The sequence below is a fragment of the Sinorhizobium terangae genome, from assembly GCF_029714365.1.
GTDB classification, from domain to species: Bacteria; Pseudomonadota; Alphaproteobacteria; order Rhizobiales; family Rhizobiaceae; genus Sinorhizobium; species Sinorhizobium terangae.
In genome coordinates this window covers 460,923-566,092 of the sequence record NZ_CP121661.1, presented here as the reverse complement: position 1 = coordinate 566,092, position 105,170 = coordinate 460,923, and the positions used below count along the sequence as shown (strand labels likewise).

General features: G+C 59.2%; 89 protein-coding genes and 3 pseudogenes (1 of these 92 only partly in view). 55 read left to right on the top strand and 37 right to left on the bottom strand.

Features of this window, described 5'->3' with window-relative positions; genetic code table 11:
• Positions 1–376 precede the first annotated feature (376 nt).
• The 12 genes from traI to QA637_RS30795 all read left to right on the top strand — a co-directional run bounded on the left by traI (position 377) and on the right by QA637_RS30795 (position 11,380).
• On the top strand, positions 377–1,000 hold the full coding sequence (traI, locus tag QA637_RS30850; protein WP_283067720.1) for an acyl-homoserine-lactone synthase: 624 nt from the start codon (positions 377–379) through the stop codon (positions 998–1,000).
• Positions 1,001–1,010: 10 nt separating this feature from the next.
• Positions 1,011–1,988 (top strand): P-type conjugative transfer ATPase TrbB, encoded by a 978-nt coding sequence (trbB, locus tag QA637_RS30845; RefSeq protein ID WP_283067719.1) that lies wholly within the window; start codon positions 1,011–1,013, stop codon positions 1,986–1,988.
• On the top strand, positions 1,978–2,364 hold the full coding sequence (locus QA637_RS30840; RefSeq protein WP_283067717.1) for a TrbC/VirB2 family protein: 387 nt from the start codon (positions 1,978–1,980) through the stop codon (positions 2,362–2,364). The genes trbB and QA637_RS30840 overlap by 11 nt, the downstream gene beginning before the upstream one ends.
• Positions 2,357–2,653 carry a conjugal transfer protein TrbD gene (locus QA637_RS30835; RefSeq protein ID WP_283067715.1) on the top strand — a complete coding sequence of 99 codons (297 nt, stop codon included), beginning with the start codon at positions 2,357–2,359 and terminating at the stop codon, positions 2,651–2,653. Before QA637_RS30840 ends, QA637_RS30835 begins: the two co-directional genes overlap by 8 nt.
• A gap of 10 nt (positions 2,654–2,663) precedes the next feature.
• Positions 2,664–5,120: a conjugal transfer protein TrbE gene (locus QA637_RS30830; protein WP_283067713.1), complete on the top strand. Its 2,457-nt coding sequence runs from the start codon at positions 2,664–2,666 to the stop codon at positions 5,118–5,120.
• On the top strand, positions 5,092–5,895 hold the full coding sequence (gene trbJ, locus QA637_RS30825) for a P-type conjugative transfer protein TrbJ (RefSeq protein WP_283068069.1): 804 nt from the start codon (positions 5,092–5,094) through the stop codon (positions 5,893–5,895). Before QA637_RS30830 ends, trbJ begins: the two co-directional genes overlap by 29 nt.
• Before the next feature lie 35 nt (positions 5,896–5,930).
• Positions 5,931–7,079 (top strand): P-type conjugative transfer protein TrbL, encoded by a 1,149-nt coding sequence (trbL, locus tag QA637_RS30820; RefSeq protein WP_283068068.1) that lies wholly within the window; start codon positions 5,931–5,933, stop codon positions 7,077–7,079.
• 24 nt (positions 7,080–7,103) lie between these two features.
• Positions 7,104–7,766: a conjugal transfer protein TrbF gene (locus QA637_RS30815; RefSeq protein ID WP_283067712.1), complete on the top strand. Its 663-nt coding sequence runs from the start codon at positions 7,104–7,106 to the stop codon at positions 7,764–7,766.
• Positions 7,767–7,781: 15 nt separating this feature from the next.
• The gene (trbG, locus tag QA637_RS30810; protein ID WP_283067711.1) at positions 7,782–8,594 is read left to right on the top strand and encodes a P-type conjugative transfer protein TrbG; all 813 of its coding nucleotides are present in this window, start codon (positions 7,782–7,784) and stop codon (positions 8,592–8,594) included.
• A gap of 2 nt (positions 8,595–8,596) precedes the next feature.
• Positions 8,597–9,034, top strand: a complete 438-nt coding sequence (gene trbH, locus QA637_RS30805; RefSeq protein WP_283067710.1) for a conjugal transfer protein TrbH — start codon at positions 8,597–8,599, stop codon at positions 9,032–9,034.
• 11 nt (positions 9,035–9,045) lie between these two features.
• Positions 9,046–10,347, top strand: a complete 1,302-nt coding sequence (gene trbI / locus QA637_RS30800) for an IncP-type conjugal transfer protein TrbI (protein ID WP_283067708.1) — start codon at positions 9,046–9,048, stop codon at positions 10,345–10,347.
• 328 nt (positions 10,348–10,675) lie between these two features.
• Positions 10,676–11,380 carry an autoinducer binding domain-containing protein gene (locus tag QA637_RS30795; protein ID WP_283067706.1) on the top strand — a complete coding sequence of 235 codons (705 nt, stop codon included), beginning with the start codon at positions 10,676–10,678 and terminating at the stop codon, positions 11,378–11,380.
• A gap of 3 nt (positions 11,381–11,383) precedes the next feature.
• Here QA637_RS30795 and QA637_RS30790 read toward each other — a convergent pair whose 3' ends face one another.
• Positions 11,384–11,704: a transcriptional repressor TraM gene (locus QA637_RS30790; RefSeq protein ID WP_283067704.1), complete on the bottom strand. Its 321-nt coding sequence runs from the start codon at positions 11,702–11,704 to the stop codon at positions 11,384–11,386.
• A gap of 200 nt (positions 11,705–11,904) precedes the next feature.
• Here QA637_RS30790 and QA637_RS30785 point away from each other — a divergent pair, with 200 nt between their 5' ends.
• The gene (locus QA637_RS30785) at positions 11,905–12,111 is read left to right on the top strand and encodes a helix-turn-helix domain-containing protein (RefSeq protein WP_283067703.1); all 207 of its coding nucleotides are present in this window, start codon (positions 11,905–11,907) and stop codon (positions 12,109–12,111) included.
• A gap of 321 nt (positions 12,112–12,432) precedes the next feature.
• Here QA637_RS30785 and QA637_RS30780 read toward each other — a convergent pair whose 3' ends face one another.
• Complete coding sequence (locus QA637_RS30780; RefSeq protein ID WP_283067702.1) at positions 12,433–13,686, bottom strand: ATP-binding protein; 1,254 nt, start codon at positions 13,684–13,686, stop codon at positions 12,433–12,435.
• Between the two features lie 363 nt (positions 13,687–14,049).
• Between QA637_RS30780 and QA637_RS30775 the strand changes: the two genes are divergently transcribed.
• A complete protein-coding gene (locus QA637_RS30775; protein WP_283067701.1) occupies positions 14,050–14,754 on the top strand; it encodes an autoinducer binding domain-containing protein in 705 nt (234 codons plus the stop codon).
• Positions 14,755–15,172: 418 nt separating this feature from the next.
• On the opposite strand, the pseudogene QA637_RS30770 reads toward QA637_RS30775, so the two are convergent.
• From QA637_RS30770 to traA, 4 genes and pseudogenes are all read right to left on the bottom strand, one after another.
• Positions 15,173–15,786: pseudogene (locus QA637_RS30770) on the bottom strand (TraH family protein).
• A 16-nt stretch (positions 15,787–15,802) separates the two neighbouring features.
• On the bottom strand, positions 15,803–16,966 hold the full coding sequence (locus QA637_RS30765; protein ID WP_283067700.1) for a conjugal transfer protein TraB: 1,164 nt from the start codon (positions 16,964–16,966) through the stop codon (positions 15,803–15,805).
• Positions 16,956–17,522, bottom strand: coding sequence for a conjugative transfer signal peptidase TraF (gene traF, locus QA637_RS30760; protein ID WP_283067699.1), 567 nt, complete (start codon positions 17,520–17,522; stop codon positions 16,956–16,958). Before traF ends, QA637_RS30765 begins: the two co-directional genes overlap by 11 nt.
• Complete coding sequence (gene traA, locus QA637_RS30755; protein WP_283067698.1) at positions 17,519–20,830, bottom strand: Ti-type conjugative transfer relaxase TraA; 3,312 nt, start codon at positions 20,828–20,830, stop codon at positions 17,519–17,521. The genes traF and traA overlap by 4 nt, the downstream gene beginning before the upstream one ends.
• A 253-nt stretch (positions 20,831–21,083) precedes the next feature.
• Between traA and traC the strand changes: the two genes are divergently transcribed.
• Genes traC through traG form a run of 3 tightly spaced genes read left to right on the top strand, consistent with a single transcriptional unit; the run spans position 21,084 to position 23,515 of the window.
• Complete coding sequence (traC, locus tag QA637_RS30750; RefSeq protein WP_283067696.1) at positions 21,084–21,380, top strand: conjugal transfer protein TraC; 297 nt, start codon at positions 21,084–21,086, stop codon at positions 21,378–21,380.
• A gap of 4 nt (positions 21,381–21,384) precedes the next feature.
• Positions 21,385–21,600 carry a type IV conjugative transfer system coupling protein TraD gene (gene traD / locus QA637_RS30745; RefSeq protein WP_283067695.1) on the top strand — a complete coding sequence of 72 codons (216 nt, stop codon included), beginning with the start codon at positions 21,385–21,387 and terminating at the stop codon, positions 21,598–21,600.
• A complete protein-coding gene (gene traG / locus QA637_RS30740; protein WP_283067694.1) occupies positions 21,593–23,515 on the top strand; it encodes a Ti-type conjugative transfer system protein TraG in 1,923 nt (640 codons plus the stop codon). The genes traD and traG overlap by 8 nt, the downstream gene beginning before the upstream one ends.
• A gap of 4 nt (positions 23,516–23,519) precedes the next feature.
• Here traG and QA637_RS30735 read toward each other — a convergent pair whose 3' ends face one another.
• Positions 23,520–23,747 carry a hypothetical protein gene (locus tag QA637_RS30735; RefSeq protein ID WP_283068065.1) on the bottom strand — a complete coding sequence of 76 codons (228 nt, stop codon included), beginning with the start codon at positions 23,745–23,747 and terminating at the stop codon, positions 23,520–23,522.
• A 272-nt stretch (positions 23,748–24,019) separates the two neighbouring features.
• Here QA637_RS30735 and QA637_RS30730 point away from each other — a divergent pair, with 272 nt between their 5' ends.
• The 3 genes from QA637_RS30730 (at position 24,020) to QA637_RS30720 (ending at position 25,628) form a co-directional block, all read left to right on the top strand.
• Positions 24,020–24,298, top strand: a complete 279-nt coding sequence (locus QA637_RS30730; protein WP_283068064.1) for an HU family DNA-binding protein — start codon at positions 24,020–24,022, stop codon at positions 24,296–24,298.
• Positions 24,299–24,529: 231 nt separating this feature from the next.
• Positions 24,530–25,213 carry an HAD family hydrolase gene (locus QA637_RS30725; RefSeq protein ID WP_283067692.1) on the top strand — a complete coding sequence of 228 codons (684 nt, stop codon included), beginning with the start codon at positions 24,530–24,532 and terminating at the stop codon, positions 25,211–25,213.
• 121 nt (positions 25,214–25,334) lie between these two features.
• Positions 25,335–25,628, top strand: coding sequence for a WGR domain-containing protein (locus tag QA637_RS30720; RefSeq protein WP_283068063.1), 294 nt, complete (start codon positions 25,335–25,337; stop codon positions 25,626–25,628).
• Positions 25,629–26,218: 590 nt separating this feature from the next.
• On the opposite strand, the gene QA637_RS30715 is transcribed toward QA637_RS30720, so the two are convergent.
• A complete protein-coding gene (locus QA637_RS30715) occupies positions 26,219–26,710 on the bottom strand; it encodes a hypothetical protein (protein WP_283067691.1) in 492 nt (163 codons plus the stop codon).
• 260 nt (positions 26,711–26,970) lie between these two features.
• Between QA637_RS30715 and QA637_RS30710 the strand changes: the two genes are divergently transcribed.
• A complete protein-coding gene (locus QA637_RS30710) occupies positions 26,971–27,186 on the top strand; it encodes a hypothetical protein (protein ID WP_283067690.1) in 216 nt (71 codons plus the stop codon).
• 73 nt (positions 27,187–27,259) lie between these two features.
• Here QA637_RS30710 and QA637_RS30705 read toward each other — a convergent pair whose 3' ends face one another.
• The 9 genes and pseudogenes from QA637_RS30705 to QA637_RS30665 all read right to left on the bottom strand — a co-directional run bounded on the left by QA637_RS30705 (position 27,260) and on the right by QA637_RS30665 (position 37,579).
• Positions 27,260–27,433, bottom strand: a complete 174-nt coding sequence (locus QA637_RS30705; protein WP_283065558.1) for a hypothetical protein — start codon at positions 27,431–27,433, stop codon at positions 27,260–27,262.
• A gap of 250 nt (positions 27,434–27,683) precedes the next feature.
• A complete protein-coding gene (locus tag QA637_RS30700; RefSeq protein ID WP_283065560.1) occupies positions 27,684–29,837 on the bottom strand; it encodes an integrase in 2,154 nt (717 codons plus the stop codon).
• On the bottom strand, positions 29,834–31,636 hold the full coding sequence (locus tag QA637_RS30695; protein WP_283065562.1) for a hypothetical protein: 1,803 nt from the start codon (positions 31,634–31,636) through the stop codon (positions 29,834–29,836). Before QA637_RS30695 ends, QA637_RS30700 begins: the two co-directional genes overlap by 4 nt.
• Positions 31,633–33,071, bottom strand: a pseudogene (locus QA637_RS30690) (tyrosine-type recombinase/integrase). The gene QA637_RS30695 and the pseudogene QA637_RS30690 overlap by 4 nt, the downstream one beginning before the upstream one ends.
• Before the next feature lie 947 nt (positions 33,072–34,018).
• A complete protein-coding gene (locus QA637_RS30685) occupies positions 34,019–34,435 on the bottom strand; it encodes a hypothetical protein (protein WP_283067688.1) in 417 nt (138 codons plus the stop codon).
• Positions 34,432–34,698 carry a type II toxin-antitoxin system prevent-host-death family antitoxin gene (locus tag QA637_RS30680; protein WP_283067686.1) on the bottom strand — a complete coding sequence of 89 codons (267 nt, stop codon included), beginning with the start codon at positions 34,696–34,698 and terminating at the stop codon, positions 34,432–34,434. Before QA637_RS30680 ends, QA637_RS30685 begins: the two co-directional genes overlap by 4 nt.
• A gap of 138 nt (positions 34,699–34,836) precedes the next feature.
• The gene (locus QA637_RS30675) at positions 34,837–35,148 is read right to left on the bottom strand and encodes a DUF736 domain-containing protein (RefSeq protein ID WP_283067684.1); all 312 of its coding nucleotides are present in this window, start codon (positions 35,146–35,148) and stop codon (positions 34,837–34,839) included.
• A gap of 614 nt (positions 35,149–35,762) precedes the next feature.
• Positions 35,763–36,689, bottom strand: a complete 927-nt coding sequence (locus QA637_RS30670) for an ArdC family protein (protein ID WP_283067682.1) — start codon at positions 36,687–36,689, stop codon at positions 35,763–35,765.
• 302 nt (positions 36,690–36,991) lie between these two features.
• Positions 36,992–37,579, bottom strand: a complete 588-nt coding sequence (locus QA637_RS30665) for a hypothetical protein (RefSeq protein WP_283067680.1) — start codon at positions 37,577–37,579, stop codon at positions 36,992–36,994.
• 466 nt (positions 37,580–38,045) lie between these two features.
• On the opposite strand from QA637_RS30665, the gene QA637_RS30660 reads away from it, so the two are divergent.
• Entirely contained in the window at positions 38,046–38,348 is a 303-nt protein-coding gene (locus tag QA637_RS30660; RefSeq protein WP_283067678.1) for an alkylphosphonate utilization protein, read from the top strand.
• 32 nt (positions 38,349–38,380) lie between these two features.
• On the opposite strand, the gene QA637_RS30655 is transcribed toward QA637_RS30660, so the two are convergent.
• The 3 genes from QA637_RS30655 to QA637_RS30645 all read right to left on the bottom strand — a co-directional run bounded on the left by QA637_RS30655 (position 38,381) and on the right by QA637_RS30645 (position 41,567).
• Complete coding sequence (locus QA637_RS30655) at positions 38,381–39,265, bottom strand: DUF7007 domain-containing protein (protein WP_283067675.1); 885 nt, start codon at positions 39,263–39,265, stop codon at positions 38,381–38,383.
• Entirely contained in the window at positions 39,262–39,732 is a 471-nt protein-coding gene (locus QA637_RS30650) for a hypothetical protein (protein ID WP_283067673.1), read from the bottom strand. The genes QA637_RS30655 and QA637_RS30650 overlap by 4 nt, the downstream gene beginning before the upstream one ends.
• Before the next feature lie 95 nt (positions 39,733–39,827).
• Complete coding sequence (locus QA637_RS30645; RefSeq protein ID WP_283067671.1) at positions 39,828–41,567, bottom strand: ParB/RepB/Spo0J family partition protein; 1,740 nt, start codon at positions 41,565–41,567, stop codon at positions 39,828–39,830.
• Positions 41,568–41,961: 394 nt separating this feature from the next.
• On the opposite strand from QA637_RS30645, the gene QA637_RS30640 reads away from it, so the two are divergent.
• Positions 41,962–43,665 carry a phospholipase D-like domain-containing protein gene (locus QA637_RS30640; protein WP_283067670.1) on the top strand — a complete coding sequence of 568 codons (1,704 nt, stop codon included), beginning with the start codon at positions 41,962–41,964 and terminating at the stop codon, positions 43,663–43,665.
• Positions 43,666–43,916: 251 nt separating this feature from the next.
• Here QA637_RS30640 and QA637_RS30635 read toward each other — a convergent pair whose 3' ends face one another.
• From QA637_RS30635 to QA637_RS30620, 4 genes are all read right to left on the bottom strand, one after another.
• Complete coding sequence (locus tag QA637_RS30635; RefSeq protein ID WP_283067669.1) at positions 43,917–49,016, bottom strand: helicase-related protein; 5,100 nt, start codon at positions 49,014–49,016, stop codon at positions 43,917–43,919.
• A gap of 124 nt (positions 49,017–49,140) precedes the next feature.
• Entirely contained in the window at positions 49,141–49,542 is a 402-nt protein-coding gene (locus tag QA637_RS30630) for a DUF3085 domain-containing protein (RefSeq protein WP_283067667.1), read from the bottom strand.
• A gap of 12 nt (positions 49,543–49,554) precedes the next feature.
• The gene (locus tag QA637_RS30625) at positions 49,555–50,157 is read right to left on the bottom strand and encodes a DUF1419 domain-containing protein (protein WP_283067666.1); all 603 of its coding nucleotides are present in this window, start codon (positions 50,155–50,157) and stop codon (positions 49,555–49,557) included.
• Between the two features lie 74 nt (positions 50,158–50,231).
• Complete coding sequence (locus tag QA637_RS30620; protein ID WP_283068062.1) at positions 50,232–51,065, bottom strand: DUF3991 and toprim domain-containing protein; 834 nt, start codon at positions 51,063–51,065, stop codon at positions 50,232–50,234.
• Here QA637_RS30620 and QA637_RS30615 point away from each other — a divergent pair.
• Together QA637_RS30615 and QA637_RS30610 are read left to right on the top strand one after the other, a co-directional pair.
• Complete coding sequence (locus tag QA637_RS30615; protein ID WP_283068072.1) at positions 51,036–51,233, top strand: hypothetical protein; 198 nt, start codon at positions 51,036–51,038, stop codon at positions 51,231–51,233. The genes QA637_RS30620 and QA637_RS30615 overlap by 30 nt on opposite strands.
• 151 nt (positions 51,234–51,384) lie before the next feature.
• Entirely contained in the window at positions 51,385–51,576 is a 192-nt protein-coding gene (locus QA637_RS30610) for a hypothetical protein (RefSeq protein WP_283067665.1), read from the top strand.
• A 690-nt stretch (positions 51,577–52,266) separates the two neighbouring features.
• Here QA637_RS30610 and repC read toward each other — a convergent pair.
• Positions 52,267–53,532 (bottom strand): plasmid replication protein RepC, encoded by a 1,266-nt coding sequence (gene repC / locus QA637_RS30605; protein WP_283068061.1) that lies wholly within the window; start codon positions 53,530–53,532, stop codon positions 52,267–52,269.
• Positions 53,533–54,193: 661 nt separating this feature from the next.
• Between repC and QA637_RS30600 the strand changes: the two genes are divergently transcribed.
• The 7 genes from QA637_RS30600 to QA637_RS30570 all read left to right on the top strand — a co-directional run bounded on the left by QA637_RS30600 (position 54,194) and on the right by QA637_RS30570 (position 61,715).
• The gene (locus QA637_RS30600) at positions 54,194–54,673 is read left to right on the top strand and encodes a DUF2867 domain-containing protein (protein WP_379937361.1); all 480 of its coding nucleotides are present in this window, start codon (positions 54,194–54,196) and stop codon (positions 54,671–54,673) included.
• 399 nt (positions 54,674–55,072) lie between these two features.
• Complete coding sequence (locus tag QA637_RS30595) at positions 55,073–55,414, top strand: carboxymuconolactone decarboxylase family protein (RefSeq protein ID WP_283067662.1); 342 nt, start codon at positions 55,073–55,075, stop codon at positions 55,412–55,414.
• Positions 55,415–55,562: 148 nt separating this feature from the next.
• Complete coding sequence (locus QA637_RS30590) at positions 55,563–56,153, top strand: NodA family N-acyltransferase (RefSeq protein ID WP_283067661.1); 591 nt, start codon at positions 55,563–55,565, stop codon at positions 56,151–56,153.
• A gap of 203 nt (positions 56,154–56,356) precedes the next feature.
• Entirely contained in the window at positions 56,357–57,370 is a 1,014-nt protein-coding gene (locus QA637_RS30585; RefSeq protein WP_283067660.1) for a LysR family transcriptional regulator, read from the top strand.
• A 632-nt stretch (positions 57,371–58,002) separates the two neighbouring features.
• Positions 58,003–59,061 (top strand): LacI family DNA-binding transcriptional regulator, encoded by a 1,059-nt coding sequence (locus QA637_RS30580; protein WP_283068059.1) that lies wholly within the window; start codon positions 58,003–58,005, stop codon positions 59,059–59,061.
• A 231-nt stretch (positions 59,062–59,292) separates the two neighbouring features.
• Positions 59,293–60,426 carry a histidinol-phosphate transaminase gene (gene hisC, locus QA637_RS30575; RefSeq protein ID WP_283067658.1) on the top strand — a complete coding sequence of 378 codons (1,134 nt, stop codon included), beginning with the start codon at positions 59,293–59,295 and terminating at the stop codon, positions 60,424–60,426.
• Between the two features lie 260 nt (positions 60,427–60,686).
• Positions 60,687–61,715, top strand: a complete 1,029-nt coding sequence (locus tag QA637_RS30570; RefSeq protein WP_283067657.1) for an LLM class flavin-dependent oxidoreductase — start codon at positions 60,687–60,689, stop codon at positions 61,713–61,715.
• Between the two features lie 53 nt (positions 61,716–61,768).
• Here the strand turns inward: QA637_RS30570 and nodD2 are convergent, their stop codons facing one another.
• Positions 61,769–62,695: a transcriptional regulator NodD2 gene (gene nodD2, locus QA637_RS30565; protein ID WP_283067656.1), complete on the bottom strand. Its 927-nt coding sequence runs from the start codon at positions 62,693–62,695 to the stop codon at positions 61,769–61,771.
• Between the two features lie 201 nt (positions 62,696–62,896).
• Between nodD2 and QA637_RS30560 the strand changes: the two are divergent.
• A pseudogene (locus QA637_RS30560) lies at positions 62,897–63,094 on the top strand (acyltransferase); the annotation flags it as partial.
• Positions 63,095–63,264: 170 nt separating this feature from the next.
• Here the strand turns inward: QA637_RS30560 and QA637_RS30555 are convergent.
• Both QA637_RS30555 and QA637_RS30550 read right to left on the bottom strand, forming a co-directional pair.
• Positions 63,265–64,476, bottom strand: a complete 1,212-nt coding sequence (locus tag QA637_RS30555) for a beta-ketoacyl-[acyl-carrier-protein] synthase family protein (protein WP_283067654.1) — start codon at positions 64,474–64,476, stop codon at positions 63,265–63,267.
• 8 nt (positions 64,477–64,484) lie between these two features.
• Entirely contained in the window at positions 64,485–64,736 is a 252-nt protein-coding gene (locus tag QA637_RS30550) for an acyl carrier protein (RefSeq protein ID WP_283067652.1), read from the bottom strand.
• 999 nt (positions 64,737–65,735) lie between these two features.
• On the opposite strand from QA637_RS30550, the gene QA637_RS30545 reads away from it, so the two are divergent.
• From QA637_RS30545 to QA637_RS30490, 12 genes are all read left to right on the top strand, one after another.
• A complete protein-coding gene (locus QA637_RS30545; protein WP_283067650.1) occupies positions 65,736–66,326 on the top strand; it encodes a NodA family N-acyltransferase in 591 nt (196 codons plus the stop codon).
• Complete coding sequence (gene nodB, locus QA637_RS30540) at positions 66,323–66,982, top strand: chitooligosaccharide deacetylase NodB (protein ID WP_283067648.1); 660 nt, start codon at positions 66,323–66,325, stop codon at positions 66,980–66,982. The genes QA637_RS30545 and nodB overlap by 4 nt, the downstream gene beginning before the upstream one ends.
• A gap of 13 nt (positions 66,983–66,995) precedes the next feature.
• A complete protein-coding gene (gene nodC / locus QA637_RS30535) occupies positions 66,996–68,333 on the top strand; it encodes a chitooligosaccharide synthase NodC (protein ID WP_346283797.1) in 1,338 nt (445 codons plus the stop codon).
• Positions 68,334–68,371: 38 nt separating this feature from the next.
• Positions 68,372–68,986 (top strand): nodulation methyltransferase NodS, encoded by a 615-nt coding sequence (nodS, locus tag QA637_RS30530; protein WP_283067646.1) that lies wholly within the window; start codon positions 68,372–68,374, stop codon positions 68,984–68,986.
• A 33-nt stretch (positions 68,987–69,019) separates the two neighbouring features.
• Entirely contained in the window at positions 69,020–70,729 is a 1,710-nt protein-coding gene (gene nodU, locus QA637_RS30525; protein WP_283067644.1) for a nodulation protein NodU, read from the top strand.
• Positions 70,730–70,733: 4 nt separating this feature from the next.
• Positions 70,734–71,648: a nodulation factor ABC transporter ATP-binding protein NodI gene (gene nodI, locus QA637_RS30520; RefSeq protein WP_283067642.1), complete on the top strand. Its 915-nt coding sequence runs from the start codon at positions 70,734–70,736 to the stop codon at positions 71,646–71,648.
• Between the two features lie 3 nt (positions 71,649–71,651).
• Entirely contained in the window at positions 71,652–72,440 is a 789-nt protein-coding gene (locus QA637_RS30515; RefSeq protein ID WP_283067640.1) for an ABC transporter permease, read from the top strand.
• Between the two features lie 34 nt (positions 72,441–72,474).
• On the top strand, positions 72,475–73,527 hold the full coding sequence (locus tag QA637_RS30510) for an NADP(H)-dependent aldo-keto reductase (protein WP_283067639.1): 1,053 nt from the start codon (positions 72,475–72,477) through the stop codon (positions 73,525–73,527).
• A 188-nt stretch (positions 73,528–73,715) separates the two neighbouring features.
• Complete coding sequence (locus tag QA637_RS30505) at positions 73,716–74,477, top strand: sulfotransferase (RefSeq protein ID WP_283067638.1); 762 nt, start codon at positions 73,716–73,718, stop codon at positions 74,475–74,477.
• A gap of 5 nt (positions 74,478–74,482) precedes the next feature.
• Positions 74,483–75,382: a sulfate adenylyltransferase subunit CysD gene (cysD, locus tag QA637_RS30500; protein ID WP_180942885.1), complete on the top strand. Its 900-nt coding sequence runs from the start codon at positions 74,483–74,485 to the stop codon at positions 75,380–75,382.
• Positions 75,382–77,283, top strand: a complete 1,902-nt coding sequence (gene nodQ / locus QA637_RS30495) for a bifunctional sulfate adenylyltransferase/adenylyl-sulfate kinase NodQ (RefSeq protein ID WP_283067635.1) — start codon at positions 75,382–75,384, stop codon at positions 77,281–77,283. The genes cysD and nodQ overlap by 1 nt, the downstream gene beginning before the upstream one ends.
• A 63-nt stretch (positions 77,284–77,346) precedes the next feature.
• Positions 77,347–77,841, top strand: coding sequence for a YybH family protein (locus tag QA637_RS30490; RefSeq protein ID WP_346283801.1), 495 nt, complete (start codon positions 77,347–77,349; stop codon positions 77,839–77,841).
• Positions 77,842–78,420: 579 nt separating this feature from the next.
• On the opposite strand, the gene QA637_RS30485 is transcribed toward QA637_RS30490, so the two are convergent.
• On the bottom strand, positions 78,421–79,722 hold the full coding sequence (locus tag QA637_RS30485; RefSeq protein WP_283067633.1) for a hypothetical protein: 1,302 nt from the start codon (positions 79,720–79,722) through the stop codon (positions 78,421–78,423).
• 110 nt (positions 79,723–79,832) lie between these two features.
• Here QA637_RS30485 and QA637_RS30480 point away from each other — a divergent pair, with 110 nt between their 5' ends.
• The 3 genes from QA637_RS30480 to QA637_RS30470 are packed head-to-tail and all read left to right on the top strand — an operon-like array spanning position 79,833 to position 82,577.
• A complete protein-coding gene (locus tag QA637_RS30480; protein ID WP_283068057.1) occupies positions 79,833–80,231 on the top strand; it encodes a DUF6932 family protein in 399 nt (132 codons plus the stop codon).
• Positions 80,228–81,505 carry an XRE family transcriptional regulator gene (locus QA637_RS30475; RefSeq protein WP_283067631.1) on the top strand — a complete coding sequence of 426 codons (1,278 nt, stop codon included), beginning with the start codon at positions 80,228–80,230 and terminating at the stop codon, positions 81,503–81,505. The genes QA637_RS30480 and QA637_RS30475 overlap by 4 nt, the downstream gene beginning before the upstream one ends.
• Positions 81,492–82,577, top strand: a complete 1,086-nt coding sequence (locus tag QA637_RS30470) for a beta family protein (RefSeq protein ID WP_283067629.1) — start codon at positions 81,492–81,494, stop codon at positions 82,575–82,577. Before QA637_RS30475 ends, QA637_RS30470 begins: the two co-directional genes overlap by 14 nt.
• On the opposite strand, the gene QA637_RS30465 is transcribed toward QA637_RS30470, so the two are convergent.
• The gene (locus tag QA637_RS30465; RefSeq protein WP_283067627.1) at positions 82,531–83,136 is read right to left on the bottom strand and encodes a sce7726 family protein; all 606 of its coding nucleotides are present in this window, start codon (positions 83,134–83,136) and stop codon (positions 82,531–82,533) included. The genes QA637_RS30470 and QA637_RS30465 overlap by 47 nt on opposite strands.
• 889 nt (positions 83,137–84,025) lie before the next feature.
• Between QA637_RS30465 and QA637_RS30460 the strand changes: the two genes are divergently transcribed.
• Together QA637_RS30460 and QA637_RS30455 are read left to right on the top strand one after the other, a co-directional pair.
• Positions 84,026–85,189 (top strand): omptin family outer membrane protease, encoded by a 1,164-nt coding sequence (locus tag QA637_RS30460; protein WP_283067625.1) that lies wholly within the window; start codon positions 84,026–84,028, stop codon positions 85,187–85,189.
• Positions 85,190–86,166: 977 nt separating this feature from the next.
• On the top strand, positions 86,167–86,643 hold the full coding sequence (locus tag QA637_RS30455) for a hypothetical protein (RefSeq protein WP_283067623.1): 477 nt from the start codon (positions 86,167–86,169) through the stop codon (positions 86,641–86,643).
• Positions 86,644–86,908: 265 nt separating this feature from the next.
• On the opposite strand, the gene QA637_RS30450 is transcribed toward QA637_RS30455, so the two are convergent.
• From QA637_RS30450 to QA637_RS30435, 4 genes are all read right to left on the bottom strand, one after another.
• Positions 86,909–93,106, bottom strand: a complete 6,198-nt coding sequence (locus tag QA637_RS30450; protein WP_283067621.1) for an AAA family ATPase — start codon at positions 93,104–93,106, stop codon at positions 86,909–86,911.
• Between the two features lie 393 nt (positions 93,107–93,499).
• Positions 93,500–94,489, bottom strand: a complete 990-nt coding sequence (locus tag QA637_RS30445) for a hypothetical protein (RefSeq protein WP_283067619.1) — start codon at positions 94,487–94,489, stop codon at positions 93,500–93,502.
• A gap of 105 nt (positions 94,490–94,594) precedes the next feature.
• Complete coding sequence (locus QA637_RS30440; RefSeq protein WP_283067617.1) at positions 94,595–96,400, bottom strand: UvrD-helicase domain-containing protein; 1,806 nt, start codon at positions 96,398–96,400, stop codon at positions 94,595–94,597.
• The gene (locus QA637_RS30435) at positions 96,397–98,241 is read right to left on the bottom strand and encodes an ATP-dependent nuclease (RefSeq protein WP_346283796.1); all 1,845 of its coding nucleotides are present in this window, start codon (positions 98,239–98,241) and stop codon (positions 96,397–96,399) included. The genes QA637_RS30440 and QA637_RS30435 overlap by 4 nt, the downstream gene beginning before the upstream one ends.
• Positions 98,242–98,414: 173 nt before the next feature.
• Between QA637_RS30435 and QA637_RS30430 the strand changes: the two genes are divergently transcribed.
• The 3 genes from QA637_RS30430 to QA637_RS30420 all read left to right on the top strand — a co-directional run bounded on the left by QA637_RS30430 (position 98,415) and on the right by QA637_RS30420 (position 101,165).
• Positions 98,415–98,774: an SEC-C metal-binding domain-containing protein gene (locus QA637_RS30430; protein ID WP_283067613.1), complete on the top strand. Its 360-nt coding sequence runs from the start codon at positions 98,415–98,417 to the stop codon at positions 98,772–98,774.
• Positions 98,775–98,859: 85 nt separating this feature from the next.
• Positions 98,860–100,197 carry a phage exclusion protein Lit family protein gene (locus tag QA637_RS30425; RefSeq protein WP_283067611.1) on the top strand — a complete coding sequence of 446 codons (1,338 nt, stop codon included), beginning with the start codon at positions 98,860–98,862 and terminating at the stop codon, positions 100,195–100,197.
• 275 nt (positions 100,198–100,472) lie between these two features.
• Positions 100,473–101,165, top strand: a complete 693-nt coding sequence (locus QA637_RS30420; RefSeq protein ID WP_283067609.1) for a DUF4145 domain-containing protein — start codon at positions 100,473–100,475, stop codon at positions 101,163–101,165.
• Between the two features lie 134 nt (positions 101,166–101,299).
• On the opposite strand, the gene QA637_RS30415 is transcribed toward QA637_RS30420, so the two are convergent.
• From QA637_RS30415 to QA637_RS30405, 3 genes are all read right to left on the bottom strand, one after another.
• Positions 101,300–102,397 carry an IS1595 family transposase gene (locus tag QA637_RS30415; protein ID WP_283067607.1) on the bottom strand — a complete coding sequence of 366 codons (1,098 nt, stop codon included), beginning with the start codon at positions 102,395–102,397 and terminating at the stop codon, positions 101,300–101,302.
• Positions 102,398–102,612: 215 nt separating this feature from the next.
• Positions 102,613–103,209: a mobile mystery protein B gene (locus QA637_RS30410; RefSeq protein WP_283067605.1), complete on the bottom strand. Its 597-nt coding sequence runs from the start codon at positions 103,207–103,209 to the stop codon at positions 102,613–102,615.
• Positions 103,206–103,667: a mobile mystery protein A gene (locus QA637_RS30405; protein WP_283067603.1), complete on the bottom strand. Its 462-nt coding sequence runs from the start codon at positions 103,665–103,667 to the stop codon at positions 103,206–103,208. Before QA637_RS30405 ends, QA637_RS30410 begins: the two co-directional genes overlap by 4 nt.
• Positions 103,668–104,226: 559 nt before the next feature.
• On the opposite strand from QA637_RS30405, the gene QA637_RS30400 reads away from it, so the two are divergent.
• The gene (locus tag QA637_RS30400) at positions 104,227–104,670 is read left to right on the top strand and encodes a hypothetical protein (protein ID WP_283067602.1); all 444 of its coding nucleotides are present in this window, start codon (positions 104,227–104,229) and stop codon (positions 104,668–104,670) included.
• A gap of 187 nt (positions 104,671–104,857) precedes the next feature.
• Positions 104,858–105,170 carry the beginning of a transcriptional regulator NodD1 gene (gene nodD1, locus QA637_RS30395; protein ID WP_283067601.1) on the top strand. Its footprint extends 632 nt past the window's final position, so only the first 313 of its 945 coding nucleotides appear in the window; the start codon lies at positions 104,858–104,860; its stop codon lies beyond the right edge, outside the window.

Sequence of the window (105,170 nt, the reverse complement as noted above, 5' to 3'; positions counted from 1 at the left end):
CTTTCCCTCTTGGCGGCTCTCCGCCGGTTTTCCCGCGTTTGCCCGCCAAAGGTAGAGCACGATTCTCCCGAACCCGTCCAGAAGTTTAGGGTTACCAAAAGGTTAACGCCGCCGAAGATTCCTAGCGAACCAGCAAGCGGTTTTTCGGCTTTTTGTCTTCCTGCTCTGAGGGTTAGCTCAACACTGCGACCTTCCTGATCTCGGATTGTTCTCCTGTGAATCCTACAATCAAACCTAGCACAGGGCACCGCGCCAAGAGGTTCTTCGCGCAGGTTTGTGCCGACTCACCTCAAGCAAAACTTGTCGAACTCTACAACTGCCCAGCGATTCTGATCCGTGCTCAACTCCGCGAAGAATTTCAACGATGGAGAAAAGCATGCAGGTGATTGCGATTTCTGCACGCCCGGATTTTCGGGAGAAGCAACTGCTCGCGCAGCATCACAGACTCCGAGCGCGAGTCTTTTCTGATCGGCTAGGTTGGGAGGTCAGCGTCCGAGACGGCCAGGAATGTGACGCTTTTGATGGTCTTCAACCGACCTACATCCTCGCCGTTTCGAAGAGCAGCCAGTTGGCAGGATGCGCCAGGCTTCTGCCAGCCCTGGGCCCGACCATGGTGACGGATGTCTTTCCCTCGCTTCTCCCGGGCGGCGGGCTGAACGCTCATCCTTTGATGATCGAGAGCTCCCGCTTTTGCGTCGACACGACCCTCGCGGAGGGAAGGGGAGCCGGCTCGATCCATGAGGCAACCCTGACCATGTTCGCGGGCATCACCGAATGGTGCATGGCGAATGGCTACACCGAGATTGTCACGGTAACCGATCTACGATTCGAGCGGATCCTTGCGCGCGTTGGATGGTCGCTGCAGCGCTTGGCAGAACCCAGGAAGATAGGCGTGACGATGGCTGTAGCGGGCATATTGCCCGCCGATGCGAGCATATTTCAGAAGCTGCGTCCTTCCAATTACCGTTCGGAACTCACCCCTCTCGGCCAGGCAGCGTAAGGAGAAATCCGTGAGCCAGCTCCTCTCTCACCCCAGACTTGTTCGCAAACTTCAGGAGGCGCTCGGCGATCAGCTCTGTGGGGCACTGGATGACGCGAACGTCATCGAGATCATGCTCAATCCGGACGGGAAACTGTTCATTGAACGGCTCGGTCATGGCGTTGCGCCGGCCGGCGAAATGTCTTGCGCGGCCGCAGAAATGGTGATCGGAACGGTCGCCCATGCGTTGCAGTCCGAGGTCGACACGGAACGGCCGATCATTTCCGGCGAGCTGCCGATCGGCGGCCACCGGTTTGAAGGTCTCTTGCCTCCTGTCGTCGGCAAACCGGCATTCACCATTCGCCGCCGCGCATCGCGGCTGATACCGCTCGGCGAGTATGTGCACTCCGGAGTTATGACGGAGTATCAGGCGTCGACGATCCGCAGTGCAATCTCATCGCGCCTGAACGTTGTAATTTCCGGCGGGACTGGTTCGGGCAAAACGACGCTTGCGAACGCGGTGATCGGCGAGATCGTTAGGTCCGCGCCCGAAGACCGTCTCGTCATCCTCGAAGATACGGTGGAAATCCAATGCGCGGCCGACAACGCGGTCGTTCTGCGCACCAGCGATACTATAGACATGGCGCGGCTCTTGAAGAGCACGATGCGGCTTCGTCCCGACAGGATTGTCGTCGGCGAGGTTCGTGACGGCGCTGCGCTGACATTGCTCAAGGCGTGGAATACCGGCCATCCTGGAGGTGTCGCGACCATTCACTCGAACACCGCCATGTCGGCGCTCCGACGCCTCGAGCAACTGACTGCAGAGGCAAGCCAGCAGCCGATGCAAGAGGTCATCGGCGAAGCGGTCGACCTCATCGTATCCATCGAACGAACGCCGCGCGGACGACGCGTTCGCGACGTCATCCAGGTCGAGCGATTCGCGGGCGGCCAATACGACGTCGAGTCCGACCAACTAACCGAGGAGCAGGAGGCAAGTCGTGTCGCGTAAAGCCACAGTCACCGTTATCGCACTCCTTGCTGCTCCCATTGTGCTCGCGTCGTTTGCTCCCGCACTCGCCAGCTCAGGAGGCGGAGGTCTGCCCTGGGAAGGGCCGCTGCAACAAATTCAGGAATCGATCACCGGTCCCGTGGCGGGCGCCATTGCGCTTGCGGCGATGGCGATTGCCGGGGGCATGCTTATCTTCGGCGGAGAACTCAACGATTTTGCGCGACGGCTCGTCTATGTCGTCCTCGTCACCGGCATCCTGCTCGGTGCGACCCAAATCGTCGCCCTGTTCGGGGCGACCGGCGCGTCGATCGGCCTGACGGACGAGCAGACACACTCAATCGTGCCCAACGGAGAAGGGGAGGGGGCTTATGTCTGAGTCCTTGTCCGCCCTGCAGCGCAATCGCATTCATCGCGCTTTGTCCCGCCCAAACCTTCTGATGGGTGCGGATCGGGAGCTGGTGCTGCTCACCGGGCTTGCCGCCGTCATCCTGATCTTCGTCGTCCTGACGATCTATTCGGCGCTCTTCGGTATCGCCGTCTGGATCGTCATCATCGGGTTGCTTCGGATGATGGCGAAGTCCGACCCGCTGATGCGGCAGGTCTATATCAGGCACATTTCCTATAAGCCGTACTACAAGGCGACCAGTTCGCCTTGGCGGTATTGAGGAGGCGGTCGTGGTAGCTTTGCGACGCTTTCGAGCCACAGGCCCGTCCTTCGCCGATCTCGTCCCTTACGCCGGTCTTGTCGGCAATGGGGTACTGCTCTTGAAGGACGGAAGCCTCATGGCAGGCTGGTACTTCGCCGGCCCGGACTCCGAAAGTGCGACCGCCCTCGAACGCAACGAGCTGTCGCGGCAGATCAATGCGATCCTGTCGCGGCTTGGGAGCGGCTGGATGATTCAGGTCGAGGCCATCCGTTTTCCGACAATCGATTATCCCTCCGAGGATCGATGCCATTTCCCCGATCCAGTCACACGTGCGATCGACGCCGAGCGGCGCGCGCATTTTGAACGCGAGCAGGGGCATTTCGAGAGCAAGCACGCGCTGATCCTCACCTACCGGCCGCTCGAGTCCAAGAGGACAGCGCTCAGCAAATACATCTATTCGGACGAGGAAAGCCGGAAGAAATCCTATGCCGACACTGTCCTGTTCATGTTCAAGAACGCTGTCCGTGAGATCGAGCAGTATATGGCGAACTCGCTCTCGATCCGTCGCATGGAAACGCATGAGGTCAGCGAAAGGGAAGGGACACGAGTTGCCAGATACGACGAGCTGCTGCAGTTCGTTCGCTTCTGCATCACCGGGCACAGCCATCCGATCCGGCTTCCGGATGTCCCCATGTATCTCGATTGGATCGCGACCGCCGAGCTCGAACATGGCCTGACGCCGAAGATCGAGAACCGCTTTCTCGGCGTCGTCGCCATCGACGGTTTGCCAGCCGAAAGCTGGCCTGGAATCCTCAACAGCCTCGACCTGATGCCTCTCACCTATCGGTGGTCTTCGAGATTCATATTTCTCGATGCCGAAGAGGCGCGCCAGAAGCTCGAACGCACGCGCAAGAAGTGGCTACAGAAGGTCCGGCCGTTCTTCGACCAGCTGTTCCAGACGCAAAGCCGGTCGATCGATCAGGACGCCATGACCATGGTGACTGAGACCGAGGACGCAATTGCACATGCCTCGTCGCAATTGGTCGCCTACGGCTACTATACTCCGGTCATTGTCCTCTTCGATAACGATCGCGAGGCGCTCCAGGAAAAGGCGGAGGCAATCCGCCGGCTGATCCAGGCGGAAGGCTTTGGCGCTCGGATCGAAACGCTCAACGCCACCGACGCTTATCTCGGCAGCCTGCCCGGCAATTGGTATTCCAATATCCGCGAGCCGCTGATCAACACAAGCAATCTTGCAGACCTTATCCCTCTCAATGCCGTCTGGTCGGGAAACCCGGCCGCGCCGTGCCCGTTCTATCCGCCGAATTCGCCGCCGCTCATGCAGGTGGCGAGCGGCTCGACGCCGTTTCGCCTCAACCTGCATGTCGACGACGTCGGACATACCCTCGTTTTCGGTCCGACGGGCTCTGGCAAGTCGACTCTTTTGGCGTTGATCGCCGCGCAGTTTCGGCGCTACGAAAACGCCCAGATCTTCGCCTTCGACAAGGGCAACTCGCTGCTGCCGTTGACGCTGGCTGGCGACGGCGACCACTACGAGATTGGCGGGGACAATGAAGGGGAGGGGAGGGCGCTTGCTTTCTGCCCGCTCTCCGCACTCGGAAATGACGCTGACCGGGCCTGGGCAACGGAATGGATCGAGATGCTGGTCGCGCTACAAGGTGTCACCATCACGCCCGATCATCGCAACGCCATTTCCCGACAGGTCGAGCTTATGGCAAACGCTCGAGGACGATCGCTCTCGGATTTCGTGTCTGGTGTCCAGATGCGCGAGATCAAGGACGCGCTGCACCATTACACAGTCGACGGACCGATGGGCCAGTTGCTGGACGCAGAGCAGGATGGCCTTTCGCTCGGAGCCTTGCAGACCTTCGAGATCGAGCACCTCATGAACATGGGTGAGCGCAATCTCGTGCCTGTGCTGACCTATCTGTTCCGCCGCATCGAAAGGCGCCTCGACGGGTCGCCAAGCCTGATTGTGCTGGATGAAGCCTGGCTGATGCTGGGTCACCCCGTTTTTCGGGCCAAGATCCGCGAATGGCTGAAAGTGCTGCGCAAGGCGAACTGCGCTGTCGTTCTCGCAACACAATCGATCTCGGACGCGGAGCGCTCCGGGATCATCGACGTGCTGAAGGAATCCTGCCCAACGAAAATCTGCCTTCCAAACGGCGCTGCGCGAGAGCCGGGAACGCGGGAATTCTATGAGCGCATCGGCCTCAACGAGCGCCAGATCGATATTGTCGCGAGCGCGACGCCCAAACGCGAATATTACGCCACAACACCGGAGGGCCGGCGCCTGTTCGACATGGCGCTAGGCCCCGTCGCGCTGAGCTTTGTCGGGGCCTCCGGCAAGGACGAGCTGAAGCGCATTCGGGCGCTCAAATCCGAACACGGCCGCGACTGGCCGATCCACTGGCTGAATACGAGAGGAGTTCATGATGCCGCATCGCTGCTCAATTTCGAATAGATGGCTCACAGGCCTGACGGTCGTCGCCATTGGGATCGCCACAGTAGCGCCGGCGAAGGCTGGCACCGCCACCGGCGCGGCAACTGAATGGACGCAGGTTCTCAATAACGGCGAACTGGTGTCGCTCGTCGGTCAATCGGGCGAGCAAATCCAAAACCAGTTGACGCAGATCAGCCAGCTTACGCAGCAGATCGAAACGCAGCTGAACATCTACGAAAACCTGCTGCAGAACACGGCCACACTGCCGACGCACATGTGGGGGCAGGTCGAGAGTGATCTCAACCAACTCCGCGATATCGTCGACCAGGGTAGGAGCATCTCGTTTTCGATGGCCAATGCGGACGACGTGCTTCAACAGCGGTTTCAGAGCTATGCCGACCTCAAGACCGATCTGCCGAATGCAGCGAGCTTCTCGTCCGCGTATCAAACCTGGTCGGACACTAACCGCGACACGATCGCCAGCACGCTGAAGACGGCAAGCCTCACGGCCGATCAGTTCGACAGCGAGGAAAACACGATGTGGTCGCTGCGATCGATGTCCGAGACAGCGGACGGCCAGATGAAGGCCTTGCAGGTCGGGCATCAGATTGCCGCCCAACAAGTCGCGCAGATGCAGAAATTGCGCGGTCTCGTTTCACAGCAGATGACCATGATGGGGACTTGGCTTCAGACCGAGCAGACAGACAAGGACCTCGCGCAGGCGCGCCGGGAAAAGTTCTTCAGCGCGACGGCTCCTTCCACGTCCGGTGGCGAAAGGATGAAAGTCGAGTGGTGAACACCATGAGGCCAAACGAACTTCCTCCGCTCCGGATGGCACTGATTGTTACTGCTTTCGCGGCGTTCGCGGCGCAGCCCGCACTTGCCCAAGAGGGCTCGGTGCTGACTTCGCTTCAGAACCAGATCACGACTGCTGCCAAAGGATGGGAAACCACCGTCATGGATGCCGCAAAATCGTTGTTCTGGGTTCTTGCTACAATCGAGATCGGCATCGCCGGCGTCTGGCTTGCGCTGCAGGCAGCTTCTCTCGACAACTGGTTTGCAGAATTGGTCAGGCGGATCATGTTCGTCGGCTTCTTTGCCTTCGTACTGACGCAAGGTCCGACCTTTGCCAAGGCAGTCGTCGACAGCCTCTTCCAGATTGGCGCCGGAGGTGGGACAGCTTCGCCTGGCGATGTCTTCAACGCGGGCCTCGCTGTGGCAACCAAAATGTCGGAAAAGATCCAGTTTGGCCTCTTCGAGGACAACGCGCTCGCGATCTCGGCCGCGTTCGCAATGGTGGTCGTGGTCATCTCCTTCTCACTCGTCGCAGCGATTTTCGTGAGCGTGATGGTCGAGATGTATATCGGTCTGCTTGCTGGGATGATCATGCTCGGGCTTGGTGGTTCGTCCTACACCAAGGACTTCGCCACCCGCTATCTGGTCTACGCGTTCTCGGTCGGAATGAAGCTCATGGCGCTTGTCATGATCTCGCGGATCGGATCGGAGGTCCTGATCGGACTCGCGAACCAATCTGACATAGGCGACCAGTTTCAGACCGCCCTTGCGATCGCCGGCATTGCCGTCGTCGTATTCATCATCGCGGTCTACGTGCCGAACATAATGCAGGGTGTGGTGCAAGGCGCGTCGGTCTCCGGAGGAATGGAAGCAATCCGCCATGGTGGTCAAGCGGCGTCCTTTGCCGCTGGCGCCGGGTTCCTTGCAGCGGCTGCCGCTGGGGCGGGGTTCGCGGCGGGTCAAGCCTCCCGGGCCGCCGGTGCCTCGGTCATCGGATCCGCCTTCAGCGGCGTCGGCGCCGGCCTCGGCTCAGCCGGCAAGGCTGCCGGATCTGCGGCGAAGGAGAAGGCCATCGGCTCTCCCGGCGCCTATGCCGGCTCGCTCCTCGGGCTCGCGAACGCCAAGCTCGAGAAGAGCCGCAGTGGGCACAGCGCTCCAAAGCGGCCTCCCGAACGCAACGACTAACAGCATAGGGAAAGGCATGGACCGATGGCAGCGAACAGCGCTCCCGAGAATCCGTATCTAGCCGCCCGCCAGGAATGGTCGGAGCGATACGGCTCCTACGTCAAAGCCGCGGCAGCCTGGCGTCTTGTCGGGGTGCTCGGCCTGTTCATGGCCGTAATTGGCTTCAGTTACGCGATGTACCTCAGCACGCAGGTCAAGCTCGTGCCCTACATCATCGAGATCGACAAACTCGGAACGTCGGTGACAGCCGGTTTCCCAGAGCAGATCGAATATGCAGACGCCCGCGTGGTGCGCGCAACACTCGGAAACTTCGTAAGTAGCTTCCGCTCGATCACGCCGGACGCCGTGGTGCAAAAGCAGTACATCGACCGGACCTACGCGCTGCTACGCACGTCTGACCCGTCCACTGAGAAGATCAACGCCTGGTTCCGCGGCAACTCGCCGTTCGAGAAGGCGAAAACCTCGACGGTCGCCATAGAGGTCAACAATATCGTGGCGCTCTCCAACCAGACCTACCAGATCGACTGGACCGAATACGAGCGCGACCGCAAGGGCAAGGAAACCGGCACGCGCCGATTTCGGGGCATCGCGACGGTCACGCTGACGGCGCCGCAGGACGAGGCGACGATCCGCCTCAATCCGATCGGTCTTTATGTCCGGGATTTCGACTGGACGGCACAGCTTTAAGAGCAAGGGTTTTTTATGCACAGAACAGGATTGATCGCGGCCGCCGCCTGCATGGCCGGACTCGCCTTTGTGAGCATCGCTTACGCGCAAAACATGACGACGAATGAGGTGAAGGGAACGAACATTTCCCGCAAATGGCGGGACACGCCGGGCGTCGTCACCATTGGCCCTGATGGAAAGATCATATTCCTCTTCGGGGAAACCCAGCCCTCCGTCATCTGCTCACCGCTGCAGGTCTGCGATATCGAATTGCAAGGCGGCGAGATCGTTCGCGACGTCCTCGTGGGCGATACGGTTCGCTGGAAGGTGGAGCCTGCGACCTCGGGCGCCACCGGCGGACAGGCAATCCACCTGATCGTGAAACCCTCCGAATCCGGTCTTGTCACCTCGATGGTCGTCACGACCTCACGGCGAACCTACCATATTCAGCTCAAGTCTCATCCTAGCCAGTACATGGCTCGCATCGGTTTTGAATATCCCGAGGATGCCTCGACCAAGCTCGCTGACATCAACGCCCGTCTGGACATTGGCGGCATTCCCGGCACAGCGCCCGACAAGCTGAACTTCTCTTATTCGGTGAGCGGCAGTGCGCCATGGCGGCCGAAACGAGTCTATTCGGATGGCGTCAAGACCTACATCCAGTTCCCGAGGTCGATTTCCGGCCAGGATGCGCCAGTTCTTTTCGTCGTCTCCGGCGGGCAGAACCGCATCGTCAACTATCGGATGAAGAACGACATGATGATCGTCGACTACGCGATCGACAAGGCGATCCTCGTTTCCGGCGTCGGCTGGCGCCAGCAAAAAGTGACCATGCGGCGAGGAGGATGACCATGCGCACGCTGCTAATGGCCTTCATCGGTGCCACGCTTCTTTCCGGCTGCCAGACGGCCAGTGACGCACTGACGACCGACACCACGCCGCCCGTTGTTTCTGGACCAGCCGCGAGCGCCATCGCCGGGGACATAGCGAGCCGGCTTGCCGAGCAGATCGGCCCTGCCGGAACGGCAACGATCAAGATGGAGAATGACAATTCAGAGTTTGCGACCGCGCTCGAGGCTGCCCTGAAGGGTTGGGGCTACACGGTCATTACGGGCGGAAAGGCTGGAAAGGACGGCAAGCCGGTGGAGCTTGCCTATGCGATGGACGGCATCGACGGGCAGGTTCTCGCTCGCCTGACAACTCCTTCCATCGCAATCGGCCGCGCATATACGCTGACTGGGTCCGGTGCCACACCGGCAAGCCCGCTTTCGATCATGCAGCGCGATTAGGAAGAGGGACCATGGTGCAATCGCTCCAGCTCGGCGCGTCGCGTCCAGCCGAGGATCAGAACGGCATGCGCCGCCTCAATCGCCTGCCGATCATGCTCGCGATCGTCCTCATCGTACTGGTCTGCGGGATCGTCGTGATCGGCCTGTCATGGCGAGGGCTTTCATTCAACCGTGGCAACGATATCGACAGCGCTTCGAGCACGCCGGCGACGAACTTCGGTGACCAGCTCAAACGCGGCGTGACCGACGGCATCATCGGCGAGCCGGTTGATCGCGGGGCGTTTCAGCCGACGCCTGTCATCGAACAGAAGGTCGAGAAGGAAGAGCTCGTCGCCGAGCGCCGGCCAGTCGAGCACCAAGACCGTCGGCCGCGGATGGAGTCCGAGGAGGAATGGACGGCGCGTCTGAAACGAGAGCAGGATGAGCAATATATCCGTGAAGGGCAGCGCCAGCGAATGTCTCGGCTCCAGGCGCGCGCAACCGCGCTCAACTCGCCGCTGAAGGTGGATATCTCCGATGCTGAGAAGGCTCCAGCAAACACCAACGACACCGCTCGCCGGAACACAGACATAGCCACGAACAGCGCATCCGATCTTTACGCCGCTGCCATGAATTCAGGGTTGATCGGACAGAATGTCGATCCAAACGGCCAGACCCCGAAGGAGGACTTCTTCAACCAGGATATCAAGGACCTCGGTTATCTGCCGAACCAGGTCGTACCGCAAATATCGCCCTATGAGCTGAAGCGAGGCTCAGTCATTCCGGCAACCCTCGTCACCGGCCTCAATTCCGACCTGCCGGGGCGCATTGGCGCACAGGTCAGCCAAAACGTCTATGACAGCGCCACGGGCTATCGCCTGCTGATCCCGCAGGGCGCCAAGCTCTTCGGCCGCTACGATTCGAAGATCTCATTCGGCCAGAAGCGGGTTCTCGTCGTCTGGACTGATCTCATCTTTCCGAACGGATCGACACTGCAGATCGGCGGCATGACTGGCACCGACGCTGAAGGCTACGGCGGGCTCAAGGACAAGGTGGATCGCCACCTCTGGCGGACATTCGGTTCGGCTGCATTGATCGCCCTTATCGGGACCGGAATCGATGTGTCCATGCCGGAAAGCTCGACGCTTGCGACGCAGGATACGGCGTCGGACGCGGCAAGGCGGAGTTTCGCGGAGAGTTTCGGCCGTGTGGCAGAACAGACCATCTCGAAAAACCTGAACGTCCAGCCGACGATCCGCATTCGGCCAGGCTACAAATTCAACGTTCTCGTCGATCAAGATATCATTTTTCCCGCATCTTTTCCGTCGCGCTAAGCAGCTCCTGCGCATGCTCCCCCGGACGGCGTGTTGATTCAATCTGTAAGCCAACGACTCAGTCATGCCTTGGTATATTCTTTCATTGAAGAGTCTCCTTTTAGAACGAGGCGGCTTGAGTGCCCGTTAAACGAGAGAGTACACCGTGCAACGGCCGTGGCCATGCTTCACGAAGCATGGCCACGGCCGTTCACTTGCCAAAGGATGGGTGCGGTGTTTCGCAGTCATGAGCCGAGAAGCGGCCACTGGCTGGCCGACCAACCATGGGATGAGCATCAAGTTGCGAGAGCTGGAGGCTCGCAGCTGCCCAAGAAGACAGGAGAAAAACGTGAACGGAGATCTTGGCTCTATCATCGACATGGCAGAAGCCGCGCACGATGAACGTATTATCAAAAGCGGTCTGAAAAGATTCGCGACCTCTTTTGGTTTTGAGCGTTTCGCTTATCTGCAAACAGAAGGCGCTAAACTCCGCACATTCAACTCCTACCCCGAGAAATGGCAGGATATTTACCTCGGGAGCCAATATTTCCGAATTGACCCAGCCGTGACGGAGGCCAAGCGTCGCATGGAAACGATTTCCTGGACAGCCTGTGACTGGCCAGCGCGTGGAACCTCCGAGCTCAAGCGCTTTCGAGAGCAAGCGATCGCATACGGCATTCGCAGCGGTGTGACGATTCCCGTCAATGGGAGTTACGGTTCCGCGGTGATGCTGACGTTTGCATCCTCAGAGAAGCAGGCTGACATCTCAAGATTTCAGGACCGGCAAAAAGCAATAGAGGCCGTCATGGCGATCCACTACCGCCTTAAGATCATAGCCGCAGCGACGATTGTGGCCCCGAAACGCCTCCTCTCGCCAAGAGAGGCGATGTGCCTCATGTGGGCGGCAAAGGGCAAAAATGTCCCAGAAACCGCAGATGTGACGGGAATCAATCCAAGGACGGTGCAGCACTACCTCGACAACGCGCGCCGAAAGCTTGATGCAGCAACCGTTCCGCAACTTGTCGCGATCGCTAAAGATCACGGTTTGGTTTGACCGTCACTCATCGCACAAGGGGACATCAGGGATATAGCCAAGCGCGTCGATGATTTCCGAAAGCTCTTCCTGCTGAGCTTCGGATTTCTTCTGACGCTCCAAGTACTGGTCTTGCAGACTTTTGAGTACGGCAGTGGAGACTGACCCGTCGTCAGTCGCGCGCGTCCAGTCCTCATAGACAACTTCGTCGGCGGCGAGAAGCCGGCGGTGTTCGAGGATCGCAGAGACCGCCAACGCCTCCAGTTCTGACGTTTGCATCGAACTGTAGAGGGCTCCTTTCTCCTTTCTCTCGTCGTTCGCCTCGGATGGGACAATATCGTTCATCCGCTTCTCCTCTCGCCGGTGAACCCGGCTTCGCGCGCAATATATTGGCTCATTTCGCTGCGCTGCCGTTTGGACCACGAAGAAAAGCTCGAACCCAAACGGGACTTTCTTGCTCGGTCACCCACAGGTACTCTGTTACCACAACGTTTGTAGAAGATACTCCGTGGTCGAATACTCATCAAGTCGCTGTTCTCTCGAACATGGAGATTCGAGAGGTGTTTGCGCGAAACCTGCGAGCAGCCCGGCAGGCCAACGGCCTGTCACAGGAAGAGCTTGCCCATCGCGCGCATGTCGATCGCACATACATCAGCTCACTTGAGCGCAGGGTTTACAATCCCAGCATCGACGTCGTGGACCGGTTGGCGACAGTCTTGGGCATGGAAGCGTCAGAATTGCTGAAGCGGTGACCGGACGAACATGCCAAGTCGACCATCGAGCTTGACAGATAGAATAGCGAACAGGCTTAAAAGCCGCGATCTTCCGCACATGAATATACGCAAACCCGTGGGGAGAAATTTCGCTCGTTTTGTCGCAACAGAGACTTACTTAGAAGGACGTAGAAGCCCGTTCGGGGTTTTAGCCGACAGTATAGCACTGGCCTGGAGCGTCGGCGGCGTAAACCGACAATCCTTACCCTATGAGCTGGCGCAAGCTCTCGGCGTGAGTCTCACCGAACTTCACATTGGATCCGTGCTCACCGGTTTGGAAAATCCTCGATGCCCTTGCAATTACATGGTCCACAGAATGGACAGCGGTGCTGCATGTAATTTCTCTCCGAAAGGCGTTACACGGTCATGATCGTGCAAGACCAGTCCTCTGACAAAACGATTGCCAACGGCTTCTTGCAACTGTCGCAATCCCCTAAAATCCTCAGCCTTCACTGTCGCTGATGCCTTGACCTCAATGCCGACGATGCGACCGCGCCGGTCCTCGATTACGACATCGACCTCGTCCTTATCCTTCGTCCTATAGTGCGAGAATGACAGACGACGCTCCGACCACGACGCCAATTTCAAAAGCTCGGAAACGACAAAGCTCTCGAGCAATGCTCCAAAGCGAGTTCTGTTTTCGCGCAAGACATCGGCTTCTTCCTCCCGCAGGCTCGCCAGCAGTCCTGTATCGAGAAAGTGCAATTTGGGTGTCTTTATCAACCGGCTCAAGCGATTGTTCGACCACGGCGTCAGCGTCCTGACCAGAAAAAGCCGCTCGAGTATGGCGACATATTTCTGAGCGGTCACACTGGACAGCCCCAGTGCGGCACCGAAACTGCTGTGGTTCACCAGTTGGCCGGCATGTTCCGCAAGGACATCCAACAATCGTGGCAGCCGATCGAGCTGGTCGATGTTGGCGATGTCTCGAACGTCCCGATCGAGAATCAGCGCGACATAGTCCTCCAACCAGGCAACGCGGCGGGCAGGAGTCGCCCTGCGCAAGACTTCCGGATAGCCACCGCGCAGTACGGTCTCCAGGAGGTCGTCACCAAATACAGTCCCATCACCGGTCTCAGGTTCCTCGCCAGCGAATAGCCGATCCAGCAATTGACCTGGAGTGGAACGGAGTTCGGACTGGGCGAAGGGCAGCAGGGGAACCACGGCCATGCGTCCTGCAAGCGAATCGGCAATCGCAGGGACAGTCGCCAGATTGGCAGAACCAGTGAGCAGAAATCTGCCGGGAGCGTCCTCACGGTCGACGCTTTCCTTGATGGCCAATATCAGTTCGGGAGCGCGCTGAACCTCATCGATTACGGCTCTGTTAAGACCCCGGATAAATCCGACCGGATCCGTTTTGGCGGCATTCAGGGCGCCGGCGTCGTCAAGGGTGACATAAGCGCGATCGGCGCCTGAGAACTGGCGGGCGAGAGTGGTCTTTCCAGCTTGCCGCGGGCCCGCTATCAGGACAACACGAGTATCGGCAAGCGCCGTCTCGATTACTGGACGAGCTTTACGACCGATCAGTGGTTTACGAAGCACGGTGTCTACCATGCGTCTATCTTTAGCCTGATCTCCGTCCGTTTTAAAGCGGCCGACCGACCAATTTTAACTGATAGGCCGTCCGAATTTGCCTTTTCGAACGAGGATCGGCCGGCGCGGTTTGCTCCAGATCGTCATTTCAGGGAGTTCTTTACGAAGCCGGCGCCGGTAGAATCTTACATTTTCGAGTCGTGTTTTAGATCGACACTGGCTTGAATGCGCGTAGAACGTGTTTAGACCTCGGTTCGCGACCGCGGCATGAGTGCCGACGATTGATGCAGCTTCGGCCAGCCGCATGGCTGCGTCCTCGCGTGAACGCCGTGACAATCGCGGCGAAATTGGAGCCCCTTTGGTTTAACAGGAAGGAGAAAGTCAGTGGACGAAGACTTTCGCTCTCTCATCGACATGGCGGAAGCTGCGCACGATGAACGTATGATCAAGTACGCAGTCAAGAGCTTCGCGCAGGCATGCGGATTCGAGCGTTTTGCCTATCTGGAAACCGAAGGCGCCGAGGTCCGGACCTTCAATTCCTATCCGAAGGCGTGGCAGGGCGTTTATCTCACCAGTCACTACGCTCGCCTGGATCCGGTTGTTACGGAGGCCAAGCGCCGCATGGACATGTTTGCCTGGACCGCCGACGACTGGCCGGATTGCGGGTCTTCCGACCTCAGGCGATTTCGCGACCAGGCGGTCGAACACGGCATTTATAGCGGCGTAACGATTCCCGTCGAAGGAAGTTATGGCTCGACGATGATGCTGACCTTGGCGTCATCGGAGCGGAAGGCGGATATTTCAAAACTGCAGAGCGGCCGAAAGGCAATGCAGGCGGTCATGGCCATCCATTACCGCTTGAAGATCATAGGCGCTACGACGCTCGTCGCGCCGAGGCGGATGCTTTCACCAAGGGAGGCCATGTGCCTCATGTGGGCGATAAAGGGAAGGAGCGCGCCGGATACCGCGATGCTAACGGGCATCAATGCGAGGACGGTGCAGCACTATCTGGACAGCGCGCGTCGAAAGTTCGACGCCAAGACTGTTCCCCAGCTTGTCGCGATTGCCAAGGACCGCGGACTGATCTGAGCATCAGTCTTCATCCTCTGGGCAACAGCAGGGACATACCCCAGCGCCTCGACGATTTCAGCGAGCTCTTCCTGCTGGGTTCTGCCGGGGCGAAATGTTCGTCCCACCGGCTTTGAAGAACTGCGCTCAAGACGGAGGGATCGAGCGCTGGCGCGAAGTCATTCTTCATCGGCAAGACGCCAATGTTCGAGGATTGCGGAAACGTTATGGATCTCAAAGAGGTCATGGCGATCAACCTGCGTCGATACGTCATGCCAAACACCTCACGCAGGAAGAATTGGCAGACCTCTCGGGGTTGAGCGCGCTATCGGAGCGATTGAACCAGCCGCGCTCGTGACAAAATCCGGCTGGCTTGCGCGCGAGCCAAGCAGATCTGATTTCCAATCGGGGGACATTCCCGGCTGTAGCGCGGGCATCGTCATTTGCCTCCGATCCTCGACAGGTCGATCCGCATCTCAGCCGAACCAAATTTGCTGACGTCGGGCGTTTCGGCGGTGGGATCTCCTGGGTGGCTGTCGCTGCCGTCGTCCTTGCCCGAAGGCGACACATTTCCCGTCCTGATGTTCCCTCCCGGATCAGGAGCGTGAAACACCCCCACACCCTCGAACTCGCCGGTTTTCCATGCGTAGACAGCATCCTTAAAGATCTGCGGGAAGACGTCGTCGTTCGGCGGATTGCCATACCACTTGCCAACGATCCTGAGGATCTTGGCGAACATCGCCGTGCCTTTGCGCAGGTTCTCGCAAGGCTCGACCAAATCCGGCTTCAGGTCGGCCGGATCCCCGACGCCCACACCAGCCGGAAACTGCGTCAGACCGACACGGACGACAGCCTTTCCGGCATATTGCCGCACCGCACGATAGCTATCGCTTCATCGGCCGACTTGGCCCCCGGCACAAGGATCAGCCGGCCTCCCGATCGGACGGTCACGGCGAGTGGGTCGGCCTAGCCCCCCGCCGTGACGAACTGCTCTACGATCGCCGGCTTGAGAGAGGGGTCGGCACAATCTTTGATCAGGGTAGCATCGCGCATGGGGGACTCCTCGGTATCAACTGTTGAAAGAAAAAACGAGCGGCTTGCCGAACAGCTTCGCCCACGCCGCGGTGCTGGCGCGCTGGATGGCGACGATTGATGTTCCTTTGGTCCACCAGCCGTTGCCGACCGCGACGATCAAGTCGGGATCGCCGAGCATCGATTGCAGTACCGGCCAGATGATCAGTTGCTCGTAGCAGATCAGCAGCGCGGCGCGGCCGGGGGCGAGAGCCACCACCGGATTTGCAAAGAAATGCGCGTTTGCGCCGGCGCTGTCGCCGAAGAGCAGCCTCCAGGGCTGCCACATAGAGCCTGGAACCGGCATCCGTTCCCGGTAGACAATCTGACTGCCCTCAAAGGAAATCGCGACGATGACATTGTCGTATCCGTCCGCGTCGACGATTACGGCACCCGCGAGAACCGTTGCATCTTGTCCCGCCAGCGAACGGGTCCAGAGGCGCTCAATTGTCGGCGTCCAAAAGCCCAAAGCGCTCTCGGGAAGGACAATGTATCGAGCACCGTCCGAGGCTCGTTCGGTCACCGTTGCAATCAGATCACGGTGGCGCAGCATGCTGGTGTTCCGTCCGAGCGAAGCACCTAGTTCGAGATCGACGCCCCGCCATGCTTCCGGTAGCTTCGGCTCGGTCCAGAATGCGGCGGACCAGAGCCAAAAGCCTGTGAGGGCAATGGCGACAGCCGGCCATAGGCGGGAAACGAGGCCCGCGAGGCCGGCTGTCGCCACAGCCAGTCCCCAGCATCCCCATGCTGGAAACAGCACGCCGGCGGCCGTGACGGGATGCCCCCAGCCGGTAATGCCGAAAGGGGGAATTGCCATCAGGACGGCCGCCAGAACATAGCGAGCCGGGCGATGGCCGGTATCCTTCGTCCACAACAGTGCATGCACCGTAACAAAGCTGGCGGAGGCGGCCAACCACAGTAGCAGACCGGGCCAGAGATCGGACGCATAGAAGGCTGCCACGCCTTGCGGCAGGCCGCGCGACGCTGACAGGAAGTATGCGGCAGACACGAGCGTTGCCGTGTGCCTCGTTCGCGCCAGCGACCAGAGGACGGGAAACCCGAGCGCCACCGGCAGCAGCAGTATGTGGCCGCTCCATGCCACCGTGCCGGCGATGACCGATGCGATTATGAGCAAAGTCGGTCCGAGGCAATCACGGTGCATAGGTCAGTACCTCCTGCGCCAGGCCGAGAATGCCGGAAGCAGGCACTGGCCCGAAGTAGCGGGAGTCGAACGAGCCGGCGAAAGCCGAATGCAGGAAGACCTGTCCGCGCGGGACGACACCGCTTGGGAAGGGCGTCAGCCGCCGATCTTTTCCGTCTCGCTGGGCGAGGCCGGAAGAAGGAATTTTTCGCTCGTCTACGCTTATGCTGGCGCCGATTTCAACATGCTGTCCGGCAACAGCAAGCACCGTCTTGATGAGCGGCGCGACACCGCCCCGGCAAAGACCGGAGCGGAGATATCCCCGCGCTCTCGCCTCCCTCATGCTGGCTGTGTCCGGCGGGCAGATGAACACCAGGTCGCCGACATCAGCCGGACGGTCGAGCGGAACAATGCGCCAGAGACCGAGCGGCTCGCTCGGCGTCAGATTGATCCGATAGCCGCCCGGGAAGCCAGTCAGTGAGACCAGTGCGATGGAAGCGGCAGAAATCGATAGAGTGATGGCGGATTGCCTTCGCCGTACGAACGCCCGCGGTCCTGTTCGAGTTGCAGCCGTCATTTGAGCGAGAGCCCCTGGCTCTTCGTTTGCCGCAGCGTTTCCGCCTGCTTCAATGCCTCGGTTGTGCGCTGATGTGCGGAAAGTTGCTGGACCGTCCGCATCGAGTTCCAGGCAGATTGCACTTCCGCCTTCTGCCCCGCCGACATGCCTGATGTCACGAACTGGAACGCCTGACCGTTCGTGTCCTTGGCGGCAAGTGGCAGGAAGATGCGTTCGCCGAAACGCTCCGACACGGCTCTCGCAAACCCTTCGAGTTCCGCTTTCACCATTTTGTCCGAGAGCGCGTATTCGAGACCTGCCGGAAGATCGTTGCGATCGATGGCGTCACGGACGTGTTCGAGTGTCTGCTTTGCCGCCGACGACAGCGCTGGGATGTCGAGGGAGAGCTTCAGACGGACGGTGCGCTCCTCAGCTTCATATTTGCGTTCGGCCTCCGTCCGCTGACGCAGATAGCGCTCCAGGTTTCGGGAGAGCGCAGGCGCATTGGTGACGGCCGTTTCTCGGCTCTGCTTGTCGGCGCGGCTGGCAAGAATCCCGGTCTTGCCGTTCAGCGCGCCAAAACTTTCCGGCTCGGAAGCGATCCTGGCGATGGTGGATTTCGCCGCGGCTTCGTCCTTGAGTATCGCATCGACATTGACTGTCTTGAAAGCCGCTTGCGGCTCAGCATAAACGAGATGGAATCGCGCCGAGACCTCCTCCCATTGCTTCTTCAAGCCGGGGTCGGCGGCAAGCCGGTCTTCGACATCCTGCTCCAGGGAATTTGGGAACGTGGTAATGCCTGATACCATCGGTTTTGACTCCTTGATGGTGTGCGACTGAAAGGTCCTGACCGTGGCGGCAGACAAACCAAGCTTGCCGGCGATCATCGCCAGACGTGCGCCGAGTTCGATGAGCTTCGATTTCTGCCGGACGGTCCAGTCGAGCCGATCGCGTACGACCGTGCGCGCGACGTTGACGAGGTGAAGGCCACGGGCCTCGGCGAAGCGAAGCGCCTGCCGGTAAAAGCTGCCGTGCACATAATCGAGCGTCGTTTCCTTGGCATTCTTCCGCGACAGGATCGGAATGAGGCCCCCTGCCTTGGCGACGGATAGACGGCCGTAATAGAGACCAAGGTCGTCGCGGTGACGGGTCATGGCGACGTAGCTGAGATGGCGATCGAGCGACAAGGACGCCAGCACCTTCACCCGGTCGACGGTGGCACCCTGGCTTTTGTGGATCGTGGTGGCATAGCCGTGATCGACGTGACTGTAGAACCGTTGTTCGACCGTGACCTGGCGGCGGTGTTCGCCTTCTCCGACTTCTGCAACGATACGCCCGGGCGCTGCGTTCACGACCTTCGCCAACATGCCGTTCTTGACACCGAGCGAACCCTCATTCTTCAGGAATACGATTTGGTCGCCGGCGGCGAATTTCCGGTCACCGTCTTCGGTCCCGAAGGCAAAACCATCGGCGACGATGCCGCGCTCGACGAGCTTTGCGCGCGCCATTTCGTTGAGCATCCGCACGTCGCGACGCAGATGGGCGAGGATCAGCGAAGATTTGCTTGGATCGTAGTCGCGGTTCCAATCGGCGATCAGCGCCCGCACCGCATCGGCCTTCAGCTCCGATCCGTTGACGTGGCCCTGCGCATGATAGGCCTCGACCGCATTGCGGACATTCCCGCGTGCAAGATCAAGGGAAGCGTCGCGCATCCACTGCTGGCGTTGGCGATAGATGGTTTCGAGCTCGGCATAACCGATGCGATCGGCAATGCCGCGGAAGGCCGCACCCGCTTCGATCGGCTGCAACTGTTCCGGATCGCCGATCAGCACGAGTTTGGCGCCGGCGTTGACCGCCGCTTCGACGAATAGCGCCATCTGCCTTGACGAGACCATGCCGGCTTCATCGAGTACGAAGACGGTCCTGTCATCGAGCTGGTTCCGGCCCTCCTTCCAGCGAAGCTCCCAGGACGACAGCGTGCGGGACAGTATGCCGGCTTCCCTCTGCAGACCCTCAGCGGCTTTGCCGGCGAGGGCGCCACCCAAGACGCGGTATCCGGCGGCCTCCCATGTTTCGCGAGCCGCCTTCATCATCGTCGTCTTGCCGGCGCCGGCACGGCCAATCACTGCGGCAATGCGCTCGCCGCCGGTAACGTGCGCGATTGCACTCGTCTGCTCCTCCGAGAGGCGGGAATGGCACGCGAACGTCGCATCCAACACCGCGTCCCGAACATCGTGGGACGATCGTTGAGACAGCCATAACGCCCGATTAGCCATCCGCGCTTCGAGCCGGATAAGCTCCCGCGTCGTGTACTTGGCCGGCGCTCGGGTTCCGCTCGAAAATTCGATCCGCTCGCGCTCGAGACGGAGCGTTTCTGGGCTCTGCAGGATCCTTGCCATCAGGCTCTGGAACAGGCCGGCATCGCCGATATAGCGGTGCAGGATCTTGGCGACGTCGCGTTCGTCGAAGACGCTCTTCTCGCGGGTGATCAGGTCGAGCACGATCTCCGGGCGGCGCTGGATGCGGCGGGCGTTTTCGGCTCGACGCTCCTCCTGCAGCTCCAGCCGTTCCAGCGAAATGTCCCGGTCCTCTTCCGCTGACTTCCGTTCGATCGCCTTGGCGCCGACGCCGAGATGAATGGTCGGCGCGAGCTCGATACCCTGCCTTTCGAAGGAACGGCCGTCGACGCGGATGTCGAGACCGGCGAGCGCGAGATGCTTGTTCTGGCAGGCGAACCAGCCGTCGCGAAAGGCGTTGAAGTCATCGGCGCTGCCGGCCCAAAGCTCATAGACAATCTTGCCGGCATCGTTGCGGATCGGATTGCCGTCCGGCCCGACGACGGCAACCTTCTTGGCGCCGAATCCATCTTCAGTCAGCGGCCTGAGCGTCGTCATCAGATGCACATGTGGATTGTCGGGCGCGTCGTGGTAGACCCAGTCGGCAACCATGCCGTTCGAGGTGATGTGCCGCTCGACGAAATCCCGCATCAGCGCGATGCTCTGCTCGGTCGAGAGTTCGATCGGCAGAGCGATGGTGATGTCCTTGGCAAGCTGCGCGTCGGACCGTTTCTCGAAAACCTCGACTTTGTTCCAGAACGCTTCGGATGCGCCTGAGACCGAGTGATCGGCAATCATCGCCCGCAGCCATTGCGGCGCATCGGCCGGGATGACGAACTCCTCGTGAAGCAGGCCCTGCTTGGCGCGATAGTCGATCGTCCGCGCTTCCCGCTCGTAGTCCATCTTCGCGCAGTGCCGATAGGCCGCAGACAGCACGGCGCTGCGGCCGGAGCCGCGGGCAACGATGCTGACGGAAAAATGAGGGACGGCCACGGCGGAATTCTTTCCCGGTTGTGAGCGAAATCGGTTCGACCGCGACATCGGCCCCGCCAGGCGCTTTCAAGAAGAACGTCGCGCCAGCGACGTATAATTGCGCCCTTGGATGCCGCTCTCATCGAGCGGCCGGGATCATTCACCAAAGCATCGCCCTTGGCGATTGTAGGATTCACAGTAGTGCGTTCCGCACTCACCCTCCGGAAGATTGGATCCGAAAGACAAGCTTTCGCACCCAAAGGAGACGGTCGGAATGAAGAAACCCTCCTCGAAGATCCGCGACGAAATCGCCAAGCTCCAGGAGCAGCTCAAGCTGGCCGAGACCCGCGAGGCCGAGCGCATCGGCCGGATCGCACTGAAGGCCGGACTTGGCGAGATCGAAGTCGAGGAGACGAAGCTCCAGGGGGCGTTCGAGGATCTGGCGAAGCGGTTTCGCGGAGGCGAGGCCCCATCGACCGGAGGAAAAAGGGGAGGCGGCGACGGCGAGAGCAATCCGCCCGCCACGCAGGACGCGTCTGGCGCGGCTCAGGGCGGGACTCGCGAGGCTTGAGCGGATGCGAAGAACCACGACATCCGACGCCCGCAAGAAGGACACGCGGGAGAAAATTGAGCTCGGCGGTCTGATCGTCAAGGCGGGGCTGCGCTATGAGAAGCGGGCGCTGCTACTCGGGCTCCTCATCGATGCAAACCGACGGCTGAAGGGAGACGAGCACGAGCGCTCGCGGCTCAGCGCGATCGGTGCAGAGGCTTTTGGTGAGACCGATGACTAGGATCGTGCTGTTCCTCGCGCCCTGCGCTCTGATGCTTCTTGTCATCATCGGTATGACGGGGACCGAAAACTGGCTGCCCGTTTTCGGAAAATCGGAGGCCGCGCAGCAGACACTCGGCCGCGCCGGCATCGCTCTGCCCTATCTCGTCGCGGCACTGCTCGGCATCGTCTTCATGTTCGCCAGCGCCGGCTCGGCGAGGATCAGAACGGCAGGATGGGGCGTCCTCGCCGGAGCGACAGCGACGATCCTGATCGCTGCAATGCGCGAATTCGTCAGGTTGTCCGCATTCGCTGGACAGGTTCCGGGGGGAAAGTCCATCTTCTCCTATGTCGATCCGGCGACGACGATCGGCGTCTGCGCGGCGCTGATGTCGGCGCTCTTCGGCTTGCGGGTGGTGATCGCCGGCAACGCGGCCTTCGCCAAAGCCGAACCGAAGCGTATCTATGGAAAGCGGGCACTGTACGGCGAGGCTGAGTGGATGAAACTACCGGAAGCGGAAAAGCTGTTTCCGGAGCGTGGCGGCATCGTGATCGGCGAGCGCTACTGCGTCGACAAGGATAGCGTGGCGGCACAGTCGTTTCGCGCCGACAGCGCCGAGACGTGGGGCGCCGGCGGCAAGGCGCCGCTTCTATGTTTCGACGGCTCGTTCGGCCCGTCGCACGGCATCGTCTTCGCAGGCTCCGGCGGCTTCAAGACGACGTCTGTCACGATCCCGACCGCGCTCAAATGGGGCGGCGCCCTTGTCGTCCTCGATCCTTCGAACGAGGTCGCGCCTATGGTCTCAAAACACCGAGGCGGTGCCAACCGCGACGTCTTCGTCCTCGACCCGAAGAACTCGGAAATCGGCTTCAACGCGCTCGACTGGATCGGGCGTTTCGGCGGAACCAAGGAGGAGGATATTGCTTCGGTTGCCTCGTGGATCATGAGCGACAGCGGCGGCGCGCGTGGCGTGCGCGACGACTTCTTCCGCGCCTCGGCTCTGCAGTTGCTGACGGCACTCATCGCCGACGTTTGCCTCTCCGGTCACACCAGGGAGCCCGAGCAGACGCTGCGCCAGGTGCGCAAGAACCTCTCCGAGCCGGAACCCAAGCTGCGCGAACGCCTCCAGTCGATCTACCACAATTCGAACTCGGACTTCGTGAAGGAAAACGTTGCGGCCTTCGTGAACATGACCCCCGAAACCTTCTCGGGCGTCTACGCCAATGCGGTGAAGGAAACGCACTGGCTTTCCTACCTGAACTACGCGGCGCTGGTTTCTGGAACGACGTTCACGACAAGCGATATTGCTGAAGGAAACACAGACGTCTTCATCAACATCGATCTCAAGACATTGGAGACCCATGCCGGCCTGGCACGCGTCATCATCGGCTCGTTCCTGAACGCAATCTACAACCGCAATGGCGAGATGGAGGGCAGGGCGCTCTTCCTCCTCGATGAGGTGGCGCGCCTCGGTTACATGCGGATCCTCGAGACCGCCCGAGATGCCGGCCGCAAGTACGGGATCATGCTCACCATGATCTATCAGTCGATCGGGCAGATGCGCGAGACCTATGGCGGGCGGGACGCAGCCAGCAAGTGGTTCGAGAGCGCGAGCTGGATTTCCTTCGCCGCGATCAACGATCCGGAAACGGCCGATTATATTTCCCGACGCTGCGGCATGACCACGGTCGAGATCGATCAGGTCAGCCGCAGTTTCCAGTCCAAGGGTTCTTCGCGCACACGCTCGAAGCAGTTGGCCGCGCGACCATTGATCCAGCCACATGAAGTTCTTCGTATGCGGGCTGACGAGCAGATCGTGTTCACCGCCGGAAATGCACCGCTCAGATGCGGGCGCGCGATCTGGTTTCGGCGTGAGGACATGAAGGCGTGCGTAAAGCTGAATGTGTTATTCCGGGCCAGCGCCGAGAAGCGGTGAAGTCTTACGTCGCGTCCGCGGGAGCTTCCTGCAGCAGCCCGTCATAGACTTCGAGCAGCGCATTTGTGATCGCCTGGCCCAAAGCGTTGCCGGCAGCACGGACATCATCCTCCGTGCCGTCACGTGCCGCCTTGGCAAGGTCGAAGCCTTGCTCGCCGACAATCTGCTTGGCAACTTCAATCGCCCAGAGCCCAAAGTCGCCACGGCTTCCGATTTGGACCGTCTCTTCCATCATGACCTTCGAATGTCTTTCATGCGCCATTACATCCTTGCAGAGATAAATGCCAGTGCATAAGCGTTGCCGCAGGGGCTGAATACAGCCTCGTGCCGCTGTTTCAAGGAGCTCCAAAAAGCGTGTGGGGTGGCGCCAGCTGCCGGAAAGATCCGTCGCCGGTCAGCAAGCTGTGGAAAATGAATATGATTGTCTGGATCGCGCACCCGCCGAGCCGTGACAATGGAGCGATCCGGTGGAAATGTTTCCGCGGACATAATGAGGGTTCTATCATGACCACCACCAATGAAATCGCCGACAAGATCGCAACCGACTACGGTCTGACGAAGGCGCAGAGCAAGACCATAGTCGAGGCTGTTTTCGCGGCTGTTGCTGCTGCAGCAACGTCGGGCGCCGAGACTTCAATCCCCCAGTTTGGGAAGTTCAAGGTCAAGGAAACGCCGGAGCGCGATGCGCGTAATCCCGCAACCGGCGCGACGATCAAGGTGGCTGCCGCGAAGAAGTTGACCTTTCAGCCGGCAAAGGCGCTCAAGGACGCGATGAACAAGTAATCCGCGTCTGTGAGAGAAAAGGCACGGCTCTACCAATAAACCGGGTCGTCTCCGGAGCGCGAGGAGGCGGCCGACATCGGTCGGGAATCGTTACCGACTAGAGTATCTGGTAAAGGTCTCACCTCAGGCCTGGCGAACGTCTCTGAGGCCGACGAGGAAGCTCGTGAGCGACCTGGGGTCAGTTGTTGATCACTGATCCGACCGCCGCTATCGAAAGAGCATACAATGGCTTTGACATTTGCAGGCGTTGTTCTCGACCTGGACGGGCTGCTTTTGGACACCGAGCGCCTGCAGGCGCAAACAGGTCCCGAGGTCCTGCGAGAATTCGGCTACGCTGTTGAGCAGGGTTTCTTTCATCGGCTTGTCGGGCTTGACCATGATGAAGCCACCCGCCTTATCAACCATGAACTCGGTGCGTATCTCGACAGTGTTGCGTTGGAGGAGGCGTGGAACGGGATCATCGATCGCCACATGCAGGACGAGATGCCGCTTCGACCAGGCGTTCACAGGTTCTTCGATGCCCTCGACGCCCATGGCCTTCCTCGCTCGATTGCGACGAACAGTGTGACGGCGAAAGCGGAGTGGAAGCTCAGGCGAGCGGGTCTCTTCGATCGGGTCAATGCTGTGGTTGGGGTCGATCAGGTCAGCCGAGGAAAGCCGGCGCCCCATGTATATATCGAGGGCGCCCACCGGCTGGGCCTTTCCCCCGAGCTTTGTGTCGCGCTTGATGACAGTGATCTTGGCGTACGCTCAGCGATCGCCGCGGGAATATCGACGGTCATCCAGGTGCCTGACATGACGCCGAGCCGGGAACGGCTCGCTCACCATCAGGTCGACTCTCTTGATGACGCGCTGTGTCTCCTGGGACTGGGCGATAAACCAGGAGATTCAGCAACGGGACGTCATGGGAAGTGACTTCACGACCGGCCAGACGATCCGCATAGATGGCGGCCAGAACTTGATCTAGGCCCAACTGTTCAGGCGCCAACTCATCACCGTTGTGAATCGATCACTGACGACCGATTCATAAGTGTCGTTGGACGCCGGCGGGAAAATCTCCGATTCTGTCGGTATGATCGCGCAGCCCTATCAGCTCTACGTCGAACGAACGGACACCTCGAAGAACATGGCCCGTTATTATGCCATGTCGATTGAGCCGACTTTGTTCGGCGATGCCTGTTTGACGCGGCGGTGGGGGCGCATCGGTGCCTCGGGTCAGCAAATGATCCATCATTTCGACCGGGAAGAAGATGCGGTGCAGCTGTTTCTCCATCTACTCAGGCAGAAACGAAAACGCGGCTATCGTCCGCGAGCTTCCGTGCCGAAATAATTAATGGCCCGCCGAAGCGGGCCGCGAAAGCGCATCATCGGCGCCGCCTCCAGTCGGTCTCGAAGGACACTTCGATCTCGACAAACAGCGGGATCTTGATGGGCACGTCTAGGCCGAGCTTTCCCCTGCGGAACAAGTGGCTGATCACCTTGCCGAGGACGTGAAGCCGGCGCCCGGTGGCAGCGAGGAATTGAGCGAGCTGTTGCGTGATGGATCTCCTTTCGAAATGCGGTCATCGAGGGATTGGCTGCACACCGGAGGAGGGATGCACCCGAAAGGCCGAGATGACGTGAAGGACCTGGCGCTGCCTGAATTCTGGCTCCGCGAGGAGCCGCAACGCGGCGGGGAAAATTCTGGCGGTGGCAGGTTGCGTCGTGACGAAAGGGCTGAAACATCCCCGATGCAGATGACAGCAGCGTCAAAAGGAGAGGCGCAACCGATCGCTATCACTGCGACCGCGGCTACTCGACTTGGCATTGTAATCGGATACGTCAATGCTCGGCGCCATCGACCCCAGGTGTATGGGCGAGTGTGTTGGCCCGAGAGTGCGTGTGTAATCCGCGACCGAGACCGCACCGCGAGGACCCCGATCAGGATCCCGCCCATCGAGCGCCGACGGCGCGCGCCGCATGTACGACAATCCCGGTTTCCCGCGTAATATCCTTGATGATCGGTGCCAATGAGCCGAGCTCTTCCTCGGTAAGCGTGACCAGCTCCGGGTAGTCGAGGTCGGTACCGCTATAGTCTGCCGTCAGAGCGTTTATCCAGCTGCCGCCATTGATGCGGTACTCATGGGTGTGGAAATCGATCTCGAGATCGTCCATGAGATTGATGGCAAAACGCCCGAAAATCTCGGTTTCGCCTTCCAACTGATATTTGGCGAACTCGTCCTCTCCGGTGAGAACGTTCCGCTCCAATGCCATGATAGTCCGGACGCGAGCAGTTGCCGCCTGAAGCCCTTCGATCAGTCGGTCATGGAGCTCTCGCGAGACGTCGGTATCGCAGCCGAAGCGGTTTGCGAGAACGAGGAGCCGGAAACCGGAAAGCCTGGCGAGGATGGTAAGGTCCTGATCCGTTGTCATATGTGATCTCCTTCATCTTGATGACCGAGATCGGCCACTCCGTGGCAAAGAGGGGTCAAGGATCGCGGAACGCGACTTGCAAGCGGGGGAACCTACTTTTCTGAAGCACAGTGCAACGCGGCGGCAGAAAAACTGGGGGAGACCGCGCCGTCCTTGACGCCGGATTTGCTGGAGTAAAATAGGAGGTCAGAGAAAGAGCCCCGCGAACTTGAAGGGGACGCGACCGCTTCCCGGCGCGAGCCGGCGGGGAGTGTCGAGAGGTGAAACCCCTGACAGGCGGGGGGCCGCTCGATCCGGCTGGCCAGGCGCACGGACATGGAGATAAGCCTCCGTCAGAACGGAGGCTCGGCGCTGACACGGCCGTCCTGCTCGGCCGAGATCACCTCGCGTTCAGCCCGGGCGAGTTCAAGTTCGGCCTCGATCTGCCGACGCGCGTCAGCGTCGACGGCGTTACGCAGCTCCAGCCGTTATCCTGACAGTCAAATGAAAAGTTGAATCTCAGTGGCGGAAAAATCGAGAGGGGTAAGTCCTCTCGTTTCGTCGCCGACCTCATTCGAGGTCAGCGGCGAAGGCTTGGATGTCACGCGCGAACTGCTCGGCCGCAGCTTGCTCCTGCGCAATCAAGGCCGCCAGTTCGGCTTCGGCCGCGGCGCGTTCTTCCTTGGTGAAATAGCAGCTCCGAAGCTCGGCGCGTAATTCGTTGATTTGATCGATAGTGGTCATGTTGATCGTCTCCTTTTGATGACGTCAACGAGGCCACGTGCGCACGAAGCGTGTGTCAGGGATCGCGGAACGCGACCGGCAGCGCCGGCGAGTGGGGTGCCGGTTTTGTCGGAGCGAAGGGAACCGGAGCGGAGATAAAACCGGGGGCCCACGCTCGTCCTTGACGCGGGCTGAGCAGCCGTAGAATGGGACGGCAGAAAGAAGAGAACCCGCGACCCCGACCAGGGGGCGCGACCGTATTTCTAGGAGGTCAGCCGCACATTACCTCGATATCGGATAAGATCTTCTCGATCCGTTGCAGGTCTTTGCCCACGGCAAGCCGCTGCAGTTCCGACAGCCTCTTTTCCTTGAGGATTGCCCTGGCGTTCTCCGCGGCATCCGCCCATGCGGGACGATGGCGCGTTGTGATGCAGGCGTTCGGGCATCGGGACGGTTCGCACAACGAGATCATCGGAGCGATCTGGTCGCCTGAGGCGGCGTGGCGGAGACAGACAGCGGTGGCAGGGTCGAAGAAGCAGTCGGCCAGCACGCCGACGTGGAGTGTTCGTGCCGTGTCCGCCAGCAGGACGCGGAGGCGACCACGGTCGGCGATGATGCCTGGAAGCGGTTGAAGCTCGGCCGCTGCGGCGTCCAGCGATCTGCCGATCCGCCCTGCAGCAGGGCCGAAGAGACCTGCTCCGAGTTGCCGTTCATCGAAATAGGTGAGTATGTCGTCCATCTGCCCGAGACGACGTTCCGTCTCGACTTCGGCACGGAAGCCTGAGCGGCTCGAACCCGCATAACCTTCAAAGGCCGCGACGGAGACGTGTTTGTATTGGATCATGCCGGCAATCGTTCCGAAGGGCCGATTGGCGATGTGCCAGGCAATCGTCCGGCGAAACTGACGTGTCGTCAGTTGCCACGGGCGCCCATTGGGGCCGGCCGGAACGACCGGCTCGCCTGCGGTTCCGAAGCGTTCATTCAGATGATCGCGAAACTGGTTCAGTCGGGTCACGATGTCTGTCGAGAGAGTATGCTTGCGTGCCCGTGCAATAAAGAGAACCGGCCAGAGCGTCTCAGTACCGCGGCGTTCGACGGATCGCATGATGAGCTGTTCGAGCACCGCGATCGCGGCCGCGACGGGCGCAATGGTAATCCACTCGGCCTCGTCGCCACGCGTTTCCTTCCCCTTATAGGCAACTGACCTTACTCGATGCCTGTCGATCAGGCCGTCCTCGGTGCGGGTGACAGAGAGGCAGCCGGGCCGCATGGCCTGGACCTCGCTGTCGCGCATGCCGGTCAGATAGGAGCAGACGATATAACAGGCGGCCTGCAGCATCCGCTCCTCCACCGCGAGTGCTCTTGCGTCGAACCGGGCCCGCCAGGGATTGCCGGTGTCGGGATCGATAGAAATCGGCGTATCCATTCCGCCGACCTCGGTCCCGAGCTCGTGGACCGCAGCTTCGACGATCTGGCGGGCACCATCGCCGGGGCGTTCATCGAGAGGTCGCCGAAGGTTGGCATCGGCGCCGGCATGCAGATAGATGAGCTGCCAGTTCAAGGGCGGCTCCGATCCGGCTGATGAAAATCGTCCGCCGATCCTGACCGGCCAGGCGGGGACACCACGGCCCTGCTTGCGGCGTTCGTCGAGGTAGGCAATCAGGCGGGCTTTGCGGCGGGCCCGCCGTTCATTGCGATGTGCCAGCGCGTCTTCGGCGATCAACATCGCGTGATGCTCTTCGAGCATTCGCAGTTCGTTGCGCGCGGCGAGAATGTCGGGTGCGAACACTGTGACGTATTTGAGCGACCAGGCAAGAAGGGGCCGGATGATGTCCTCGGGGATACGGGGCGTCCGGTTCTCCTCGACGGAGAAACGATAACCCGCAACCTCGGCGGGCCTGCGACCGTGCCATGGCTCGAAGGACAGCTTCGCCACGGATAGGTGGTTACGGAAGGCATAGAGGTCGAAAACGATCCCCAACCACTGCGTGACGATGATCGGCCGCCGTCCGTCGCGGAGAGATTTGGCGAAGCGGTCGAGCAACGCCTGATCAACATGGCGCAGATCACAGACTCCGCGATCGTCCTTGACGAAATTGAAAAAGTTCAGAGCGAAACGAAAGAGGCGGCGCACGCTCACCGGAGGCGCACGCATTTTGTAGCCAGGCAGGTCCGTGTTCAGACGCACGTAGAGATAGTCGCGAATGGCCGCCGCAATGTCTGGGTCGTCAATGGAATCAAAGTCCACCCTGGTATCGGAGCGGCGCGCATTCTCCCGAAAAACCGCAGGTCCCAAATCCCATCGAGCATCGCTATATCGCGACAGAGAGGACCTGTCGAAGCCAGCATGCAGCGGCGCTGTTGCCAGCACCGGGCGATCGTCCGCGACCGCGGTGGCGGCGTAAGGGGAACGTGCGGTCTTCAAAGTAACGCCTCCGGCGGCAGGTAGACTGAAACCGGCTCGTGCGCGAGCAGACTACGAGCTTCGGCAACCGTCACCGCAGAAAAGGCCGGCAAGATCTGCCTGGTGATGCGGGCATGCGCGGCCGCGAACTTCATCGCCCAGTGATTGGCGGAAAGCGAACGGCGCTGATCTTCGAGGAACCCAAGGAAGGATAGGATGGCGGGGAGCTTGCGGGCGGTGATGACCGCGTTCGGACACTCGAGGCAGCCCCAGAACGGCAGAGAGCAAGGCGATCCGGGTTCGCCATGGGGGCTGGAAAAGAAACCGCCGCAGCTGGCCAGCCAGATATCCTGTTCTCCATCGAGCAGAGAAATCGGGTCACTTCCCGCCGGAGCGGCGGCTGAGGCAGTGACCGGATCGCTCCGCCAGGCATCCTCCTTCTCTGGTGTCAGAATGATCGGCGACAAGGCCGATGCGACCGCCTCGGTGAAGGCATCGGCGATGACGGTCTCGTGTAGGGGGCGCAGTGCCGGAACATCAGCGTAGTGCCGCGCAGCCACCTCCCGCGTATGACCGACGGCAAAGCGCGTCATGTGCCCTTCGGTCTTCAAATACCAGAGCGCCTTGTGCGTCTTGCGAAGGTGTGAAAGCGCCAGATGGAGCGGGTGCCCATCGTCATCGAGAATATTGTGCTTTGTCGTCCACCCATCGATGAGATGCTGCGGATGCTTTAGCCCGGATTTTAGTCCACCGGATCCGTAATGCAGCCAAAGGCAGTCGCTTGGCCGGTGTCGACGGGCAGTTGCCGTCATGGCGACGATTTGGCGGATGAGGCCACCTGGCGTGCGTGGACTGCCGTCGCGCACCCGAAGCGTCTTGTACTCAGCGCCACGGGCTCGGCGTTTGATATAGGCAATCTCCACCGTTCCGTTTGCCGAGTTCTGGAGACAATCGACGGTCAAGGTTTTGCAGCACTCGATCTCCAGACCGGTCTCGAGCGCCAGAAACACCGTCAGCGGAATGACGTCGTGCGAGGTTAGATAGTGCCATTCGTGAAGCTGATGACAGAAGTTCTCCGACGAGAGACCTCGAACCCTTCGGGCGTGCAGAAGAGCTTTATATTTGCGATCGGTATGAAGGAGAATGCCTCTCGCATCGATGTGCGTATGTACGCTGTCTTCCAGGACCTTTAGATCGGAGTCTGTGGCAACCGGCCTGGGCTCGCGAAACCGTTGGAAGATACGCCCGATATCCGCACGAGCTGCATCGCGAAGCTGACTCGCAATGTAGGGGCTGTATGCATCGCGGGGACGCGACGAGGGTATTGGCCTCAACGTCGTATAGGCCAGCCGGTCGCGCAGCGCGTCGGAAAAGGTGATCGTTCCTTCAGAGGCAACCTCTCGCAAAGCCACGATGACCTTCGTCAGGATCGTCAGCAGGTGGATGGGCGACTTGCCCTTTACCGCCAACCAGGCTTCGAAGCCATCGATGTGGCGCGCCTGAAGGAGTTCCGGAGCATTGGGCACGTCCTCCGTCTCTGTCATATAGGCGAAAAACAGCGGCAGGATGCGGGCGTAGGCCGCCACAGTCGATCTGACGGACAGGCGCCCGCCGAGACCGGCAAGTCGCCGCAGCGCACCGGCGAACGCAAGTGCGAGCCAGCGCGGCGTCAGATGAGCGTAGTCAACCAGAACCTCGCCGCCATCTTGCGTCTGAATGTTAAATCGCAGACCCGATATCGCCTCTGCCGCCACCGGTGGAGGGACGGCGAGTTCGCGACTGAACGCGACGGGCTGACCCTTGCGAGGACGGGTGCTCATAGCCGGCCTCCGCTTGGCAGCAGCGCGAGCAGTTCGGCGACGGCGGTATCGACGGTGTCTGCGCGCGTGGCGATATGGTCGAGGTAGAGGGAAGTGGTCTCAAGGCTCGCATGCCCGAGAAGCCGCTGCACCTGCTGAAGAGGATCTCCGAGCAGTCTGCGGTAACCTTCCGCGGGTCCGGCGGAGATCGCCGAGGATCTGCCTTCGAGCTGGCGCTGGATCAGCATCGCCAGCATATGGACCGCAAAGGTGTGCCGAAGTTGATGTGGGCTGATGTCGATCGGAGATCCGTTCGCCTGGCAGCGACGGCAGGCACGGGCGAACGCCACCTCCCAGGAGTTTGGGCGCACCGGCTGACCAACCTCGGTCAGCCATAGCACTGCCGGCTCGGCGGGTGCATTGTCCGGATCACAGATGACGAGACGCTCCCGTTCGTCCGGCGAGAAGACCTCCAGCGGAACAGTTCGTCCGTCGGCTAGCACAAGGCTGGCCGGGCCGGCGACCGGCCGGCGGATAAAGATCGGCCGCTCTATCAAACTCCAACCTTGACGGGCCTTGAACTTTGCCAAGGCATGCGCGCGTTCCACACGAATGTAGGTCCGGAGCCGCTGAAGCAACCCGTCAGGAACAAGGACCGCCCGCCCTCGCTCGCCTTTGGTGAGACCTGCGGGCAGATTGAACCATGTCTGACGGATCGAGGAACCGGACGCCGGCAAAGCGTCGACTTCGAAGGCCAAGAGAAACGATGCCTCTTCGAGCCTCAAGCCGGTACCACCAGCATGTCCGCAAACAGCGCGTTGCGAAGCCCGTTCCTGTCGCGAGCTCCAGGCCGTTCCGCTCCATCCGGAGTAAGGCCACGCAGTCCTACATCCCGAAATCTTCGGAAATCCTCAAGCGTGACGAAACGGATGTCCGTTCGCTTTACGCGCCGTTCGAATGCATCGTTGCGCGCGACAATCTGGCCTTGGCCCCGCGTGCGATTACGACGCCAGACCTCCCGATGCGAAAATGGGCTGGAAGACAGAAGTCCCTCACGCACGCCCCACTCATAAAGCTTGTCTATTGCCGCGACCGACCGGTTCCATGATGCCGCCGAGATCCGGCTTCCGGGCTCGCCCCTTCTGCGGATGCGATGGAAGGCCTCGACGTCTTCCCGATCGGCTTCCCAGACCATCTTGTCGCGGGCATCGGCAAGGAAGCGTAGCCAAACAGCGATGTCGTAGCCGTAGGCGCGAAGGGAATGACGTGAGCGGACGCCATTGAGGGGCAGATTGAGGAAGAAGCGATCAACATTGGGATCGTAGAGCGCACCGCCTCGCAGGATTCGCGGAACATAGGCGTCGAGGCCGTCAGCAGCCCTCCGCTCCTCGATCGTGATGCTTGATGACGCAACGACAGTATCCACAGCTTGTTCAACCCTCCCCCGGACCCCCACCCGGGGAGCCCGCGTCAACGGGAGGTGCTAGAGCTGCCCGGCACTCTCCAGGCCGGCCTCCGCCAGCTATGTGGGAGCGCTGCGGCCGGCCTGGAAAGCGCCTCCCTCAGCATGTGCATCGACGTTTGGAAGACCGCTAGAGTCGGTGCAGACTGTCAAGATAAGGCGCGCAGTTCTTCGATATGCTGTTCGATTGTCATCGCGTCATCTCCTGATGTTTGAGAAAGATGACGACCGCGGGCGTGGCGAGAGGGCGGGGTCAAGGAGCGCGACGCGACCGCACCGCGGCGGGTGGGGGAGCCGAAATGCGCCAGCATTTTGGGGGAACCGCTCGTCCTTGAGGCTGCTCTTTCACCACGGCAAAATGGCACGGTCTGAGCAGACCCTACCTCTCGTTTGGCACCGAAAAGCCGGAAACCGGCTCGATGCCTGTTTCCCGGGCTTCTGCGACGAGCGTTGGCCCCGCTTGGCGATCGGGGCCGGTAGCTGCTCAGTCCTGGCTCGGGCCGCATCCCACAAGGCCGGAACAGCCTGGGGGCCGGGAGGAACTTTGTTGTTTCGCCGTTGCGGGAGGACGCTCGAGGCGGAGCCGTTCTCCGATCAGACATGCCTCATAGGCCCGCGGAGGGCGCGTCATTGACAGCGGTGGGAGCAGCCACGCGATAGACCGCCCCGGCACCGGGGCGACCCGCTATCCTCCGGCCACCGTCATGGCCGTTCCAAGGCGCACCAGACCGAGCGGATAGCACTGGCACATATGCCTCAGTGCCTGCCTCGATGACTTGTCGGCCCGACAGAACCGAGCAGCCGGCGATCCAACACCAATCCGCAACGATCGCCACAACCTCATCGAAGACATCGGAATGACGCGCCACCACTTCTTATGGCCTCCTGCCGGCCGGAGGGCACGTCCGGCCCACTCGTCCGAGTACGAATCTCCGAGTGTGCTATCTGATCCGGCTAATCTCGGCTAGCGATTTGCGGCGCGCGATGAACTCGCGGAGGACGGGAAGGAAGAACGCTTTGCTGAACCGCCCGATCGGAGGCTCGGGCTCGATGTAGAAGGAGCGGCCAACGATATCGGTGTTGAATTCATCGAGGATGATCCAGAGGCGCAGGTCTGCATCGAGTCCCGCCCGCCGCTTCTCCATGGCCGGAATTTCAGCCGCGAAGCGAGTCTGCTCGGGCTGCTTGGTGGTGATCGGGAAAAACAGAACCAAGTCGCCGTCAGGTCGGGCAAGCCTCACACCGACGGCGACTGGCCGATCCTTTCGCCCCTCTGTCTCCCCCTTTCGGGCTTGTCGCGCCCATAAATAGGGATAACGGATGACCGTCGCGGTCTGCATGTCATCATAGCTGCTCATCGGTTGGTCTCGTCGGTCCCCGCATAGGCGTCCACCGCCGCCTCGAATTCTTTGAGCAGCTCGCTCGGCATTGTTTCGAGTGTGCCGACTGAACGGGCATCGGATTGCCGGATCAGCCGTTCGTAGTCATCGATATTAAGAAGGACGAGGCGCGGCTTGTTGCGTTGGGTGATCGTGACCGGATGGCGCAACGCCTCGGCGATGATATCGCCGGACTTTCGGGAAAGATCGCTTGTTGAGTAGGAACCATCGGTGCGAGGCATGTTGATTCTCCAGATGTCTTTGCCGACGGGCACCATAGCATCAGAACCGACGCAAATCCAGCATTTACAGTATTGTTGTAAATGCTGTGTATTTCCGCGATTAAGGCCCCGCCTGGGCGGCGAGGCCAACCGAGAATATCAGTCCCGGTTCGGGCGCGACCAGATGAGCTGGAAGCCACCTTCGCCCTCGACCTCCGTCAGCGTCGCGTAGATCGGAGCCGGGAAGCTCGGGTCGTCGAGCTTGACCGAAAGATAGTCGCGATCGCTCTCGCTGGAGCGCTTCTGCCAGGCTGCGCCGAGTTCGACGGCACCCGCGTAGATGCGGAAGTGCGGGCCCTTGTCGGAGGGGTTTTCGATGCGGGCGATGCGAGCTTTGACGTTGAGGGCGAGGGTGCGGATCGAGCCGGTGAAGCCGTTTTCGTTTGCGGTAAAGGTGCCGATGGTAGCCATTGTCATGTTCCTTTCGTTGTATCGGGCCGCGCCCACCGCGGCCTCGATGGCTGTCGCAGGGATCGGGGGCGATCGGACCGCACCCGAAGGGCCGAAACAGCGTGAAGGGCCGCCGGGAGAAGCTTTGTTGCTCCGCGCGGAATGAGCGCCTGAGCGCTCAGGGGAAGAAAGTTTTCGACGGCGGTTGCGGGAGGACGATCGAGGCGCAGCCGCTCGCCGATCAGACATGCCTCATCGAGCCCGCGGGGGTGTGGCCTAACACGGCAGATCGAAGGAATATGGTGATGGCGACCCCGCCGCGTGTCGCCGTGACGGAGCATTTGCAGGGGCAATTCCGTTGCCTGGCCTCCATTTCACGGGGTCGACTTCGCAGGCGACAACCCCGTCCCGACCGGCCATTGCCTCCTGGAACCAAGGCGATACCGTCGTGCTCGCGATTCGTCGCCTGGAGGATCTATGCGTCAGCAGGCAAAGCCGGTTATCGCCGAAATCAAGCGACCGGAAAACTTCGATCTGGGGAAGGCTGGACCTCACGCCCGAACAGGACATCCTCACCTAAAGAGAGCAGAAAGAGCTTCTGCCGTTGGCGGGACAACGACCGACCCCGAGCGGTGCTACGCAGCCGCTCTCTCCTCGGCCTGACCGGACTGGAGACCGTGCAAGAAGCTTACCGCACGCTGGGCATGGGCCGCAGCCTGGAAGATCGCCCGCTTATCGTCGGCCAGAACGTTGAGCCACGAGGCGAGGTAAGACGCATGGTCCGGCCGAGGCTCCAGCTCCGGTGCGATGCCAAGGTCCGCGCACAGGAAACAACTGCCGAGTTCCGCAATCAATTCCTCTCGCGCGCGCTCCGTCTTGTCCTTGGCATAGCGGCTGAGATCACGGCCGACACGATCCGCCGGCGCCGTCCAATGCGTAGCCTCATGGCTAAGCGTCGCATAGTAGCTTGCCGCGTCCCTGAAGCTCTCGAACATCGGCATCTGAATGAGGTCGCTGGCAGGCGCAAAGAAAGCCTGGTTTCCGCCATGGCGGATCACCGCGCCGGTGTTGCGGAAGAAGCGATCGGCGATCTGGATCCGTGCAACAGGATCGCAAACCGGTGTCGGCCGGTGATAATAGTGTTCCGGCAGCCCGTCGATCTGCTCGACATTGAATACGGTGTAGGCCTTCAAGAAGGGGATCTCGCGATCGACCTCACCGCCGTTGCCGTCGCCTTCCGTTTTTGTGAAGCGGCTGGCAAAGACGACCGTGGAGCCGGTTTCACCCTTGCGGACCGTCGCGCCCAATTCCAACGCCTGCTTGAACGTCATCCACGTCGGCGAAGCGAAGCCTCGGGCGATGCCTTCTGACCAAAGCAGCAGAACGTTCATTCCGGAATAGGGTTGTCCGTTGTGCCGGAGCGGGCGTGTGATCCGGCCATGCAGGTTGCGGTCATGCCAGGGCTTCATCCATGGTTTCACGCCGCGGGCCAGGTCCTCGATGATCCGATCTGCGATACGGCTATAGATGTCCGCACGCTGCGTTTCATGCTTCCTGCTCATTTTTCCGATACCTCCAATTTCCAAGCCGGGCCGATCGCGACCCGTCACGGCGGTCCAAAGGCCGGGGTAAAGGGGAGGGCGCATGCTGGACAAGCGCCGGAACGCATGTGGAGGAGGGCGAAGCCCTTGCGGCTTAATTCCCGGCCCCGGCAGGACCAGAGCCGGACGGGTAAGCGATGGCGCCCAAGCTGATCGTCTTCCCCCTTTGCTTTGCCTTCGACATACGAAAAGGCTGGCTCAAAAGGAGCCAGCCGTCGGTCAAAGAGAAGAGAAGGCGGGACCGAAGCCCCGCCGGAAGCAGATCAGCCAAGTGCCGCCATCTGCGCTTCGGCCGCCTTGCGGTCGAGTGATGCGCCGGGGTTGTCGACCGGGCGGTCGAACGGCTTCCAGACCTCGCCGACCACCTGCTCGTAAGCGGCGACGGCGCCTTCGGCAGCCATGCGGAGAGAATGGGACTGAACGCCCATGTCGGCGGCAAATTCGCGCTTGCGCTGAGCGGCGCTGTCGTAACCGACGGGACCGTCGAGATCCTCGTCGCGGGCGTCACTGGCCGCTTTCGCCGTGGCGTCACGTGCTTCGGACACTGCACGGCTGTAAAACTGGCCGGCGCCGTGAGCGGACCCGACATAGGCGCCGACGATGCGTTGGAGATGGATCTGCATGGCCCGTTCGCCGAGCCCGTCGGAAAGGCTCTCGGCCGTCTCGATGATTAGGCGCTCATGCAGGTCTCGGATCCCGTCACCGTCGATCACGGCCGTTCCGAAGCTCTCGGCGATCGCCAGCGCCTGGGCGGCGTCCGGGCAAGTGAGCCTAACCATCTCGATGGTGGCGCCCTTTCGAATTTGCATAGCGCGAGCGGACGGGCGGGATTGGGTTGCGGCCTTGGCCATAGGTTGTTCCTTTCACGGTTTCCCCGAAGCGGTTCCGGCTCTTGCCGGTTTGCCCTTCGGTGCGGTCGAAAGGAGCCGGCGGAAGACGGGCGTTTCAGGGTCCGGGCCCGCCAGGACGAGCGAAGCCGGGAAGCGCGCAAGCAGGGTAGCCTGCCCTCGCGAAGCGCGCCGACCTGCTTTGCGAGAACGGTGTGGTCCGGCCGCCCCGCGGCGCGGAACGCGGCCTTGAAACGATCGGCCGCCGGTTCAGACCGCAACGAAACCGAAGGGCAAGCCGGCAAGAAGCTGGTTCGACACACAGAGGCCGTTGAATGGAGGGGATCCCGCAGCCGCTGCGATATCTTCCGCCGATTCTGGCTGCGATTTGATTTCGCGGCACGTCCGGGATAAAGGCTCACTCGGGTTTAGCCGCCGTTGCCGAGAGCACGACGGCATCAAGTGAACACGGCACGACGGCAGGGCAGACATGAGCAACCAGAACGATGAGTACGTCTACGACGAGGTGACCGGCGAATGGCGGCCGGCTTCGGAGATCGCCGCGGAGGCCGCGAAAGCTGCGGAGGTCCATGACGCATCCGGCAATGTTCTTGCCGATGGAGACTCCGTGGTCCTGATCAAGGACCTCAAGGTGAAAGGCGCCGGCCAAACGCTCAAGCAGGGCACGGTCATCCGGTCGATCCGACTCACCGACAACCCCGAAGAGATCGACTGCCGGCACGACACGATTAAGGGACTGGTCCTGCGCACGGAGTTCGTCCGCAAGCGCTGAGCAACTGCGCCATCGGATTATGGAAGCGGACATCACGCGCCCCTCCCACGCCGACCGGCGAAACTGGAAAGGCCGTCATAGGCGGCATGTCGCGCCTCATCGATGATGAAGCCGAACCGGCCGACCTCATATTCGTCGCTCGGGATGAGGAACCGGCGCTCCTCGGCCAGCTCCTTGCGGCTGCCGCCGATGGTGGCGATCACCTCGGTCATGCCTGGATGATGATCCGAACGCAGCGCGGCGATGACGATCCACTCGCCGGCATGCACCCTCCCGAACGCCTGCCGATCCTTCTCGTGAGACTCGCCGGGCTCGAGAGAGCGACCGTAGATCGCCTCCCAGGCCTCCGGCCAGTTGTCGCGGACCGTTTTGTCAGCCTCCTTCCGCTCATAGGTCGTGAACAAGTCCGGAAACGTCAGCGCGATGATTGCCCATGCGGCGTCCTCTTCATACCAACCGCCATCCCCCCGCAAGGTCGGATGGACGTTGGCATTACGCGCGGCGGAAAGCTTGAAGCCGCCATGCCCGGCCGTCGTGTGGGATACAATGCCACTGGCGTATACGGTGGCGTCCTGCGATGGCCCCCACGGCGTGCTCAAAGTCATCCGGACTGTCTGTCGCGCAAGCAACCGCAGCTCGCGGCTGTGTTCCGCCTGTTCGATCATGCGCGCTTGGAACGCTGCTTCATCCGCGACAGAGCCATGATGCGAGTAGAAATCACCGCGCTTGAGGTCGGCAAGCGGCCGGCTGACACGCCAGGCGCTCGTAAGGAAGTGCCGGCCGTCGCGTCCGGGTACCATCGCGAAGACGAGGTCGCCCACACGGGCGACCGGCAAACCGTCGGCACTTCGTTCAAACTCCACCTCCGGTTCGTCGGTGGTGGCGGCTTCTGACCATTGAAGAGCTGGCGTATTCATACTGCCCTCCCTTCGATGTGATCGGCGGCGATTTCATCGGCCGTCACGGGTTCGAGCACTGCGTTGGGATAGCCGTGCTCGCGCAGCCACGCTTTTGCGCCTTCATGGTTCTCGGCGAGGTGAACCAGCTCCCGCGACGAGCCGGCCCGATCGAAAACGCGGACCGACCCGATCGGCGGACGTTCGATGACCTTAAACACCAAGTCGGATTCGAGTGCGAAGGTTCGGTGAACGCGCATGGCGACGTTCCTGCCGCCGAAGTCCGCCTCATGGAGCGTTAAATAACCCGACGAAGCGTAGTTGCCGAGCTGACGCGGACCTTCCTTGTGGATCAGCCGGCCTCGGCTGTTGCGGGTCTGCCAGGCGGCGAGCTTCTTTTTGAAGCGTTCCTGCGGGCGCGGGGTGCCGTCGGACCAGCTGACGATGGAACCGATCGGGGCGAGATCATAGATTAGGGATGCGGACATGCATGCTCTCCGTGAAGTTGGCAATTGCTGGAAACCAAACCGCCGCCGGTGATGGCCGGCGGCAGAGATAGATCGGAGGGAATAGGGAGGGGCGGCTACTCGGCTGCGCTCGCGTATGGGATGTCGAGATCGTCGTTGCACCCATCGGCGTCGGTCTGCAGATCAGGTTCGACCACCGTTTCATCGTCAGCCGGATCTTCCGGCTCAAGGCCGCCCACACCCTCAATGCCGTGCACCGGCTCTTCAGCAGGTGCATCGTCGTCCTCGCCGCCATGCTCTATGTTCTTGGCGAGCCATTCGGCCAGCTTCGTATCGTCTGGAGTGAAAAGTGCGGAGGGGTGCACAAAGCGCACTTCCCTGAAATGCTCGATCAGGGCCGCCCGTGTGTCCTTCACCCGAGGCCGGGGCGGAACATTTACCGCCGCGCCTGACGCTTCGAGCGACGCCCGCGACAGGCATGACAGAAACTCGTCCGTGCCCATGTTCGGGAGATAGCTGTCGGCTCCGACGGCATCGCCGGCGATGCGAGCGACGATGCCGCTGTCCGTTCGGTTCGTGCGCGCCGAAAGCGCATCGATCAGGGTCAGCCTCGCGACCGCGCGAAGCGTATCCCTGTCAACCTCGAGCTTGCCGGTTTCGCCGATAAGCCGGACGGCGTGACGCGCGAAGCGCCTGGAGCCGTAGAGATGCTGCGACGTTTCCGAGCCGGAGTCGACTGAGACGTTCTGCCCGGCAAAGGCGAGAACAAGCATCGCCATCAGCGTCTCGTCCTCGATCGGCGCCCGGGCAAGCGCTTCGTGCAGGGCGTCGGTACGGAAGTCGCCGATCATGTCGAAACCTGCGCGCGTGACATCCGCCCGTGTTTTGGGTGCATCGATGACGTCCGCGTCGTCCTTGCCCTTGGCGGGCCTGGTCTCGGGCATCCGGTAGTGCGCCGTCTGCACCTTTCCGTCGCGATCGAGGTACATCGCGGTGCAGTCGCCTTTGGCCGGCTTGCCGTAGACTTGGCTTGCCTTCTTCGGCAGTTCCGGCTGGCCCCAATTGTTGACTTCGACGATTGCGCCCTTCTTTGGGAGATTGCTGCTCATCCATTCCTGCTGGGCGCCGAGAAAGGCTTCGACGTTGGTAGTGTACCGATTGTCCTCGTCGGCCGGGCCGAACAGGTCTTCCGCCCACTCGATGCCGTATGCCTGCCGGAGATCGTCGCCAAAACGCGCATCGCGGGCATACATGCGGGTTTTAGAGAGGCCGTTGGCGATCTGCCACCAGGCCGCAGCGTCGCCCTTCTTCGGCTTGTGGGCTTTCCAGACCTCCTTCTGCTCGTCGGGCGAGGCGGCCGCGATCGTCCTGAGATGCTGTTCGTTCGGCATGTCGCCCTTGACCATCTGGTCGAGCATGGCGGGCAGGACGTTGGCAAGCAAACGGAGCTTGCGGATCTGGCGGATGGGAAGCGCGAGCGCCACGGCAATCGCCTCCTCGGTCCAGCCGAGCGCGACCAGGCGTTCGATGCCACGCCATTGATCGACGGGATTGAGCGGTTCGCGGGCGATGTTCTCGATCATCGAGCGCATTGCGCCGTTGTCGTTGGCCGCCTCGACGACAATCACGTCGATTTCCTCGATGCCGGCGGCGATCGCCATGCGGGTGCGGCGGTGACCGGCTTCGATGATGTAACCATTGCCGCCAGCTTCCGGGAAAATGACGGGCGGCTGGATCACGCCGACGGCCTTGATCGTCGCCAGTAGCAGGGCGTCCGCCTGCGGCGTCGACTTCGACTGGCGCGTGTTGTCGGGGTTGTCCTTCAGCGCACGCGGATCGAGCTTCATCAGTTGCATGGGATGCTCCTTCTCGGGATTTGGACACGGCCCTCTACCGGTCCTTCTCGCGTCTTCTTTCTTCCCGAAGACACGACCCGGAGCGCGGAGCGGCCGGCCGGGTGCAACTGCGGCCGAGCATCGCTGCCGCGACGGACGAGCGGGGCTGACAGCCCTGCGAAGGACGAGTGGCCGGGATGGCGAGAGGCGCGGTTGAGCGCCAGCGGCAGCCGGCGGACCGATCTGCGACGGGTTTCACCTTTTCTCCGCTCTTTTTTCTTCCTTGGACGATTACTCCTGCTTCAAACCCACTTCGAAGTGATCCACTGTCACACGCGCACAACTATTCCTTGCCTATACATGATCCAGTCAACGTAGCTGGCGATCCGGTGAGATCGAACAAGGGGAGGGTTTGATGTCTGAAATCGCGTTGAAGGTATTTTCGAACGCGGACGATGTTCACCTGGTGTGGTCGCATCAGGAAGACATCGCCGGATGCCTGGGCTTCGCAATCCAGTGCAAGCGAGGCGATGCAGAGCCAAAGTTCCTGTCCAATCGCGTCGGGTTCAAGGACGACGTCGAACTCGATCCCCATGGCGAACGCTACAGGTCGCGCCCGTCCGACATGTGGCCGTTTCAACGCTACGACTGGACCGATCATGCCGCTGATCTCGGCGACGTCATATCCTATCGCGTCATCGCGCGGGTCGTCGGAGCTGATGGAAAACTGACGGACGGGCCGGCGAGCGACTGGTCATCGACATGGCGCCTGACGGCTGATTGCGGCGACGGGGTCAGCGTCCATTTCAACCGGGGCTTTGTCCTGTCCCAGTTCATGGCACGGTACATGAAGGAGAAAGGAATCACCCTACAGGAGCTCAAGGAAAAGGCCGTCATCATCAGCGAGGAAGTGGACCGTAGCGTTCGCAATTTTCTCGGCGGAACGCTCCGCGAAACCGTTCTTGCCATGATGAGCGAGGTGGAGCGCACGCCTCAACTCGAGCTTCACGCGGCACTTTACGAACTCAGCGATGAGGAACTGCTCGATGGCCTCGCGGCCATCGGCGAGCGTGCACATATCGTACTTGCGAACGGGAGCGTCAAACACGAGGGTGACGATGAGAACGCCAAGGCCCGCGCCCGCCTGAACGACGCGGGCTGCGTCATATACGACAGGTTCCTGGCGCCGGACGGTCTTGCGCATAACAAGTTCGTCGTCATCGGTGAGCGGGACGGTGATCTGTTTCGTCCCGCAAAAGTCTGGACCGGTAGTCTCAACTGGACGCCCACCGGCCTTTGCACGCAGCTCAACAACGGCATCCTGATCGAAAATGCCGGGCTGGCCACGCGTTTCGAGGCGCAATTCGAGCTCCTCAAAGGCGCCGGCCACGCCTTCTCGGACGAACTGTTAGAATCGAACAACAAGCCAAGGCGGGATATTGCCCTTGGAGCCGCCAAGGTCGACAGCTGGTTCTCCAAGGTCAGCCGCGAGATCGATATCAAGGAGCTGGTCGAACTCGTGAAGGGCGCGCGCCAAGGCATTTTCTTCGTCATGTTCCAGCCGGGGAATGAACCGGTGCGGACCCTCCTTCGGATGCAGAGCGAGAAGGACCTCTATGTTCGCGGGGTCGCGACGCAATTGACGAGCAACGGGCTTGAAGATTTCAAGTTGCTGAAGCAGGTTCCCGAGCAGTTCTTCCTCGATACGGCCCAGGCAACCGGCGTGGATATGTCCGTCGGCCGATGGGCGGTCGAAGGAACCGCGAACGAATTCAGGAACAGCATCGGCCACGCAATCACGCACTCGAAGGTCCTGGTGATCGACCCGTTCAGCGATGACCCCATTGTCGTTACCGGTTCGCACAACTTCTCGAAGGCGGCCAGTCGGGACAACGATGAGAACTTCATCGTAATCCGCGGTCACAGGGAGATCGCCATGCACTACGCCATCAATGCGGTGCAGACCTACAACCACTATCGTTGGCGGGCTTATCTGGAAGAAGCCGAGCGGGACGACAGGGATCCGTTTCAATATCTGTCGCGCGATCCCAAGTGGCAGCGCCGGCGCACAACCGGTGAAACCAAGCGGATGCTGGCATTCTGGCGCCCCGAAGCCTGAGGCTGCGTGATCTGCAGAAAAAAATGGGCCAGCGGAAACCGCGGCCCATGAAGTGTGGAGGTCAATTAACCTCCAGAGGGAACAGCTGATACGGCGGAACTGGGAGGAAGCCGCCATGTGCATCAGCTGTGGCACCAATGCTCATTTTTTGATCGGATGGAAAACATTTATTGTGCAATGCAGCTATGCACTTGCTGCGCTGCTGCTTCTAAAACCATGTGCGCGAACGCATGTCAGCAATTGGCGGTGCCTTAAGCCGCGTCTGATGCCTCTGCCGTTTCATCGCGTGCAGCGGCCGCCAATGCCTCATCGACGCCCCGAAGCCGCCTGCGCTTCTCGGCCAGTTCGTCCGCAAAGGCGAACGCGCCGCCCTGACGCGAGCGATAGGAGGCAAGGCGCCGCTGCGCTTCCTCCAGGCGGCGTTGATAGTGGTTCTGCTCGTCTTCAAACCCGTCAAGCGCATGCTCGAGGCGGGAGACGGCGCCGAGCGGCGTCACAGTTACCGGCAAATCGATCTCGTAGTCCGCATCAGTGCGCTGAAGCAGGGTCGTATAGCGATATCCATCTCCCTTACCGAAACATTCGCCGGAATGGACCAGATCGAAGCCGCCGATCGAGGCGATGACGACTTCCTTCTCCTGCTGGAGTTGGACGAGGGTGAGAATTTCCTTCATAAGCGCGCGTCCGGCAAGCTTCCGCTCGTCGTAAGCCTTGTCCTTGATCGTCATGACGAAGGCATCGCCAGCCGTCGGAATGAGACGCTCGATGTCCCTGCCGATCTCGGCGATGCGCCGGATCGAAATCTCTATGGCGCGTTGGGCATCGCGGATCTGCCGACGCACCGCATACTGGTCGTCGTCATGGGCGGCGCGCAGCCGTTCGAGACGGGCAATATCGGCCTCTAGCCCCGCCTTCTGCATCAGACGTTCGTCGCCGCTCGCGATCGCCTTGGCCATGGCGAACTGGTTGGCAGCACCCTCGCCAAGATCTTCGAGCCGGCGGATCGACGTGTCACCGGACAAGGCCGCGGCGATGAAGCGGGCCTTGCGCTCGTTGTTCTGCCACATGCTGGCGTCGAGCGAACCCTGCGTGGCATATGCGAAGATGTCGACCTCATCATGCTGGTTGCCCTGCCGCACGATCCGGCCCTCCCGTTGTTCGATCTGCGAAGGCAGCCATGGGACGTCGAGATGATGCAGCGCCTTGAGGCGAAGCTGCGCGTTCACACCGGTTCCCATCGTGTCTGACGAGCCGATCAGGAAGCGGATTTTGCCGGCGCGCACGTCTGCGAACAGGCGTTGCTTGGCCTCGGTCTTCTTGTAGTCCTGCATGAAGGCGATTTCGGGTGCCGGAACGCCCATGCGGACGAGCTCGTCGCGGATCCAGCGGTAGGCCGAAAAACCTCTGGTCTTCTCTACATTGATGGTGCCGAGATCGGAAAAGATCATTTGCGCCGCACCGGGCAGATCGAACGGTTTGCCGTCCGGTCGCAGATAGGTACTTTGCGCGGTTTCCCGCCAGATACGATGTGCGTTCTGGACCAACAGGTTGAGCTTGTTGTCCGGCTCATTGTCATTGGCTGGATCGACCAGGCGCAGGTCGATGGCGGCATGGCGCCCGTCGGTGATGACGGAGAGCAGGATGTCGTCGCCGGGATGCGCAGGTCCCTCACGCATCTCGATCGCCTTGATGCGGGCGTCGAGGATCGTCTGGTAGTTCTTGAAGGCCTGCGTCGGCTTGGCCGTCAGGATCTGCCGCCGGCCCGTCGAGATAACAGGTACTTTAACATATTCTCGGAGATCCCCAGGCATCACCACGTCCGCGAAGCTGCGGAACATGGCGATCAACTCGGGAACATTGACGAAGGAGGCAAAACGGCTAACCGGCTTGTATTTGCCGGACGGCTGGATCTCCAGCTCGGTCGTGGTGTCGCCGAAGGTTGAAGCCCAGGCGTCGAACTCGTGCAGGCCACGTTCGGCCAGCGCCGCTTGGCCGAGCAGGCGCTGGACCGAGAACATCTCTCCTAGCGTGTTGGTGATCGGCGTACCCGAGGCAAGAACCAGGGCGCGGCCGGGGTTCTTCGTCTCGATGAAGCGTGACTTGACGTAAAGGTCCCAGGCGCGCTGCGAGCCATTCGGATCGATGCCTTTCAAGGTCGACATGTTGGTGGCGAAGGAAAGCTTGCGGAACTCCTGCGCCTCATCGACGACGATCTGGTCGACGCCGATCTCGGAAATCGTCAACAGATCGTCCTTGCGAGTCGACAGCGCCTCTAGTCGTTCCTTGAGGCCTTCCTTCAGCCGTTCGAGCCGCTTGCGGGAAACGCGATCCTCACTGTCGACCTTGGTGAGAAGATCCTCGTAGAGCTGCAGCTCGTCCTGGATCATCTGTTGTTCAAAGGTCGACGGTACGGCGATAAACCGGAACGCTGAATGGGTGATGATGATCGCATCCCAGCTCGCCGTTGCCGCGCGCGACAGGAACCGGGCCCGCTTGTCTTTGGTGAAGTTGGTCTCATCGGCGACGAGAATGCGGGCATTCGGATAAAGCGCCAGAAATTCGCGGGCGGCCTGTGCCAGGCAATGGCCGGGCACCACCAGCATCGCCTTGGCGATCAGCCCCAGCCGGCGCTGTTCCATGATGGCTGCCGCCATCGTCATCGTCTTGCCGGCGCCGACGGCGTGCGCCAGATAGGTCGAGCCGGACGAAATGATGCGCCAGATGCCGCGTTTCTGATGCTCATAAAGAACAAAGGCGCCAGAGGCGCCGGGCAGTTTCAGGTGCGAGCCGTCGAAACGCCTGGGCGCGATATTGTTGAAGCGATCGTTATAGACCCGCGCGAGCCGGTCGGTGCGATAGGGGTCGGTCCAGACCCAGTTCTGGAACGCTTGCTTGATCTTCTGCAGCCTGTCGCGCGCCGCTTCGGTGTCGACGACGTTCAGGACCCGCCGCTCGCCGTCGGCATCCTTGAACACGTCGAAGATCTGCGGCACCCGGCTGTTCAGCGCATCGGCGAGCAGCTCGCCGGCGTGCCGGCGATCGGTGCCCCATTCGGATGTGCCGGCTGCCGTCCATCCGAGTTGCCGCGCCGCGACGGTCCATGAGCCGAGTTCCGGCATGTGATGGATCCTGATCTCGGCACCCATCGTTTCGTACACGAATTGCACGATATCGGTCGCGGGTATCCAGGGCGCGCCAAGCCGTGCGGTGATATCCGACGGGCGTAGATCGGCGGGCTGCACGGCCTGAAGCGCACGGACATTGCGCTCATAAGCGGGATCGAGCCCGGTCGCGGCTTCCGCGACGGCGAGTTTCGTGCGCACGGCGCCGGAGAGATAGGCGTCCGAGGTTTGCCAGGAGCCGTCGGCCGGATCGCGAAAGATCGCATCACCGAGCTCATCGACGACCGCATCGCTTTCGCAATGCAGGAGCTCGGCGATATGCTCAAGATCGACATGGCCGCGATCGTTGAGCACGACGGCCAACGCATCGGCGGCGTTGCTGATCACAGGCGGGGCAGGGGGCGCAATGACGCGCTCGGAGAAGATCGGGCCTGGCCTGGCCGTATCGGTTTCGATGTCATAGTCCTCGATCGAGGCGACCAGCCAGCAATCCGGATCGTCAAGAAAGGGTGCAAGGTTTGGGCGACGATGGATCTCGCGGATCTCGCCAGTCTCCTCGGTTTCGCTGATCGACACCGTCGTATGATTGATCGCTCCGAAGTCGCGCACGAAACTCGACCAGGCGATACGCAACCGCACCTGCAGGTCGCGCCAGGGCCGGTCCATCTCCTGCGCTTTCAGCACCTCGCGCACGGAGTCGCGGATTGGGATCAGTTTCTTGATGATGCGAACATGTTTTTCCGGGATGCCGTCGGTGCCGCGGCCCTTGCGCACCGTTATCGCCGCAGGCGCCCCGTCGACGATCTGCATGAGACCGTGCCTGTTGTCGATGAAGAAGCTGCCTTCGCGGACCCGAGTGCTGTCGAGTTTCAGGTCGACGATTTCGGCCAGCTCGTCTTCGAGATCGACGTCAATTTCGCCGGGCTCGCCGTCATAGATACCCTCGGGAAGCAATTGAATGGCGGCATTCAAGACCACCGTGAGGTCCTCGCCGGCGCGCGGCAGGCACGTGTAGCCTTCACCGAACTGCCCGACAGTGAGCGCATGGGTACCGAGCACGAAATCCGGATGGCGTGCAAACCAGCGGTTCACGCGGATCGGCCCCTCCCCCTCGGTCGCAGCGCGGGCTTCCTCCAGATCGAGCCAGGCGAGATCGCATGTCGGTTCGCCGGCCTTGCGCTTGCGGAAGAACAGGATGTCGACCACAACGTCGGTACCGGCATCTTGCCGGAAACTGCCTTCGGGTAGACGGATGGCGGCGATTAGGTCGGCGGATTTGGCAATACGCTCTCGGCACCTGCTGTCGGCCTTGTCCAGTGTACCGGCGCTGGTGACGAAGGCAGCCAATGCGCCAGGTTTTAAAATATCAATCGACCGCGCGATGAAGTAATCGTGCAGCCTGAGACCGAGCGAGCGATAGTGCCCGTCGGAGCGAACCGTCCGATCGGAGAAGGGCGGATTGCCGATGGCCAGATCGTAGATTGGATTGAGGTCGGTGCGCGCGAAGTCCGCGTTGATGATTCGCGCTTTCGGCTGAAGCAGCCGGACGATACGCGCCGTGACCGGATCGAGTTCGATGCCGGTGACGTAGCTCACGTCGCGATAGAGCTTTGGCATCAGCGCCGGAAACAGGCCCGTCCCGATCCCGGGTTCCAGCACGCGGCCGCCGCGCCATCCGAGCCGCCGCAGGCCTGCCCAGATCGCCCGTATTACGAATTCGGGCGTGAAGTGGGCATATTGGGTGCAGCGCGCCAGCGAAGCATAATCCGCCTCGCTGACCGCCGACTCCAGAGAACTACCGAGATCTTCCCAGGCCGCCCGGAAATCCGGTTCACCAGGGCGACGGAACATTCCATTCGCCAGATCCGAGCTGCCAAAACCGGTAAACCGGATCAATCTCGCTTGCTCGTCATGTGTGGCAGACCGATCCTGCTTGTCGATTTCGCTGGCAGTCAGGATGGCGGCGACATTTATTCGCGCGCGTTCCTTCCACGTGGCGGCCAAGCCACGGTCGCCATCGTCGAGATAGAAATTGGCGCGATGGGCCTGTTTGTTTGACGCCGGCTGCTTGGCCGCCGGCAGAGGGAGCGCGGGGGAGGGGGAGGGCGGCGTCGGATCGGGATCGTCGTCGTTGGCAGCGAAGCCGCCAAATGCGGTGACGCCGAACCCGAGACCCGACGACAGCGCGCTGCCGGCGAACATATCAAGGGTGAAGGGATCATTGCTCATCGAATAGCTCCTTGGTCAGAGGGCGAGCGTCTTCGTCCTGTCGCAAGGGACAGCCGATCGGACGCGGAGGGGGTGGAAAGGGCAGCCGTTTATGGCTGGCTGTGCGGCCATGGCCGGCAAAGCGCTAGGCGCGCTCGACTACCGAAATCTGCATGGTGTCGGCCAAGAACACGACGCGAAGATGCGTGGCATTGGGGCTCGCCGCGATCATCGCCTCCAGCCGCTCGGCATCGATAAAGTCGACACCATCGTCGCCGCCGAATGTCCGACGCTTGGCGTCAAGCCAGTCGTCGTTACTGGTCGGATTGCGCTCTTCGGCAAAGACGACAAGGGCTTTCGCGCCGTCGGCAAGCTTACCGTTCGACAAAATGTAAACCCCATGATCTCCGACCAGCCAGAGGCCCGGCTGTTCATCCTTGCCGGGCAGGAGTCCGTAATAGGGATTGCGAAAGCCGCCATTGGCTTCGGCATCGGCGCGGCCGCGCGCGATCACCTCGCGCACGGATGCGATCGGGAACGTGAGCATGACAGCACCTCCTCATGCCGCGATCGGCGAGAGATAGCGCAGATGCACCGGCAGCTTGGCGGCGATCTCGTCGTCGGTCAGGTCTTCCAACAGCTTCAGAAAGGTCCCCTCTTTCCCGCCATAGAGCATCACGGTGCGTTTGCCGCGAGAGGCCGCCGGCCAGCGCTCACCGGCATAGCCGCGATAGTCATCCGCCGTGCTGCTCCAGATATGCTCGAGGCGCTCCTTCCGTGTCATGGCGAGCACCGGACGGCTCTCGCGATCGACAATCGCAACGCGCATCGCCTCAACGAATGCCTTATCTGAAAGGTCGCAATAGCCGTGAAAATATCGGATCGCCTCGTCGATCCGGAGCGCGAAGAACACGCTTGCCACCGATCCAGTCAGCAGCTCACACATGGCGAACATCGAGCCGCGGATCCAGAGCGGCGGAAGGACTTCGAACATGTAGTCGTGTTCGGCCTCGGCGATCTCGAACCATTCGCCGGCATGGAGCCGGGTTGAGTCTCCTTCCCAACGGTTGGGTCGCTGCGCGTGGCGATCGAACATGCGGAACATCTGCTGGCGGCTTGCGACGCCCTGAAACACCTTACGGATTGCGGGAGAAGAGGTCATCTGCGGCTCCTTGCGCGTTTACCGGACCGAAGGCGCGGCACAGTCCTCTCGACCTTGCCATCCTCTTCGGTCCTTCATGACCCTTTCGAGCCGCCGACATCGCGACCGGCCGGGTCAAGGACCGGCTTAAGCCGGGCGAAGCCTTCCTTGACGTGGGCGGCGCGAATGCGGCACGCCTCTTCCTCTTTCCGTCTTGTGTCTATTTCCTTCTCCCTGACCTTCAGGGTCTCATTCCAATCCTCCTCGGGCGGGCGAAGCCGCATCCAATCGCAGCCGGCGTCGTTGGCAAGTGACCGCAGTCGCTCGGCAAACATGTCACCTTGTGAATTGGCGTCTGTTGCTGCGACCAACTGGACGTCAGTCCGGAAGGCCAATTCCCGCAACGCCCCTTTCGTGGTCGGAGACCATCCGCCGCCGGTGCTGAGATAGAGCGTGCCCTCACGCAATCCTTCGATCGCCGCAAGACTCAAAGCGTCGATCGCGGCTTCCGTGACGGCCAGGCGAAACGCGGTTCCAGATCCAAGGCGGAAGAGAACCTTCGTTCCTCCGGAGGCGAAGCCCCGGTATTGCGGGCCTCGCGCCTCCCATCCGGTCACAACGCCGGCATGGTCCTTGTGCGCTGCCCACATGCTGCCATAAGGGCCTTCCCGAAGAAGGTCGCATTTTAATGCCGCCCGGAGCAAAGCCGCCGGAAGGCAGCGCTCGTCTTGGAGGTAACGCCATGTCGACGAGCCGGGCCACGGGCGGCGGCGTGCATGCCAACGAGCATGAAGGGAGAGCTCGTGCCTTCCATTGCACGTTGGATTCCGCCACTCTGGCTTAGTGATCTTAAGACCGACGAGATCTGCAACCTTTTCGGCGCCTTCGAGAAAACCGACATGGTCGAGATGCTCGACAAGCCCGAACACATCGCCTTTCGCGTCGCTGAGCGGATCGAACCAACCGCGTCCTTCATGCGTGACGATGATAATCTCACCGCCGCGGCGAAACTTGACCGCGCGCCGTGTGCTTTCCTTGATATCGATTGCGAAGTTCGCCTGTTCGAGCACGATCGCGCAGCTCACTTTGCTGCGTAACGCCTCTATCTCTCTTCTTTTCATTTTGCTTCCGATCGCGCAGCGACCGCCCTCCATGACCCTTCATTGCCCGTTGTTTGGTGGGCGCCTTTCGGCAGGCCGCGAAGAGCAAAGGCCGCAAGAGCGCGGGTGGCAATTGTCGGACTATGCAATGCTGACGTCGGCCGCGGCGCAGCTTCCCTTGCGGCCTGCCGCACGCAAGCGGCACAAAAAAGCCGAGGCCGGCTCAATGAGCCGGCCAGGGGAAATGTTCGCGCACGATGGCGAGATCGTCGTCGTCGATCTCATAGGAGGGGAGAACGCCGTATTGACCGTCGATCGGGAAACTGTGGGTGCCCCGTAAGACGCAAGCAGTTTTCTTGGACCGTTTGCACGTTGGCGGATGCTGCCATCTGTCCGGCCTCTTGGTGCAGCGCCTGGGCTGCGGCCCCGTATGGGATTCGGACCGGATCCACTTCTGCCTGAGCGTGCTCGCTGGCACGATGGAGGGCCTTGGTTCGTCCGATCAAGTCTTGCCGAAAGTTCTGCCATACCCAACTTTGACCGAAGAGGCCTGCGAGGTCCGCCACCAACATCCGCAGTTTGCGCACCAGCATCTGTTGCAGCAATGGACCCTTCGGGGCGGCGACGGTAATGCGCAATGGCGCGTTCACGCCAACAGCGCGTGAAAACGACGAGCACTCGTGCCGTTGCCAATCAGTGTGCAACAAAGCCTTTCTCCCTAGCCTGTGATGCGGCTGGAGACGGCATTGCATGTAGCGTGCCAAAGGAGAAAGTCGTTTGGAAATACCGTGCTAGGTTAGTTCCGACGCTATGTTTGTCCGACATTGTCGGGCATACGACAACGCAGGAGCGCGCTTGAACGACGCTTGCATTCCGTTCCGCGGCGAAGGCTCCCGTGCCCGGCCGCCGAAATTGCAATCTTCCCTGGATGAGTTTTCGCAGGATCAAGCGCGCGAAAAAGAGGTGCCGCGTCGAGATACTCATCGACAGCGGCAGATCCTCGCGGCTCTGCAGCGATGTAACTGAGAACTTACTCCAGCCGTTCTATGGTGTAGCGCGCCGCGAGCCCAAAGATCGAACGGGAAAGGTGAAGTTCGCCGGCGACCGCACGCCCGGTCATTGCCCGCAAATAACCGTCTGGCGAAGAGATTTCCTGCCGATCGAGCTTCTGCAGGGTTATGGCGATGGCAACGGCGGCCTGCTGCTCGCCCATTTGATCGACGGCGCGGCGCCGCGCATCGTCCGAAATACCGGCAATTCGGCACATTTGCGGAGCGATTCGGGCCAGATCGGCCCAACTGCTGGGCGGCGCGAAACCGTAAGTGCTTAGTGCCGGTATGGCTCGCAATAGGTCCTGCAGCGCAACCAATTCCTGCCGCGAATGACGTGGTTGTTTGATTCCGCTCCTGCGCCGCCTCAGGCTTGCTTCAAAAGCACATTCGCTGGCGGAGCCAGCGCTAACTGATGTCAGTTCGGGGGTAGCCGAAGGCCGGTCATCATTACTCTCTTCATGTGAATTAGGGCTTGTAGTCTGTTTGTGCGTGTCGCTTCCGGCACACCTGCATGCCGAATCCTGCGGTGCGAACGCAAGTTCAGGCCGTCGTGGGAGTTGCATAGCGCGCTCCACAAACCACTCTAAAAGCGCGGTCGCGCGACGCAAAAGCACGCTCGGTGCCCTCGTCGCGATACCGACCAAAGTGATGACTTTTTCAACACGCACCTCGAGCCGGGCCCGCGTGCCTTGCGGAATGCAGTTAGCAAACGCGAGCGCACGACGGAGATTACGCAACGCCCCACGATACCGCCGCAGCGCTGCATTTGCGGCGGCCTTTTCGACTCTGGCTTGCCTTACGAGTTCATCAAGCTCGCGGTAACGAGCGATGAGTATTCGCATGTCGATCCCGCAACCGTCTACAACCGTGCCTTCGATGTTTCGGGTAGGATAGCGCTTATAGTTGCCGCTGTCCTGCATGGTGATCAGACCGGCGTCGAAGAGGTTCGACAGCAGCCGGCTGACACGTCCGGCCGAACGATTGATTTCGAAAGCAAGCTGCTGGTTCGACTTGAAGATGATTGGCCGGCCGCCCTTTTCGAAAGCGTCCGCAGGTGCCGTGTTGATCAGTGTGGTCAATAGGTACGCCTCGGTCGCATTGACCATCCCCGTGCAGGGCAGATTTTGCGCAAGCACGGCGAGCTGTCCGCGTGTCACAGTCCCGATCTCAGCCGATAGTGCCAGGCGTCGGAATTCGGCACGTTTGGGCGTCTGTCTACGGCCGATCGACCGTTTTGGTGGCATCGGTTCTCGCACAGTCGTCTCCTGTGTTGGAGACCAGACAAAGCAACTCCGTTCACCGAAACGGTGTTTTTTAAGTTGACAGAGGAAGTGAGGTTTGCTACTCAAATTTTGGCGAAATTGATTATTAGCAAACCGTTTCCGAGATTTGTTTCGGGGGCGGTTTTTCTTTTCTGGTCCGGTCGGTTTTTCTCCGTTGCAAGATTGGAATACATTACTCGGAATCGAAATGACCCCTGCGTAATGTTGCGCGACCATAAACCGAATGATCTTTTTGGCGCAACAATCGTGCAGCGCCGCTGATAGAGCGACTCTAGTCGCCGCAAGGCCATGTGCTGCCGGCCTCGCTATGCAGGGACGCGAGCTGCCACCAGATTTGCATTTGAGCCGCGCTGTCTGGCTCCGATGCTATCTTTGCGCTCAAGCGGTTGCGCCTCTATGGGCTTATGCGACACGCCATGCGATTTGATGAAATGTCGTCGTCCCTAAAGGCTCTGCGGCTCCTTGAGTGAACGCACCGTGCGACGATTGGCGTGCGGCTGCGACAAGCGGCCACCTACCTCATGCCGGCTTCCGGCGCAATCATGAGCCATTCAGCGCTGCTGTGACCGCCCCGGCGAACCGATAGCAAAGGCGAAAGGAAGCGTTCATGAGACCACGAAGGGTGGCCATCAGCCTGCCGAATCCTTGGCTTCCCGGAGCAGACTGGGCCGACCGTCACGAGCTTCTTTTCTTCACCGAGCGGGTGACTGCGGCGGAGGCGGCGCGGCGAGCACTTGGGAGCGCATCCGGGTGGGTGCAAAGTCTTGTGACATGGCACAACCGCCTCGCGCCCATAATCGGGCTGAGCGAAACCGCGCACCCTGCGCATTCAGGCCTGATCGGTACCTTTCCGCTCCTGCACAGCGACGATCGCGAAGCCGTCGTCGGCTATGATGCCCGGCACTTGCATTTTCGTATTGTCGTGGATGTTCGTGAAGGCCCTGCTGACGGCCAGGTCATCGGCATGACCACCTTGGTGCGCCGCAGGAATGCGTTCGGGCGGCTTTGTTTTGCCGCCGCCATACCTTTGCATATGGCGATCGTCCCAGCCTTGCTGACGGGAGTTAAGCGACCCGGACATGGTGCTTCGCGGGAACGGTGAAGTAGAAGCAAGATTGAACACAGTTGCCCTGCGGCACTATCCCACAGGAAGTCGCTGGCGATGTGCTCCCCACCCAACGGGGGATGTAGTGGGCCGGAAGCTGGGGCATCACGGATGCGGGCAAGTCCAGGAAGTGCGTTGCGGAGGCCGTCCAGCTGTGTCACGGAAACGAACCTGATACGGAACGCGATTTTGGGAGGCGATGCTGTTTCTCTGATCCGAAGAGGCCTCCTGGATGATCGGCACGATTCTGTCGCGACGCGCTGGGGGCGGTCTGCGGGACTTCGCCAAGCTTGAGCCGGGAAGTGCTGCGCGACCTTCACACGATCGAAGTCAGCGGGGCCAAGATCGGTACTCTGGAATCGGAAGACGCATGACCTTATCGCACTTGGCTTTCCGGTGACCACGCGATGCGACGACTGCATTGCCGTTCACGCGAAGAAGGCGGTCGAACTCGGTGCATTACATAACGAGATTGCCGAGGCCCTCGGGGTGCTGATCGCGCTCAATGCGGGCGCGGCGCTTAGCCTATACGGCGCGTTTCGACGCCGTGTCGGCCCTACCGAAGGCGTGATCCCAACCCCGGTACGGCGCGCACTTTCTCGAACGCGCCCCCTTCGCTGGTCGCGTACTGTGACCCCTGCCTTGAGAACGGGTTGGCAGATATTCTACACAGATTGTCAGTTCATCGAAAGACGGCAAATTAGCGATGCGTTATGCTCCGATCATCGCAGGCTCTGATCCCCCATGTCATCGGCGGTCATGAGGGCCTGTCAATTGGGTGGCGCCTACGCGGTGGTCCGACTGCTTCTTGCGGAAGCGAGCGATAACTTGGACGCAAGGTCGATACCTCCCAACTCCACTGAACAGAAAAAAAGAGGTTCTTTGCATGCGCGCTGACGTGCGATGGAAATTGTGCTGGGAAAATGAGTTGCAACTGTCCGACCACGTTGAACTCACAGACTTCTTTCGGAAGACCTATGGACCGACCGGGGCCTATAATGCAAAGCCGTTCGAAGGCAGTCAAAGCTGGGCCGGAGCAAGACCTGAGCTTCGTGCAATCGCCTACGACTCGAGCGGTGTAGCGGCCCACATGGGCTTACTGCGCCGTTTCATCAAGGTTGACGGAGTCGACCTGCTGGTGGCTGAATTAGGCTTGTATGGGGTGCGTCCGGATCTTGAGGGACTCGGGATCGCCCATTCGATCCATGTCATGCTTCCAACACTGCAGGTGTTTCAAATTCCATTCGCTTTCGGTACCGTTCGGCCCGAGATGCGGAAGCACATCGAGAGGTTCGGCCGACACGGTCTGGTGACCGTTATGACCGGGATCACCGTACGCTCCACGCTGCCACACGCGCGTACCGACCTGCCGCCCACGCGCGTCGAGGATCCACTTGTCATCGTCCTGCCTGTTGGACGGCCGATCTCCGACTGGCCCGCCGCCAGGATAATTGACCGGAATGGACCAGAGCTATGAGCTATCTCTATTGCTGGTCCGAAGCGCAGACGCTTATTTGCGATCTCACGCAGCCACGCCCGCAATTCAACACCGGCGGTCGGTCGGACCGACAGCGCACCGGTCGGCGAATACAGGCGGTGAGTTCTGACAAGTGTATTCTTCTAATGAAGCAGCCGATCGATGGTTCGGCTGGCATACATCCACACGGTGGATAAAGAGACATGCGGTTCAAGGGCCTTGATCTAAATCTCCTGGTTGTGCTCGACGCCCTGATGACCGAGCGTAACCTCACGGCGGCGGCCCGCAGCATCAATCTCAGTCAGCCAGCGATGAGCGCGGCCGTCGCCCGGTTACGTACCTATTTCCGTGATGAGCTGTTTACGATGGCTGGCCGCGAATTTACCCCTACGCCGCGTGCGGAACGGCTCGCGCCCGCGGCACGCGAGGCTCTACTGCGCATTCAGCTCTCGATCATTTCCTGGGAGCCGTTTAACCCGGCCCAGTCGGATCGTCGCTTCAGGGTCATCGTTTCCGATTACGTCACATTCGTCTTTTTTGAAAGGATCGTCGAGCGTGCGGCGCGTGAAGCGCCCGCCGTTAGCTTCGAATTTCTTCCCCCATCCGACGACAACGAGGACCTTCTTCGGCGCGGCGACGTCGATCTACTAATTCTGCCGGAAATCTTCATGTCGAACGCTCGTCCTCGAACGAGATTGTTCGACGATGTACACGTGTGCGTCGGTTGTCGCACGAACGAGCAGCTGTCAGAGCCACTTACATTCGAGAGATACATGTCGATGGGGCACGTTGTGGTCAGATTCGGGGATAGCCTGAGACTGGGTATCGAGGAACGGTATTTGGTCGAGCACGGCCTGAAGAGACGTATCGACGTCGTGGTACAGGGCTACAGCATGATTCCGCCCATGCTGGTGGGGACCGAGCGTATAGGAACCATGCCTTTGCGGCTGGCGCAGCATTTCGCAAAAACAATGCCGCTGCGGATCGTCGAGCTCCCGCTGCCACAACACCTTCCGTTCACCGAGGCCGTTCAATGGCCTGCCCTTCACGATAGTGACCCGGCAAGCCTGTGGATGCGCGAGATGTTAGTACAGGAGGCGTCCAGTATGGTTTCGCCGCTTGCCACGGCCGAGTCCCCCATCGAGCCTGGATCGCGAAGGGATGTTTGTCCGGGTCGCCCCGCGAAGACGAACGCTGCGGAGAGTTCGCGGGCGTGATCCGTCATTGTCTGACCGGCATAATGCGCGAGAGCGGTCGCGGATCAAGGGAGCCCCTCGCGGCGTGCCCATCTCACCCGTGGCGCCTACACTGGCGCTGATGGCGATGCTTGTTGGTGGTGTCGGCTACATTCGGCTTGGGGCCAACGAGCTTGTCTGCGGTGGTGGGACAAGATGCTTACGAAACTACCACGCTCGAGCAGCGCGGCAGAGGCGATCCGTTATGCGATTACCTGCTGTGCGTCGCTTTGCCGCGTCCTCGACGACGGGAGATCGAGACCGACGACAACGTCGCCGAGCGGGCGATCCGGTTGACCATGCTCGGCCGCCCGCCGGAACGCGATAGCGCGGCTCTGTTTCGCCGCCGCGATTCCGTTGCACAAGGTGATCGTCCAGATCTTGCTGAGGGAGTTGCGCGGTCCGGCTTGGCCTTTCAGGGGAACGGTGATGCACAACGACGGATTGAAATCGCCTTTGCTCATTTACTCCACTTCTTGCGTCTCTGCCCTCGGGCGCCTTTCTGCCGCGGTGCATCGGAAATCAGCATCAAAGCCGTGGATGGGTTGATAGATATCCATCAAAATACATCATGTCTTTGCATCTTTCTCGATGACAATTTATCAGATAGAGCCATGACCAAGCGTCCCACAATTGGCGATCTCGCACGCGAATCCAGAGTCAGCGTTGCGACGGTCGATCGGGTTTTGAACGCCCGCCATCCGGTACGGGAAGAGACCGCGCGGCGCGTCTACGAGGCGGCCCGCGCGCTCGGTTATCCTACGGCTCGCCTCATGGAGCAGCCGGGGCCGCGCCATCTGCCTCACTATCGGCTGGGTTTTATTCTTAGAAAGCCCGCACACCCCTTCTTTGCCGCCTTTGCACGCGAAGTCGAGGCGGCAGTGAATGCCGCACCATCTTTTCATGGCATTCCGTCCATCGAGTTCGTTACGTCGAATGCACCCGGCGACCTGGTCGTGCTACTCAAAAATTTGGGCGCACGCTGCGATGCGATTGCCATGGTCGCTCCGGACCACCCGACGATCACGGAAGCAGTCGAAGATTTGAAGGTAAAAGGCATCCCGGTCTTCTCTCTGCTTTCCGATTTCGCTGCGGGCGCACGCGCGGGCTATATTGGGCTCAACAACCGGCAGGTTGGGCGGACGGCGGCCTGGATGGTGGCCAAGGCCGCAAAACGGCCGGGCAAAGTGGCGGTCTTCGTTGCAAGTCACCGTTCCCAGGGGCAGGAGCTTCGCGAAATCGGATTTCGTTCGTATTTCCGTGAGAACGCGCGGACCTTCGAGGTGCTCGATACGCTCGTAAGCCCTGAGACACGGCAGCTCACCTATGAGGCCACTCTCGATCTCATTCACCATGAACCCGAGCTCGTCGGATTTTATGTGCCTGGTGGCGCTATGGAGGGAGCCATCGCGGCTCTACGCGAGAGGCGCGAAAGCCGAAATCTTGTCGCGATCGTCAATGAGATTACGCCGGACTCACGGGCGGCGCTCGTAGATGGCATTATCACGATGGCGATCGCCACGCCGCTAGGGCGGCTTTGCCGCGAGCTGACGACGTTGATGGCACGGGTAATCGAAACCGGAACTGCAGATCCTTCAGGGCAAATCGACCTGCCGTTCGATATCTACTTGCCAGAAAATACTTCATACCCGACCGAGATCCGCAAGCGCTGAGAATTCTATCACCATGATAGAATAAAGATAGAATCCCATCATTGTCTCAGTGAATTCGTTGACCACTCTCCATCAGTCTGATCTCGTGAGCGTGTTTCTGCGGCACGGCGGTCTGACGCAGAAGATTCGGCCGCGCTCCAGAGAGGAACGCCCAAGCTAGGCGTCACCCGCTCCGCTTAACACTCAACTACCGGCGGTGCTTCGCACGGGTAGACTGAAACGGAGAAATATATGCCTGACGCAAAATTGCAGAGCGTGCTTTCATCTCTTTCGCAGCAGGCGAGTGAGTTAAATGCTCTGCCGTCCACTTGGCCGGTGCCTGATGCTCGCTGTGTCAAACTTGACACGAATGAGAATCCATTTGCGCTACCGCCACCCGTGATGCAAAGCGCCGTTGCGGCGCTCGAACGCCAGTATCTCTACCCGCAGGATGATAACATCAGCTTGAGGGAAGCAGCCGCCAAAGCTTATGGCCTCTGCAGGGATCAGGTGATTGCCGGCAACGGATCGTCTGAACTGCTAGGGCTCATTTATAGGGCTTTCCTTGGTCCGGGCGACGCCGTGGCGATGGTTTCGCCAGGTTTTTCGTTTAACCGCAAACTCGCCACGTTGCAGGGTGCACAATTTCTTGAGGTCCCGTTGAGCGAAGCTTATTCGCTGCCGACAGAGCAATTGCTTTCCGGCGCCGCCAAAGATGCGAAGTTCATTCTAGTAGCCAATCCGAACAACCCTACCGGAACATTTGTGCCGGTGGCCGATATCGAAGGCCTCGTAGCCCAATCGAACCGGTTGATCGTCCTGGATGAGGCCTACGTCGACTTTGCACCGGACAATGCGCTACGCCTTCTCGATCGCTATTCGAACCTTCTGGTCTTGAGAACATTCTCGAAAAGCTATGCCGCCGCCGGCATTCGCGTTGGTTTCGGTTTTGGTCATCCCGAGATTATTGGAAGGCTGCGCAACCTTCAGAACGTCTTCAACATGAACGTGATCGGCCACGCGGTTGGCATCAGCATCCTTTCCCATCGCGTTGCCTATGAAGAGAACCACAGACATATCAAAGGTGAAAGACAGAGAGTAAGCGTCGCCCTGTCACAGCTTGGTTTCTCTGTAACAGCCTCCCACGCCAATTTCTTGCTGGCCCAAGTGCCTTCGGGACAAGACGGAACCTGGTGGCAAGCATCCCTGAAAAGGCGAAAGATACTCGTTGCCGTCTTCCCTGAAGATGGTCTGGAAAACTGCATCCGCGTGAGCATCGGTACCAAACCCCAAATGGATGCATTTCTCGCAGCCGTCAGCGACATTTCTCACTGGCTTCGAAACGACTCCGGTGTGCATCGCACTTCCACTGATCTTCAAACTTAGGCAAGCCCACATCCTCGCTTTGTAAAGCTGCGAACGAAGAACGGGCGTCACCTGTCGCTGGAGCCGCTCAGGAAAACTCCTGGGGGTATAAGCGGTGCGAGTTGACGGCGACCGCTTCAAGACCGCGCCGCCGGCGGCGAACTTGGAAGGACAATATCTACTTGAGGAACAAGACCATTCTCGAACCAGAAAGGCATCAATGCCAGTGGTCGCTTGGGGGCAGCGGCCGAAACTTCCGCGCCAGAGTTGGAGATAATTGAATGAAAAACAGCTCTTCTTCAAAACTCGCCATCGGCATCTTCGACCACTTGGACGAAAATGGCAGCGATATCGCCCGACAATACGCGGATCGCCTGACGTTAGCTGAGACGTGTGATCGCCTCGGTTTCTACGCGTATCATCTCGCAGAGCACCACTTTACCCCTCATGGGAGAAGCCCGGCGCCAAATCTGTTCCTGTCGAGCGTTGCACAGCGAACCCACAATCTTCGTGTCGGCCCGCTCGTAATGCTGCTTAGCCTTTGCCATCCGCTGCGCGCGTTTGAAGAGATCTGCATGTTGGACCAATTGAGCGGCGGCAGGCTCGAACTGGGCCTAGGGTGCGGCTCCCTCCCGATCGAATTGGGTTACTTCGGAATTGGTGCCGACGCGGCACCGGAACGCTATGCGGAAGCCAGCAAAATCCTTATGAATGCGATGAGAGGCGGAACGCTATCCTATCAAGGTCAGTATTTTGAGCTGAACAGCGTTCCGTTGACGCTCAGGCCTCATCAGCGTCCGCATCCCCCGACATGGATCGCCACCAACCGACCCGAGTCCGCAAGCTGGGCGGCTGCGAACGGCGCAAATATCGCGTGCGTTGGGCCGTCCTGGACAGTCCGCAAGATAACTGACGCCTACCGAGCCCATCGAGAGTGCAACATTGGCGTAGACGATCAAGCACCGTTTCTCGGTTTGCTCCGCATGGTCGTCGTTGGACGCTCTGAGAAAGAAGCGCGTTCGCTCGCGGTGCCTGCTTACGAACAATGGCTCAAGAGCTTCAAATTCCTCTACGACCTCAATGAAATCCCGACACCGCCAAACCTGCCCTTGACCTTCGATGCGGCGATTGAAAGTGAATTGTGCGTAGCAGGAACGGCGACTTCTGTGCGACAAGCTCTTCTTGGTCAGCTCGAAGCGGCAGGCGCCAACTATCTTCTGTGTCAACTCGCATTTGGAAATCTGCCATTAGAGGCTTCGCTCTACACCGCAACAACCATTCGATCCGAAATTATGGATCCAGTGGGCTAACGGCGAAATCCGCCAACTTCCAAGCTCCGACTATTCGAGAGTGCCGCATAGCGTCACGGGAACTCATGAGGTAAACCCATATGGGACGCCTCCTGTACTAACATCTCGCGCATCCAGAGGCTTGCCGGATCACTATTGTGAAGGGCAGGCCATTGGACGGCCTCGGCGAATGGGGGAAGTGGCAGCGGGAGCTCGACGATTCGCAGGGGAATTGTTTTTGCGAAATGCTGCGCCAGCCGCAGGGGCATGGTCCCTATACGCTTGGTCCCCACTAGCATGGGGGGAATCATGCTGAAGCCCTGTACGACAACCTCGACACGTCTCTTGAGACCGTGCTCGCGCAAATACCACCCTTCGATGGTGGGTTGTCGGGTATTCCCGAACTTGACGGCAACGTGCCCCATCGACATGTATCTCTCGAATGTAAGTGGCTCTGACAGCTGCTCGTTCGAGTGGCAGCCGACACACACGTGCACCTCGTCGAACAGTTTCGCTTGAGGATGAGCGTTTGACATGAACATTTCCGGCAGAATCAGAAGATCGATGTCGCCGCGCCGGAGAAGGTCCGCATAGTCGTCGGCAAGAGGCAGAAATTCGAAGCTGACTCCGGGAGCTTCCCGCGCCGCACGCTCCACGATCCTTTCAAAAAACACGAGTGTGACGTAATCGGAAAGGATGATCCTGAAACGACGATCCGATTGGGCCGGGTTAAACGGCTCCCAGGAAATGATCGAAAGCTGAACGCGCAGCAGGGTCTCGCGCACCGCGGGGGCGAGCTGCTCCGCACGCGGTGTTGGGATCAGTTCGCGGCCACTCATCGTAAAGAGCTCATCGTCGAAATAGGTGCGCAATCGGGCGACGGCCGCGCTCATCGCCGGCTGGCTCAGATTGATGCTGCGTGCGGCTGCCGTAAGGTTCCGCTCGGCCATCAGAGCGTCGAGCGCAACCAGGAGATTTAGATCAAGGCCCTTGAACCGCATGTCTTCATCTATCTGTGGCGTGAATGCGCGCCATCCAAACAATCGATTTTACCGATTTATCGGCTTTCTGCATTAGAAGGATATCAATCGATGGAAATCAAGGGCATCGACGGCAAATTGCGAGTGGCGCAGGAAGACAGTGAAAGTGGTTAGATAGCCATCAGCTCTGGACATGGTCCCATGAAGGATTCTGCGAACTCAGCTTTCGGCACGGTCAGCCACGCGCTGCAGCGGCATCTTGAGAGGTTCCGCCGACATAGTCCGGTGACCGTTTTGTCGAGGCTTCGCGTGCGGTCCACGCTGCCAGACGCGGGTCTCGACAAACCGCCCACGCGCACTGAAGATGCACTTGTCATCGTTCTACCAGTTGGACGGTCGATCTCCGATTGGCCCTCTGGTAACGCGGAGCGTCTGTTGCGTGGCGCCTATGTCATGATTGCGCTCGCGACGATCGCTGTGCCTTTCTTCCTGTCAGGCCGGGGCCTGCGTGAGCTCAGAAAATAGCTTGGGCGCGCTCACATTTGCGGCAGAATGTTCTCTGGCTTCAGTTCGCCTATTTCGCCGGAGCCTCAGGTTGCCGTAATCGCCACCACGGCGTTGGTGCCGCCGAAGGCAAAGGCATTGCTGATCGCTGCCCGCACCTTGCGCTCGCGCGGAGTGTTGGGTGTCACGTCGAGGTCGCACTCGGGATCCTTCTCCCGGTAGTTCGCAGTCGGTGGGATGATCCCGTCGCGGAGCGCCATGACACAGGCAATCAGCTCGAGGGCGCCGGATGCCCCCATACAGTGGGCATGCATCGACTTGGTCGAGGACACCGACAGGGCATCGGCGTGATTGCCGAAGACGCGGCGAATTGCCTGCGTCTCGAGCCGGTCGTTGTATTTGGTGCCTGTGCCGTGCGCGTTGACATAGTCAATGTCCTCAGGGAGGAGACCGGCATCGGCAAGGCAGGCCTTCATTGCGGCGATCGGGCCTTCGACGGTCGGAGCGACAATATCGGATGCGTCTGCGGACATTCCCGTGCCGGCAAGCTCGGCGAGGATCGGGGCGCCGCGCGCCACAGCGTGCTCATAGGTCTCGAGGACCGCCATGCCCGCGCCTTCGCCGAGCACCAGGCCGTTCCGGTCGGCCGAGAACGGCCGACAAGTCTCGCGGGCGACAGCGCGCAGCGCTTCCCAAGCCTTCAACACACCCCAGGCGAGCGGTGCATCGGTGCCGCCAGCCAGCATGACGTCAGCCCTGCCAAGCCTTAGTTGGTCGATCGCTGATATGAATGCGTGGTTTGACGACGAGCAGGCCGAGGTAACGCCGAATACCGGCCCGCGCAGACCATAGAGCATGCTGACTTGGCTGGCCGGCGCGCCTGGCATGGCGCGAGGCACCGCGAAGACATTGGTGCGTGATTTCCTGTCGACGAACAGCCCGCGATAGTTCTCTTCCAGCGTCTCCGCACCGAAGATGGCGGTACCGACAACCGCGCCGATGCGATCGGTGTTGGTGTTGTCCACGATGAGCCCGGATTGCCGCAGTGCCTCGCCGGCAGCAAGAACAGCCAGCAGACTGTAGCGGTCCATCGTCGTCAGGCGCTTGCGGTCGAACTCGACCTCGGGCAACTGCTTGACCTCTGCGCCTGTGCGGATTCTCGACTCATGGAAGGGTGTCGTCGTGATCTCGCCGATCGCCGATCGGCCTGCGCGCATCGCCTCCCAGATGGAGGGCGCGCCGACGCCCATGCCGCAGATGCCGCCGAGGCCGGTTATAACGATCCGGGAACGGGCCATGACGAATGTTAATCCTTGGCTGCAATCAAGGCGCGTGTGGCCTCGATGAGGTCGCCGACGGTCCTGAGATTGCTCCAAGCCTCGGAAGTGTCCATCTCAATGCGGATATCGTAGGAATCCTCAAGATCGAATACGATGTCGGTCAGTTCGAGCGACTGGATTTCAAGAGCCCCGAGCTCGGAGTCAATAGTGACTTCTTTGTCGGTGTCCGCATGAACTTTTATCTTTTCGATGATCTCGGTTGCCAGTTGATCGGCCATTGCCTTCCCCAATTTATTCGTTCAATTCCCTTTGCAACAAAGCTGAGCGGACTGGCTCTGTCTGCCTTCGTTGCGGACAACTCTGTCTTGTTCAATAGCAACTATTGGTCAGTCTTCATTTTGCTTTAGTGGCAGCCAAGGCCAGTTGGACGCACCCAATCCCACAAAGAATCTTGCGTGAAATCCGGCGTGTGAAGGAATGCCCCACCTCACTAAATACTGTGTCGTCTTGTGTTAGCGGTTGCATATCCTCGCGTAAGTGTCAGTAGTTAACATTAGTCGTGATGGTGCAAATGTTGTTGCACGAGAATTCACGCTTTCATCCATGCAGCTTTCCGCAATATCGGTAAAATCGATTGTTTGGATGTCACACATCCACATGTTGGATGCGCCGCAGGCATACTTGGGGCTTCTGCAAATGGTCGTCTTTCGAAACATTGGACGTCGGATTGGGCGGAGTCTGGGGAGGAACAACATTTCCATATCCACGACGGCTGGTAGCGCGATCCTATACGCGGCGGTGTAGGATCTTTGGTATTCGATCTGGGGAGGCACGCATCGGTCAACCTATTGAAAATAGCCGCATTGCCGCGCTGATCGCCGGTTGATGCTGCGCGCCGCCGCGGTGAGGTTAAGCTTGCTCGTCAGAGCGTCCAGCGCGACCAGAAGATTCAGATCAAGGCCCTTCATCATCCATAACGTGGATGGGTGCTATCCAAACAATCGATTTTACGAATTTATCGGCCTACTGCATTAGAAGACCATCACTTGACGGAAATCAAGGTCATCGACGGCACATTTGCAAGTGGCGCAGGAAGGGACCGGGAGTGGTTAGGGAGCCCATCAGCTCTGGAACGGAGTGCCACCAAGGCTTCGAACGTTCCAATTACATGTCATCGGACCGCTGACAGCAGCCTCTGACATTGACCATTCGCCCACAGCTTCGATCGTACGATCGGGCGCCTCTAGCAAACAGCAAAACAACAAGGAGGGCTTTGCATGCGCTGCGAGGTGCGGTGGAGTCTATGTTGGGAAAATGAGTTGCAACTGTCCGACCATATCGAACTCACCGAGTTCTTTCGGAAGGCCTATGGGCCTACTGGGGCGTTCAACGCAAAACCATTCGAGGGTAGCCGAAGTTGGGCCGGAGCCAGGCCCGAGCTCCGCGCAATCGCCTACGATTCTCGTGGTATTGCTGCCCATATGGGCTTGTTGCGCCGTTTCATCAAGGTCGGCGAGGTCGATCAATTAGTGGCTGAACTAGGGTTGTACGGGGTCCGTCCGGACCTTGAGGGACTCGGAATCGCCCATTCGATCCATGTCATGCTTCCAGTACTGCAGGAGCTTGGCGTTCCATTCGCTTTCGGCACCGTTAGGCACGCGCTGCGCAAGCATGTAGAGCGGTTCGCCCGATACGGTCTGGTGACCATTTTGTCGGGGGTTCACGTGCGCTTCACGCTACCAGAGGCGCGCCTCGACAAGCCACCCACGCGCACCGAAGATGCACTTGTCATCGTTCTGCCAGTCGGACGGTCGATGTCAGACTGGCCCGCCGGTACGACAATCGATCGGAACGGACCAGAGCTATGACGCACGTTAATTGCTTTTCCGAAGTGCACAATGTGTGCACCGACGGTACCGGTCAGCACAGCGTTTATCTGACGTTCGATGACGGGCCTCATCCATTTTGCACACCGGAAATCCTCGATGTGCTGGCTGAACACCGGGTGCCGGCGACATTCTTCGTCATCGGCCAGTACGCGGCCGACCAGCCCAACCTGATCCAACGAATGATTGCCGAAGGGCATGAAGTCGCTAACCACACAATGACTCATCCGGACCTGTCCAAATGCGGACCCGACGAAATACAGCAAGAAATACTGGAGGCGAACAGAGCCATCACAATGGCGTCCCCGCGAGCCTCGGTGCGGCACATCCGCGCTCCGTATGGGATCTGGACCGAAGAAGTGCTCACGGCGTCAGCGGACGCTGGACTGAATGCGGTCCACTGGTCGGTGGATCCGCGAGATTGGTCCAGTCCCGGGATCGACGCCATTGTCGATGGAGTGCTCGACTCCGTCCGGCCGGGTGCAATTGTGCTGCTGCACGACGGATGCCCTCCCAGCGAGTTGCAACCCGGCACTGACCGCGGTCTGCGCTACCAGACCATCCTGGCGTTATCCAGCATAATTCCAGCCTTGCAAAGCCGCGGCTTTGTATTCCGCTCGCTTCCTCAAGATTACTGAAGACGAGATCCCCATGAATTTGCTTGACACAACCAGCACTGTCGCCATCTCGCTTTATGCGCTGCTCTCGACTGCCTATAAAAGCATGCAGGCCATTTACTCTGTGCCGGCATACGATTCATCGGCGTCTGAGCGCCCGGCCGGCTTCGACGAACTACCGAGCGTAGATGTCATCGTCCCTTGCTTCAACGAGGACCCGCGCACGCTTTCGGACTGCTTGGCTTCCATTGCGGACCAGGTATACGCGGGGCAACTGCGGGTTTACGTGGTTGATGACGGTTCTGGAAATCGCGACGTCTTGCGACCTGTGCATGAGACCTACGCGCGCGACCCCAGGTTCAAGATCATTCTGCTTCCGCAGAATGTTGGCAAGCGCAAGGCGCAGATCGCCGCGATACGCCGCTCAGATGGAGATATGGTGTTAAACGTCGACTCAGACACGATACTCGCGTCGGACGTCATCTCGAAGCTTGTACCGAAGATGCAAAATCCAGCGGTCGGGGCGGCCATGGGGCAGTTGACGGCCAGCAACCGAGACGACAGTTGGTTGACCAGGTTGATCGACATGGAGTACTGGCTGGCTTGCAACGAGGAGCGTGCTGCACAGGGTCGCTTCGGTGCCGTTATGTGCTGCTGCGGCCCATGTGCCATGTATCGCCGCTCTGCGCTCGTTATGCTGCTGGACCAGTACGAGTCGCAATATTTTCGCGGCAAGCCGAGCGACTTCGGCGAGGATCGCCACCTCACTATTCTCATGCTGAAGGCAGGCTTTCGAACTGAGTACGTGCCGGACGCCATCGCGGCTACAGTCGTTCCTAACAGGCTAAGGCCGTATCTGCGCCAACAACTGCGTTGGGCACGGAGCACGTTCCGGGATACGTTGCTGGGGCTTCGCCTACTGCCCGGCCTTGATCGCTTTCTGACGCTGGACGTGGTCGGACAAAATCTCGGGCCGCTGCTTCTTGCGCTATCGGTACTAACGGGCCTCGCACAGCTTGCACTGACTGGCACCGCGCCTTGGTGGACGATCCTGATGATTGTGGCCATGACCGGCATTCGCTGCAGCATTGTGGCGTTTCGGGCCCGCCAACTTCGATTTCTGGGCTTTTCTCTGCACACATTCATCAACATCTTTCTGTTGCTGCCGTTGAAAGCCTATGCGTTGTGTACATTGAGCAATAGCGACTGGCTGTCGCGCGGCTCCGCCGGCAACTCGTCGAACAAGACGGGGAAACAGGCCCCCATCCAAAGTCCGGTCACTGAATTAAGCAATGCAGAATTCTCGGCACATGCGACGCCGCTTCGAAGGCTAAACCTCGCGCGCGATTCTTCGAGGTTTAGTGACGTCTGACTGCATTTGCAGCGACGAGTGATCGTTACTTTACCAAGGTGGACGAGTTGACACAAAATTATCAATTGCTGAATCGGGAGCTGGCCGCAGACGATCCGTGGCGGCTCGACGGCAACCCGTTCGAGCAGAAGCGTTACGCGCAAATGCTCCGATTGTCGCTTGCCGAAGGTTCTATCACACATGCACTCGAAGTCGGATGCGCTGCTGGCGCATTCACCGAGAAATTGGCGCCCCACTGCCAACGGCTCACCGTGATCGATGTCGTGCCGCAAGCGATTGCTCGAGCGCGTCGACGAATGAAGGAGCCGCCGCACATCAACTGGACAGTCTCCGATGTTCAACAGTTTGCGCCTGATGAGCGGTTCGATCTGATCGTTGTGGCGGAAGTGCTCTACTACGTTGGAGAGATAGCCGATATGCGGGCGGCCGTCCGCAATCTGGTGCGGATACTTGCGCCAGGTGGGCATCTGGTCTTCGGATCGGCGCGCGATGCCAATTGCCGGCGCTGGGGTCACGCAGCTGGTGCCGAGACGGTCATCGCCATGCTGAACGAGACGTTGATCGAGGTAGAGCGGCTTGAGTGCCGGGGTGAGTCGGTCAACGAAGACTGCTTGCTCGCCCGTTTCCGGAAGCCGGTTTCCGGTTCCTTATGAATTGAATTGTCGACGTTAGACATTGGAGACACCATGCGCATCTGTGGTATCAAGCTGACCCATGACGGGGCGATCGCGCTTGTCGAGGATGGACGGCTCGTCTTCTGCATCGAGCAGGAGAAGCGGGACAACAATCCGCGATATCAAACCATCGATAATCTCGATGCAATTGTTGCCGCTTTGGCGCAACACGGTCTGAAACCGCGCGATGTTGATCAATTCGTTATCGACGGCTGGGACGGTGAGGACGAGTCGCAGTTCCAGGTGCTCAGTGGGGTGGCTCCCTTAACTCTCAAAGGGGCGCCTTATGTCGAACGCTACGCCGACGGCCTTCTCGAATGCCTCGACGGCTCCGGTCTGATTCTCGATGACTGGGCTTTTCCTTATAAGAGCTATCCCCATGTAACGGGCCACGTGGCCTCCGCATACTGCACCAGCCCGTTCGCGAAAGCCGGACAACCGGCGTTCTGCCTGGTGTGGGACGGCTGCATCTTCCCGCGCCTTTATCATGTGGATGGCCAGGGCGCACGGTTCCTCGAATGCCTCTTCCCGGTGATAGGCCAGGCCTACGCTGCCGCGGGCCATTATTTCGGACCCTATAAGAAGGCGAGCCGGGGAGGCTGGGATTTAGGGATCGCCGGCAAGCTGATGGCCTATATCGCGCTAGGGTCGGTTCATGAAGACATTGTCGCGGTGTTTCAGGAGCTTTACGAGGAGCGCTTTGCGGCCGATACGGAGCTTGCCAGCCGTTATCGCGCGAACATCAATAACGCCGAGACCTCGCTCGCGGCAGTGCATGATTTCTTCGATGCCAGCGTAGTCCGATTGGAGGCCAAGTCACCCGAAGATGTGCTTGCATCGTTTCATCTCTTCCTCGAGCGCCTCCTCGTCCACGAAATGACGATGGCCTTGCAGCGCCACTCGTTTCCAGGGCCGCGCAATTTGTGTGTAGCCGGCGGCTGCGGTCTGAACATCAAATGGAACAGTGCACTACGCGAGACGGGCCTGTTTGATGACGTCTGGGTCCCGCCTTTCCCGAATGACAGCGGCTCTGCAATCGGTGCGGCCTGCTGCGCAATGGTGGCGCAGCAAGGCTTCGTGCCGCTGGAATGGTCGGTTTACAGCGGCCCGGTCTTGCAAAGTGGGCATGTGCCGGCCGGATGGGATGCCACGCCTTGCAGCATGCCGGAACTCGCCACCATCCTCGCCAGCAACAAGCCGGTGGTTTTCCTTTCCGGATGCGCCGAGCTTGGACCTCGGGCTTTGGGAGGCAGAAGCATTCTCGCAGCCGCGACTTCGGCGGAAATGAAGGATTTTCTCAACGAAGTAAAATTTCGCGAACACTTCCGGCCGGTAGCGCCGATATGCCTGGAGGACCGTGCGCCGGATATATTCAGCCCCGGAACGTCCGATCCATACATGTTGTTCGATCATCAGACACGGATGGAATGGCAGGACAAAGTTCCCGCTGTTGTGCACCTGGACGGATCTGCGCGGCTGCAAACGATCGCTAGGAGCTCTCAGCACAAAGTCGCCGAACTACTCGTCGAATATGAAAAACTCACGGGCATTCCGCTGCTTTGCAACACAAGTGCCAATTACCATGGACGTGGCTTCTTCCCCGATGCAGCGGCCGCCTGCGAGTGGGGGCGCGTTGAACACGTATGGTGCGACGGCACGCTGCTGACGAAAACGCAGGCATATCAGCAAAAGCCAGTCGCCAGCGCCTTTACGGGTAGATGAGCGCATGTCCATGGTAGCAATCGATCTTGCCGGCATAAGTAAGAGATATGGTGACAAGCTCGTGGTTGACGGGCTGTCGTTGAGCGTTGCGCCGGGCGAATGCTTCGGCCTGTTGGGACCGAACGGCGCGGGCAAAAGCACGATTGCCCGTATGGTCCTCGGCATGACATCGCCTGATGCAGGACAGATTACCGTGCTCGGCGTCCCGGTACCGGCGCGGGCTCGCTTGGCGCGCAGGCGAATCGGCGTGGTCCCCCAATTCGACAACCTCGACCCTGAGTTCACTGTACGCGAGAACCTGCTGGTCTACGGGCGCTACTTCGGCATGAAAACACGCGAGGTCAAAGCGGTTATGCCGTCGCTTCTCGAGTTCGCTCGCCTTGAGAGCAAGGTGGATGCCCGTGTCTCCGAACTGTCCGGCGGCATGAAGCGGCGCCTGACGCTGGCGCGTGCGTTGATCAACGACCCGCAGCTGCTTGTGATGGACGAGCCGACCACCGGTCTCGATCCGCACGCTCGCCACCTGATCTGGGAGCGCCTGCGTGCCCTGCTGGCGCGCGGCATGACGATTATCTTGACGACCCACTTCATGGAAGAGGCTGAGCGGTTGTGCGATCGGCTGTGCGTGCTCGAAAGAGGTCGCAACATCGCCGAAGGCCGCCCTCATGCGCTGATCGACGAACTGATCGGGTGCGAGGTCATCGAGATTTACGGCGGCAATCCGCATGAACTGCAATCGCTGATTAGCCCCTACGCCCAACGCATCGAAGTGAGCGGCGAGACACTCTTTTGCTACGCGTCCGATCCGGAGCAGGTGCGCGTGCGGCTGCGCGAGCGCACAGGTTTGCGTGTTCTGCAGCGTCCGCCGAATCTCGAGGATGTGTTTTTGCGGCTGACCGGGCGCGAGATGGAGAAGTGAGCTATGGGTGAAGGTCGTGCCGCGGCTCTGCCCGCCAACGCTTGGAACTGGATCGCCGTATGGCGACGTAACTATCTGGCATGGAAAAAGGTAGCGCTTGCGTCGATTCTCGGGAACTTGGCTGATCCTATAATCTACCTGTTCGGCCTCGGCCTTGGCCTCGGAATTGTTATAGGTCGCGTTGACGGCACGTCGTATGTTGCTTTTTTGGCAGGCGGCATGGTGGCGACAAGCGCGATGACGTCTGCGACATTCGAGACGATTTACGCGGCCTTCGCTCGCATGCACGCTCAGCGCACCTGGGAAGGGATTCTCTACACACAACTTACGCTCGGCGACATCGTTCTCGGTGAGTTGGCTTGGGCAGCCACCAAGGCATTTCTCGCCGGTACGGGTATTATGATTGTTGCCACCTCGCTGGGCTATGCGGCGTGGCCGTCCATACTTTATGCGCTGCCGGTGATCGTGCTCACTGGCTTCGCCTTCGCGAGCCTGGCGATGGTCGTCACGGCACTTGCTCCCAGTTACGACTATTTCGTTTTTTACCAGACGCTCGTCCTCACACCGATGCTGTTTTTGTGTGGCGCGGTCTTTCCGATCAATCAGCTGCCCGGCGCCTTTCGGGAGGCTGCGCAGTTCTTGCCGTTGGCACATGCAATCGAGCTCATTCGTCCAGCAATGCTTGGCCGTCCGGCGGACAGCATCGGCCTGCATATCGGCGCGCTTTGCATCTACGCAGTCTTGCCGTTCTTCCTGTCGGCGGCACTGTTTCGTCGGCGTCTGATGTCTTGACGCTACTCGCCACCAGACGAGAAGGAGAAACGTGATGCAGTCTCGCGAACTTGGCCGCAGCGGCCTGCAGATTAGCGTGCTCGGCCTGGGCACGATGAGCTGGGGAGAGCAGAACACGGAAGCGGAGGCGCATGCGCAACTGGACGCAGCCCTCGATGCCGGCATAAACTTTGTCGATACTGCAGAGATGTACCCTGTGCCACCCCGTGTCGAGACACATGGACTTACGGAGCGTTATATCGGCAGTTGGATACGCAAGACCGGCCGCAGGCAAGACATCGTGCTCGCAACAAAAGCGGTCGGGCCTGCTCGAGCAGGAAAGGCGAACCTACCATATGTGCGCGACGGCCAGGTCAGCTATACCCGCGCCAATCTGTTCGAGGCCGTAGACGCAAGCCTCCAAAGGCTCGAGACGGACTATATCGACCTCTTTCAACTGCACTGGCCTGACCGTAGCACCAACGTCTTCCAACTGCTCGACTACCAGTACGAGCTCGACGACGATACGGTTCCTATCCTTGAGACGCTGGAGGCGTTGGACGCTCTGGTCAAGAGCGGCCGCATTCGTCACATCGGGCTCTGCAACGAAACACCTTGGGGCTTGGCACGCTTCCTCCATCACGCGGAGGCACAAGGGCTAGTCCGCGTGATAAGCACTCAGAATCCGTACAATCTGCTCAACCTGGACTTCGAATTTGGTCTCGCCGAGATGGCACTGCGCGAACAGGTGGGACTGCTTGCATACTCGCCGCTCGCCATGGGCACGCTGACTGGGAAATACCTGGATGGCCAGCGGCCAACTGGCTCGCGGCTGAACTTGTTCGGCCGGTTCTTCCGCTACAGCAACGAGAGGGCGCAGCATGCGGCACTCGCATATACGACGCTCTTCCGTGAACATGGCATCGATCCGGTGCACGGGGCGTTGTCGTTCGTCAGGGGCCGGCCATTTGTTGCAAGCACTCTGGTAGGCGCTACCTCGGTGCAGCAACTGCAGCACAACATCGCCAGCCTGCAAGTCACCCTGTCACGCGAAATCCTGGATGGAATCCAGTCGATCTATCAGCGCTATGGAACGGCGCCGCCGTAACTCGGGTGTTGGGCTTCTGGTGCAAACTCACGCCGCCGATATAGGTCTCGTGAGCGTCTTTAGAAGCTGCCTGACGAGTCACGGGGTTGCGATCGGCGAACGCGCGCCGATCTTAAGCGGCCGCAGATTCTTGCACTGGTGGCACCGCCAATCCTTCGCGAACTATTTTTCAGTCGGGAACACATGCAATGACCCACTCCCAACCTGCGCCTGCGCCATTTGTGATCCTTGGGATGCCAAGGACTGGAACGCACTACCTCGAAGAGTTGCTGAACGAGCACCCGAACGTGTTGAGCAATGGTGAGTTACTCAACAGGTATGATGCCAATTGGCCGGATAAGGACCGCCTAATGCGCAGCGATCGCGAGCTCCTCGAGCTCGCATATTTGCGCTTCCCGGCACGGAGCGACAAGAAGGTCACGCATATTGGATGCAAGATCAACGAACCTCAGTTTCAGGAACGTCCAGACTTTTTTGACGAACTGGCGCGTTGGCCGGGGCTCAAGGTCATCTTCTTGTCGCGCAGAAATACATTGGAGTCGCTGCGCTCGTTGGTGCAGGCAAGGCAAAGCCGCCAATGGCTCAAATTCAGCTCGGATGACGATACGGCTCCGCCGCCACGGGTAAAATTGTCGATCGCCTCCTGCGAGGACTACTTCAAGGTCGCTGATGATTTCCACACGCGAATCGCGCATTCCTACGCTTCGTCCAGCTTGCTTGAGATCGAGTACGAGACGCTTCTTCTTGAACCCGCTGCATGCTTGGAAACCGCTTTGCGATTTTTGGGTGTTCAGGCGCTTCAACTTTCTGGCCGCGCTACTCTTCAGCGCCTGGAAAAGCGGCCGTTGGAGGAAACGGTCGAGAATTTCGAAGAGTTGCGGCGTCACTTCGCAGGCGGACCTTACGCGAGATTCTTTGAGCTTGATGACGCTATAGTCCCGAAGGGATAAGTGACATGTCTCTTTCCCATCTTCGGCGACTTGAAGCTGAAGCAATTCACGCCATTCGCGAAGTTGTAGCGACGTTTTCAAATCCGGTTGTACTTTATTCTATCGGAAAAGACTCTTCCGTCTTGTTGCATCTGGCGATGAAGGCGTTTTTTCCGTCCAAGCCACCTTTCCCTTTCCTCCATGTGGACACCACATGGAAGTTTCGCGAAATGATCGAATTCCGCGACAGGATGGCGAAGGAGCGCGGCTTCGATCTTCTGGTTCATACCAATCAGGACGGCCTGGACCAGGGCATCGGACCATTTTCGCACGGGTCGAATATTCACACGCACATCATGAAGACGGTTGCCTTGCGGCAGGCGCTCGACAAATACGGATTTGATGCAGCGCTCGCGGGCGCCCGGCGCGACGAAGAGAAGTCGCGCGCCAAGGAGCGCATATTCTCGATCCGCAATGGCCAGCACGGCTGGGATCCCAAACACCAGCGTCCCGAACTTTGGAAAACCTACAATACGCGCATTCGTCCAGGCGAGACGATGCGGGTGTTTCCGCTTTCGAATTGGACCGAATTCGACATCTGGCAATACATCATGACCGAGGACATACCGATCGTGCCGCTTTATTTTGCGGCGAGGCGCCCGGTGGTTGAGCGTGATGGCATGCTGATCATGGTCGACGACGATCGCATGCCTCTTCAGCCGGAGGAGAGCGTGACCGAACGGCTTGTGCGCTTCCGCACGCTCGGCTGCTATCCGCTCACGGGCGCGATCGAGTCGGAAGCCGCGACCGTCGCCGACATATTGCGCGAGATGCTGACGGTGCGCACCTCCGAGCGACAGAGCCGGCTCATCGACCGGGACGAGGCCGGCGCGATGGAGAAGAAGAAGCGGGAGGGCTACTTCTGATGTCCTATCTTCCTACTCTTGCGCCGCTCGACATCCAGGCGCACCTGGCCGACCAGGACAACAAGTCGATCCTTCGATTTATAACCTGCGGTTCGGTGGATGACGGCAAGTCGACATTGATCGGCCGGCTGCTGTTCGATGCGAAGCTGGTCTATGAGGACCAGCTTGCCAATCTGGGGCGCGTCGGCGCGCAGCGCAGCGCGAACGGTGACGACATGGATCTCGCCCTTCTGCTGGACGGTCTCGAGGCCGAACGCGAGCAGGGCATCACCATCGATGTGGCCTATCGTTATTTTTCGACCTCGAAGCGCAAGTTCATCGTGGCCGACACTCCGGGGCACGAAGAATATACCCGCAACATGGTCACCGGGGCCTCGACGGCGGCTCTTGCGGTGCTCCTGATCGACAGCCGTCAGGGGGTTCTTCCGCAAACACGACGCCACTCCTACATTGCGTCGCTGCTCGGCATCCGCCATGTCGTGCTGGCAGTGAACAAGATCGACCTTGTGGGCTACAGCCAGAGGGTGTTCGAGGGGATAGCGGAAGACTATCTGCACTTTGCGCGCGAACTTGGCTTTCAGAGCATCAAGCCGATACCCATTTCGGCGCGCTATGGCGATAACGTCATCGCGAACTCGGAGAAGACGCCCTGGTACCAGGGTGCCGCCCTTCTCGAATATCTCGAAACGATCGACTTCGATCGCCAGGAGGCGCAGAAGCCGTTCCGCTTTCCCGTTCAACTGGTCATGCGGCCCGACGCGAACTTCCGGGGATATGCGGGGCAGATAGCGTCCGGCAAGATTTCGGTCGGTGACCAGGTGATCGTCGCAAAATCGGGGCAGCGCACCTCGATCAGGAGCATCGTCACCTATGACGGCGAAGTGCAGAAGGCCGTGGAAGGCGAAGCGGTCACCCTGGTGCTTTCGGACGACGTCGAGGTCTCCCGCGGCAACATGTTGGCCGCGCCGGGCGCCAGACCGTTCGTCGCCGATCAGTTCCAGGCCCACATGATCTGGTTCGATCCGAGCCCGATGATGCCCGGGCGAAGCTATATCCTGCGCACGGAGACGGACAGCGTGAATGCGACCGTTACCGCGCTCAAGCACCAGGTCAACATCAACAGTTTCGTGCGCGAGGCGGCGAAGTCCCTGCAGATGAACGAAATCGGCGTCTGCAATATCTCGACCCAGGCGCCGATCGTCTTTGACGCATACAAGGACGACCGGACGACGGGGAACTTCATAATTGTCGACCGGATTTCCAATGCGACGGTCGGCGCAGGGATGATCGATTTCCCGCTGCGTCGCGCCGACAACGTCCATTGGCAGGCGACCGACGTCAACAAGGGCGCACGCAGCGCGATCAAGAACCAGCGGCCGGCGGTCCTCTGGTTCACCGGGCTCTCCGGTTCGGGAAAATCGACGATCGCCAATGCGCTCGACAAGGTTCTGCATGCGCGGGGCAAGCATACCTATCTGCTGGACGGCGACAATGTGCGCCACGGCCTTAATCGGGACCTTGGCTTCACCGACGAGGATCGGGTGGAAAACATTCGGCGGGTGGCGGAAGTGGCGAAGCTCATGGCCGACGCCGGCCTGATCGTGCTCGTATCCTTCATTTCTCCCTTCCGCGACGAACGGCGGATGGCGCGTGAACTGATGGAAAAGGGCGAGTTCATCGAGATCTTCGTCGATACGCCCCTGGAAGAATGCGCGCGCCGCGATCCGAAGGGCCTCTATGAAAAGGCGCTGGCGGGCAAGATTGCGAATTTCACCGGCATTTCTTCGCCCTATGAGGCGCCGGAAAATCCGGAACTGCATCTTCACACGGTTGGCCACGAGCCGATCTCGCTGGCCCTCAAGATCGAGGAATATCTCGACCGGATGACGGAGGAGAAATGACGTCGTTGTGTGAGGTGCTCGAACGCATCGCCGTCGATGCCGGCGAGGCGATTCTTGGTGTCTATGATGCCCGTACCAAGGTGTCTTGCAAGGGCGGGCTGGGCCATCGTCTTTGAGGAACTGACGACGGCGTTTCGAGTGCTCCTATCACTGTCAAGGAGCCGTAGTTCAGGGCGTGCTCCGATGATACTGGCTGACGGAAGGAACATCCTGATGGAGTCGCGGGAGGTGGTCGAAGAATGGGTTAGACGCTTCAATAGGTGTGACGCGGTCGCCGTTGCAGAACTGTACCGTGAAGACGCCTTGCATCTTCCGGCAAGGCAGCATTGCGTCGAAGGTCGCTCTGCAATCCAAAAAATGTTCGAGCGGGATTTCGCGGTGGCGAGTATGACCTGCATTCCAGCGGTGATATACGAAATAGGTGCCAGCGTAGTACTCGAATGGCGCGATCCATCGGGCCGGCGAGGATGTGGCGCCTTCGCTGTCCGCGATAGTCGCATCGCCTTTGTCTACTGGGACGAAACTTGCGTCCTTTCGGATGCAAAATCTTCCACTTGAATGAATGCCGGGGATTGCCGTTGAAGCCGGCTCCGGGAACGCGGTGATGCTGACCTATACGCGGGCCGTCATTCTCAGCTAACGCGTGAAATCCGGCCTGGCGGTAGCCCAATCGCGCGGGAAGAAACTGGGACGCGAGCCCGGACAACGACCGAAAACGGACCGCTGGAACCGAAGGGGACTGGTCCTCGTTGGCCGTAGCTATGTCAGCAACCATGATCTCGCCATCAGTAAGGACACGGTAGCCTACATAGCAACGCGAAGCCGATCGGGCGGCAAATGACGAAGTCCGCCCATTGCCGCTGTTCAGTTATCTGTACGGCGACGACCGTGGCGGTGGGCAGAGGTCGTCCACCTAGCCGTTCGGAAAGAGCAGCTTGCGTCAGAAGCGGTCATTTCGCGCGGCATCAATGGCTGACGGACATGGGGCCGTGACCGGAGCGGCGGTTTTCGGGCGAATGAGGCGGAAAAGCTGCCGTTCCACTGACGACCCCATTTTCGGTCATTTAGGGTGCAGTTGAGAGTTGCCCAAAGCAGCTATTCCCTCCGATATGCCAAGCTCGAAACAGCGAATAGGCGCTAGATAACAATCGGAATAGCCGTAACATCGTTTGGCTCCTCGGCCAGCTTAAATTCGAGATTGGCTGTCTCGATCGCACCACTGACGCTCGGGCGCACGATGATCGTCATTTTCGACAAGGATAACCCGTCATGCGCAAGCCATTGAAGCACAGAATGAGAACCGGCCTTTACCCCGAAATCGACCCCTTCGTTCGCATTTTTCCGGGTCAGATAGTGCTCCACTGAACTGGCCGTGATGTCGGCAAGGCTGAGAAGGTCAAGATGCCCAAGGCCACGATTCTTAAATGGGGCGGCTCCACTGAAGACAAGAAAATGGCTGTCTTGAGCGTAGATGCCGACGGCTCGCGCCAAAAGGTCCAGCGCTTGCCGATGGAGGTCCTCGTTGGCGCAGATCGTGTCGTTGTCTGACATCCAAAACACCTTCTGGCCTGATCGGGCAAGCAGCGCCACAAGGAATGCCACACAGTGAACCACCCGGAGTAGCTTTTCGGCGGCATCAGGCTTCCAGGTGCCCAGGCCGGCCTGCCGGAGGGTTTCGGACAGGCTCGTCTGCGTCTTCTTCTCGTTCGGACCGAAGAGGGTCAGCAGCTTTTTGTCGATGACAATCGTCAGCAAAAATCCATGCAGCAGCAGATCCGCGGCTTTAAGATAGTCGGGCAAGGCTCGCTGCATCTGGCCCATGCGGAAGTCCTTGAACGCAATCTCCTTGTCGCCAAGTCGCGATTGTGCCCGAATATCGCTCACCTTACCAAGGAAGGCTCCACAGGTATTCCAGCCGCATGTGAGGAACGAGTAGGTGTGATAGTCTCCCGAGGATTCTCCCGCATAATCGGAAAAGACGGCCACCGTCTCATTACCATGGGCCGTCAGGTTAGGAAGAATCAACCTGCCCCGACGGTTCGACTTCTGCATCATGTCCTGCAGGATTTGCACCAGCTCGTTATAGTCGATGCCGGCATCAGGCTTCAGGATCTCGAGGTCCGGACTCTTCCAGACGAGACCGTTGGCAAACTCGGTGAGGAATTTAATCTGTTCGGGGCTTAAGCCAGCCTGGCCGATTCGTTCACTCACTGTTGTTCTCCGCACGTGTTCTGCGTGAGCAATACTCAGCCCCTGGTTCAAGTTCAATGGGATGTAAGGAATCATTGCCGCAGCAATTAGACCGCGACCGTCGTCGTTGAAGGAAAGATCTCGTATACCAAACCAGACGGCGGACGGGCCAAGAAGGCTATCACCGGCAGCAGCGAGAAAACTGAATCTGGCGGCGACGGGATGCCCAAGTTCTCCTAGGCTTGCCATTTCATGCTTACAACATTATTGTTGTAAGCATGATTCCCGCTCTCGTCCCATTGCCCGGTTCTCCGTGGACCGTTCTGCCCCCTGGGAAGCACGCGGCGAGTTTGGAAGATGTGGCGGCTGCTTTTGCAACGGACGCCTGGCGGCGTGAGCTTTTCGAGGGACTCATTATCGCCTCTGGCAAGCTGCGATTGGCTGGATGTCCGATGATCTACCTAGACGGCAGTTATGTGACGGGCAAGCCGAGGCCCGGCGACTTCGATGCATGCTGGGACCCTACGGGTGTTGATCCGGCCAAACTTGATCCAGTGTTCCTGGAATTTGCCAACGGTCGGTCAGCGCAGAAAGCGGCATTCAAGGGCGAGTTCTTTCCGTCCTCGATGATGTGCGCCGATGTTGGGCAGGCATTTGTAGATTTTTTCCGACTGGATCGTTTCACTGGAAAAGAGAAAGGGATCATCTCCATTCCGCTTTCGGCCGATCCGCTTCTTTCGAGGAAGGTGCAGCCATGATCTACAGCGACAAACAATACGGCGTATCGAATGCGCAACTTGCGAAGTTGCAGGACGCGCTCGCCGCTGCGAAGGTGCGCGCGACGGATCAGGCATGGCTCAAGAAGGCGGAGATCGATGCACTCAAGAGCCAGATCGCCGATGTAGAGGCTGAGCTCGCCGAATACGATCTTCTCAAATCAGGCCAGGTCTCGTTCTCGAAAACCTATGCGCTTGAAGATTTGCCGCGCGTGCTGGTGCAGGCGCGGATTGCGTCCGGCATGAGCCAGACGGACCTCGCCGAAAAACTCGGTATGAAGCCCCAACAGGTGCAGCGATACGAGGCGACCGACTATATGGGAGCGAGTCTTGGTCGGCTGATCGAGATTTCGAAGGCGCTCGGCGTGAAGGCGTCGGGGAGCTTCGAGGGGCCGAAGCAGGCCGGCGGTTCGGTGTTCGCGTGGGGTGATGCCGACGATATCGTCTGGGGTCAGCTTCCCTACAAAGAGATGATCAAGCGCAAGTGGTTCGATGTGCCGCGCGGGGCAAGTCCGATCGAGCGCGTGAAGGAATATTTCCTGCACGCGGCCGGACCGCAATTCGCGACGGCGTTTCACCGCAAGAAGATGCGCAGCGGGAACGTGCCGAACGAATATGCCCTGCTCGCGTGGCAGGCGCGTATTCTGGAGCGGGCGCGTAGCAAGATTGAAGTAGAAGAAATCGGAACCTTCGAACTCGATGACCGGTGGCTGCCAGAGTTAGTGCGTCTGACGAAACGGCAGGACGGGCCGAAGCGTGCCCGTGATCTGCTGGCTGAAAAAGGCATCGTGTTGATCGTCGAACGTCACCTTCCGGGGTCATATCTGGACGGGGCTGCGATGCTCGCCGACGGCGAAACGCCGGTCGTTGGCCTCACATTGCGGTATGACCGGCTGGATAATTTCTGGTTCGTGCTGATGCACGAGCTCGGTCACGTCTTCCTGCATCTCTTCGACGGTCTGCGTTTTGACTTCTTCGACGAGGAAGGCGGCAATGATGGCGATGCGATTGAGGCGGAGGCCGACAAATTCGCGCTCAATGCGTTGATACCGGAGGACTTGTGGGACCAGTGCCTATCGCGCTTCGCCTTGTCGGAAGAGGCGGTGAAAATCGATGCGGAGGCGATTGGCATCGATCCGAGCATCATCGCGGGGCGCATCAGGAAGGAGCGCGGCAACTATGCCATCCTGAATGATCTTGTTGGCCGGGAACAGGTACGCTCTCAGCTTGAAGAGGCGAATAATGATCTTGACTAAGGATATGTATGTTCCGGCGCTGCGGTGGCGGCAGGGCGAATATCAGGCGCTTGCCCGCCTTGCCGCAGCAGTCAAGGAACGTATCGTGCCCTATGTCACCATTCCCGAAGTCGAATTCGATTTCGAGCTGTGGCAGCCGAAGAAGTCGGTCCAGGAGCATGTCCATCCCTTTTCCGCCCGCTTCAATGCTAAGTGGGGGCAGCGGCCGGCTTGGGTCGGGGTGCATCCCAGTATCGCGGATAAGCCTATGGGGGATGGCCGCGACATCTTCACGTACGTCTTTGAAGCTCTGCGCGCATTCCAGGCAAGTTCGATCCCTGCGCTTCCGCTCGGTTCCTCCCCTCCGATGATAGGTTCTGTCGCGGCGATCGTTGCCGCCGACGGCCTTGGGGCGGCCATCACGGTCCGGCTGGAGGATCTGATGAAGCTGGATGCGCGCACGCGCATCGAGGCTTTGGCCGCGTCGCTCGGTCTATCACTCGACGAGGTTGACCTCGTCATCGATCTCGGTGCGCCAAATTTCGAGCCCTATGATGCGTTCGCAGGGGCGTTGATCGCAGCAATGCGAAGGCTTGGCGCCTTGCACGCTTTTCGCAATTTTATCGCCATCAGCACGGCTATTCCGGAAACGTTCAAGGACGTTGCCAAGGGTGCCGAACAGCTCCCGCGCCATGATTGGCTCTTCTATCAGGCGTTGATCGCCAAGATGCCCGCCGGTATGCGGCAACCCAATTACGGGGACTACACGATCGTCCATCCGGAGTTTGCGCCGGTGGACATGCGCAAGATCAAGTCGGCCGGCAAGCTCGTTTACACGACATCGACCGCGTGGGAAGTGCGAAAGGGCGGGGCCTTCCGCGACAACCCAGGCCAGATGCACGATCACTGCGCCTCGATCGTGACGTCGGGAAAGTTCAGCGGGGCGGGATTCTCAAGTGGCGATGACTATATCGCCAAATGCGCAGCGAAAACGAAAGGGCCAAGCAATCAGCCCTGGTGGAAGTTCGTAACCATCAACCACCACATTACGCATGTGCTGAGCGATCTCGCCAAGTTTGGCGCTGCGCCATGAAGGTGCGTATCGAAGCGGCGATCTCGCGAAGAGTCATGGCTTCGCACAGCATCTCGTAAAGCTGTTTTCTTGGCCGGCGGAGGTCTTTCGGCGCGTATCCGGCATGGTCCAAGAGTTCGACAACTTCATCGCGCCAAAGCAGGTGCGCCATCATCACTGGATCGATTTCTGGATTCTGTGCGGCGTTTCTCAACACGTGGAAACTGATGCCCCCTCGTGGCCCCCGCTCGGCCGCGATCACACCACACCATTCGGGAGCATGACCCATGATGCTTGTGATGTGCTTCGGCGCGGCAACGATCGTAAGCTTCTGAAGCGTCTGACGATAGGTATCGATCTGGGTCTCGAAGCGGTCAAGGGTGTCCTTGGCGCTCTTGATCTCATAGCCGTGGATGCAGCCATTGATTACGGCTACGTCGATGCGGCTTCGGGCGTGCGCGAGGCCAAGTTCGTCGATCACAAGCGTATCGGGATGAGCTTTGGCGCGGCGCAATCGCTTGGCGTGTAGCGCAGAGCGAATGTCCGCGTCTGTCGTCCTAAAATTCGTCTTGACCGGCATCGTCATCCTCCAACCTACTTTCTGCCGGAAGTTCTACTCCATGCCAAGGTGGCATTGTGACTCACCTGACATTTCTCAAGCCTGTCACCGTCGATGTCCGCTTTTGGTCGTCGGAAAGTCAGTTCGAACGACCGACATGTTCGCGGCGTCTGTTGGTGAAGACCGCATGGGGGGTACCCTGCCGCCTACAAAACGCCCGTCCAACGACTGTTGTTGGCGAAACCGGCCATGGACCATTCCATTTTTCGTTCAACGAATGGACGATCGAGCCCTTGGCGGTGCTGCTGGTTCTCCGTGTGCTGTCGCTCGAGGCCGTGAGACGAGTGCCTGGCCCGCGTCCTCCGGGCCTTCTCGGCAGGTGTCCTATTCAATCTACCTAGCTCACGTTCGGTTGTGGCATAGGTCGCGGCCGTTTTTGACGTTGATCCAGCGGTTTCGATTGGCGCGGCGATACCCGTCGCGCACGCGTCTGGTCATCGCGGCTTACACGATTTTGGAGCGGCCGTCGGTGCGGCGCTGTTGAAAGCTGTTCTCGGCGCCGGCGCCGGCTCCAGCTTCATACGGGGCGGGAGACGACAAAGTGCATGCTCTGCCGCTTACACGCGTTGTTAGAACTTCGACAATTGTCAGACATAGCACAAGGCGCCGTGAAAGCCATCCAATTGTTCTGCAACAATTTTTCCATTCGGCATGATGCTTGCATACCATTCCGCAAACGCGCTGCCGTTCGGATGAACGGCTCGCCAGCATATACGGTGGTCGCCGCGACGACGGCGTTAGCCGATGTAACCCCCGACGAGCTGTGCCGGCGTGACTGTACCGTCTTTGTGGTGCGGGCAGAGCTCGCTCACTAACGGCCTATCTGGTCGATCTTCAAGAAAGGGGTCAAATGACACTTCACATCAGGATTCATCGGCAAGAAGATCACGGACGGAAAGCGTTGAACTCTGCAAGCTCATTACCGTGCGATGCCATGCAGCACCCATATGATGAATTGTTCCACCTGGCCGGCAGTCCGCAACGCAATGCTGCAGCGACGTCGCGTAGCCAATCAAAAAGTTCAGCGGAGGCTGCGGCAGGCATGGCCGGCGTAATGCGTCGCTTCACGGCATTATGCCCAGTTTTTGTTTTCGGCGCTTTCTGCGCAACTTCGACAGCCGCCATGGCGGCCGACGAAACGATCTATGCTGCGCCCGACAGCAGCTTCGTACTTGTCGGTGGTGTCGGCTACACTCAGCTTAGGGCCAACGAGCTTGTCTACGACTCTGCGGGCAATCGTGTCAGCAAACTGATCTGGGAAAGCGATGCGCCAGTTCTGACGACCGGCTTCAAGGCTGCGTTTGGTAACAGCTGGACCATCGCAGCCAACTCCGTGATCGGCTTCTCAGGCGAGAGCCACATGGAGGACTATGATTGGTATGGCTTTTCGCCGGGTTTCGGTCAAGGGGATTGGGCGTCGCGAAGCATAAGCCCCGACACCGCGCTTGATCGCTACGTCAATCTTGACATTGCAGCCGGTCGCGACTTCGGGATCAATGATGCCACAACCATCAACCTGCATGGCGGCTTCAAGTACACCGACGTGAAGTGGACCGCTTATGGCGGCACAATTATCTATAGCGGTAGGGCCTTCCGAGACACCCAGAAAACTTTCGAGCCCGGCAAAGGCGTCATTAGCTACGAACAGCGTTATCCCGGCGTTTTCCTCGGCGCCGAGACAATCACAAGACTCGGCGATTGGACTCTCTCCGGTCTGCTGCGCGGAGGCTTAGTGATCGATGCAAGTGACATCGACGACCACTGGCTTCGCACAATGCATAGCAAAGGCGAATTCGGCACTGAGCCTTTCGTCTCGTTCGGCGCCAAGGCCGATTATCAAGTGACTGACCGCGTCAACCTCTTCCTGGCCGGCAATTTCGATAAGTATTTTCGCAAGAAAGGCGACTGGACGATCGATAAGTCGAAGGATACCGCGACAGGAATCTACAAGAATAGAACCGGCATGGACCTCCAGGCCTTTACAATATCGGCCGGCTTCAAACTCACGTTCTGATTCCTGGAACCGGTGCAGCAACTTCGGGTTTGTGGTCAGCTAAGAGGCGAACTGCTCTCACGGCTAGCCATTTCCGGCCACGTCGACGAGGCGACTATACGGTGATCGGAATGTTGTCAAAGCAGCCGGCCTCGGGCGTCAATGAGCGCACCGCCCGCAAGTAGCTGATCCGCTTCAGGCTGTCGCAGTTGGCGGAGCGAGGACAAGAGACAGATGACTCGACAGTCGAAGTACGACGTACCATCACCGACGGCTGCCGGTTCTCGGCGCCCTGTCGCGCGAGACCGCGGGACGAGTGCGTAGTCTGCGGCGTCGGCGTCCCAGGCCCTCTCGGCAATGCGTCCTCCACATGGCACACGTTTGGTGGTGGCGTGGGCGCGGCCACGTTGGCGCGGCGCGGCCGGATAGGCCTTCGCGCACGCAATTTTCCTTCTATTGCGCCGTCTGTCTCAGAGTACCCGTGGCAATTCGCGAGTCGGCGGCATTGACGCGAACCGGGTTGTCCTGCGTGACATAGTCTTCCAGCGCGTCAGGGAGCAGTGTCGCTTGCCACCGTTCAGTTATCTGCACGGCAACGACCGTCGCGAGGTCGAGAGCAGCCGTAGCGCCTTTGACGCAGCGTTTGGGTATGGTCCCGTTCCGTGCTCAACAGATCGCATAATGTATCAACGGCAACAGCGGCGGGCCCGCGGTTCGATTCCGCTCAAGACCACAGGTTCGAAATCCTAACCTTGCAACCAATTTCAACATAACTCGATCGCCATCCCCGTCTAACCGACGCGATATTTTCTCAAGCCGGCAAGTCGCCTGCCGTCACCGTGCCTGTAAGTCCCAAAAAATGCCGTTTGTTGGTCGCGTAGATGTTGGAAACAGCCGAAAGTACGTTGTACGGATTCGTCCCCATTAAGTCGGAGCTTGCGATAATAGTATTACGCATAATACTCCGCCGGGCTGCGAATATATATATGCGCAATACAATGATTATCGAAAGTTTCACGATCACTTGTCGACTTACGCAAATCATCGCGGCTGCCTTTCTTTTTGCCGAGAGACGTCGTGAGGCCTACGACGGCGACTCGGAGGCTGACCAATTTGAGCTGGCGCTGATTTACCTTTCACGGCAGGCAAAGATCAAATCGCTCAACCGAAAAATGACAAGTTACGGCCTCAAGCATCGCGCCGAAAATCTGTCACGAAACTACGGGCTCTTTACCCATCTGGGCGATTACGTTTCCAATGGCATGCTGATTGCCGCAGCTTACTCGGCGGGCTTCACGGTGCATCGGATCCGGCCTGACCCTTACAACGCCTACCTCAACATTTCCATGCAGACGGTAAAAGCGTCACTCGGTTTCGAAAGAGGCGACCGCCACAGGGCGGGCAGCGTTGGTAAACGTTCCCGCCCTGTGGCGGTCGGGCGTCTTCAATGTGAGGAGATCAGGTCAGCGACGTGACGCAATCTCTCCCTCTGACAGAGGATCGAACCCTCTTGGCTCGGCTTCCTGCGTTCCAGCTGGCTGCATAACGAGACGGGCGACTGGGTGGATGAAGTCCAACAACAGACACCTTCGCGCAGATTCTACGCCCACTGACGTTGTCATCCTTTAAATGAGTGCCGACGTCGGCATCAGTTACCTCCCTCTCCCACACCGGCAGCCCGAACTGCGTCGATCTGCTCGCACAATTTTTTTGAGGAGAATACATCTCAACATTAGGAAATCAGATTTGTATGCGGTCTCCAGCTGTCCCGATTTCGCGATCTCCTGAGCGTTTATAGCCGGTCATCCTTGCAGCCCGTCGATGGCGCACACAGTCCGTGATCACTTGCTGTATGCCCTCCCACCCAGCGGGAGTTGCCAACACAAGCCAACCCTCCGCCGCCCGCTGTTGGTACCCAGAGTCATGGGCGTCGATATTGCCCTGTGCCCATCTTATGGACTCGACCATCATCTCTCCGTCTGCATTCTCCCATCTGAACAATCCCGTCACCGCCGGTCGCCAACCAAGTAGGAAGGCCAGCGAAGGGTTCAGAGCAAGGAAACGCACGTTAGACATGATGGAGCCGCCTGCGATCGCAGTGACCGGAACGGGCTCTAGGTGCCAAAGCATGGGATAGTCGCGAGCGAAATATCTTTCCTTGTGCCAAAAATCGTGAACTGAGGGTTCGCTATCGTCGTCGAACTTCAGCGTGCGGTGACCGATGACACTAAGCCGACTTTCTTCCGAGCGTTCGTTATCCTGCCGAGCAATCCTTGTTACTTCAGCCAAAACAACGTTGCCCGCCGGAGTGTTGTATGCCGTCGGCAGCGCGTCGGCCACGGCCGCCATCCATTCGTCCGAAGGATATTTACCGAGTTCCTCACCCTCGGGGATATTAAGCCAATCGGGCCTGGGTAGAATGTTGGCTAGATTTCCGGGGGGATCGGCTAACACCAGCATTTCCCTTAAGTACGGCGGGATCCACTCCACCACCGCTGCATCGCAAAGTTCAGAGACCAGCAGCCCAAAAGCATGTTGGGCAACGAGGCTGCGAGGACGCCGATACGTCAACTTGAGCCCGATGCCTTCATTGTGTCGAGAAATCTCCCGCTCGACTTTAGCAGACCAGGCTTCTGGTGGCGCAACGATGCGCATGTGCTGTGTCATCCGGCGTACGAGATTGTCGAAGGATAGTCCGGCGTCAGAAGCCAGCCGTTTCAGGACGTGATGATACATCCGTGTAAGGTCGAATGGATCTTCCGTATCGGGCAGTGGTTCCCCGGGAGGGGTAACGTCACCGGAAAGGCTGATGTCCGGTTTTGGCGTTTCCGGAAAATGAAGACGGTAAAAAGCGGGCAACAGGATTTTCGGCGGCGCTGACGGGATCTCAAGTTCGAGTTGCCCGAGAATGTTTTGAGCGGCATAACGGATGACGGAGGAGCCTTGCCAAGCGAGGTCATTCAGATCCTCCACATAGCGTGTGGCAATGGCAGGGTTACTAACAGCAAGACATTCAAGAATCGAAAGCCCGGCAGTCCGTGCCTGATAACCGCCGGCGATCGCCTTTCGCACCGCGGCGTCAGCGGCGCCAAACTTGTCGCCGAGATCGAAGACGTCCAGCAGGCCTAGCCTAGCTTGCCACGCCAAAACGAGAGCTGGTTGATCGATGTCGCGGCTCAGCAGACGGACGCCAATATCGTAACTGTCCGTTCCTCGCTGAAGATCGAGGGATGGAGACCGATAGCTACTTGATTTCCAGTCTACAAGTTGCGTCACGTGCTCTTCGATTTCCCGCCATAGCTCCCCTAGCGGCAGTTCATCGAGAAATTCACCGAGCAATTCGTCCAAATAGCCAACTTGCTCCCTGGCCCGCAGGCCATGTCCCGTATAGTCGGCAACAAAAAGTTTGAGCGCACGGCCTCGTCCATCGGTGGGATAAGCAACTCGAAGTGCGCGAGAAGCGGCGTAACGAGAGCCGCCATCGTGGAAGCGCGCCCATCCGTAAGGGCGGCCGCTCTCAATGAGACGTGTTATCGCCGCGTCAGCGATTTCCACCTCGCCCGCCGCCTTCGCCTCTTGGACGAGCACTTCCAGGCTTGGTGACGTCAAGGATTGTTGAAGAACGAGATTTGCTGCTTCCCTGACGCTCGGACCGCCGCCTTTGGCGAACAGGGCTCGAACGACAGCCGACCAGTCGAGACCTTCGGTACTCACCGCCCGGGGGAGGATCTTGGTAAACTCCTTTGGATCATCTGCAAGTGATTGGACCCTGTGCTGATCGAGGACAACGCCGTTCGGCATTTTCAAAGAAGGGGGCATCGATTTTCGGCGATCGCGGTCGTCTTCTTCGTCCTCTCGATCGACACCATCCAGGATATCGCCGTATGCCTTGCCGGAAATCGCCACGGTTTGAGCGGAAGCTCTCAGCATTCGGATCGCTCGGGTGACCAGCGGCGTGCTGGACGCTACTGAGGCCACTGTCGCGGTCAACGCCTCGCCAAATGCTGTGTCGTAACTGGAGAACGGCAAAAGAAGCCTTGCGGCCGCGACGAGGCCGGTGGCCACGCGCCAATCGTCTCTGCTTCGCAATTCAGCGGCAAGTAACGCGGACAGGATAGTGGACCGGTCTCCAGAACCTTCATCGATAAGCCACTCAGCCGCCTGTAAACCAGACTGTGGCGAGCGATCTGCGAGCGCTCCTATCAGTTCGGATGTAGCGTCCGAAGTCCCTCGCCCTCTATTCATGTCCCTCAGTTGAGGCAGGAGGCGGAAGACAGTCGTCGCCGCTTGCTCCACTAGGCCAGGTTCTACTTCACTCCGGGCGAGCCGCGCGACCCAACCACACCAATTCTGGATCTGATAATCCTTGTCATGGTGGACGCCAAAGCTTTGGCTAAGTGCTGTATCGAGAGCAGCACGAGCGCGTTTGGCGTCTCCGATTTCGATCCAATTCCGCGCGACGGAACACAATTCAGCCAGCCGCTCTTCCAACTCCCACGACGCATCTATAGACGCTTCAATTTCGCCCAAATGCCGGACAGTACGCGCCACATCCCGATCGATGCGATATGCGGACATGACAACTTGGCGGCGACTCGTTGCCGGCCAGGACATATGGCCGGGTGGCGAAGCCCGGGACCATTCACTTTCGAAGGCCGAGATCACCGCTTCAAAGACCGAACGGCCATGGGCTTGGGCGGCAGACAACAGATTGTCGTAGAGAACGTTCAATGCATGGGTGATGGTATACCAATTATGCCAGTTGAATGTTTCGCGGGAATCGCGCCTGCGAAACGTAATGACCGGTGCGACCCTGCGCAGAAACGCACTTGAAGATACCTGCCTCCCGGCAATTGCTTCACCCCATAAAGTCGCGACGACAACGACGAGGCGTTGAAACAATACCAAACCTTCGTCCCGGTCCTTTTCGGTAAAGGGGATGGTCGTCGGCTCGAGCGCTCGACCGCGCGCGGCCATCGCGCGAGCCTGTCGAAACAAGGGTTCGACGGGCCCGAAGGCCTGCGAGCCGGGATCGCTAAGCTCTCTAACGGTAAGGGCTGAGGGGCAGAGCTTCAGGTAGTCTTCGACCCGGTCCGACAAAGCGGGTATTTGAGAGAGAACATCGGCAAGGGTGGCTGCCTCTTGAACCGACTGCTGGCCCGGCGGAAGTGCTTCAAGGACTGCGCGCATGGCCGAGATTGGATCGCCAACTGTCGGGATACCGTCTACGAACAATCGAGCCGATCGAAATGCTAATCGCAGCAGAACTTTTCGGCCAATCGCGGATTGGCCGAGCAATGTCGTCAACTCGGCATAAGCTGCTTCGCTTCGCGAATCCTGAATGCCAATTCCAAGCTGCGTCAAGAGCTCGATCTGAGCAGTTTCGTCGGCCTTGGGGTCGTCGGTCTCATCCTTACCAGGACGAAAGCGCGCCTCGCCGCGAATGTTGCCGATTGCGGCAACGAGCCGATCCAGAGGGCGAAATCGCCATGCGGCTCGAGCCCAGTCGTCAAGATTGCGTCCGTGGCTCCCGCCGACACGCTCCGCGCCGGCGAGGACGTCCATCGGTTCAGCGGCTTCGAACAGTTTCAGACCTAACCCGTCCGACCGGGTTCCCGATAACCGCGCCGACCATTGCAAAGCCAGATCATCTGAAACGAGAAGCTCGTCGGACACAAAAAACCGTCCTGCCAACTCTGCGGGATCGGTAAGCTCCAGCAGGATCGATGTAAACTCTGTCTGTGACAGTGCGTCGTGGCGATCTACGAGTTCGCTTTCGACCAAAAGCAGGCGGGCAATAGCCGCGCCAGAGTTGGTTTCGGCGGCAGCCTTGAGCGCACGCTCTACATCTTCGATGATTTCCGATATGGGCCGCCCAGCGAGAAATTGTTGCCGGAAGAGTTGCTGCTGTGCTCGCTCCAACAGCGCGAATGGTTCCGAAGTCTGTTCGAGATGATACAATTCTTGCCACTTCAGCACCTGCGCTGATGTTGGCTGGGCAGCGATAGTCGCCAGTCGGCGATGGAATCCGATATTTGCCGACGGGTCGGCAATGCCGAACGCGTCAACGATGGTTTTGCCAAGTACGAATTGTCGGAAGCTGTTATGGAAAAACGCCCACCGCGAAGGCGTCAACTGCCTGAAGAGGTGAACGGCGGTGTTTGCGAAACGGTGCACTGCTTCCATCGAAGCGAGCTGCTTGATTGTCGGGATGTCGACGGCGCCCCGAATGCGGGCAATCAACCCCAGGACATCTCGCACCTCAGGGTCTGAAGCCAGACTGTCCCAATAAGCCTCATATTCGAGGGCTGTGTCGCCACCAAAATCGAGACCTGCATCCAGCAACGCGCGAGCAGCCTCATCGTCAGAGGCATTGGCAAGACGCTTCAGCAAGTAGGCAAGGGACAGCGGATGGCCGGCGCTCGCAGCAGCAATTATGTCCTCGTCGCCGGGCCGTAATCGGCTGAGCGGCAGCGCCGCTTGCGCAATCTCGTAAATGCTCGACCGGGAGAGCGGCTCCATCGAAATCTTTCTACCGGCTTCCTCCAATTGCGCATTAATCGGCCGCAAAGCAGCTGTCGGCGCCTTCAAACCAACCGGTTGTGTGCCCAATACGATCAGTACACCCTTTGGCAAAGCGCTCGGCGCTGGGAGTTCCTCCATTAGGGAGCGGGTTGGGTTCTGCTCGCGGTCGATATGGTCGAGACCGTCGACCAGAATGATTGCACGTCCTCCTGTCTTAGACGTTTCGTTGCCCAGGTCGCGCAGTAAGGCGGTCAGACGCTCACGTAATCCGTCCAACGTATCAGGATAAGAAATGCGGCGTCGCGTCCGTCCGAGCCCCATGGCCTCCAATTGCACACAGAGGTCATGGAGGAAGGAAAACGCTTCGCCTCGTCCCAACTGTGGATCGTCGCGCACAAAGGCATAATAGCGGACCAACCTTACCCCTTTGCGGTACCGTAACATGTGCGTCAACGACGTCGACTTGCCCGATCCAGGAGGGCCAACAAGTGCGAGATAACCCCGGTCGAATTGGACAAAGGCCCTCTCAAGCGCCTGGACCGTCGGCTCGATAGGACGGTAGAGGTGTTCGTCGATTGGAAAGTCATGCTTGAAGCGTAGGTCGTATCGATCGCGCCAGTTTAGCTCGGTCAGGATCGTGTCGATCCGTACTTCGACTGCTCCGCCACTGCTTTTGGAGACCTTCGACAATAATAGCTGCGCGAGGTCCTCAACGTCGGCCCATGCCCGAGGCTCCCGGCGCGACGGGCCTAGATCGAAGCCTAGGTCGAGTTCACAATCGGCGATGAATTCCGCCAGCTCATGTTCGCTGAGACAAGTTGCGCTTTTGATCTGATCGATCTTGTTGGACCAAGCCGCATAGGTGGGATCTCCCGGTATGAACCATGTGGCCCGACGGGGGAAAGCATTTCGCAAAAAGGATTGTAGATGAGCAGGTTGATCGTACCCGGTCCTTTCACCGGGAGAATCCGATGACGACGGTGCATCGTGCATGAGATAATGCGCGTGCACTGCCGCTTCCGGGTATATTGCCTTGAGATTTTTCCATCCATCGGCCATGAGCTGGAATGGAGCTGGGTAGGGTCTGCCGGACACCCTGTTTGGAGTGACGAGGTGATTGAAAGTCACTGACTGACGGTATTCGGACCACTTGATTTGATAGGCGTCGACCCGGCCAGGTCGCCCGATAATGACGTCATCCAGCCGTCCGGCCTCGGGGTCCACCAATCGAACCCACGTTAGTTCGCCGGCTTGAATCGCTTCATATATAAGCGTTGCTGCGACCAGATACTGCGCCGTCAGATTGCGAACGGCCCGTCGTTCTCCGTCAGCCGGACGATGTGAGACCGATTGGCTGCGATCCAATTCCACTGTTGTCGTACACCCTGTCGATTCGTAATTACTGTTATTCAACCATAGGGGGAACGTGGGCGATAGAGGCCTGAGTTAGTCAGGCATTGTTGCACATAACGGAAGATAGACGAGCGCGTTGTCATTTCAATGCGATGCAGATTGCCCCCGGATTCGATCCTGGCGGCGTACGCTGACGAGAAGCGCTCCTCGCCCGATGGCCAAAACCTGCCTGGAATTTGCTCGTTGTTCTGGAAAGACCTTATGGCGTGCTGCGGTATGTCGAAACCCTCACACTCGCCCCGCAATGAGCTTTGGCGAAAGAAGGTAAATCACGTACTCAAGGTCCTATCGAGGTCGTCATCTGGGCTGCGCGCGAGATGACGGGCTTGGGACACGACGCCCCTTAGGCGTGGGGTGTTTCCGAGCGAGGAAACATCCTGCCTTTAAGTGCTGCTAAACTAGACCACGCTTCTTTTTCTCGCGACGCATAATCCTACCGAAGGCCTGTTCCCATCCATACGTATGAGGCAATCGGTCAAATTCTGCGTCTGTGCCTCGAATAAGATCTAAGCGCGATCTCTTGGAAATCTCCTGCCAATCGTCGTAGAGGATATAAAGGGCGTTCCCGTATTCCATGTTTTCAAAGACAACAAGGTCGTCAGCATAGCGAGCGCCGATGTAGCTCCCAAAGGCACCGTTGCCTCGCAAAAAGGCAGTGGGCTTGAGGAGAGAGAAGAGCTTGACCCTCTCTGCAACAACACCGACCTTCCGAGCGTCTTGTTTGCGGCCTGCGGTGAGGCGATGAACGATCTCGTCGTTGGAACCAGGCGGAAAAATCTCCCAGTCCAAAGAAAGGGTCGAAATGATTTCTTCACGCGAGGCATCCGCGTTGAAAATCCCAACGGACCCGCAATTCTCCTGGAGGAGATTTAACATGAAGAACAGTTCCTCCTCATAGCCCTTTTGGGTACGAAGAAGAGGCTGCTTGATCGCAATCTGATAAACCCCACCGCCACCAAAGCCAGTCGCCATCTTCAGGAGTTTGGTCGAAATTTCATAGAGCCGAGGCTGGTGGAATTCCCGACGATAGACTTCTCTGTCGTGGAAATGCAGATGAGTTCCATACGTCGCGGCATCACCGAAATTGGGTGTCTCCCAATAGAATGTTTTCGTGATTTTCGGGAGATCGGTGCGTTTTACCTCCCACCCTTCGATATTGCGGGTCGAGTACGGCCCCATGTCTTTCGGCGGGAGTAGCTCCGATGGTTCATCCAGTTCGCCAGGAGGAGACAAATGGTTAAAACGGCCGACCACATCCGAGGCAGAGATTGTCTTTACGGTGCCCACTATGAAAGCATCGGTATCGAGTTGCCGAATTTTGGAAAGTATGTCCTCAGGAACTTTCCTGAGGTTTCTCTTCCAAGGCACTTCCCTGAACTGCATTTCGCCTCTCCACTCTACCTTGAGTCGCAGCATCTCATTTCATGAAACGGCGTCAAGCTGATTCTGCGGAAGTCTGGCTGCGCACTTTTCTAAAGGACGAGAGACTCAAGAAGCCGCTTCTAAGACTCGTATTTTTTGCTCGATGTTGCGCTTTGTGGAGGCGGGTTTTCGAGTGATTGCCCAAACATGGTGGGGAACACCAGACCCCTTCAGAATTTCTGTGACGGCATGTACGTGTCTTTCCGGGACAGCCAGGACGGCGAGCTTCCGTGCCCTTGTCAGACCAACATAAAGCACACGGAGAGCCTCGGACGTTGCCGAGGCCCGTTGCGTCCAGTGTTCCATGACGTTTTCCGATGATCCATCGACCACGACGCAGACCGCATCATAGGCCCGGCCTTTGGCTTCATGAATCGTGGCATAGGGGAGGCCGCTGACGCTATCTTCGCCCGTTGTCAGCGAAGCGGCCCAATCGCTTTTGCGAGGCTTCCAAGTCGCATTTACGCTTGTCAACCTGAGTATTTCAGCTTTTGCCATGGTCAGCCATGTATCGATCGTTACCGCGCCCGTGCAGCGAGGGGGCAAATGTTCAAGAAGTACAACGGCTTTCCGGTAGTATTCCCGCGTCCGCTCGTGAGTTTGCGAAATTGAACGAAGGCTAGAGACTTCATCCTCGTCATGTCCTTCCGTCGCCATGAGGAGTCTGACGGTGGATTTGATCGTGTGCGACCGTTCACGAGGCGAGCTTGCAGGTCGATGGTAGTCCGCAACGGCTTCAGCTAACCGCCTTAGCCCGTCACTCTTAACGTCCGTTGGCGGGGTATTTCCTGAGATGCGCGCGGCTAGTTTACGCTTGTGGGCTAGGACTACGCTGTTTTCTTTAGGCAGCTTGGATGCGTCGAGAAGCTCAATAAATCTGGCTCCAACTGCAGCTTTCGATGCGGTGGAATCTTTATATGGCACGAGATGTATGACTGCGGGAGAGTCGCGATCTACGCCAACGGCCAGATCAGGGGTGCTGCGACTGGTCGCGCGCATTGTGGCGGCGGCAGCGCAGATTGTTTTGGAACTGCGAAAGTTACCGTTCAATACCAGAGAAGGGAGCGTCCTGGCAAAGGACGCAAAATTGGTGGAGCAGCCGTTTCGGAACCCATAAATCGCTTGATCCGGGTCGCACACAACGACGAGTTTTGCGCCATGTGTTCTTAGCCATTCCAATACGTAGACGTCATCGTCATTGCAGTCCTGCGCCTCGTCAACGATGATTTCTACGAAGCGGGCGGTGATTGCTTCGCCCAATGCTTTCGCTCGTGCAGGATTTTCCCTCAGAAATTCGATCGCTGCTTTTCGGGCCGCGGTGGCTGCGAGCATTGCCTTTCGACGAAGGCCATCAAGCCGGCGTTTTGCCGCTGCCTCATAATGGCTTCTTACCTTAGCTTGGGCCGGAGTGAGCACGCTGTGCCGATTTGCGGCTAGTAGCCCCGTCTCGCCGTCAAAATGATGAAGTGGAATAGGTGGCGCAGCAACGCCGGATCGTCCGTGAGAAACCATGATACCTTCCCAGCGGTCCACGATTGTCGGTCGATCGGCGCAACCAGCAGTACCGAACGGCATTAGGATGAAGTGATTCAGGAAGGCATCGAACGTTCCCACGAAATGGGGAAAGCTCAAGTGGGATGAGCAAGTTTCAGAGCTATACTTCTCTTTGAACTCGTCTACAGCGCTGTTTGTGAAGGAAAGTACAGCGATGCCTTGTCTCAGGCCTATTGTTCCAGAGACGGATATTACTCGTCTCACCAGGGTAAGTGTCTTACCCGCTCCCGGGCATGCTTCTACGTAGCATTCACCTTTGTGCCCGATTACCGTTTTCTGCCGTGCTTCTGCCTCCGATCGGGCTGCGTCATCGGTCATGCCACAAGCTCTGAAATCGCTTGCTGGAGATAGTCGGGGACCTCGAACGTTTCGATGAGGTCGTGATAGGCTTTCCGGGCGGCTTCTTCATCGCCTTTGTGCAGTTGGAGAACGGTATTGGGGACATAATCAGGATCTTTGGGCGACAGAACTAGAGCCAGGGCCTGTGCATAGTCACCTTTTCGGACTGGGTTTGTCCGGCTTGTGAAAAGCGCTAAGAATGCGCTTGGCCGTTCCGCTTCAACCGACCATTCAATCTGATCGTTCCATTTCTTTTCTGATCTGGGGTGAAGGTCGAGAAATGCTAGTTTGAGCAGTGGCTCATTGGCAGCGGTAAACAACGATTGTTCCAGGGTGACTTCGTTCACCGCAACCCTCAGCTTATCTCCGACCCCGCGAGCAGCGGCAATCGTGCCTAATGTATTTTCACGGTCTCCGGGCGCATCTGGATCTCGATCGGTTATGATTACCAACTTCTCTGCGATGCAGGGCGCTTCCGGCCCTGGCGTGAGTAAGAGTGATACGTAGGGTTCAAAATCAACGCCCTCGATTGATACGAGAGAAGTGGACTGGAAGCGTTTCCATTTTTGCCTATCTGGGTGGAGGGGGTCTCCCCGGTGCCTAAAAAGCCGTTCAGCAAAAACGGGTAGAAGAAGCGCCTCCGCCATGCCCTCGATAAGCATTACACGCCCGCCGAAGAGCATTGCGGAGCGGGTCACGTCGAGATAGCGGCTGATCTTCGCCAGCTTGCGCTTTTCAATATCCAAGGTCCGAACGGCAATTGCCGCTGAAGCAGGCCGCATGTCGGTGCCCGGCGAAGACCGCATTACGACCAGATTTTCAGGTTCTATCCAGGCGGTCAGGTTCGGGGAGTGAGTCGTAACGATAACCTGTATTCGTCCCTCTGCTTCGCCGGGGTTGCGAGTTGTCTGGCTGCTTTGTCTTGCCTTTTCCTGCAAAAAATCCAGCACGAGCATTTGCAGTTGGGGATGAAGATGCGCTTCGGGCTCTTCGACTAAAAACAATGTGAGATCAGCATCTTTCGCCTTCTCAAGCTCCATTACTACGGTCGCCATAAAGAGGAGGTTTACGTAGCCGAGTCCTGAGTGACGAAGCTCTTCTGGATTGACGATGTCCACGTCTGCGAGCTTAAACCGTAAATCCCGCGCAATGTCGTAGAGGCTCTCGTTGTCTGAGAAGCCAAGGGCGGCTTTCTGTTCTCGGGCTCCTGTCGTGAGATCCCGTAACAGTAGTCCAATTTCACCATCGATCGCGGAAAGGGCGTCACTTGTTTGTGCTCGTTGAAGATCAGACTTGAACTTCTCTTCTTCGCTCTGGCCCACAAAGTAGCGAAGCAGTTGCGCGATCCTCGTGGGATTTCCGGATGCAAGAGCCCTTTGGGCATCACGAAGTGGGGGGAGATACACATAGCGAATTAAGTCCGTTGACCCAGCTTCAGGCTGAGCCTCAAACTTGCCTGACCAATATTGGGGCCTGTAACGCCGTCCATCCTCCTTTGAAAACGCCAGTCCATAGATTGCTTCGGCTTTTAGAGGATTGGGGACCGCGGATATCAAGAGACCTTTTTGAGCGGGGGTTAGATCACCGATACAGGCTTTGACGCGGAAGGATCTATCCCCTGCGTCACGCCTTATGTCTGACTCTTCGCAGTATATTTCGCGGCGGCCGTTAGTGGGGAGAAGAAGGAGTCTAAGCGCATCGATGATATTCGACTTTCCGCCGTTGTTCTCGCCGACAATCGCCGTCAAGTGCGGATGAAAAGTAATGACTCCATTCTCAAATGATCGGAAGCGCTCTAGGCGAAGGCGATCAAGGTACACTTTACGCAGTCTTTCGTCTTAGGATGCGCATGGGAAAGCCGACCCGAAATTAAAGTACTTCCTCCAAATATCACTGATTCGCTTAACTCGCGCCATAGGTTGTGATATTTCACTCCTCATCGATTCTCAATCAGTCCGTCCGCTGGCCCAGAACACCCTAGAGACAAATGTTCATGCCCACCCTCAAGCCCGACGATATCTGCACCTGCGGCAGCGACCGACGCTACGCCGACTGCCACGAGCCGATCTACACGGCACCTCGCGGCAAGGCGGTCATCGTAGCGCAGGAGATCTACGCCCGCGAATGGGGTGTGAACGCTGCCCATTACGTCACTGAGGGACTCTACACCTCGCTTGCTGCCGAACTGATTGAGGCTGGAACGGTCGAACGTGTTCTCGACATCGGCTGCGGCTTGGGCCAGGGCCTGGAGGCGCTATCGGCTGCCATCACAGCGAAAAATCAGCTGATTGTTGGTGTGGACGAGAACCCCTACTGCTTAGGGGCTCGGTCTGCCGGAGGATGCTGTCGCTAGCCCACGTGTGCAGTCAAAACTGGGCCACAAGCTCTACGACGCCATACCAGCCACCGCGTCGATCGCCGTTCGGGGGAGTACGGTGTTGGTCAACGCCGACGTCCTGATTGCGGACGCTGCACTCGAGCGTTGGCTTCGCCAGAACGGGCCGTTCGACGCCGTAACTCTCTGGTTCACTGGCGGACACAAAGCCCGATCGATTACGAAAATCGCGCAGCGCATCCGGGCCCAAGGCGATGAGAGCTTTCGCTGGGCGATAGAAGATGAAGTAATGGAGATCGCCCTGCGCCACTTGCGTCCGGGCGGACTTGTACAGCTGGTCATCCGAGCCTCTGGTGATATTGAGGTCCTCCGCCGCGACTTTGAGGCGCATCGGCGGGCCGCCATCGCGAATTATCCGGTCGAGCTCGTTTCTGTACGGTGCTATCCTTACAGCGAACCGACGTCACCCGGAGCGATCGTCATGAGAGTCGCGGACAGCGGGTTCGTGCCGGGCCAGACGATGGCTCTATCAACCGTCCTCCGAGCCCACGACGTCTCCTCCGAAGCTGCAACTGCCGAACTGTTCAAGCTCGCAAATCGAACTCCGTTCAACATTGCACCAGAACGAGCCGAAGCGCTCGCGAAAGAGGTGTTTGGGACCGGCGCGTGGACTATCACACCGGTGGCATCCGCGGCCAGCTTTTGGGCCAGCGTCGACCAGAAGGCGATCTACGTCACCTGGGCGGGGCTCGCGAGCCTGTGGTCTATGGCATATGTGGCCTACAATGTGATGCAGATGGGCTCGATGGCGTCTCGAGCTCAGGGGTTGAAGGGAGCGGTAGGCGTTGACTTCGGCCGGCAATGGCACGAGCTGAACCTACAAGAATACGTCGACTACGCGAAAAGGCTAATTTGGACCGACCGGAGTTGGCCAGTCGGGCTAGCCTTGCCCAACACTCAGGCGCCTCCAACATCGCACGACGGAAAGGTCAACAACTTATTTTTCGGCGCGCTAAGTTGGATTCTCCTCCATGAGATTGGACACGTGCATCACGGACATGATCCCTTTCTCCCAGCTGGCCAGATGGTCGGTCAGGAGGTTCAAGCTGACGATTTTGCCACAAGCTGGGTTCTGGATGATGCGGGCTCAGGCCTTGATCGCGAGTTCCGGGCGCTGATGGTGATTACCGCTCTGGCGTGGCTGTTCCTCTTCGAATCTGTGGGCGGCCAGGACCCATCGCATCCACGGGCCATTCATCGCTTCCGTGCCGCCGCGGCGAAGCTCGACCTCGGGGACCGAAGCCCAGCGCTTGAGAACGCCTCCTATTTGTTCAAGGCTGTGTTTGACCCCACAGCCGCGCCCCCCCGTAAGCGCGAAACTCCACGGGAGGCCTTTGACTCCATGGCGCACCGCCTCGGGGTACTGTTCCCGGTTCGCTAACAACCATCGCAAACCGACTGAGCTTAGCGCCTGTTCTTAATGAGCTGCCGCCACAACCAGGTCCGCTAGTCGTAATCATGAGGCCGGCGCTTCCTGCGCCATCTATCTCGGAAGGGACCGTCGGTGCCGCGATGTTGCGCCTTGTACAGGTTGCTGGAGTGAAAGCGCATCTACGAGATGACCTACAGCTATCGATGGTAAAGGAAAGGCCTCTCGCGTGCATTGACCCGTCGTATATACTGGAGCTGGAAGATAATATGCGTCAGGGGAACTGAGTGTTTAATACGTTCAATCGGAATGTCGACTTAGATAGCCGCAAGCGACTTCAGTGCAACGATTGTCGAAGGGAGACGATTCACACCCTTGAGGCCCAATGTGTGGGCAGGTGGGATGAAGACCATCAATTCGGCCCAATCTACGGCTGGACAAATTTCTCACTATATCGGTGTGGCGCTTGCGACGAGGTTTGTTTCGAGAAAGCGTCATATTTCAGCGAGCAGTATGACCACGACTCTGAGGGAAACACGCGCCTCATCCCCGATGAAATCCAGTATCCTTCGCCTTCATCGGCGGACTTCGCTTTTGACACGGATTACACGCCAACCGATCTGAATGAGTTGATTGAAGAGATGCTTTACGCTCTAGCGGGTAGTAAGCTCAAATTGGCAACCGTGGCGCTTCGGATGGTGGTCGAGTTCATTGTGAACGATACGAAATGTGCCGGTCGTAATCTGCAACGGAAGATCGACGATCTTCACGCCAAGGGGCATGTCGATGAGGTGCAGGTTACACTGCTGCACAAAATCAGGGAGAAAGGGAACGCTGGCGCTCACAAGCGCATTGCCATGACCCGCAATGAAATGGTGGCGGGGATCAGCATCATCAATCTGCTGCTGGAAAAACTCTACAACGGGCCAGCGAGACAAGCTGACGTGATAAAGAAGGCCAATCAGGCGTTCAAGGAATGAGCATGAGACGGAGTGACGGGGACAAGATGTCGTCCCCCATCGATGTTCAGGCTCTTCGCGGGGCCACTGTACCGCTTGTTCCGAGGATGTTCACGTTCTGGGCCATAATGATCGCATAGTGTATCGGGCCTTTATCAACCAAAGACAGCTACTGCTGATTTGACGATAATTCCACCGTCCGGACTTCTGCGCAGTTGACGTCCGGTAGCGGTGCGAAAGACTTGCAGCAATTGCAGCGCCGGCGGTACCCGTGACCACATGGTCTTCATGCGTTCCCTGCCATTTCGGGTTTTCCGAACAGCCTGGCCCGTGACAATGCGCTGTGACCAGCGGAAACCGATCTCGTGGAAATACAGGTCGGCGTGCTGCGGGCTGATATGATGAAAGACACCGGCAATGGTGCGGCGGACGCGGGCATTGAAACCTTCGACCGAATTGACATGAACGGCGTCACGAACGTATTCGCGGCTGGAATGCTTCACGGTGTCATGCCTGGCATAGTTCTCGCCAAGGGCCATGAACGCTGTCGCCTCATCGCTCATCAAATAGGCGTCGGGGTCGATCTGCGCTTCGGCGGCGCGCGCCGATGCACGGAGCGAAAGACCCGTCACCACCGCAGCACGCGCGTCACCGGCCGGAGTGCCGGGTGTGACGTCATCTGGCCGCTGAACGACCACCATGACCGGCGTCTTCTGGGTATTCGGCAGTCCTTTTCGGCCGCGTCCAGGCGGTGGATCGTTCGGATTTATTCTTGCTCGCCCACCGAGATAAAAATGGTCGATCTCCACCGTGCCACCGAGCATGTGTTCGCGCGCCGCCATCAGACGCAGCGCGTGTCCCATCCGCCAGGCCGTCGGTTGGCTCACCCCCAGAGCCTCGGCCAGGCGCACCGAGGACAAACCTTTATCCGACTGCAGCATCAGCCACATGCCCTTCAGCCAGACACTCAGAGGAAGCTTTGTGGAATGCAGCGGCGTGTGTGTCGTCACCGTAAACTGGAAGCGACAATCGCCGCTGGAGCACTGATAGAGACCCGGACGCGCACGCCGCCTGCCCATATCGCGCCCGGCGATCGCGATCGAGCGCTTGTAACCACAGGCAGGGCAAACTCTCCCGGCCGGCCACACCATGCTTTCCAGCAATCGCCGACACTGCTCCTCATCGCGAAACGCCACGATCATATCTTCTGCGGTCCGAATGTTGGTCAGCGCTGCAAGCATCGTTTCCGACATTCTCATCTCCCCCGGATCATGCCCGAAGAATCGCATGGCAACCCTTAGTTAGCAAGGCTATTGCTGTCTTTCGTTGATAAAGGCGGTGTATCGTCAGGAACTCCGAAACAGATGCTCCATGCATGAGCATGCCTATACCGACCGCCTACTACAGCTACAGCCATGCCGGAGTTCGGTTGCCGGTTTGCGCCGCAGCGAAATGAAGGTCTCTGCACTTAGCTTTGCGCGAATTCCAGCAACGGCCTGATGTGATGATCGTCCGCTGCGCGTAGTGCGGCGACGTAACGTGCGCGCAGTTCGCCGACGTCGGCCAGACTGCCGCCGCCCCAACTGAAAGGCTCGCCGCCAAGGCGCTCAATCAGAAGATCAGCCGCCAGTCGCGCATGACGACCGTTTCCGTTCGGAAATGGGTGAATCGAGACCAACCGATGGTGGAACCGGATCGCGATCTCATCCGGCGGAAAGGTCCCATGCTCGATCCAATAGCTGATGTCGCTCAATAGACTCGCGAGCTCCATTCCGATGCGGTAGGCCTGAATGCCGATGTTGCGCTCCGTCGTCCGGAACGTACCGGCCCATCGCCAAACGTCCCCGAACATTCTCTTGTGGAGTGTCCGCATGAAGTCTTCAGTGAGCATCTGCTCAAGGGGCAAACGCCGGCGGCCGCGTACCCAAGCCGCACCGGCAACGATGTTTTCCTGCTCGGCCTCGTTGAGGTCGCTGCGGTGGGTGATCCAGGTCTGAAGCAGGCCCTCTCGCTCGAGCGGCTCAAGCGGGGTTGCGTCATCAGGCTCGTGGAAGAGATCTGTCATGTTTCGTTCCAGAGATCGCGTTCAGAGATCTTGTCGCGAATGTACGCTTGGACGCGAGCTTCGAAATCTGCACTATCCGTGCCCTGAGCCTCCAACCGCATCGTGTGCGCAACACGCTGAAGCTCGCGTATCGCGATCTTGCGTGCCCGAGCCTCGACGACAGCTTCGAGCGAGCTGTTTGGAACCAGGGCGTAGACAAGTGTGCAATCTAGAGCCTCGGCGGCCCGGCGCAGTGTGTTGAGCTGGATCGTCCCTGCTGCTTCTGACTTCTCGATCGATTCGATGGTTTGGGGCCGAACGCCGATGCGCGCGCCGAGCTGCGCGCCTGTCATGCCGAGAGCGTCGCGCAGAGCGCGCACCCATCCCTTCGGGGGCGCCCTGAACCGATCAATGGGCTGTAGCGTCTGAAGCCTTTCGTCGAGGCGCAGCCGGGCTCTCTTGCGAGTATCGCTCTTCATGGGCCTTCTCAGGCTGTAACGTGATTACAGTCGCAGCTGTATCAGTCTATAGATTGATTTTCAATACAAAATGTTCAGCCTATAAATTGATAAGCGGCACAGGGAATCAGCCTATGGGCTGATGTAAGCTCTTTGAAAATCAACCTGTAGCTTGTGCATCGAACTACGCAACGTGAAGTTCAGAACAGCGGCAATCTGCGGGTCGGCGCCGTTCCGGCCCGGGTGTCCAGTCTCTCAGCGCTCCCTTTCACGAGATTGGAAAATCTTCCTAGTTCTACACTCGTATTGGCGCCGTCGCTCTTCCCTGGAAGTGTTCATTATCATCTATAACGCGAATGGATTCCATCCATACAATCGATTTTACCGATCTCGCGTAATGCTGCATTGACGACGCTTGGGCACTGAGGCCCGTCCGCGCGACCAGACTTTATAGTCGCGTATGATTCCGGCGCTGGATGGCCGCGGATTGTAATCCGCTCCGTCCTCAATCAGGTCTTCCGGCCATGACCGGTCGGAGGAGGCGAACCAGGCACGATTTTAGAGAAGCTGCAGGAGTAAGATGGCGAAGCTCACCGTTGTCATTGCGCATTACCAGAATGTACTCACGTCCGATGTCTGCACGTCGGATGGTTCCATGAAAGCCGATCAAGGCGTGAAGCGCTTCGGCGGTGATTGTCATTTGACCTCGGTTACGGGCGGCGGCGTTTTCCGCTATCATTTCAGCGCGGCGGACCTTGAGGAAAGTAAGAATGTCACGCGGAGGCTGAAGCGCTGGTGGCCTACCGCAGCTCGATCTGCTTTCCCCGTCGTTCGAAGTGGAAGCGCGAAATCGCGCTTGCGCTTGGCCAACGCGAGCCGGCGCAATTCTCGAAGTCACTTGCAGGGCCTAAGTCAATATGCCGCCTCACGCGAGGCGATTGATCAGATCGGCGATCCCACTGGCGTCTGGCGAGTAGGTAGTGGCCATCAACTAAAATCAAGGCCGCCCTGCAGCCGGCTTTAACCTGCCCATTTCTTCCATGCAGTCAGCTCGGTCGTGCCCATGACCCTCCATTACCTTTGCTTAAAGCGGGATCCTGGTCTGAAGCAGGTATGCGCGATGAAGGTAAGCCTCTGCCTGATGTCTCGGGGCTCGTACTGCACAAGCCTTGCCACCCTTTCTCGCCACCTCGCCACGGATAGATGAAGACATGCGGTTCAAAGGCCTCGATCTAAATCTCCTCGTCGCGCTCGACGCCCTAATGACAGAGCGTAACCTCACGGCGGCGGCACGCACCATCAACCTGAGCCAGCCAGCGATGAGCGCGGCCGTAGCCCGGTTGCGCACCTATTTCCACGACGACCTCTTTACCATGATAGGCCGCGAATTAGTTCCGACCCCGCGTGCGGAACGGCTCGCGCCCGCAGTCCGCGAGGCACTGCTACACATTCAAATCTCCATCATTTCCTGGGACCCGTTTTGCCCGGCTCAATCGGATCGTCGTTTCAGGATCATCCTTTCGG

Bases quoted from the DNA above. Each gene is read 5' to 3' on its own strand.
- QA637_RS30615 (WP_283068072.1), top strand. From the start codon at position 51,036: ATGGTCGAGATGCTCGACAAGCCCGAACACATCGCCTTTCGCGTCGCT.
- QA637_RS30685 (WP_283067688.1), bottom strand. From the start codon at position 34,435: ATGAGCAGCTATGATGACATGCAGACCGCGACGGTCATCCGTTATCCC.
- trbH (WP_283067710.1), top strand. From the start codon at position 8,597: ATGCGCACGCTGCTAATGGCCTTCATCGGTGCCACGCTTCTTTCCGGC.
- QA637_RS30705 (WP_283065558.1), bottom strand. From the start codon at position 27,433: ATGACCACTATCGATCAAATCAACGAATTACGCGCCGAGCTTCGGAGC.
- QA637_RS30835 (WP_283067715.1), top strand. From the start codon at position 2,357: ATGTCTGAGTCCTTGTCCGCCCTGCAGCGCAATCGCATTCATCGCGCT.
- trbJ (WP_283068069.1), top strand. From the start codon at position 5,092: ATGCCGCATCGCTGCTCAATTTCGAATAGATGGCTCACAGGCCTGACG.
- QA637_RS30415 (WP_283067607.1), bottom strand. From the start codon at position 102,397: ATGTCGGAAACGATGCTTGCAGCGCTGACCAACATTCGGACCGCAGAA.
- QA637_RS30585 (WP_283067660.1), top strand. From the start codon at position 56,357: ATGCGGTTCAAGGGCCTTGATCTAAATCTCCTGGTTGTGCTCGACGCC.
- QA637_RS30715 (WP_283067691.1), bottom strand. From the start codon at position 26,710: ATGACAACGGATCAGGACCTTACCATCCTCGCCAGGCTTTCCGGTTTC.
- QA637_RS30455 (WP_283067623.1), top strand. From the start codon at position 86,167: ATGATTATCGAAAGTTTCACGATCACTTGTCGACTTACGCAAATCATC.
- nodD2 (WP_283067656.1), bottom strand. From the start codon at position 62,695: ATGCGGTTCAAGGGCCTTGATCTAAATCTCCTGGTTGCGCTCGACGCT.
- QA637_RS30780 (WP_283067702.1), bottom strand. From the start codon at position 13,686: ATGGTAGACACCGTGCTTCGTAAACCACTGATCGGTCGTAAAGCTCGT.
- QA637_RS30515 (WP_283067640.1), top strand. From the start codon at position 71,652: ATGGGTGAAGGTCGTGCCGCGGCTCTGCCCGCCAACGCTTGGAACTGG.
- QA637_RS30790 (WP_283067704.1), bottom strand. From the start codon at position 11,704: ATGAACGATATTGTCCCATCCGAGGCGAACGACGAGAGAAAGGAGAAA.
- QA637_RS30555 (WP_283067654.1), bottom strand. From the start codon at position 64,476: ATGGCCCGTTCCCGGATCGTTATAACCGGCCTCGGCGGCATCTGCGGC.
- traF (WP_283067699.1), bottom strand. From the start codon at position 17,522: ATGACGGCTGCAACTCGAACAGGACCGCGGGCGTTCGTACGGCGAAGG.
- QA637_RS30545 (WP_283067650.1), top strand. From the start codon at position 65,736: ATGCGCTGCGAGGTGCGGTGGAGTCTATGTTGGGAAAATGAGTTGCAA.
- QA637_RS30475 (WP_283067631.1), top strand. From the start codon at position 80,228: ATGATCTACAGCGACAAACAATACGGCGTATCGAATGCGCAACTTGCG.
- QA637_RS30580 (WP_283068059.1), top strand. From the start codon at position 58,003: ATGACCAAGCGTCCCACAATTGGCGATCTCGCACGCGAATCCAGAGTC.
- QA637_RS30730 (WP_283068064.1), top strand. From the start codon at position 24,020: ATGACCACCACCAATGAAATCGCCGACAAGATCGCAACCGACTACGGT.
- QA637_RS30405 (WP_283067603.1), bottom strand. From the start codon at position 103,667: ATGAAGAGCGATACTCGCAAGAGAGCCCGGCTGCGCCTCGACGAAAGG.
- traC (WP_283067696.1), top strand. From the start codon at position 21,084: ATGAAGAAACCCTCCTCGAAGATCCGCGACGAAATCGCCAAGCTCCAG.
- QA637_RS30660 (WP_283067678.1), top strand. From the start codon at position 38,046: ATGAGCAACCAGAACGATGAGTACGTCTACGACGAGGTGACCGGCGAA.
- QA637_RS30815 (WP_283067712.1), top strand. From the start codon at position 7,104: ATGGCAGCGAACAGCGCTCCCGAGAATCCGTATCTAGCCGCCCGCCAG.
- QA637_RS30590 (WP_283067661.1), top strand. From the start codon at position 55,563: ATGCGCGCTGACGTGCGATGGAAATTGTGCTGGGAAAATGAGTTGCAA.
- nodI (WP_283067642.1), top strand. From the start codon at position 70,734: ATGTCCATGGTAGCAATCGATCTTGCCGGCATAAGTAAGAGATATGGT.
- QA637_RS30645 (WP_283067671.1), bottom strand. From the start codon at position 41,567: ATGCAACTGATGAAGCTCGATCCGCGTGCGCTGAAGGACAACCCCGAC.
- QA637_RS30675 (WP_283067684.1), bottom strand. From the start codon at position 35,148: ATGGCTACCATCGGCACCTTTACCGCAAACGAAAACGGCTTCACCGGC.
- QA637_RS30765 (WP_283067700.1), bottom strand. From the start codon at position 16,966: ATGCACCGTGATTGCCTCGGACCGACTTTGCTCATAATCGCATCGGTC.
- QA637_RS30570 (WP_283067657.1), top strand. From the start codon at position 60,687: ATGAAAAACAGCTCTTCTTCAAAACTCGCCATCGGCATCTTCGACCAC.
- QA637_RS30650 (WP_283067673.1), bottom strand. From the start codon at position 39,732: ATGTCCGCATCCCTAATCTATGATCTCGCCCCGATCGGTTCCATCGTC.
- QA637_RS30505 (WP_283067638.1), top strand. From the start codon at position 73,716: ATGACCCACTCCCAACCTGCGCCTGCGCCATTTGTGATCCTTGGGATG.
- QA637_RS30445 (WP_283067619.1), bottom strand. From the start codon at position 94,489: ATGCAGTTCAGGGAAGTGCCTTGGAAGAGAAACCTCAGGAAAGTTCCT.
- QA637_RS30625 (WP_283067666.1), bottom strand. From the start codon at position 50,157: ATGACCTCTTCTCCCGCAATCCGTAAGGTGTTTCAGGGCGTCGCAAGC.
- QA637_RS30550 (WP_283067652.1), bottom strand. From the start codon at position 64,736: ATGGCCGATCAACTGGCAACCGAGATCATCGAAAAGATAAAAGTTCAT.
- QA637_RS30630 (WP_283067667.1), bottom strand. From the start codon at position 49,542: ATGCTCACGTTCCCGATCGCATCCGTGCGCGAGGTGATCGCGCGCGGC.
- cysD (WP_180942885.1), top strand. From the start codon at position 74,483: ATGTCTCTTTCCCATCTTCGGCGACTTGAAGCTGAAGCAATTCACGCC.
- traD (WP_283067695.1), top strand. From the start codon at position 21,385: ATGCGAAGAACCACGACATCCGACGCCCGCAAGAAGGACACGCGGGAG.
- nodQ (WP_283067635.1), top strand. From the start codon at position 75,382: ATGTCCTATCTTCCTACTCTTGCGCCGCTCGACATCCAGGCGCACCTG.
- QA637_RS30460 (WP_283067625.1), top strand. From the start codon at position 84,026: ATGACACTTCACATCAGGATTCATCGGCAAGAAGATCACGGACGGAAA.
- QA637_RS30670 (WP_283067682.1), bottom strand. From the start codon at position 36,689: ATGAGCAGGAAGCATGAAACGCAGCGTGCGGACATCTATAGCCGTATC.
- QA637_RS30735 (WP_283068065.1), bottom strand. From the start codon at position 23,747: ATGGAAGAGACGGTCCAAATCGGAAGCCGTGGCGACTTTGGGCTCTGG.
- trbI (WP_283067708.1), top strand. From the start codon at position 9,046: ATGGTGCAATCGCTCCAGCTCGGCGCGTCGCGTCCAGCCGAGGATCAG.
- QA637_RS30785 (WP_283067703.1), top strand. From the start codon at position 11,905: ATGGAGATTCGAGAGGTGTTTGCGCGAAACCTGCGAGCAGCCCGGCAG.
- QA637_RS30640 (WP_283067670.1), top strand. From the start codon at position 41,962: ATGTCTGAAATCGCGTTGAAGGTATTTTCGAACGCGGACGATGTTCAC.
- QA637_RS30430 (WP_283067613.1), top strand. From the start codon at position 98,415: ATGCCCACCCTCAAGCCCGACGATATCTGCACCTGCGGCAGCGACCGA.
- QA637_RS30610 (WP_283067665.1), top strand. From the start codon at position 51,385: ATGCTGACGTCGGCCGCGGCGCAGCTTCCCTTGCGGCCTGCCGCACGC.
- QA637_RS30470 (WP_283067629.1), top strand. From the start codon at position 81,492: ATGATCTTGACTAAGGATATGTATGTTCCGGCGCTGCGGTGGCGGCAG.
- QA637_RS30655 (WP_283067675.1), bottom strand. From the start codon at position 39,265: ATGAATACGCCAGCTCTTCAATGGTCAGAAGCCGCCACCACCGACGAA.
- traG (WP_283067694.1), top strand. From the start codon at position 21,593: ATGACTAGGATCGTGCTGTTCCTCGCGCCCTGCGCTCTGATGCTTCTT.
- nodB (WP_283067648.1), top strand. From the start codon at position 66,323: ATGACGCACGTTAATTGCTTTTCCGAAGTGCACAATGTGTGCACCGAC.
- repC (WP_283068061.1), bottom strand. From the start codon at position 53,532: ATGCCACCAAAACGGTCGATCGGCCGTAGACAGACGCCCAAACGTGCC.
- QA637_RS30410 (WP_283067605.1), bottom strand. From the start codon at position 103,209: ATGACAGATCTCTTCCACGAGCCTGATGACGCAACCCCGCTTGAGCCG.
- QA637_RS30665 (WP_283067680.1), bottom strand. From the start codon at position 37,579: ATGGCCAAGGCCGCAACCCAATCCCGCCCGTCCGCTCGCGCTATGCAA.
- QA637_RS30485 (WP_283067633.1), bottom strand. From the start codon at position 79,722: ATGGCAAGCCTAGGAGAACTTGGGCATCCCGTCGCCGCCAGATTCAGT.
- QA637_RS30440 (WP_283067617.1), bottom strand. From the start codon at position 96,400: ATGACCGATGACGCAGCCCGATCGGAGGCAGAAGCACGGCAGAAAACG.
- hisC (WP_283067658.1), top strand. From the start codon at position 59,293: ATGCCTGACGCAAAATTGCAGAGCGTGCTTTCATCTCTTTCGCAGCAG.
- QA637_RS30510 (WP_283067639.1), top strand. From the start codon at position 72,475: ATGCAGTCTCGCGAACTTGGCCGCAGCGGCCTGCAGATTAGCGTGCTC.
- QA637_RS30635 (WP_283067669.1), bottom strand. From the start codon at position 49,016: ATGAGCAATGATCCCTTCACCCTTGATATGTTCGCCGGCAGCGCGCTG.
- trbG (WP_283067711.1), top strand. From the start codon at position 7,782: ATGCACAGAACAGGATTGATCGCGGCCGCCGCCTGCATGGCCGGACTC.
- QA637_RS30465 (WP_283067627.1), bottom strand. From the start codon at position 83,136: ATGCCGGTCAAGACGAATTTTAGGACGACAGACGCGGACATTCGCTCT.
- QA637_RS30695 (WP_283065562.1), bottom strand. From the start codon at position 31,636: ATGAGCACCCGTCCTCGCAAGGGTCAGCCCGTCGCGTTCAGTCGCGAA.
- QA637_RS30490 (WP_346283801.1), top strand. From the start codon at position 77,347: ATGATGCCCGTACCAAGGTGTCTTGCAAGGGCGGGCTGGGCCATCGTC.
- nodU (WP_283067644.1), top strand. From the start codon at position 69,020: ATGCGCATCTGTGGTATCAAGCTGACCCATGACGGGGCGATCGCGCTT.
- nodC (WP_346283797.1), top strand. From the start codon at position 66,996: ATGAATTTGCTTGACACAACCAGCACTGTCGCCATCTCGCTTTATGCG.
- trbL (WP_283068068.1), top strand. From the start codon at position 5,931: ATGGCACTGATTGTTACTGCTTTCGCGGCGTTCGCGGCGCAGCCCGCA.
- QA637_RS30680 (WP_283067686.1), bottom strand. From the start codon at position 34,698: ATGCCTCGCACCGATGGTTCCTACTCAACAAGCGATCTTTCCCGAAAG.
- traI (WP_283067720.1), top strand. From the start codon at position 377: ATGCAGGTGATTGCGATTTCTGCACGCCCGGATTTTCGGGAGAAGCAA.
- QA637_RS30400 (WP_283067602.1), top strand. From the start codon at position 104,227: ATGGCGAAGCTCACCGTTGTCATTGCGCATTACCAGAATGTACTCACG.